Genomic DNA, 115,343 nt, shown 5'->3' with positions numbered 1-115,343 from the left:
TACCTCTACTAACAACCCCGTGGCACATTGGATCCAAAAACGAAAAAGCGTTCTGCTCTGGCTGCTGGTCACCATTGGGTTATCCGCATGGTTAGGCCACGTGCTCTTGCAGGCCGAGGACAAGACCTTACTCCTACCAGGCAAGACGACGCACGGTCACTACCAGATCGAGATGGCTTGCAGCGCCTGCCATACCGCGGAGGAAAAGGAGAACGTCTTTACCTCCTCCGGGGTGCCCAATTCAGCTTGCACCAACTGCCACGGGGAGGACCTCAATCAATTCTCCGATTCCCACCCAACCCGCAAGTTCAAGAATCCCGAGAACGCTATCTTTCTGGAACACGTTAATGCCATGAACTGTGTCGAGTGCCATGCTGAGCATAACGAGAAGATCACCCACGACATGGGGGTCACCATCCCACAGGACTATTGCGCCCACTGCCATCAGGTGACTTTGGAGAATCTGGAGTCCCATCAAAACCTGAAGTTCCACACCTGTGCCACTGCGGGCTGTCACAATTACCACGACAACATGGCCCTTGCTCCCAGCTTTCTCCTCAAGCACTACGGCGAAGCAAACAACCTGAAAGAGCAAAAGGTAGCCGAAGTGAATGCGCTCCAGCGATGGTTGAGCGAGGGAAACAAAAAGCGAGCGGCCCTGACCATCGAAGAAGCAGACGCCCCCTCGCCCAAACTGACCGACCCTGCAATCAATCTGGACTGGGAGCACACCGCTCACGCCGCCGCTGGCATCAATTGCTCGGATTGCCACGACGACCCTGTTTCCGGCGTCTGGATGCCCGCTCCAGACCATCACACGTGCAAGAAATGCCACGACGTCGAAGTCACCGATTTTTTGAAAGGAAAACACGGGATGCGTCTCGCCCATCCCGAGCTCTCGCCCATGACCCCCACTCAAGCCCGGCAAAGCTTGAAGGCCACTAGCGCTCATCGCGACCTGTCATGCTCCTCGTGCCATCAACCCCACCGCTATGACCGCGAGTTCGCCGCACATCAGGCGTGCATCCAATGCCACGACGACGAACACACCCGCAACTACGACAAGTCCCCTCACTTCGCCCTCTGGGCTGCCGAACTCGCAGGTACCGGCGAAGAGCGAACCGGCGTGTCCTGCGCCACCTGCCACCTGCCGCGCGAGGAACGCGACGATCACCACGTGGTCAACCACAACCAAAACGCCAACCTCACCCCGAACGAAAAGATGATTCGCAACGTCTGCATGGACTGCCACGGACTGCAGTTCGCGATGGATGCGATGGCTGACCGCGAGGTCATCGCCGACAACTTTTCCACCCGCCCGACTAAGGCCCATCCCGGAATCTCGTGGACCGTCGACGCGGCCATCAAACGTGGGAACGAGGAAATCATCGCCCTGAAGAATTACCTCGAATCCCCCAACCCTTCTCCCCCTGAGAATGCGGTCTCACCCCCGCCCACTACAACCCAACAAAATAATAGCCGTACAAATGAAAAAGAATAGAAAATGGGTCGCACCGGCCTTTGTCTCCGGTGTCACCACCCTGGCCTTCGGACTCGCTTCTTGCGAATCCGGAAAAGATGAAGCCAGCACTTCGGGAGGCTACGATGCCGAACAAGTCGCCGAAGCGCTTTACATCGTGCTCAAATCCGACCGCAAAGTCTACGCCAGCAAGATCGTCAACCGGCTCGTCAATGACGACAAGGTAATCAAGGCGCACGAAGAATGGCAGGAAGAGAAGGCCCTTCTTCTCCCCGCCCAATTCTTCCGCGAAGGAGCCGAGGAAGTCGATGGAGTGGAAGACAAGCCCTTCGAATTCTCCTACTCCCTCCAATCGTCTTGGCCGCTCAACATGGAGAACGCCAAGAAGAAAACCCCCGCTGTAGAGCAGGGCCTGAAGGAGGTCTCCGATCCCAACAGCGAGTTTTACGGAAAGAAATGGACCAGCACCGAAACCATTGCGGGGAAAGAATATTTCGTCGGAATCTACCCCGACAAAGCAGTCGCTCCCGCTTGCTGGGAATGCCACAACAACCACGAAAACCGGCAACCTGACTATCCGGAATTCAAGAAGAACGATGTCATGGGAGGAATCGTCATTCGCATCCCGACTTCCTAAGTCATCACTCAAACAACCAGCTAGCTGTTAGATGAAAATTCTTCCCGCCATCGTCCCCCTTGGCCTTTTCATTCTCACTTCATGCGACTCACCGAAAGAGTCGGATACAGTGAGCGAAAAGAGTCCGCCGCCCCCCGAACACCCTTGGGACTGGATTCCAGAAGACCCCGCGCTCGCTTCCGGGCGCGAGATTTACCTCATGGAGTGCTCCGGCTGCCACGATGAAGGCGAGGAGGGAGCCCCCGCCTTGACCAAAAAATCCGAATGGGACACCCGCTCGGAACAGGGTCTCGCCGTCCTCCTTGACCACGCTTTGAACGGCTTTCAAGGACCGGACGGAAAGATGCCTGCCCGGGGAGGCACCCCCTCCCTGACAGACGAAGAGGTCACCAATGCCGTCAACTACATGCTGGCCGCCCCCAAGTGAAAAATTGCCAATAACCGAATGGGCCCGGCGGACATCGTTCGCCGGGCCCCAACCCCAAAACGACCATGCTACCATTCCTGAAAAAACTATTTGGAGGCTCACCATCCGAGTCCGAACAACCCGAAACAAGTCAACCAATGAAAGAAGAACAAGAAGGTCCTCTGACCCTCGAACAGAAGAAGCTCGTCCAAGACTCCTGGGAGAAAGTGAAGCCTATCTCGAGCACCGCTGCCGAACTTTTCTACCGAAAACTCTTCGAGCTCGATCCCAACCTCAAACCCATGTTCGCCAATTCCAACATGCAAGAACAGGGAAAGAAACTGATGATGATGATCGGCGCCGCTGTGAAGGGACTCGATACCCTCGGAGAGCTCGTTCCAACGGTGCAGGCCCTCGGCAAACGACACGTGGGATACGGAGTGAAAGCCTCCCATTACGACACCGTTGGAGCTGCCCTGCTCGACACTTTGGAAAAGGGCTTGGGCGATGATTTCACTCCCGAAACCAAGGAGGCCTGGACCATCACCTACACCACCTTGGCAACGGTAATGAAAGAGGCATCTTACGGAACAGTAGCCGCCTGATTGTCAACGCTTTACCAATTCCAATCGAGATTCACAGAGAACCTGCCACCCGCTTTTCCATGAATCACCCAAAAAGAATTCACTTTCTTACCATGAGCCCGATTCATAATCAATCGTGCTCCACCAGGGTAATTTGGCCCATTAAACGCTGAGTAAATCGCATGGCTTTTCTAGAGCTCGATAACGTCTCAGCCGCCTTTGGGCCGGCTACCAATCAAACCGTCGTGTTGAAGGACATCAACCTTTCGGTGGAGGAAAACGAATTCGTCGCCATCATCGGTTTCTCCGGCGCTGGAAAGTCGACCATCATGTCCCTCCTCTCCGGGCTTCTGGCCCCCACCACCGGAGAGGTTCGCATGAAGGGTGAAGTCGTGAAGGAGCCCGGTCCCGACCGGGGTCTCATGTTTCAAAACTACTCCCTCCTCCCTTGGCTGACCGTCAACGACAACATCAAACTGGCCGTAAAAACCGCATTCCCCAAGTTGCGCAAGGCCGAGCTTGACGAAAAGATCGAACACTACGTCAAGATGGTCAAGCTGGGCCATGCCGGAGAACGTCGCCCCCACGAACTCTCCGGCGGGATGCGCCAACGCGCATCCTTGGCCCGCACCCTTTCCCTCGATCCGGAAGTCCTTCTTCTGGACGAACCACTCTCCGCCCTCGATGCCCTCACTCGCTCGGAGTTGCAGGACCAAATCCTCAATATCTGGGAAACGGATCGACGCACCGTGGTCATGATCACTAACGATGTCGACGAAGCGGTTCTCATGGCCGACCGCATCATCCCCCTGACCATGGGGCCCGAGGCCACCCTCGCGAAAGAGTTCGTCGTCAACATGGAGCGTCCGCGCGACCGCCAGACCCTCAACGACCACCCGGAATACATGCGCCTGAAGTCGGAGATCACCTCCTTCATGATGCAGCTCAACAAAGAGTCCAAAGAACTTTCCACGAGCGCGGTCATTCCCATGCCCGACGTTCGACCCAAGGACTTCACCCCCATTTCCGGTTCGCCCCGCCTTAAGAATAAACCCGCCCAACCCGGCACACCCCGCTCCGCAGCATGAGTCTCCAAGTCCTCGAACCCATGACCGAAAAACTCAATCCGAAGTTTGTAGAGATTTCCAATCTCGTCAAAGCCTACCCCAATCCGTACGGCGACGACTTCCGGGTGGTAGAAGACTTCAATCTCAATATTCGTCAGGGCGAGTTCATCTCCCTAATCGGTCACTCGGGTTGCGGCAAGTCCACGGTTCTCACCATGCTGGCCGGACTGAACGAAATTTCCGATGGCGGAATCATCGTTGGCAACCGGGAGATCGATGGCCCCGGCCCCGACCGTGCAGTGGTCTTTCAGGCTCCCTGCCTCATGCCTTGGCTCAGCGCTTTTGGCAACGTCATGCTGGGGGTGAAGAGCGTCTATCCCCACGCGAGCAAAGCGGAGCAAAAGCAAATCGTTGAGCACAGCCTTTCCATTGTGGGCCTGGGTGACTCGATGAAAAAGTATCCCAAAGAGCTCTCCGGCGGGATGCAACAACGGGTGGGCATCGCCCGCGCCATCGCCTTGCAGCCAAAAGTCCTGCTTCTGGATGAACCCTTTGGCCGTCTCGACTCTCTCACCCGGATGGAACTGCAGGACGTCATCATTGATATCCTCGCACGCGAAAATCTCACCGCCCTCATCGTGACCCACGATGTCGACGAAGCAGTCTTTATGGCCGATCGTTGCGTGATGATGTCCAACGGTCCGAAGGCCGGCGTGGGTGAGATTATGGAAATTGATTTTCCCCGCCCCCGCGACCGCGAGTCCGTTTTCAACGACCCCATGTTCTTTCAATACCGCGAGCACCTCCTCGCGTTCCTTGAGCAGCGCTCACACATCAAGGGCGAGACCCGGGTCCATACCAAAGACAATCTCACAGGCTACATGAACAAGGCTGAGCTCACCAACCTCGAACAAAAACTTTCCGTCGCGTAACCATGCAACCTTTCACCCAAGAACAAACCAGTTACCTCTCCGGCTTCATGGAAGGGGTTCGACAAATTCAGGCCGAAGGACTGCCCTTCCTGGGTCAAAATGCCAACGGACAATTCACCAACGATGCCAGCCTAGCCGTCGCGCAGGAGGAGACCGTCCACGGCACCCCCATCGACGACCTCTGCAAGGAGGAGCGCATCAAACACGAGCAAAATGGACTCGACTGCTACGACACCATCCTGGCCCATGCCATGGAGAACAAGTTCGTCGAGGGCGATGATCTCTTCCGCTTCAAATTCTACGGCATGTTCCATGTCACCCCCGCGCAGGAGTCCTACATGCTGCGCGCCCGCATCCCCGGCTGTGTGCTGAAGACCCATCAGTTCCGCGGTCTCGCCGAAATCGCGCGCGACTGGGGCAGCGGCTACTGCGATGTCACCACCCGCGGCAACCTCCAGGTGCGCGAGCTGATGCCGCCCAATCTGCCCGCCACTCTCGACAAACTCGTGGACCTCGGACTGACCTCCAAGGGTTCCGGCGCCGACAACGTGCGCAACGTGACCGCCACCCCAACCACAGGGTTCGACAAGGACGAGCTCATCGACGTCATGCCTTTGGCGAAAGGAATGCATCACTACATCCTGAACAATCGCGACCTCTACGGACTCCCCCGCAAGTTCAACATTTCCTTCGATTCCGGCGGCGCGATCTCGGTCTGCGCCGACACCAACGACATCGCTTTCTACGCGGTGAGACTGAAGGAAGAAACCGATGGCCTCGAGCCCGGGGTCTACTTCCGCATGCAACTCTGCGGCATCACGGGTCACAAGCAATTCGCTACTGACTCGGGTGTCTTGCTAACGCCATCGGAGACCATTCCGGTCGCCGCCGCCATCCTCCGGGTCTTTATCGAAAATGGCGATCGCACCAATCGCAAGAAGGCGCGCCTGAAATACCTCGTCGACAAGTGGGGCATCCCCAAGCTGCTGGAAGAAACGGCCGAAAAGCTCACCTTCCCCCTCCGCCACATCCCCCTCGAATCCTGCGAAGTACCCAAGCCCAAGGTCAAACACGGGCATCTGGGCGTCTACAAACAAAAGGATGATCGCAACTACATCGGAGTCGTCATCCCGGTCGGTCGCACCCCCGTCGACATGGTGGACAAGCTCTGCGACATCGCGGACCAATACGGCTCTGGAGAAGTTCGCCTCACCGTTTGGCAAAATCTCATCATCCCCAACGTGCCCGACGAACAAGTCGAAGAAGCCAAGAAGGCCATTATCGCCGCAGGCTGCCACTACAGCGCCACCTCCATCTCCGGAGGCCTCATCGCCTGCACGGGAAACACCGGATGCAAGTTCGCCGCCACCAACACCAAGGGGAACTCGGTGGAACTGGCCAAAATTCTCGAAAGCCGGGTCGAACTCGACCAGCCCATCAACATTCACCTTACTGGCTGCAATCACTCCTGCGCCCAGCATTACATCGGCGACATCGGAATGATGGGAGTGCAGGTCAAGCTGGACTCCGGCGAGAAAGTCGATGGCTACAACATCGTGTTGGGCGGCGGCGTGGACGATGACCAGTTTGTCGCCAAAGAAGCTTTTAAAGGAATCCCCTACTCCCAAATTCCCGACCTCTTGGAGTGCTTGCTCAAGACCTATCAGGCCAACCGTCAGGACCGGGAAACCTTTGCCCAGTTCACCCGCCGAACCGACATCGAGGATCTCAAGAGCCTGATGGCGGCCAACACTCAATCGATTGCAGCCTAATAGACCAACCCCTCCCACCGTATGATTGCTCTCCCACCCAACGCGCCCTTCACCCCCGAACAGATCGGTTGGCTGAACGGCTACCTCGCCGCCCGCATGCAAGTGCAACAGGCTCCGGGCACAAGCCAAGCTCTTCCTGCCCAATCCGCACCAGCACCCGCCGGCAAAGCGGTGCACATCCTCTGGGGTTCGCAGACCGGGACTTCGGAAGGACTGGCCAAAAAGACCTCCAAGACTCTTTCCGCAGCCGGACACCAAACGACCGTGACCGACATGGCTGACTCCGATGCCCAGAAGCTCGTGGAAGCCGAGTATCTCCTCGTCATCACCTCGACCTATGGCGACGGCGAACCACCGGACAATGCGGCGGAACTGCACGAACTGCTCCACGCCGACGACGCTCCTTCCTTCGCCAATACAAACTTCGCGGTTCTTGGATTGGGCGATTCGGAGTATCCCGATTTCAACCAATGCGCGAAGGAGTTCGATGCCGTTCTCGAAAAGCTGGGAGGCCAGCGCCTCTGCCCGCGGGTGGACTGCGATGTGGATTACGATGACCCCTTCGACCAATGGCTCGCTCAGGTCAGCGAATCTCTCGCCAAGCCCGCCGAAGCTGCCGCTGCCTGATTGGCCACGCTCCCTCTCTCCCCAGGATCTTCCCAACTGATGTCAACCCTCGCTCCAGAACGGACTCTGATCGACGACCTCCTCGCCGATCAGCGGAAGCTCTTCACCCCCGTTGCCGATTTTGCCGAGCAACACGAGCGGGAGCCCGATCTGGCAGGTCACTACCGCAACCTCATCCCCCTTTCCAAGCCGGGCAAAGGGGAACAATACGCCTTCGAAGTCGCTCTCGACAAATGCACCTCCTGCAAAGCCTGCGTCACCGCCTGCCACAGTCAAAACGGTCTTGATGAAGACGAGTCGTGGCGCGACGTGGGTCTTCTGTTAGGCGGCGAGGACGAACCCGGCTGGCAGCAAACCATCACCACGGCCTGCCACCACTGCGCCGACCCCGAGTGCCTCAATGGCTGCCCGGTGCAAGCCTACGAAAAGTCCGAGGACACCGGCATTGTGCGCCACCTCGATGACCAGTGCATCGGCTGCTCCTACTGCATCTTCAAGTGCCCCTTCGACGTCCCCAAGTTTTCCAAAAAGCGCGGCATCGTCCGCAAATGCGACATGTGCCACGACCGTTTGGCCGAAGGGGAAGCCCCCGCCTGCGTGCAAGCTTGTCCCACCGAAGCCATCCGAATTGTCAAAGTCAATGTGGCCGAAAAATCCAAGCTAGGCAGTCGCAACCTCGGCTGGCTCAATGGAGCTCCCCCCGCCAGCATCACCCAACCCACCACCCGCTACACCGGCCGCGAGGTTCCTCTCACCGCCCAGGCCGCCGACCGCGATAACCTCAAGCCCGAGCACGCCCACGCCCCCCTGGTCATCATGCTAACCCTCACCCAGGCGGCAGTGGGCATCTATTTGGCGGCCAGCGGCAGTCTTGCCCTTTCCATTCTCAGCTTCGCCCTGTTCGCCATTGGACTAACGGCCGCCACCCTCCATCTCGGTCAACCGCTCAAGGCCTGGCGCTTTTTTCTGGGCCTCAAGACCAGTTGGCTTTCCCGTGAGCTCTTGGCCTTCACCGTCCTCGGAGCGTTTCTAACAGTGCCACTCGTTCGCGCTTTCGACCTTCCCTTTCTCTCCATTCTGGCTCACCCCGCCATCCAGCTGACCGGAGCCCTTACCGCCCTCGCAGCAGTCTTCACAAGCGTGAAAATCTACCAGTCCACTCCCCGCGTCCTCTGGAATGCGCGCATCACCTTCCCTCGCTTCTTTGGTGCCGTCGGGCTCTTCACCTTGCTCACCCTGAGCTTCCAGAGCCCTCAACTCGCGCCCCTCTTCAGCGCGACCACGCTGGGCCTTCTCGCTCTCGATATTATTCAGCTCAAGAACCCCACTCTCTCCCGCGAGCGCACCATCATCACGGAGAAGCTCTCCCTCATCGGAAAAATCCGGTTTGCCTCCGGCGTCTTGTCAGCCGCTGCCATCTTCCTCAGCCCGTGGCTCGCTCTCCCCTTTCTCCTGACCAGCATTCTGGCGGAAAGGACTCTTTACTTCAAAGCCGTGCGGCCTCTCAAGATGCCGGGCTTCATCCACTAATTCAGAACGCTTGGTCATGACCATCCCCACCACCCACAAAGGCCTCACCGACCTCGTTCGCCAGCACACCCAGCTGCATGCCCGCACCGGCCCCTACACCGAAGAGCTCCTGCGCCATCCCGGCAAATTCGGCCTCGGTCAGGTTCCCGCCGGGCTCGCCCCCGATTCCACCACGACCTCGGTGTGCGGCTATTGCTCGACGGGCTGTCGGCTAAAGATCTCTCTCAAGGGCGGGCAAGCGGTCAACCTCACTCCTTCGGCAAACTATCCCGTCAATCTCGGGATGGCCTGCCCCAAGGGATGGGAAGCGCTTGCGGTTCTCGATTCGGACGATCGCGCAAGCGCCCCTCTGATTAACGGAAAACCCACCGATTGGAACACCGCCCTTGATACCTTCTGCGATCGCTTTCAAGCGATTCAAAACAAACACGGCAAAGACTCCGTCGCCTTCATCTCTACTGGCCAAATCACCTGCGAAGATTTCTTTCTCTTAGGCTCCTTTGCAAAATTCGGGATGGGCACGAAACACGGCGACGGCAACACCCGCCAATGCATGGCCACCTCGGTGGTGGCCTACAAGCAATCCTTCGGGTTCGACGCCCCTCCCTACACCTACGCCGATTTCGAGGAGTCCGACGTGCTCGTCTTTATCGGAGCCAATCCCGCCATCGCGCACCCCATCATGTGGCAAAGGGTGATGAACAATACGCGTGACCCAAAAATCGTAGTCATCGATCCCCGCCGGACCGAGACCGCTCAAGTCGCAACGCGCCACGTCCCTCTCACGCCCAAATCCGACCTCATCCTCCTCTACACCCTCGCCCATTGCATCGTGCGCGACGGCCGAATCGACGAGGAGAGCTTGGCGAGGACCGAAGGATTCGAGGACTTCTGCGACTTTCTCAAAGACTACTCCCCCGAGAAAACCGCCCCGAAGTGTGGCCAAACTGTCGCCGAACTCGAATCCCTCGCCCGCCTGGTCTCCGACCCCGGAAAGCGAGTCTCCTGGTGGTGGACCATGGGCGTGAACCAGAGCTACGAAGGTGTCCGCACCGCCCAGGCCATCATCAATCTCTGCCTCATGACGGGCAACATTGGCAAACCAGGCACTGGACCCAATTCCATCACCGGCCAATGCAACGCCATGGGCTCCCGCCTTTTTTCCAATACCACCAACCTCCTCGGTGGTCACGACTTCGCCAATCCCGAGCACCGTGCGAAGGTGTCCCGTCTCCTCGGAGTCGAGGAGGACCGGATTCAGGACTCCCCCGGCTATGCCTACGACCAAATCATTGAGGCCATCGACCGGGGCGAAATCAAGGGGCTTTGGATCATCGCCACCAATCCGAATCATTCCTGGATTGCCCAAAAGAAGTTCGCCCATATTCGCGAGAAACTGGATTTCCTCGTGGTGCAAGACATGTATCAAAGCACCGAAACGGCACAAATGGCCGACCTCTTTCTGCCAGCGGCGGGTTGGGGGGAAAAGGATGGCACCTTCATCAATTCCGAGCGCCGCTTTGGGGTCATTCGTCAGGTCAAACAGGCCCCGGGGCAGGCCCTGAGCGACTTCCGCATCGTCCACGCCCTCGCCGACCGTTGGGGAGGCTGCGAGTTTCTCAAACAATGGCCCACTCCAGCCGATGCCTTTCAAGCCCTCAAGGCCCTCAGCGAAGGACAACCCTGCGACATCACGGGAATCCCCGACTATCAATTTCTGGAAGAACAAGGAGGCGTGCAGTGGCCCTTCCCTGCTGCCGCCAACGCCGCCCCCCCAGCGAAGGAGCGTCGACTCTACGAGGAGGGCAACTACTACACCCCTAGTAGAAAGGCCAAATTTCTCTTCGACCACCCCTCTCCTCTAGCCGAACCCACCTGCGAGGACTTCCCCTTCATTCTTCTCACCGGTCGCGGCACCAGTAGCCAGTGGCACACCCAGACCCGCACGGGAAAATCCAAGATTCTGCGCAAGCTCTATCCCGAGGAATGCTACCTCGAGATTCACCCCGACGACGCCAGGCGCCTGGGCATCGCTGACCGCCAGACCGTCACCATCGCCAGTCGGCGGGCCAGCATCACCGCCCTCGCCTACTACGCCCCCACCGTGCAACCCGGCCAGGTCTTTCTCCCCATGCATTATCCGGAGGTCAACCAACTAACCCACGCCAGCTTCGATCCCCACTCCCGCCAACCGAGCTACAAGTATTGCGCGGTGAAGGTCTCCTAGGACCCGGGGCTCAGGCTTACCTAGACAAGTCGTCGTCCGCGACCTTGCCAGGTTCCCTCAAGTTTGGGAATGTCTCGTCATCATGCGTCCACTTCTCAAAATTGCAGCCTTGGCAATTGGCCTGTTCGGTTCTCTTTCCGCAAAGGAGAAAAGGAGTTTCGAGTTGCGGTGGGATAATGACTCTTTCTTGGAGCCCTTCGGCGGCAAATATACCGACCGGCACTACACGCAGGGTCTTTCCTTTCGCTATTGGCATCATGACGATGAAGGCACCCGATGTTTTCTTGGGTCCAGCGACTTGATGAATGCTCTCTTTCATTTCGGAATGGACGTTGAGGCTACCCGGGGCGGCATCTCGCTGGGACAGGAAATGTATACCCCGGAAGACATCGCCTTCGGCCCCTCCCGCTTCGGCGTCGGCTACTCCCTCGATGCCTACCAACTGCAAAGCGATGACAGGCCCTATGCGGGATACCTCTATCTCGAGCCCCAGTGGGAGCGGAGAGGTCTCTCATCGCTGTTCGGCTTCGAGTCAGTGGTGACACGGGACCGGTTCAGTGTCGCCCTTGGGGTCGTGGGACCTGCTTCGGGTGCCGACGAAGTGCAGCGACGCTGGCACAAGCTCTTCAATGGGGTGGAACCCGTAGGCTGGCGCCACCAATTGGACAACGAGTTCGCTTTCACCCTTCATGGAGAAAGAACCTGGCTCTTTTCCACCGCCGAGAAAAGCGCTCCCCTCTCTTTCAACCTCATGCCGACTCTTGGATTCGACCTCGGCAACGTTTCCACTCGCCTAACTGCTGGACTCGAGCTCAGGGCCGGGGTTGGTGACATTCATAAGTTTTCCATTCCTTCACAAGAGCTTTCGGATGACGGTTTCGGGTGCTATCTCTTTGCTTCGGCAGAAGGCTGGGCGGTCGGCCGAAACATTTTTCTCGATGGCAACACCTTCAGCGACAGCCACAGTGTGGATAAGGAATACTGGGTCGGGGAAGTGAGCCTCGGGCTCGGATTCCAGACTCCAATTTTCGACGGTCGCCTGTCTTGGGTGAAACGCTCCAACGAGTTCAAGCTCCAGGATGAGGCCAATTCCTACCTCGCCATCGAGGCGAAGGTTCTTTTCTAACTGCCGCTAATTAGGTAGCGCGGGAACCACGGGAGCGGCTTTCTCTTCGCGATCCGGACTAGCTGATTCCCCAAAAATCTCAACAGTCACCTGCTGCACGGCAGCCTCAATTTGCTGTTCCTTTGCGGACTGGGCGTTGGAACTGATCCACTCGCGCTCCAGCTGGTCCCGAACCTCATCAAAGCTGCGTTCCGACTCAGCTTTCAGCTCCTCAATCAAGATTAACCATCCTTCCCCCTCACCAACAACAGGTTCTAACAGCCCTGCTTCTGGCTCGGCAAAGATGGCCTCCGTCACCTGGGGTGGCAAAAGAAGATGCTCCGAGTCGGAGCTCACCCAGCCAAGCGTCCCCCCCTGATAGCGGGTGTTTGGCTCGTCGGAGAAACGCGCGGCCAGCGCCCCGAATCCCTTCCGGTTCTCGTCCGCCGGCAACTCTCGAAACTCCCTCGCTGCCAGCGAGAGGGATTCTCTAACAGATTCGACTTCGGCCTCAGTAAAACGACGACGAATCGCCGCCACCCGAGCTTGAGCTGGAACTCTCCAGCGCTCATTCTGAGCCTCCCAGCTCTCACGCAACTGCTCCTCGTCAGGTTGAGCGATCGCTTCGGCTTGGCTCAGAAAACGACTGGCCAGCGTCGCGCGCCAGGCCGCTTTCGTCTCCGCATCTTGGTCCAATTTCTCTCTGAGCGCGGCCTGTGCAATGGCCTCTTCTTGAATAAGTTCCTGCAGCGCCTTTTCCCGGCTCAATCCCGGGCGCCGCTCTCGATAGACTGTGAGATCTTCCTCTAACAGCCAAACCTCCCCCACGCGAGCAACCGCATCGACCACTTCATTTGACGGCTCCGACTCGACCTGCTTCTCGACAGTCTTCACTTCCTTGCAAGCGGTGAGACCCAAGCTCGCAAAGACAGCCAAACATCCTAACAGTCTCTCCTTCTTCATCGCCTCCGTACCGACAATCCTCCCAATAGCACGCAAAGAAGCAAGCTCGTCACTCCGGGTTCTGGCACCGGCGAGAGTTGAATTCCGAAGCTCTGCGGACTGGCCGAAACAGGCTCCCAGTTTTGCCCTCCGGTGCCTCCGGCGGCAATGGTGTCCGCGATTTGAATCAAGTTCCCGTCTTGGGAAATTTGCTTCCCGCTCTCAATGTAATCCCATTCGTATAGGCCAGTGGAAACATCCTGATCGTAGTCATGATCTGAGACACCGAGCACCAGCCAGTATCGTTGCCCCGGTTGCAAAACCGCCTCCGTGCCAGTCGACCCCTCGACTGGAGAAAGCTGAAAATCAGCCGAGTCTGGGGAGGAAGGGGCATAGGCGAGACTGCTGGCATCAAAGAGCACAAAGGTTTCTGCCGCTGACGGTCGAAGTCCTTCCGTTCCATAAAGCGCGACGTAGACATTCGCATTGGGATACAACACGCGCGCGCGCAGGGTCACCGAGGAGACCCGAAAGGCCTCCTCGCTTTCGCCAACATCAATGGAAGTCGCCAGCCATTGATTGTAACTCACACGGTCGCGGCCGTAGCTTTCCTGCGAGAGCGAACTGGCCTCCACCATCTCCAGATTGGTTTGCGCTTCCACACCGGAGAAAGACAGAGCCAACCCCAAACAAGCTTTCTGACCTAAATTCATCCTCATCCTATGGCAAGACATCCGCCACCACGCGGAAATGACACGAAGCGGGAAGGGGCTGAAGAAAATGCACGGTCACCTGCTCCATCCCATCAGGAAGAACCTGGGTCTCTTCCCGAACACTGGAGGCATCCACCGATTCCCAACTGTCCAAGTTCGTGGACGATTTCACCTGATAGACCAGCTCGGGAGCAAAGATGCGGCGCTGATAGCGGAGGGTAAAGCCACCCTCGCCAGCGCTGAGAAGAATAGGGGTCACCTCTCCCCCGTCCGGAACAAACGGATTTCCCCCAAAGGCAAATTCAGCCAGTCCATTCAAGCCATCGGAGTCACCGTCCGCGAGGAGGAAGTTCTCACGCTCCTCATTCACCGAATGAACAGCCATCCAGTCCGCGATGGTCGCCGGGCGCTCCACAATCAGAACCGTAGCCGAGGAAGTTTCCCCCAGAAGATAGGCCGAATCGGGCTGAACCCCGACGGTCACGGTCTCGGAACCATTCTGCAGCAAGCCCGAAGCAAGGGGCTCGACATCCAGAGTCAGAACCATTTGAGCCGGGGCAAAGGTAACCGATGAAGGCAAACGCCGATAGTCGACAAAGGCCGTGGCGTTTCCTCCCGCAGTGAGCCGCACGGTCAGCGGAATAGATGTCGGACCACTACGGCGAATCAAAATCTGCCCGGGATAATCGTAGTCCCGGATGGCAACCCGCTCGGCCAACTCCAGCCAGACCCGGCTTGGCAAGTCCGTGAGTGTTAGTGTAACAGAGGCCCCGTCCTCAGCCAGATCCCAGTCGGCATGGCTGGCCAGCTCGACCTGAAGCGTCTCCGTGGGCTCTAACAAATCATCGCCAAAAGGCTTCACCTGCAAGGTCTTGACCTTCTCTCCAGGAGCGAAAGTCAACGAGATTGGAAGGTTCGCGAAGTCAGCTCCCATGGTGGCGGTTCCTGAGAAAATCAAAGGAACGGTCAGCGTCTCGGAAGCATCTCCGCGACGGCGGAAGGTCAGTTGGACTTCTTGCAAGTCTTCCTCCGCAAGCTCTCCCTCGGAAGCGAGGAAAAGCGTCGTGCGTGGAATCACTTCGCCCGTCTCCAGCGCTCCCATGTCCCAGAGTTCTGCAAGTTCCTGCGGCATCTCGGAGGACTCGAAGCGAACCTCACCATCCACAAATCCCGAGCCATCACCGTCCCGATCCACTTGAAGAACTCCCCCGCTCAAACGCACATAGTTTTGCAAAGTGCGTCCTTCCACCGGTTCTAACAGCAGCCGCAAATCGAGGACATCTTCGCTGGCTTGAAAGTGACTCACCACCACCGTGTTCTCGGAATCCGCGACGACAATTCGATCTTCGCCCGCCCCCGGCAGAACCCGGTCTCCCCCGCCTGCGAGGAAAACATCCGACTCCTTTGTTCCGAGGAAGGTGTCCTCCGAAACCGAGCCGACAAACAACCGCCCGACTTCTTCCGTCTGCTCGCTCTCGGTGCTTTCCCAAGCAGTCGGACTCGATGGTCCTCTCAGCGTCGCCGCCCCCGCCAGTTGGGAAGCATCTTGCACCGCCGGAAAATCTTCGGGACTCTCCCCTGCCAATTGCCAGCCCGCCCACAGTTGGGCTGCCTCGCTGACCATCAAACGACATTGGGCCGAGGCCGCGGGATGACTCTCGGTTTCATCACGAACTGTTAGAGCAAAGGCCACTTCTTCAGCCTGTTCCCCCAAATGCTCGAACACCACGCGGCCACTATTTACATCGGCATAGGTGAAGGTCGTGATTGGCTCAGCTTTCCCTAACAGAAGGAGGCGCATGGAGTCAGGAACGTCTTGCGCTTCGAAGACCAAATCCTCAGCAGCTGAGTCCGAGTCAATCACTGTGATTACAGGAATCGCCCGTCCTCCAGTCGGCACCGCAAAGGCATACTCGGAAAGCAGTTTCGGAATCTGGTCATCACCCACCGGATCCGTGCCAAGCTGAAACTCGGAAAGATTGCTCACCAGATCGCCGTCGGGATCCGCGTTCGCATCGGCGAGATTTCGATCCGTGCCATATTTGTCCTCCCACCAATCGGGAAGGCCATCGCCGTCGGTGTCGGGCAAGGGTCCATCGTAGATGAGGTCAAGACGCTTGAAGCTCCCCCGCTGAGCAGTGGAGAGTTCCATCTGAAAGGCCCCGGGGTCTGCCAACCGCAAGGTCTCGCCATTAAGAGTCAGATTCGTGTTTTTGAAAAAGACTTCATCAGCACCCTCTTGCAAGGGAAGACCAGGCAAAACTGACTCCAGCGTCTCGGCTATCGCCAAGTGCTGAGGCACGCGAATCTGATAGGAGATTTCTCCTCCTTTCATCGCGGAAAGGTTGGCCGAGGTCTCGAAAATCACCTCTTCCTCCCCGTCGATTTGCCAGTTCAAGGAACCGGCAGTCATCACATAGGGCTCCCCTCCGGCCAAGTTGAGAACCCGCCCATAGAAGACAAGGTCTACCTCCGGGACACCGGCAGCAGATAGACTGGCGGCAGAGGCGAGTAGTGGTAAAAATGCTTTCATGATGTTGGCAGGTTTCGGGTCCTAGTTTCCACTGACGCTGTAGGTTTGAAGAAGAAGTCGAATGTCCCGCACCCCGACCCCATCGCGGAAGTCAGTCCCGGCGGACTCTTGGTCAAAGCCCGGCAGAGGGGCTCCATGAATCAAAGTATCGATGCCCGCGGAGGGGTTGGCGGAATCAGCTAACAGACTGGCGCTTGGAATGATCAGCACCCACTGGGTGTTCCAAACACTGCGCCCGATGAGACGACTATTCGTGAGCATCTCCTCATCGGCCCATCCTCCGGCATCATGATAGGCGCGGAAGCTCGAGAACTTGCGCAGGTCATTGAAGTAGCCGCTACTGCTCTCCGTGGCCGGCTGCCAAGTGGTGCTGTTCAGATCGGAAAGAGTAATGGCGAGCGGCGCGGGGATCCGTTGGTCCACCACGTTCCAGCTCCGATGCTCCAAGCTCGGACTATCGGGCACGAACATTTGATCGGATCCCACCGGGATGAGATACGCTTGCGGTGTCTGGCTGAGTGCCACGTTGTTGTAGCTATCAAAGCGAATCCCAACCGAACGAATCTTGGTCGAAAAGCTCGAGGAGTTGAAGGAGTGATCACCACCCGCAATCGGATGGCCAAACCAGTTTTTACCAGCCTCGATAGTGGAGCTAAAGGGAATGACGAGAGCGGGTTGCTCGCCAGCAGATTCCGGCGCAAAAGGACGGCAGTAACGGCGGAAGACATATCCATAGTTCACCCCGTTGCTTTGATACTCATAATTCCATAGGTCAGGAACCCGCCAGCTTTCCAACTGGTTTCGCCAATCGGGATTGACGCGGGTGCTCATCCCCACCCGGGCCAACTCGCGGCGCAAGGAGATCGCCGCGGTATTGCTGTCCGGATTGTTGAAGCCCAACTGCCCTTTCAAGGTCTCGTAGTTGGTCGCCAGCACTGCCAACTGCTCGGCGATCCCGCCCGCGCCAATGACAGGTTCCTCACCATCCCACTCCCCCAAGGTGCGCTCGCGCATCAACGCGGACAGCAGCGGAGAAGCATTGGCCGAGTGATTGTCGGGCAAGTTCAGTTCATACTGATAGGCTTTGCCCGCGAGATAGGCATAGCGGGTCGCGAGGTCGAAGGAGGAGCGATACTTGCGCAAGGCCTCATTGTGGAAGATGCGGAAGGTGTAGTCTTCGTAGCGCTGTTGCGTCGTGGTGGAAGCGACCCGTTGGTTGAAGACCGTTCGCTCGGTGAGCAGTGCCTGTCCTTTCTCGATGCTCATGCGCACCCGGTCGCTCGCGCTGCGCATCGATTCCACTGTATCAACCAACTCCCAGAGAAGCACTGCCTCGGAATTTACCAGCACTTGTATTTCATCCAAGATGTCGATCAGTTCGGACTTCAGATCTTCGGTTAGAAGCTGACGATCCATTTCCTCCAAAACCTGATCCGCTTCGATCTCCAGACGATACTGGGCAATCTGGGCCGCAAGAGAAACACCCTTGGCGATGTTGGAAAGATTGGCTTTTAAAGTTCCAATGATTCCCCTGGCCGGTGCGGTGGCATCGTTGGAAAGACCGACAATCTTCGGCAGAGCTTCATTGAGTGCATCAAAGGTATCATCGGTAAAGTCCGCCACCAGACTCGCCGCACCCGCTGCCGCAAAGGCTCCGGTCGCGGCCCCTGTTAGAACGGCTCGATCGTCATGAGCCTCCGACACGATCTCGATGCGGTCGGCTGCGATTCCGCTCTTCAACTCGAACTTGCGTAGCAGCTGTTTGAAGTCATCGCCCTGCGCCTGATAGAGAGCAACCGCATTGCGCACCCGCCACTCGGCTTGCACCAGTTCCTGAATGGATGCCTGGATCTCACCGGGGCTTTGTCTCTCTCCCCAAGAATCCGGCGCCACCAAGCCATAGCCTGAGGAGCGACGAGGAAGGTTCAGCTGAATCTCGCCCGGCGTCACCGCTGGCAGATTGACATCATTGGGAAAATAGGCGGACACCGTATCGCGCAACAAGTCGTCGACCCCGACCCCACCCGCAAGGAAGGGATTCGTGTCCGAGGCGAGATTTCTCAGCCCCGCTGGGATGGTGGTCGCTACCGTGGTCTCGCTCAGGTCCGGCAGAATATCGGCTCCTGCCGAAAGGACGTCGACATACATCCACAGGTAGATGTCGGGACCCACATAGCCTTCGGGATAGGCTTTGCCCGTGCCAATCATCCCTGCGTAAGGGGTGCCGAAGACTTCGATCATTTGATTCCGCAAGCTCCGATCCTGGTCGATGGCATTCTGACGAAGAGTCTCGCTGGTGGCTTCCGTTTGGCGAAGCTGGGAGGCGATGCCATTGGCGTAGTCGAAGGTCTTCTTGGTATTTCCCGCCGCTCGGGTAGCCCGCTGATAGACTTGCTCGAAGTGGGTGGCGGACTCCTCATGGGTCCGGTCCGCCAAGACGGGATCGATATCGAAGGGAATGCTATCAGGATTCAATCCGGCGGGGTTCAATCCTTGATCCGCAGCATTCAGATGAGCCTGAATCTGATTGGCCTGTTGAGCTATGTCGGCAATCTCCGCCACGGTGGTGCGATCCACTTTTGCGATCCCGGTCTTGTTCGGATCGGTCTCTTCGGCGGGCAGCATGGCATTGACAAATACCCAATCGCAAAAGGCGGCAGAACCCGAACGCTGCGCAGTCTCAAAGACTCCCCAAGCCCGATCCGTATCCACGTCTTGATATCCCTGCCACTGACCGTCGGGGTTCTCGGTGTAGGCCGAGCGATAGCTGAGGTCCACCAACTCCGCACCACAACGCGCGCGGGCAGCTGCCGATCGAGCGAAGGCCCGTTCGTCCTGATAATCGATATCCAGAACGATGCCATCGATATTGTATTTCTCGCTGCGTGCGCTCCAGGAAAAGTTCACGTTGCTCGCCAGATCGTAGTAGCCTTTCAGCGCCATCGTATAGTGACCCCAGGCATCGCCGTGGCCTTGCGGATAGAGTCGGCGGGCGTCCTCATCGTCCAGCAGTCCGTCTTCAGTGAGGTCGTTGATGCCATAGTTCATCACATAGGCGGCCTCGCCTGAACCATTGGTGAAGTTCCAAATCAGGCGATTGTAGGAAGGTCTCGCTCCCACTTCCGCGCGTCCCCGCAGGAGGGAAAGCTCCTCGTCCAGGAGACCAGCAGTTTGGTTTTCGAAAGCATGAATAGTGGGGGCCAAAGAACCGAACTCCCCTCCCACGGTGGCAAAGCCAATCAAGGGATCGAGCGCATCCGAATAGGCCTCGTTTCCTAACAAAGTGTAAAGCCCCCCAATTCGATTGGCCGCATTCAGGAGAGCAGTATTCACCCCCACACTCCCCTGCTGGGTCGCGATGGTGAAGTCTTCCGCTCGGTCGAGAACAGTCTGATAAAGTTCGATCAGACCCACGCTCTCGATGGCATCTTTGTCGGGATTGAAGGCGACGGCTCCCTCGAACCGCTGTCCCGCTTGCTGAATCGCACTCGTGTAGGTGGCGGGAGCATCACTGTTGCCAAAGTCCGTGAAACGGGCATCGAACAAGTTCACTGCAGCCGCTACCCGCTTAATCCACCCCGGAACCAACTGCGCGACATAGGCCTCATCGGTATCGACGGAAGGCGAGTCGAAGTTGGGGGGACGACTATTCGCCGCTCCCGCCCAAGCACTCCAATTGGATGCCACCGCACCGTTGTCGTCCTTGTGACGGTAACGGGTAAAGGCGAGATTGTCTTGAATCAAAACCGGACCCGAGCCGCTCAGCTGAACCTCGAAGGCACCCACCGCAGACATAAAGTCCGTCCAGTCTCCGCTATTCGTCGAGACCGTCGCAGTCGGCTTGGTCACTCCAGGGGGATTGAGCTCGACTCCATCTTCCTCGCGCAGAATCCACTCGAAATAGAGGTCATCCACATCGCCACCGAAGTCCGCAGTGTGGCGAAGAGTCACCTTTTCATCAAAGACATTGGAAGGCTCCAAGACCGCAATGGATCCCCGATACTTCTCAGGCGTCACCCGAATCACATGCATCGCGACCGGACTATCAGGAAGGTCCGCTGAGTCATTTTCCGCAATGGTGATATACCCGCCTTCCGATCCCGAACGCTGCAGCCCGGGATTGGTCACGACCACCACCCCGGGGCCGAAGTTGTTGGCCGGCTCGATTCCCAGAGTGCCGCTATCCAGTCCGATCCCCAGAGAATCGGTCACCAGCGTTTCGTTCGGGTCGCGTGAAGTTTGCGCCAAGGCCGCCACCGCATTCGTCCAATCAACGCTGGAGGAAAGACCCTTTACCAGCAACTCGTCGCTCTCGGTGAGAACGTTAGTCTGCAAGATTGTCTGAGCGCCGGGCGTGCTGAGCAAGTCGCCATCACCCAAAGTCCGTCCGTTGAGAAGCCCCCTGACTTCCAAAGTCTGAGTGGTGGTGTCGTAATAGATCCGATCTTGCAGACTCGCAGGCAGATCCTTGAAGTGCCAAACCAACCCGTCGACGATGACCTTCCCCGCAGCAGGCTGCAGCGCGTCAGGCACAGCAGTGAGCGCCAGTGGAACCGAGTGGCTGGTCAGAGCCGGAAAGACGCGCGCGAGGTAGTTGTTGTCGAGCTCGGCGGGAGTGAGATCCACGTTGGCCTCGTCGAACACCTGCTTTGCACTCTGCCAAGACACAGCTTGGGGCAAGCCGCTGGGCTTTGGGTCTGCCGTGCTGTTATCGGTGGCATACTCTCCGCCTGAGAAAGTCAAAGTCTCCCCTGCTTTCAAAACGGGAACGTCAGTCGGCCAAATCGTGTTGTAGCTGACATTGCGAGGACGCGAGACATTGATGTTTCCGAACGAAACCGCCTCGCCCGCTTCTGCGGTCGGATGCCAGAAATCCGCCCTAAGAGGGTAATGCCACGCCACCTCCACATCGGCCGCCGCATCCGTATCGCCCGAGACACACCACGGCATGTTATTCTTATCCTCGTAATAGGCAATGCGACCATCGACATTGAACCCTTCCGTCTCCTCCGGAATGGCCGAGGCTCCGATCACGGTGTCCAGCGGGTGGGGCGGGCTGAGCCGCAAGCCTGCCTCGTTCTGATAGAAATAGGTGTAAGTCTGATTGAACGAAGGGAGGCGCGAATCCGTGGTGGTCGCGTCTTCCTCTTCAATCGAATAGACCTTCATCTTGGCCACGGGATTGGAAGGAGTGCTCACATCTTCATACTGCACCAGGACGTAGGGCTCACTGCCGAACGGTTGGTTCAGATCATTGCGCAAGGCAAAGACCGCCGAACGGGTCGCGTCTGAAAAGGACGAAGCCACGAGGGCGTGTTCCTCGTTGGGATTGTATCCCATGAGGGCAGGATCCGCTTGCTGGTAAACAACCGGATTGACCCAATCTTCTCCGAACTGAGGCTGCTCCTGCCCCGACTGAGACAAGCCTTCACTACCCAAGCGGCTGGCGATAACGATTCGATCCGTGGCGGAGGGCCACTCCGGCTGATAGTTTCGCGCCACGTAAGGCCAGCGAATCTCATCCTGCACCCGATACCACGCGATCGAAAAGGAACGGTCCGGCAATTCCTCCTCGGAAGAGAGCAAGAACAACTCGGCAGGCGTCAAAGCCCGATCGTAGACCCGCGCATCGGAAATCACCCCATGAAAGAACTCGTCGCCTCCCGGCAGTTCGACACCCAAGGTCAAGACCTCGTTCGAGGCTACAAAATGAATCGGTTGGCTCGGCACCACCTCGCGGTCCAGCTTTCCATCGACATAAAAACGAACTGCGGAGCCATCATAGGTGACCGCAACGTGATAGTGCTGACCCAACTCCAGCGTCGCGTTGGAGTCCCAATGAGCATGCGGTGAGGACCCGTTCCCGCTCTGCTGATTGTAGTTCACCGCCAGGCGAATCTTACCCGCAGCGGTGGTGGTCAGCGCATAGGTGCTCCGTTCATTGCCCTTGCTCACAATCCCACCCCACTCGATGAAGGCATCAGGACGGATTCGAGCCGCAATCGTGAGCAGATCACCCGAAAGATTGCCGACGCCTCCCGGTGCAGAGAGATAGGTATTGGAAAAGTCGATCCCTGGCGACAACCAGGTTGGAACTCCATTTGCGAAGACCGCATTCGCCCCCGTCGCGGCATCGTTCGCGGTCATTCCACTGGTTTCATTGAGTGCAAAGTGAGTCACTAGCCCTGAACTCAATCCTGCGGTGAGGCTTGTGCTCACTCCCGCGTTCACGGGGAAGATGGGGCCTTCCCGGCTTTCTCTTTCATAGAGACTGCCATTCACGGGGGCCAACTCTTGCACCACATATCCATTGTGCCCGACTTCTTCGGCATCGTGATCACCAGACGCAACCGCTTCGCCCACCGTTGCGGGCAGCAGGATCTCCCCGGCGGAGTCTTGCCAATGGATGGAGTTCACCACTTTCACCGAGAGAGATTCGCGCTCCAAGTCGCCATTGGATTCTCCATTCGCCCGGTGGGAAAACAGGAGAATACTGCGCCCGGACTCAGCGGCAGAAAATTGCGAACCAGTCACCGTGGCGCGGCTTTCGGTATGGGCCAGACGGACAAAGGAAGTTCCATCGGCAGCGCTCTCATCCAAGTCCACTGCTGGCGTCTCGATGATGTGGGTATAGTCCGGCTCACTCGGCCAATCGACTGTGACCTCGACGATGATGTTCTTCGCCGCATCATCCGGCGCGGCACTATTTACGAACTCGACCGTGAACTTGCCAGGCTGCAGCACGAAGAGCTTGTTCTGCACCTCATCCCAAATCTGCATCGTCTCGAAGGTGCTGCCGTCCGGCCCCGTGGAAACATTTCCCGCCACGGGAGGAGTGCTGGTATCGATACGTCCTCCGTCTGCTCCGGTTACTCCGGCAAAGGTGAGAGTAGATCCGACGGAAACGGTCTCCGGATAAATCGCCCGCGCATAATCCCAAGTGATGCCGGAGGGCTCCGTGATTCTAAAGGTTTTGCTAGAGACATTCAGCGCTTCGCTCGGGGTGATATCGCCTTGCCCCAAGTAGTATCCCTTCAGACTCAAGGTGCTCAATCCGCTGTCGACCTCTGTGGGAGCAGAAACGGTCACGGGCTTGTTCGCGGCTACCCAAATCTCCCCCACTCCGGTCAAGACGCGATTACGCGTCGAACCCTGCTTGCGCAGCTCCCATTGCGAAGACTTGTTAGACTTGGGGTTGCCCTCGCTGTCCTCGCCAATTACCTCGAACCACTTGCCTGCTAAACTCGTGAAAGGCAGCGTGACGGTTCCGCCAGCTTGTGTTCCCGCGGGAACATCGATGAGATACTCGTCACCCCAGCCGTGAAACTCGTCCGCGACCCGAATCCTCAACTTCTCAGGCGGGGCCCCTTCGTTGAAAGTGATATGGATCTCATTGCGGGTGACTCGAATCGGAAAGTAGGCGTATTGATAGGAGTTATCCGAAAACGTGTTGCGAGAGAACACCGAGGCCGCGGCCTCGAAGTCGGCGGGCAGAACATTGTGATCGGTCCACGTGGTCGTTGGACTCTCTTCCGCCACCGAGGAATTGACCGCCTGCCGCATGCGATACTCTTTTCTCCAAAGCCAGGACAGCTTCCCGGGACCATTGACTACAATCTCAGCGGTTTGCTGCCGATTTTGCAGGTCGGTCCACTGATACCAGCTTCCACTCACTACCCCCGCAGCCTCCGCCACTACTCCCTCAGCGGCAAAGCCAAGCGATCGCCAGCGAACGCCCGTTTGATCAGGATCGCTCTCCCAACCATTGATGGATGCCACCATCGATTCGCCTTCCACGAACCAGTGCTTGTTCACCACTGGACTCGGACTCCCAGCCGAGACCGAACTCAAGCCATCGACACCCGAGAGTTCGGAAGAAATCTGAACCGCATGCTCGGTTCGCCAAAGGAAGGTCAACTCGGTATCTCCACTTGCGACGAAGGTCACCGAATTTGCGGTTCCGTTCTGTGTCGAGTTGCGGAACTGGTAGCCGGTATTCACCCGGCGCGTCACCGCATAGCGGCGAATGGCATCCGAGTTGGCGGAATCGAGAATGTTGCCATTGACATCCTCATAGACAACATGGGGAACGGTTGCCGCGATGGCGCGACCTGCCGCAACGGTTGCGACCGACGCGTTGGAACCGGAAGGACCACCGTGCGGAGTCGGATTCCCGAACTCCGAGTTGATGGCGATTTGCACTTCTTCCAGGAAGTCTCCCGCACTCGACATGAAACCCACGAAGCCCTTGTGTTCACTATTGCTTCCCTCAAGTGTTTTGCGAGTGGCGGAATCGGGTCCGAGGGTGAGATCTCCATCCTTCCACGAACCAGCAATCACGACGGTATTACCGGTCACCCCGAGAGAGGCCACCCGCTGGACTGTGGGAGGCGAGATACTCGCATTCGTATCCTCAACCGGAGCCACGTGCCAACTTGCAGAGGGCGAAAGGTCGGTGGTCGATAACTTTTGCCAAAAGAGGTGAGCCTTGGAAGAGTTGTTCCCGACCGAGGCTGAAACAAGCGTTCCTGCTCCATCGACAAAGCCACGAGTGCTCAACGCTCCCCCGGCCACCCCAGAAAGATAAAGGGACTGATCACTTCCCATCGTAATCCCGGCCACCAGATCATCGGCTGAGGAATTGTAAACTCGGAAACTTGAATACGCGAGGTTGTTAGCGGAAAGCTTGCCCACCCAAATGTCCATACTCCCATCCACACTATCAATCCGAGCCGCGTCATTGGGCTCCGCTCCGTCTGTTGAGGAGTTGGGGCGCAACCATTTCTTGAATTCACCAGCCACAAAGAGCGAACCATCGGAGTAAGCCATCTCTGCAACGCGCGCATGAGAGCCGTCGTCTCCCCCTTCCAGTTTGATGGGGTGGAAGTGGTGGGTAATCTCGCTCGTTGCGCTTCCTCGCACGGGATCGATGCGATAGATGATACTCAACGAACCGCCGTATGAGTCGAAATCGTTCGCGAAAACCGTGCCGCTCCTGACTGACTCGAAACCCCGATACTGCTCCACTCCGTTGGGGTCGAGATAGGCCGCGGTGCGCGTCCCGTTGCTGGTGAAGATGGCACGGGTATCTTCTTCTACCGAAGTATTCGCCGTATCGGTGACCAACGCTACGAAAATTGCCCCAGTATTGTCCGCTGCCACTGCAGTAGCAGTAGTCCCAAAGAAATTTCTACTAAAATCATCGTTTCCGAAAGTCGTGGCCCAAGTCGCTTGCAGATTTTCGTCGAATCTCACCACAAAGGCATCCTTCTGATCGGGGTTGGTGGTCGATCCTCTAATCATCAAACTTCTCGTCCCGTTTCCACTGAAAACCGTCGCCGGACTGGCCCCCGCTTGCTGCTGCTTGACCGTGAGTTTGTCTCCATGGGCATCCCCCACCAAGGTGACGGTTGCGGCATTGTTCTCCGATCCGATGGCGAGCGCGTTTCCGCGAGCCACCCCGTTGGGACTTTCCGCCAGGCTGTAATCCAAGAGGGTGCCATCAAGAGTCAGCTTGGCGATAAAGGCCTTCCCATTGGCGCCCGATGGAGTCTGGGTGGTTCCACAGACGTAGAGACGATCGTTGAGCGCCTCAATGTCGTTGACCTTCCAGACCGACGATTGACCGAGAACACTTCTCATCGTCTTGGTCCAGACGATCGAACCCGCAGGATCGACTTTGGACAAAAAGCCATCGTCAGCCGACCCTGTTCCTTTGGTCCATCCGGTTAGATAAACAAAGCCCCCAGCAGAGGCTGTTCGAAACCCGGGATTCCAAGTATTTGGATCTTTATTCGAGTCCGCATTGATGGCGTCCGAGAAATAACTTCCCTCCGGAATCTCTTTGAGCAAGACCTCGGCGGAATTGGCGACAACAGTGAAGGCACCGAACAATGCGGCGGCAGAAAACCGAACAAAACGATTCATGAAAACTTAAGGGTTGAGAAGTTGTGAAGACGATACCCGTGCGAAAACAGCCGTCCCGCGCACTTCCAAAGTATCCTTGTGAAGGCCTGTGATTCTTTCGCTAACAACCGCCCGACGTTGTCCGTCAGTGGGCAAATCCTCATCCTCCCAATCAATGGTTAGTGTGCGGGTAATCTCCCGACCGATTCCAAGGTCGGGGTGATACTTATGGCGGAACGGATTCTTGGGATGCGCTGCGGGCAGAGTCACCGAGACCGCGATCTCATCCCCACTCCCCGTTCCCGCGAAGGCCACTTTGTCAGAGGGAAGCGGGAAGGTCGCGGAACTGATGCGCACCCCCACCAATTTGTCACCACGCGGGACGATGCCGTCGTAGTTCGCCACCAGATTGGCTTGGGTGATGATCGCCTCCCGGGGGTCGCCACCACGAGTCCTCATCAAGGTTGCTTCCTGCAGCAACAACATATTCTCGACCGCATCGGAATAAACAATGGCCTTGGAATAGAAAGGCGAGCCCGCCTCACCCCACTCGCCGGTGGTGACATTCTTCACCTCATTCAGCTCCATCTCACCGACCCAAAGCCCCGCCATCGTCTCATCGGGGTTCGGTGGTTCGTGGAGAATCCCGACCTCCGAAGGGGTGAGTTCGCGGTTATAGACTCTCACATCCCGAATCGCTCCATGGAAATAGTCAATCGCTCCGGCGTCGCGTCGCCCGACCTGAATATCTACCGTTTGATTCGGGATCACCTGATGAACCACCTCTCTATCCATTTCCCCATCGATGAAGAACCGGGTGCGCGAACCATTGTTCGAGATCGCCACATGGTGCCACGTCCCCCACTCCAAGGTCCCGGTCGAATCGGTATTGCCAAAGCCAGTCGAACCCGCTTCGTTAAAAAAAGGATCTCCCCGGTTCTCCAGCACCAGCTTGCCATCGATCACCAGCATAGCGACCGAATACATATCGAGGACCCCACGCCATCCGGTGGTATTGTCAGAACGAACCCATGCCGACATTGTAAAGGTCTCGCGCAGGGAGGGAACTCCGTCAGAGAATTTGAAGAAATGCTGATTGGCCGCGTGAAAGAAAACTCCCGGCTGCTGCCACTGAGGCGTTCCACCCCAATATCTCAGGGGATAACTGCCGATAGCATCATTGGCGATCGTGCCCTCGGTTTCATCCAAAGCATACTGAAACACCAGACCGTCCCGAATATCCAACTGCGCGCAAAGCGGCGCCGCTGAAGAGACAAAAAAGACCACGACTCTAGAAACGGAGCGACGAAAAGTTCTCATATTACGATAAACCTAGTAGATGGAGACCGGGAGGCGAAACTGCATTCCTCCCCCTTGTAAAACGAAGGAATAATTCCCGGCAGACTGCCCCTCTTCCCCCAATTGCAAGGTCAAGGGCTGGTAAGAATCCGCCAAATCAAGCGAGGAACTCTGGCTTCCGCTCCCAACGAAAGTTGCCGCCAGCCCACTGCCCATCTCGACAGTCAAAGTCACTGGCAGAGAGCCATTTCTCCGCAGTCGCACTGTGGCCGATTGCTTTTGAGAGCTCAGCGAAAGACTTTCCCCCACCCAAGTGATGTCCACGGGTCCTTGGAAGTCACTCCCTTCCTTGGACCACACCCAATAAGCGACTCCACGCTTCATCAAGTCGGTGGGCGCCACTTTCTGCCAGCGATTGGCGATCAAGCGAAAGACCTTGAGGTCTTCATGCGCCCGAGAGTCATCAAAGAAACGGGCAAAGGTCGGAGGGGCTGTCGAATCGATGTCGAATCCGACGAGATTGAATGAAGTTCCAGTCCACTTGGTGCGGGCAAAGGCCGGTTCGCCCGAAACCGTCACCTGACAAGCCGAAGTTACCTTAATCAACAAAGGAGTTCGGGCCGGAATGGCACGCAGGTTATTGAGAAAGGCCGAAGGACTGCTTGCAGGCTGCCAAGTTCGCCATTGCGGCGAGCGCTCGGGAAGAGCTTCGGGATCAACCAAGGAGTCTACTTTCGCCTTGTCCGGCAGCCACAAGGAAACCATCTCCACCGGTTTCCCGGCGAAAAGCACCTCGGGATCCGAGTGCTCGGGTTTCAGTTCCAGGTAGATGGAATTCCATCCCGGTGTGAGTTCCAAGGTTTGCTCCGCAGCCTCACTCCATGAAGCCAAGCCAAGAAAAACCCCGAGAAAATTTCCCCAATTTCGAAGAGTCATGCGTGTTGTTAAATATCAAACAACACTAACAAATTTTAACAACAAGCCGCTTTTCAGTCAGTTGCGAAGAAATGAGCTGCCAACAAGCCTCGGCTGTTAGAAAAACACCCGTATAAACGAACAACTCAACCCACCTAAAAAAGAGTGAGCGCCAAGAGCATGAGGAGTAGCAGAGCGGTCAACCACCAATACCACGCGATTCCCACTCGCCGATGGGGTTTTCCGCCGAACTCACGGGCCACATAGTCTTCGTAATCGAAGTCTTCGTCAGGAAGATCGAGCCCATCATAGGCCGAATCCTGCTCCCAAGATCGCTTCTTCTGCGCCTGCTTCCGCTTCTTGCGCCCCATGCGCTTCGCCACCTTTCGGGGACCGCAAGCCTGGCATCCCTTGGAACCGACGGGCACTTCTGCTCCGCATTCGGGACAAAGGTAGCAATCGACTTCGGCCATGGTTCGAAAAGTGAGTTCTAGAGATCTGCCACGTAATCGATGAGAGCCTCACGGGCATCCAAGGGCAAGAGACGGGACCGGGAGGCTGGTTTGGCCAACGCATCGCGCAAGACATTCAATCGCCGCCCACCGGATTGCGCGTCGTAACTATTGAACAGAACCCGATAGCGCTCGCGCTCGGGAGTCCCCTTCACCCCAATGGGTTTGCGCTTGGCGTCTTTGATGATTTCCATCCCGAAAAGGGCGCGATTGGAGTATCGGTCGTCTTGGTCTTCTTGAAGAACGGCAACCAACTCCTCGCCTGTCAATTCGCCCACCACCAACTTGTTTTCGTAGGGCAAGTGGCTCCAGGCATCGGCGACCGTGAACTTGCCTTCGGGAATCTCAGTGCTGCCAAAGGTGCCGTGGAAGACCGCATCAACCTCTTGCCCAGCCCGCGAAGCCGCAGCGAGGAAGGATTCGCAGAGGAAGTTGCGAATGGCGGCAGTCCCCTTGAGAGTGACCGGGATCTTCCCAATCACGCGCTCGGCTTCCTTTTCCGCTGCTTTCAAAAATGGTTTGGAGGCGTTCATCACGACCTCGTCAAAGCCCACCCGGCCATCCATCCGCGCGAGCTCGGTGCGAGCCAGATCCCCCATGAACCGCACGCGCCCACAGTCGAGGCCATGGTAACTCGCCTGCGTACAGGGAACCCCTTCCACCAACCAGCGCTCGTTGCGACGATGGGAGTGGGCCGCCAGGAAGGCATTCACCCCACCCGAATCCTTGAGAGTGTGCGCCAACGGGTTCGCATAATCGTCACCGCGTTCGCGATAGCCCATGTGACCTGCTACGATAATTTTAGTAGCTCCCTCACCCTTCAACTCCGCCACACAGCGCTTCAGAATCGGAGCGGGATCGACTGCCTCAAGCGGCCCCAAGAGCTCCGAACGCAGCCACGCGGGGAGACCCGGAGTGATGAGGCCCACCACTCCCACCTTCTCGCCAGCGACTTCCTTGATCATCCAAGGCCGCAGCTTCTGAAAAAGACCTTCACTTCGCTCGGCTCCCACCAACTTGCCATCCAGCTTCACATTGGCAGCGAGGACGGGCATGTTCGAGCGGTTGAGAGCTTCCTCCACCACCTCGGGACCCCAATCAAATTCGTGATTTCCCAAGACCCAGGCGTCGTAGCCCATCTTGTTGAAGAGATCGATCATCAGCTTCCCACGGGTCTGCCAACTGACCATGGTGCCCTGATAGACATCGCCAATATCTAACAAGAGGTTCTCAGGAGACTCCTTGCGCCAAGCCCTGATTTGGCTCGCACAGCGGGCAAGACCACCGAGGTCCTTCTCCCCGTCGTAAGACTCGGTGGGAAGGATGTGCCCGTGCAAATCCGTAGTGTGAAAGATGGCCAGCTCCGAGCCTTTCGACTCTTGGGCTCTCCCCCGCGCAGCCAGAGCCACCGAAGCAGCCGTGCCTGCGATAAATTGACGCCGATTCCAGTGCTGCATAACCTTAGCTACCGGAAATCATGAACTGGGGGTCGTAGAAGGTAATGAGCTTTCTCTTTCCTTCATCACTGTCGAAAATCATGGCGATGTAGTTGCCCTGATCCTCGACCTTGATGCTCCCGATCACTTCACCTCCACAGGATACCGTTGCCCGCACCCGCCCACTATCGACGAGCTTGAGCCTTTCGCTTCTCCGCTTGCGCACGGATTGCTTGAAGGTCTTATCGGTCTGGCGCTCCTCGATTGTTAGATCGAGAACATCATCTTTGCAAAATGAGACAAAGGTCACCACCAGTCCCTGCTCCGGGGTGTGCTGTTGAAGACTGGCCAACTTGATCTGCCATCCCAAGGACTCCCCTTCTTCATCAAAGACTTCTTCGGCAAAGGCAACGATGGTTTGTGATTTCCCCTTCACCACTTTCACCTCACGTTCCGCAGTCAGGCAGCCTTCCTTGGTCACCACAAACTTCTGGGTTCCGCCGCTGTAGGGGAGCGCTCCGGTCTTCTGGCCAAGGCGATAGCCCGGCTCCCAAATATCTTTACCGTTGATCTCGAGCTTGGTGTTCCCTTCTCCCGCATCAACGAGATTCATAAAGCGCACGAAGCCAGAGCTCGCTTGAGGATCTTGCCCGTGCAACAAGGTCAGACAGAGAAAGAAGAGCAGACTAGAGATTCGTTTCATATAGGGTTTCGATTTTCAGGTTGGCGGGAACAATTGCTCCAGTAGTGCTGTTGCGGATGCCTGGGTCAGCAAAGACCCGATAGCTTTTCTTGCGTGTTGCCTTCACTCGCAAACTTCCCGAAGGAGTCTGCTCCAGAGCCTGACCGATCACATGAATCCGAAAGTTCCGGCTCCGGGTGGTCGAGGAGTTATAGACTCTCGCGAAGACTTCTTCCGAGGCCCGGTCACTGACTTGCAAGCGGTATCCCGGATCATGATTATACTTGTTCCCGAAGACGAACTTATCCCGAAGGTCTCTCACTTCGTAGTCCTCAGGATAGCGTAGAGCGGCCAGTTGGGAGAGAGAGACATAGGGACGGCCCTCGATGATCATATCCGCAATTACGCCCGCCTCATCCGCGAATCCAGTCGACGAAGCAAAGGCGTCAGTTGCTGAAATCTGTCCAAAGCGCCGCGAAGTTCGGGGAGAAAATTTGCTGGTATCGAATGATGAGGACTCGAGCGCAATCTCCGGGTCCGTGGCAAGCACCCCGGCGGCGAGCGTTCGCAAGACCTCGCGAGAAGCCGTGTTCACGTTGATGTGACCTTCCACCTTACGCAGAGTCCCAACCCTCTTGGCTGGGGTTGCGGAAAACGGTTGCCCGCAATGAAACAGGTCCAGCAGGTGCGAGGCTCGCAATCCCACGGCTTCGAAGGCCTCGTGCTCGGGACGTCCGATGCGAAGGGTGTTCCCGCCTCCGACGACGGAAGACTTTTTGGGATCCTCTTGCACCTCGGGAACATTGGCGTTGGTGCTACGATTCGCGCTTTCCTTATACCAAATCTCATTCGTCCGGGATGGAGGATTGCCCCGGTGCTGCCACATCTGAGGATCATAGATGTTGCCCAGTTCAGTCTCACTGAAGTAGCGCCCCAGATTCGAGAGAAAGACCGGTGCTTTGCTCGGCTCGGTCGCGACATCCTCTTGATTGGGATACAAGTCGTTGGAGAGAGGAAGAAGGGCACGCTCCGACGATCCCGAACCTCTTTTGTGGAAAGTGCTGAGGTCGAAAGACGAATCATGCCCGCCGTCCGGCCATTCCGAAACCAGCATCCTTCCGTGAAGAGCATCGGGATCGAATTTACCAATGGAACCCCACCGCACATTCCGGCGACCGGGACTGTAATTTTGCGGATAGCTGTTTTCCGAAACCAAGCCGTCCTCATTGGCCAAGCCAGCCCACCATGACTGTCGGGGATCATACATTCCCGTGAAGAACTCTTTGGTATATTCTCCCCAAGTTCCGGGAATGACTGCTTTGGTGACCGGCGTGTTGGTCTTGGTCAAGAGCGCACTGGTCAGCTCGATACCGGCGGCACTTCGATCACAGTCTTGGCCATTCCATCGCAAACGATAATTCGCGACGTCTTCAAAAGGAAAGTCCAACTGGATGGGCAAAGGAAGAAACTGATCCGCCGACCCCACGAACAGCCGGTAAGTGATCGGTCCAGTTGAGACCATGGTGTAGCCGTTGGACGGAATCTTAATGCTCTGAGGCGAGGAATACCAAACTCCTTCGACCTTCTCGAGATTGTGAGAAGCCCAACTCGCGCTTCCGGCAGGAGCAGTCGTATCCAATGGGCTAATGAAATCGACCTCGGGATTTCCCAAAGCTTCGAATACAAAGGGATTGTCATACCCAAGCTCAAAGGTTCCTTCGGCGGCGTGATTGCTCATATTCCAGAGTTCCGCATAGGCTTCCACCTCAATGATTAAGAAATTCCGCTGCCCATCACTGCGATCAAACCCCTTGATGGTATGCGTGATCAGATACTCCGAAACATAGGGATGGGAGTCAATTCCCCGGTAGCGGTCCCCGTCCGCAATGGGAGTGCTGTCGGTATCGGCGTAGTCCAGAATGGAAGCTGCAATCGTCTCGAGATACGCGCTATCCTTCGACGATCCGGAGAGCCACTCCCCGAAGCCCCCGCGCCTTTGCTCCGCAAAGTCTGGCAAAGCGGTGTCGATGAAGTCGGCAATCTCCGAAACAGCCTCTTCGGCACGGCTGGGGATTCCAGGAACCAGACCAAAACCTGGCGACTCGTCTGAGCCTGCGGTTTCAAGCAACTTGTTGAGATTCAATCTTGGAGCCCCCATTACCGAAGAATCGAGTCCCGGGGCATAGGGCACGAGAGCTTGCTCCTCCCAAGCCCGATTATCAGTGGTAAAGTACTCTTCCACCCATCGGTCCTCGATGGAGTCATCGTCGCCACTTAGTTCGATCCGGCCCCGATCAGCCCCGACGGGAACCCGCTCAATCGGCGCCTGCGCTCCCTTCAAAGCCAAAAGACTGGCGGGAGTGGGAGCTTTGGGAGTCAAGGTCCGCATCGTATCATCCAAGACACTCTCATCGCTCACCCCGGTCTTGTTCTGGTCGAGAGTGTAAACTGCGATCTCACTGAGGAGACGATTCTCGGGATTCAAAAAACCTTCCGCCTCCTCGAGGTAACCGGGGTTGATTCCGGGGGCGGGCCAGAGCGGAATCTGACCACCGTCGGTCTCATATTGGCTCAGGGCTGGTTGAAGTTCCTCGTTCCAGATTTCGTCATTCTGCCAGACTTCGTTAGCCCGCGCATGACCTCCGCTGCGATCATTGCCGGGAATATATTCGGCATCGATATGACCCTGCATATCCTCCACCCAATAGGAGTAGCGCGCAATGGGCACTCCCTCTTGATCTCGAATGATGCGCCAAGCAGTCACCGGAGGAGAAAGGTAGGGAGTTCCGTTGATCGCAACCGTTGCTTCCAGATTATTGTCGCTGCTTTTCAAGAGACCGGGATCTTCCGGCAAAGTCAGCTGCCCATCGACAGTGACGCTCTGCGCCCCCACTCCCTCTTGAGTAGCGAACAAAGGCGTGAAGTTAAAGACAGGATCACCGCCGCTCGTATCGCCTTGGATACCATACAAATAGGCTCGTCCGCGCTCTCCGGCATCGGTATCCAAAACGTCATCTTCCTCGCTGGAGATCTGGCCATCGCCATTGTCATCGTACTCTTCTGCAAAGGGTATCACACTGACCGCGTAGGTATCGGATGAAGTGACTCCGGCCAAAATCATCTTTGCTTCTTCCAGAGCAGATTCTGCCGCCAGTTCGGCCTGATAGGAACCGACCCGCGCCTTTGAGGAGGTGCGCTCCAATTCGACAATCGCCATCAATGCGACAAGGAGGATCATGAGCCCGGCAGAAATCAAAATGACTGCCGGCAGAGCAAAACCAGAGGACTGGGAACGTGGGGATGATTTAGTTCGCATGGCCTACTTTCAGATTAAGTTGAAACTCTCGGCCGGCCCTGGAATCGTATTCGTCACCATCTTCCAAAACCATGGTCTGGGCAATTTTGGTGGTCAGGTTCCAATCCTCTTCCAACCGCATGAGACCGGCGGTGTCACTATCTACAACTTGAAAATCAATATCGAGGGCCACGGGCAAGCCATTCCCTTCCGCCCAGTTGGCCAGAGGACCAGCCGCATTGGTCCGGGCCAACGGCTGGGCCACGAAACGAGTCACGTTGAAGGCGACCGCTTCCGCCCGATCGGGATCGGCAACCGGAGTGGGCAGGGTCCCATTGTTCAATCGCTCCAAGAGATCCCCACTGCTCACAAAGCGGCGGTAAAGCTTCCGCGAATAGGCAGAGTCCACGACCGGAGCATCCTGCGTCACCGCCGTGAAATAATGGACGTAACAGACATCGCCCACCGCTTTTGATGAGTCCTGCGCTTCCAGAGGCTTGAGAGTCAGGAACCAGATTTCGTGAAAGCGCTCGTCGGTCGCCTTCCACCCGAAATTCTCATCACCCGCTCCCACCATAGTAGCGACATCATCAGAGAGCACACCCAGCGCCGCCCGAGCTTCCACCAGCGCGTCAATCCGCTGGGTCGAGTCGCTGAACCCTTCGGTACCGACCCTCATCGCCATCATCATCATCAGAATGATTCCGGTCCCGATGCCAGCCGCCACCAGGACCTCAATGAGGCTGAATCCTTTTTGACTCCTTGGGCTTGTTTGCTGAATCTTCATTTGAGGGAATCACTCTTGATAAAGGTTAAACGAGATCGATTCTCGGCCAATGCGCGAGCCGGACTCTCGATTCTGACTTCCACCCGAAAGACATTGAGCGGCACTCCCGCCACCAGCTCGGCATCCTCAACTTCCTGCCCATATCCCCGCACCGCAGCGAGCGAAATCACGTCGGAGTTTTCTCCCTCCCAGCGCTCCTCATACTCCATATCCGAAGCCACACCGATGATGGCTCCGTCGAGATCGAGCTCGAGAATCAGCCAATCATCATCACCCTCCTCGGAACTACTCCCTCCGCCGCCGAAAAATCCAGCCGAATTACTCGCGCTGTCGGTTCCCCAGGGCAGGTCACTGGTTTCAATCAGTTCACTATTGCCATCGAGGGCCCGCCGGATTTCTTCAAAGACCGAGCGGGCCGTAATCACTCCTCGCGTCTCGCGCTCGGACTGTCGGCTACTCTCGCTCCCCGCGACCACCAGCCCCAGAATCAAGGGAACAGAGATCGCCATCACCGCCATCGCGATAATCACCTCGGTCAAGGTATATCCTGCTGCGCGAAATGTTGGAAAAGAGGTCTTCACTGGGTTTGTAGGTAACGGGCCCGCCCCGTCTGTCGTCCAATAATAATCACTTCCCTCTTGCGCCAATCGTTGTTGTCCGCACCAGTCCCCACAGCCACTCCATTCTGCACCGTTCCTTCTCCCACATGCAGTTCCAGCTCAGCTTCTCCCGAGGGCCAAATCACACTCCCGGTCGATCCGAAAATAATGGCAGGCATTTCAACCGAACGCTTTTGGGGCGAATTGTCGTCGCGCACGCTGATGGTCACCACCGCCTCTTGGTCGAAGGCATTTTGACCAGAATCAGAGACCGTGCCTCCCTTTGAAAAAATAAAGCGGCCTGGCAGATCCGCCCAGCGCCGCAATTGCTTGCCCGCAATGAAGTCTCCCGTGACATCGTCCTGCCGCACCTCGAAGAGGGTAAAAGCGCGACCCAACCTGTCTTCCAGGCCCTGGTCGTAAGGAGTCATCACCATAGCCACCGGCTCACCTGAAGAGAGAGCACGGGTCTGGGCATTGTTCAATCCAGCAAGAAGAAGCGACCTCACCGCATCGCGGCTTTCGCTCTTGCCCGCGCCTTGAAAGAGAAAAGCGCCCATGACAAGGAACACTGCCATGATTCCCATCACGACAAGCACCTCAATCAGGGTAAATCCTGTTTTTGCTCTTTTCTTCACTTGCTCAAAAGTTCGCACACCTCAAAGGTCATGCCAACACATTGTCTACACAAAATTATTCAACTTTACCAACAATCTGTGCAAGCGTTCCCCTGTCACGAAATCGTTGAATCATAGCGCGTGCCAAGTTTACAGATTTTCTTACGGGACACCTTTCACTTCGTCCTCAATCCCAGACAAAACTCTTTCGTCCCCGATTGCCCGGGCGAACGCGCCCAACCGGCAGAAAAACTGGTAACAAACTTATCATAAGGATTTTAAATCCAGAACAAGGTTCACCTTTCGCTTTAAAAAATTCCCTCTTGGACCACTCCTTGCCGGTGCCACAGAACCTTTCTCCCAAAAGAAAAATCTTTTCCAGTTTAAGCTATTCCGCCGCTCGAATTTGAAATTCCGGTCCCAATTTCCAAAGACCCCTAGGAGAAAAATGGGCTCGAATTCCGCCACTTTCTCCGAAAAATAAAAAGCGAAGCCCCCCACGAGAGGCTTCGCTTGAAACGCAAGAATTGAACGAGAGTCCTATTTCACTGCGCGAGCGAATCGAACCGTGCTTTCGCTCGAGCTCAAGGTGTAGGGGCTCGTGGCATCCGTGAGCGTGGTCCAAGTGCCGGACAGGTCCTCGGAAACCTGCAAAGTCCCTTCGAAATAGACCTCGATCTCGCCGTTCTCCCCCTGAACTACATCGATGAACGGTTCCTCCCCCTTCGATGGCAGCGCGGTCCCGTAGCTGATGGAAACATCGTCAAAGCCACCCCATCCCCAGCCGCCGTGACGGGAGTCGATGAAGTCCAGGGTGACCACTTCTCCCCCACTAGCGACTTTCCCCCGCAGGTCCACGCTATCCAGCGAAACGACCTCCCAAAAGTCTCCTCCGGACTCCGTGCGGGAATTGAAGGTGAGATAAGATCCGTCACTCACCCTTCTCAGACCAAAGCCAATCACCCCGTCTCCATCAGGAATCGAGTTTGCCGGCAGACCATTCGCATTGATTTCATCGAAATTGAACTCCCCGTGAGCGCCGCCAATCAGGGAAAAGGAGAGGGCTCCATTCGGGTAGAGAGTAAACTCGGGCGAACGAAGAATGAGGGTTTCATGAGCCTGATCCCGGGTATTGGTATTATCCTCAGCCTCAAAGGGTAAAGGCCCCACGAAGGAAGGAGCACTATTGGCGAAAGGCGGAACGGAGTTCCCTACGTTCGGGTCATCATTGCTCAGAATCCCCAGATGGGTTGGGCCGTTGGCCGTCGCAGAGTTCGTCACATTGACCCATCCCTGCAAAGTGCGGTCATCGAAGTCAAAGGCCGCACCAGGCGAACCTTGCGAGATCGTCACGTTATCGTAACAGGCCCAAGCCCAGCTCCCATGATTGGAGTCGATCAGGTCAAGGGTGTAGAGCTCCCCATCCTCGACCAGCCCCGTCAACTCGTCTCCCTCGACTGTGACAGTCTCCCAGAACTGGGAGCCTTCCTCAATGGTGCGACTCCAGAAACCAAGATACCGGCCATCGCTCACCCGGCGAAGGGCCACGCCCAAAGCCCCATCAGGCGAGGAGCTTGCCGGCAACCCGTTCGCATTCACCTCGGCAAGGTCCAGTGCAGGCTTCGTCCCGCCAAGAACGGCAAAGGAGATCGCCCCATTGCCATGGAGAGCAAACTCGGGCGAACGGAGCAAGAGCGTCGCGTGGGCGCGGTCTCTGGTATTGTCCCCGCTTTCCGCCTCGAAGGGCACTGGCCCCAGGACGTAAGGAGCGCTATTTGCAACCGGATAGGCGGAATTCCCCACAGGTTCGGCGGTCGTATCGATCACCGCATACTCCGTTGGCCCGTCAGCCGTAGTCGAGGTCTGCACGCTCGTCCACCCCTGCAAAGTCCCATCCTCGAAGTCATATGAGACTGTTGGAACGCCCTCCCGAATCACGACATCATCGAATCCCGCCCATGCCCAGGCCCCGTGGTAGGAGTCGATGAAATCAAGGGTATAGCATTCCTCTCCCGCAACCAACTCCGCCAACTCGGGTCCTTCCACCGTGATGGTCTCCCAACTGGTGCCGCCATCCTCGGAGCGCCCCCAGAATCCGAGATACTCGCCGTCGCTCACCCGCCGCAGGGCAAACCCGATTGCCCCTGCCCCGGAGGACTGGGCCGGCAGACCATTGCGATTCACCTCCGCGAGGTCCAGGTCGGGATGGGAACCACCAATCAGGGAAAAGGACAAAGCCCCATTGGGATAAATGCGAAACTCTGGCGAGCGCAGCACCAGGGTTTCGTGACTACCATCGCGGGTATTCCCACCATCCTCAGCCTCGAAGGGCACCGGTCCGATGAAGGACGGACTGCTCTGGGGAAGAGGGGGCACCGAATTACCCACCGCAGGATCATCCTCGCTAATTACCCCATGACCACTGGGCCCGTTTGGCAGACTGGAAGCGGTAAGATTCCCCCACCCCTCCAAAGTCCGGGTGTCGAAATTGTAGGTCGTGGTAGGCCCTGCCCCGCTCGGCACCGCAACCGTCAGCTGAAGGGTTGGTCCAGCTTCGGCATCCGGGTAGTTGATGCCGATCAAGCTGTTGTCTGCCAACGAATGACCATGATAGGCAAAGGTCACCTTGCCATCTCCTTCAGACAAATCCGCATTGAGAGCAGCAACCAAGTCTTCGTCCGAATAAGTCCCCGACGCCTCGAAGGTCCGTCTCGACCCCACCGTGGCCGCCCCAGGCGGATCGGTATTGTCCATCAGGGCCGAACCTGTCCAACGAACCACCGCCGGCTGCAGACCGACAACGGGGTTCTCCGGATCGCTGATCGGAGCCGCCCCATAGCTGGCCTCTGCCAGTTCATATGTGAGGGTCTCCGGGTCAAAGTCGGCGGGCACATCGACAAAGGTCATTGCGACGACCTCCGCATCCACCGGGTTCCAATCAAAGACATTCACCTCGGCCGACACAACCACGGCCCCCTCGGGGAGAGTAGTGAGATCGAAGGCGAGATAGATCAGCAGGTCTTGTAATCCGGGGATACTCTGGTTTTCCCCCAAGGCTCCAAAGACATCGTCGACGTATAATCCGTCCGCAACCGCGACTTGATTTGCTTCCACTGCAATCTTGACCTCTTGCCCCCCCAGAAACATCGGAAACAGACAGGGCCAACACAACAAGGCGAAGGGCTTTTGCCCAAAGATCGTTTTCATAATAGTTCGATAGAATTCACAAACGCCTGAAAGGCCCCTCATCGTCACGTATACCTCAATTTCCACGATTCAAACATGGTGATAAACTCGTAACGCAAGATCGCTGAGCCGAACGCGCATCCATCCCCCGCGCCCCCCCCCCAAACCGGTTGTTGGCTGCGACTCAATCTCAGTCGAATCACATTTCCCCGCAACTTCCCGCTCGCCCTGAGGTTCCATCCCACCTATCGATGGTAGCCGCAGCACAGATGATTGATACGCCCCCCGATCCCGACTCCGAGAACGCGCGGGATGTTGAATTGATGCTCTCCGTTCAAGCCACCGGCGATCACGAAGCATTCCGCCAATTGATCGAGCGGCATCAGGACGCCGTCATCGGCACCGTGGCCAAGATGCTAGGCAATCCCAGCGAGGCAGAGGATATTGCCCAGCAAGTCTTTTTGCGCATCTGGAAATCCCGTGCCCGCTATCAGCCCAGCGCAAAGTTCACCACCTTCCTCTACACCATCACCCGCAATCTCGTTTTCAACGAATCCCGTCGCAAATCCCGGAAAAAAGAGTCCTCCCTCGATCAGCGCAAAGACGACTACGAGCTCGAGCTCCCCTCCAATCCCAACCAGCAACCGGATCGCGAGCAGCTCAATGCCGAACTCCGAACCGCGATTGACCGGGCTATCGAAGCCCTGCCGGAAAAGCAGCGCATGGCCGTGGTTCTGCGCCGCTATCAGGACCTTTCCTACGAGGAGATCGCAGCAGTTCTGGACCTCACCGTCTCAGCGGTGAAGTCCCAGCTCTTTCGCGCCCGCGGCACCTTGCGCGAGTCACTGGCAAGTTACCTGGAGCAGTAGACATCCCGGCAAGGAAGTCCCTTTGGCGGTATTTTCTTTTCGACCAATGCGGATTCCCGCTTAAAAGACCCCGTGCTCGCCGCCTACGTCCACGACCTCGATCCCGTCCTCATCTCCCTGACCGAAACCCTTAAGGTGCGCTGGTATGGACTCGCCTACCTTGCGGGCTTCATCGCCGCCTGGTGGATTTTAAAAAAGCTCGCCGAGCGAAAACTCTTCCCCCTCGCCCCCGACAAAGTCTCGGACTTCATCGCCTACGGAGCCTTTCTCGGCGTCTTCTTGGGTGGTCGTTTGGGCTACGTCCTCTTTTACATGCTGCCCTCCGCTGCCGGTCGGGCGCAGATCGCCGATGACCCCTTGACCATCTTCAAGGTCTGGGACGGAGGGATGGCTTCCCACGGAGGGATTCTCGGACTGACAATCTTTGCCTGGTTCTATGCCCGCAAACACAAGATTTCTTGGGCCGCCCTCGGCGACGGCATCGTCTGCGTGGCCCCGCTTGGGGTGTTCTTCGGCCGAATGGCCAACTTCATCAATGGCGAACTCTTCGGCCACGTGGCCAAGTCCTCCCTGCCTTGGGCGGTGAAGTTTCCCGGGGCCATCTTCAACCAGAAATGCGAGGAAGCCGAGAGCTACTCCTCCGTTATGGCAGTCGCGATCGAAAGCGCCGAGGGCGAAACCCGGGACAGCCTCATCCAAGCCTACAACTCCGGATTCGGGGGCGAACAAGCCTTGGCCGCCGCCGTGCGCAGCAGCGATGCCGTCCAGACGGCCATCGAGCCCTTCCTCCTCAACCGCCACCCGTCCCAAATTTACGAAGGCCTCATCGAAGGTCTCCTCCTTTTCCTCCTCCTCACCACCCTCCGCTTCCGTCTCCCCAAACTCCCCAACGGCACCCTGACCGGCCTCTTTTTCCTCCTCTATGCCTTGGGACGGATCTTCGTCGAGCAATTCCGCGTCCCCGATTCCGCCATGATCGGAATTTTTACAAAAGGGCAATTCTACTCCCTTTTCTTTATCCTCATCGGCATCGGATTCCTCATCGCGGCCAAGGTTCGTCCAAACCCTTCCCCCGCCGCGCCTTAGAAACCTATAAAAGTTATCTATCTCGGTCTCATTTTATTTGAAATTTGTTAGAATCCGGAAGAGCTTAAGGAACGTAGGTTTCTGCCATGTTGTCTTTCGGATCCAACCCATCTCAAGACCCTATCGCCGGACAAGCGGTCAGCCCATCGCGACCGCTTGAAAATCCGTCGGAGGTGAACCTTGAATATTTGGTTTGCAGCCTGGGGCCTAGCGCCAAGCAAAACATCGCCAAACTGATCGAGCTCGGCCCGAAATTTCTCCATTGCCAAAGCGTCGAGATCTTCACCGATCAAACTGGTTCGACAAGCCCGGAAGCGGACTCCGAAACAATCGTCGAGCCCTACGGCCACAGCCATAAATCTCTCGTAGTCAGGACCTCGAACACCTCCCCGGATGCCGGTCGATTGGCAGCGTACAAAAACCTCCTCAATCAGCAGGAAACCCGCATCCGGGATGTTGAACGGATGTCCAGCCTGAAGAAATACACCAAAGCCCTCTTTGAATCCTGCCCTGATGGCATCCTCGTAACCGATGAGTCCGGCTACATTCTCGACGCCAACCGCGCCATGGTCATGCTCACCCGCATGTCCCGGGAAAAGCTGATGGGACTCCGGGCGAGCAAATTGACGAATGCCAAGGGACGCTCCCAAGTGATGAAGGCCATTCGCTACCTCAAAACCAACAACCGGGCGCGCTTCGATTGCCGCATCCGGTTTGGTTCGGGGAATGGGGTTCCGACTTCAATCTCCATCCGCGACTTCGTCTTTCAGGGCCAGGGCCTTCTCCTCGCAACGATTAGAGACCTCAGCTACTTGGAAGAAGAGGTCAATCAATGTAAGACCTATGAGAAGAGCCTAAGCCGCTCAATCACCAACGCCACCGACGCCTTCATCCGGTATGACCAGTTCGGCCGCATCACCGAAGCCAATCCATACACCGAGGTCCTCACGGGACACTTGGTGGAGCATCTCGTTGGAAAGCCCGTCGACGATCTTTTGTCCAATAGCTCTCTGAAAGCCTTCCGCAAAAGCGTGGCCCAGCTCCAAAAAACCGGCTATTCCACTTTCTTCTGCGAAATCGCAAAGCCCGATGGAACCAAGATCCCCTCACGAGCGGCTCTCATGCAACTGGAGCACGAAGGAGAGGTCTTCTGCCGCCTCTTCCTCCAAGACCTCCGCTCCCTTTCTGCGGAACAGGGGTAAGACCAGTCAAGGCGTCAACAACCGGGACGAGACCCCAAGCTAGGAGCGGCGACGAGGCCTTGTCGGTCGGTTTTTACAAAAAAATACGTTTTCGGCCTAGCTTGAAAAACGAGCGTCTCCCCACAACCGCAAAAAACAATTTAAGTCACTCAAATACAACACCATAGACTCAAACCAGCCCTAAAAACCCACGAAAAAATCTTGTCCCAATTCCGCAAAATATTTTAATTTTACTGAAAATAAGTTAAAACTTATCCTGTTTTTTATAAAATATTATTGAGCGAATTTGAAATTTAATGTAACCATAACTCCTCGAAACAGCTCCCCCCCTATGGTTTACGTAGAATCCCAATTCGGCCAGAACACAACGACCGAGGAAGAGTCTTCCTCCGAAAGCCCTCTGGACTTTTCAACTCAGAGCACCGCCCCCCCTGCCTCGCTCAGCTCACTCCTCGGCCAGATGGGAGCCGACCCTGCGCGTAACTTGGCGCGTATCCTGGACTTTGGACCAAAGTATCTTGGATGCGAGCGTTTGAGCTATTCGAAGTTTTCCCCAGACCAACCCGAAGAGCCTCTCAATGAGAACTCACTCGCCATTCAGCTGAAGGACGCTGGCAAACTTCTGCTTCTCCACAACTTCTCAGACCAGCCCAACGACGAGAACCTCTCCATCTTAACCTCGCTACTTGCCCAGCAAGAGTGTCGCCTGCGGGACTACCTCAGAATGACCAGCCTGGAGGCCTATACTCAAAAGCTCTTCGAAGCCTGTCCGGATGGCATCGTGGTCACCGACGACCACGGCTTCATCTTGAATGCCAACCGTGCCATGATCGCCCTCACCCGCAAGCCCTTGGAAACCTTGATTGGCCTGCGCGTCAGTCAACTGGCCGACTCCTCGGGCCGCGCCGAAGCGTTCAAGGCTCTGCGCCGACTGAAGAGCAATAGCCGTTCCCGCTTCGACTGCCGCGTCAGGGTGGGAGCTGGCCGGACCGTGCCTGCCTCCATTTCCTTCACGGACTTCCAATTCCAGGGCAAAACTTTGATCCTCGCCACGGTAAGGGATCTCAGTGATCTGGAAGACGAAGTCACTCTCTGCACCACTTACGAACAAAGTCTCAGCCGTTCCATCGACAACGCCACCGATGGCTTCATCCGCTACGATCAGTTCGGGCGCATCACCGAGGCCAATCCTTACACCGAGAAGCTCTCCGGACATTCTCCACTCCGCTTGATTGGCCGCCCCGTAGACGACTTGCTCACCGTTTCCTCCCTGCGAAAATTCCGCAAGGCAGTCGCGAAATTGCAAGAGACCGGCTACGCCACCTTCTCGGCCGAAGTCGCCCACACCGATGGTTCCGCCCGTCCCGTGAATGCCGTCCTGATGCAATTGGAGCTGGAGGGCGAGCGTTTCTGCCGCCTTTTCCTGCAGGACCGCGAAAAACTCGCCCAAATGGAAGAATGATCGTGACAGCCCTGTCTTGACTCTTGGGCCACGATTCAAGAGTCTCCCCTCCCGCCTCCCCGGGTCATTTTCCATGGACACCAGCCTCACTCGTAACTTCTCCATCATCGCACACATCGATCACGGAAAGACCACTCTTTCCGATCGCTTGTTGGAGTTCACCCAAACTGTCGCCCAGCGCGATTCCAAAGCCCAACTTCTGGACGCCATGGATCTGGAGCGGGAGAAAGGCATCACCATCAAGTCCCACCCCGTGACCATGGCCTACACCGCCAAGGACGGAAAGACCTACAAGCTCAACCTTCTCGACACCCCCGGCCACGTCGACTTTTCCTACGAAGTCTCCCGCAGCCTCGCCGCATGTGAGGGCGCTATCCTCATCATTGATGCCGCGCAAGGCGTTGAGGCCCAGACCATGGCCAACGTCAACCTCGCCCTCGAGCAAGACCTCGCCATCGTCCCCGTTCTCAACAAGATCGACCTCCCCGCGGCGGATGTCGACAAGTGCTGCCAGCAGCTCGAAGACATCCTCGCCATCCCCGGCGAGACCGCCATCCCCTGTTCCGCGAAACAAGGAATCGGCATCCAGGATATTCTCGAGGCCGTCGTCGAGCTCGTCCCCCCGCCCGTGGACAATGAGGACGGCATCCTGCGTGCCTCGGTCTTCGATAGTCTTTATGATGCCTATCGGGGTGTTATCTCATACGTCCGGGTCATGTCCGGCACGGTCAAAAAGGGCGACCGCATCAAGCTTTTCCACACCGACAATCACTATGAGGTGAAAGAGACCGGCGTCTTTGTCCCCGGGATGAAGAAAATGGACTGCCTCGTCGCGGGCGACGTGGGCTACCTGATCGCCAACATGAAGACCACCGCCGAGATCAAAATTGGCGACACCATCACTCACAAGGACAAGCCCTGCCCCGAGCCCCTGCCCGGCTTCAAGGAAATCCGTCCCATGGTCTTCTCCGGCATCTACCCCATCGACACCTCCGATTACGAGGCCCTGCAAGTCGCCATGGGCAAGCTGCAGATCAACGACGCGGCTTTCACCTTCCAGAACGAGTCCTCCACCGCCCTCGGCTTCGGCTTCCGCTGTGGCTTCCTGGGTCTCCTGCACATGGAAATCATTCAGGAACGCCTCCGCCGCGAATTCGACATGGACGTGATCTCCACCTATCCCTCCGTAATCTACGAGGTCACCAAGACCGACGGAGAAGAGCTCATCATCGACAACCCTTCTTTCCTCCCCGACCAGCAAGTCATCGAAGAAATCCGCGAACCCATGGTCCGTATCTTCATCATGTTGCCCGGTGACTACATCGGCGACGCCATGCAGCTGATTATGGAAAAGCGCGGCGAGCTCGAGAATACCGAGACCATCGACGAGTTCCGCGTGATGCTCACTGCCACCGTCCCCCTCGCCGACATCCTCGTCGACTTCAACGACCGCCTCAAGTCCATGACCCGCGGCTACGGCTCCATGGACTACGAGCACGCCGGCTATCGCGCCGCCAACATGGTCAAGATGGACATGCTCATCGCCAGCGAACCCGTGGAAGCCTTCTCCACCATCGTCCACCGCGACAAGGCCCAGGCCCGGGGACGCGAACTCGCGGCCAAGCTCAAGGAAGTCATCCCCACCCAGATGTTCACCGTCGCCATCCAGGCAGCCATCGGTGGCAACATCATCGCCCGCGAGACCATCAGCGCGATGCGCAAAAACGTGACCGCCAAATGTTACGGCGGTGACATCTCCCGAAAGCGCAAACTGTTGGAAAAGCAGAAGAAGGGGAAAGCGAAGATGAAAGCCTTTGGTAAAGTCAACATTCCGCAGGATGCCTTCATCAAGGTGCTGAAGAGTGGTGATTAAGTCCTCCCCTTGTTAGCCGCGCTAACGACATCCTTCGTTCATCATCGCTGGCATTCTGGCCCCTCGCGAAATAGAACGGCAAAAAACAGCTTTTCAACGTCCACTGCTCGATGCAGAAAGAGATTTTTTGTTGAGAGCTTGCAGCTTGAACCAATCCCAGAGTTCCCGTCGGCGAACTTCCACTGTGTCGCCAGGATAGACTCTTTCCTCGCGACACACCGGACTTGGATAAGGACGCAGACACCACAACTGCCCATCCCGCAGCACCCGGACCTCTCGATACGACCAGTCTTTTTTGATAGCGGCCAGCTCAAGAAGCTTCCCTAGTGTCAGATTCCTAGAATAAATATATACTCCCTCAACTTCAACATCGCCTCGAACTTCTATCTGCGACACGAAATTAGGATCTCCCTCCCCAACTGAGAACTGAGAGAGCAAAGCGAAAGATAGTATAAACGAGGTTGTTCGAGAACTGATCATCAGTCGTCTATCGACACTGAACCTCAAACTTTTCGCTTATTCTTTATCACTCTGCAACGCTTCCGAGATATCAATCAGGAGCAAAAGGACATGCTTCCCAAAAAAGGCGACCACCAGCCCTGAGAATGCGGTAAATAAGCCCCACAAAAGCGCCAACGGACCGGCAACTCCCGCTACAGCGAAAACAAAAATCGTGTATAGCATCAAAACCACACAAATCGCCTTCCAACCGGATTGAATCTGCTTTCGCAATTCACCATAGCGTCCCGAAAATTCCACCGAAGCTTCCACTGGTGCCTGTTCAGCCGGCCTCGGGTTTCCTTCCGAATCAATTAGGCTGGAAAGCGGCAGCGAAAAGTCCTCAACCGACAGGTCTCTATAAGATTGCCCCCTGTCCTCCAAAACCAAAGTCTCAATCGCAATCGTCCCGGCCTTGAAGCGATAGCTCATGTCTTCCAAAGAGAGAGGACCAATAACCGGCGGGTTCGCATCCGTTCTCAACCAATATTTCATGAACCAGACTAGGCTGCTCCGAATTTCGTCGTCGAACAAATATCGCTTGGCTTTACAAGAGACCCTCCCCACTCAATTTCGATGAAAGAAAATGCTCTAAAAAAGAGAGTGATTTCTCCGTGACCTGAGCGGTGTGACGGTCAAAACTGACCCCGCAGTTTCACCACACAATATTCTATGAAATTCGGAATCATCGGTGCCGGCATGATCGGCCACTTTCACGCAAAAGCTATCACCGCCATGGAAGGCGGCTCTCTTCACTCGGTTTTCGACCTCAACCAGGAACGCGCAGACAAGCTTGCGGAAGAATATGGCGCCAAGGGTTTTTCGGACATGGCTGAGTTTCTCGCCGATCCCGAGCTGGAGATCGTGACCGTGGGCACCCCCAGCGGCGCCCACCTCGAGCCCACTTTGGCCGCTCTCAATGCTGGCAAGCACGCTATTGTCGAAAAGCCGCTCGAAGTCACCGTTGAAAAGTGCGACGAGCTCATTGCCGCCGCCGAAGCCAATGGAAAGACCCTCGCCGCCGTTCTCAATCGCCGTTTCCACCCTGGCATGGACGCCTTCAAGGCCACAGTCGAGGCGGGACGTTTTGGCGTGCTGACGTCTGCTTCCGCCTACATCAAGTGGTATCGCGACCAGGCCTACTACGACTCCGCCGGTTGGCGTGGCACCTGGGCCCTCGACGGCGGTGGCGCCCTCATGAACCAGTCCATCCACACCGTGGATGCCCTGCTTCACCTCGCCGGCCCCATCAAATCCGTGCAAGCCAACACCGCCCTTCTCGCCCACGAACGCATCGAAGTGGAAGACCACTGCGTCGCGCTCATCGAATTCGAGAACGGAGCCCGCGGCGTTATCGAAGCCTCCACCGCCACTTGGTCCAAGGACGGCCACCCGGCCCGGGTGCAGCTGGCCGGAACCGAAGGTTCGGTTTTCCTCGCCGACGAGTCTTTCGAGATCTGGGACTTCATGAAAGAAGAGCCCATCGATGCCGAGATCCTCTCCAACCACATGAAGGGACAGGAAGCCGGACTGGGAGCCAACGACCCTTCCGCCATTAACTTCTATCAGCACCAGCGCAACTTCGAAGAAGTGGTCAATGCCATCGCGGAAGGCCGCGAGCCCAGCACCTCCTCCGCCGAAGCCCGCAAGTCCGTCGCCGTCATTCGCGCCATCTACGAAAGCGCACAGAACGACGGGAAGAAGGTCTTTCTCTAAAGAAAGCCGAAAAGAACATTCCAGAGCAAACCCGGGCTTCCCCCGGGCCAAGCTCTCACGCCCCATCGGGGCTGCTCGCCGCCTCCACAGACACGCTGAAAAACAACCAAATACGTCAGCCCCAACGGGCGAGCAGCGTCTGGAACATCGATAACCCGCCAAATTGGTCAACCCTAGCAGGCGAAGAGCAAGGGTGTTCCCAACAACACCACAACCACACCGACCCCGTCAGCCCCAACGGGGCGAACCAAGATAGCCCAGGGCAACGCCCTGGGTTTCGTCGTCCGAGCAGAATCAAAGCGAGCGGGAGATTCGGAAGTTCACCCGCCATCCCGAAGCGATTTCTCCAACAACGAGACAGCGCAAGCCCCTCCCGCCCACGCAAACTGCTTACGCCACAAACCCACCTTCCAAACCCACTTCGGGAACGCCCTCGAAATCACCCATCGCACGCTCGTTCCCAACATCTTCCCCTCGCTAACCCGGGGTTCCACCCCGGGCTATCCTCTTTCGCCCCGTCGGGGCTATGCTCTGCGACGATCACATCCACACCCCTACACCTATTCGACGCATCCACGGGCACACCACACCGACCCCGTCAGCCCCAAAGGGGCGAAACAAGATAGCCCAGGGCAACGCCTTGGGTTTTGTCGTCCAAGCAGAATCAAAGCGAGCGGGAGATTCGGAAGTTCATCCGCCATTCCGAAGCGATTTCTCTAACAACGAGGCAGCCCAAGCCCCTCCCGCCCACGTAAACTGCTCACGCCACAAACCCACCTTCCAAACCCACTTCGGGAACGCCCTCGAACTCACTCATCGCACGCTCGTTCCCAACCACTTCCCCTCGCTGACCCGGGGTTGCACCCCGGGCTATCCTCTTTCGCCCCGTTGGGGCTATGCTCTGCGACGATCACATCCACACCGACCCCGTCAGCCCCAACGGGGCGAAACAAGATTGCCCAGGGCAACGCCCTGGGTATTGTCGTCCGAGCAGATTTAAAGCGAGCGGGAGATTCGAAAGTTCTCCCGCCATCCCGAAGCGGTTTCTCTAACAACGAGATGGCGGAAGGTACTACACACCGTGTCCGAAACCGCGTCGCAGCGACACTACAGCAAAACCAACTTCATTGACCCCAATGAAGTCGGCTGAACGATTCGTTCTTTCCTGCACTACGATTGCCCTCAGGGAAGACTCGACTCTGATGCCTAAATTTTGAACTCTCACTCCGTGCGCCTGTTCGTTATTGCCCTTGCTCTCGTTCTTGCCGCGTGCTCCTCAGTCCCGGACGCGCCGCAAATCCCTGACAAAACGGGCTACCTCACCCAACGAACCACCCGCCAACTCGTCGAATACTGGGCGGGCAACGGTTATCCAGACACCGTGGCGGGACGACCTATCCGACTGGTCGACGAGCACCCCCACCTGGAAAACATCACCGGACTCACTCCGGCTGAAAAATTTTCCAAGGACGACAAGAATCCGGGGCACCTCGGCACCGTGGCGATGATGCACACCCGGGAGGACCTCAAGCTCAAACAAATCACCTCCCAGGCTTGGCAATTCACCAGCCAACCCGCAACTATCGTGGCCCGCTCCGAACGAGACGGTTCACTTAAACTGACCGCCCTCGATTTTCGGGAGAACAATCAACTCGGAGGCCTTCCCCTTGCCAGTAACTTCCGGCTGCCCTTCGATTTTGCAGAAGAACAGGAACCCAGCTCCATCGTCCACCTCCTCACCCTCCTCGATCCTGCGGGTTGGTCGGACCGACGTGGATTCTATCTCGCCACAGAATACGACCCTGAGAAAATCCCGCTCATCTTCATCCATGGCCTTCTCTCGACCCCCGTGGACTTCGAATTTTTAGCCTCCACCATCGCCAGCAAGCCCGACCTCTGGGACCGTTATCAATTCTGGTTCTACTTCTATCCGACCGGCGACCCTTGGGTTCTAACAGCCGCAAACTTTCGCGAGGATTTCCGTGTCTTGGTCCGAACCCTGGACCCCGACAAGAACGACCGCCCTTTGCGAAAAGAAACCACCATCGTGGCCCACTCCATGGGCGGACTCATCACCCGACTCTCCCTTTCCGAAGAGCCCGAAAAACTCTATCAGAAGTATTTCAACCGCCCCGTCGACGACATCCGATTGCTCCCCTATCAGCGGAAGAGAATCCGCGAGCAACTTCTCTTCGAACCCTTGGAAGAGCCTTCCAAAGTCATCTTTCTCGCCACTCCACACAAAGGCGCGGGACTGGCGGGAGGCCCTCTCCTTTGGCTCGCCCAAAAACTCGTCAAAGCCCCTGCCCGCATCTTGGGAGCCACCCTCAGCACCGCGCAAAATATTGCCTTCGCCGAGCCCGGCATCCTCACGCAGCAAGGAGCCTCCCTGCTCTCGGGCAACGAGGTCTCGGTCTCGGAACTCAATCCCGAAAGTGCCGCCTTGCAAGCTCTCAACGAAATGCCAATTCGCAGCGGAGTCGAGCTCCACAATATTGTCGCCACCATCACCGGCAGCGAAAGAGGCTTGGGCGATTGGGTCGTCCCTTACACCTCTGCCAAGCTCGAACAAGCCGATAGCCAAACCATCGTGCGCAGCGGTCATTGGCTGATTAAGGACAAGGAGACGGCAGAGGAAGTGATCAAACTGTTGCGACGCTAAGGCGCATTCCTTCCCGCCTTTTTTCCCGCAAGACATTGAGATTGCCTGACGCAACCGCCCCTATCCCCGTCCCGGGTGCAGGTCCTCGGGATTCAGCTCTCGCCAACTGCAAAATTCCATTCCTTAATCATGCCATGAAACTTCTCCCTCTTTGCGCCACCCTCGCTTTTTTAAGTCCACATGCTCATGGCCTCGGCTTTGCCAACGGGGTGAAGATTGGCGAGCTCACTCCCAACTCCGTAGTCATCTGGGTCCGCACCACCGAAAACGACGCCGCCCTCAACGCGGTCGACCAATGGACCAAGGATAAACCCAACTGGGTCGTCCCGGGAGAAGAAGCCAAGGTCGAAGTCCGGCTCACCAAGACAGGTCCCGACAACCTTTCCTCAAAAATCGAACCGATGGCGCTGGGTCAAACTGGACCGGAGGACGACTATTGTCTCCAGAAGCGTCTCGACGATCTCGAACCTGCCACGACCTATCAGCTCAATCTAACAGCAGTATCTACCGCGTCTCCGGATACGTCCGAAACCGCTACAATTGAGGTCCTCTTCACCACTCCACCTCTTGCGAAGGTCTCCGCGCCCATCACCTTCACGGTCTCCACTTGCCAGGAATTCGGACTGCGCGACGACGTAGAAAAGGGGCATAAGATCTACTCCTCGATGTTGAAACTGGATCCGGCTTTCTTCATTCAAACCGGCGACACCGTCTACTACGATCGGAAGCAACCCCTCTCCAAAACCGTGGACTTGGCCCGTTACCGGTGGCACCGGATGTATTCCCTCCCCTTCCAGCGCGAGTTCCACAACCGCATTCCTTCCTATTGGATGCACGACGACCACGACCTGCTGAAAGATGATTGCCAGCCAGGCGACACCTATGGCGAGCTCACTTGGGAAGACGGGATCAAGATTTGGGAAGAACAAGTCCCTTGGTCGGAAAAGCCCTATCGCACCTTCCGTTGGGGTAAGGATCTGCAAATCTGGCTGCCCGAAGTCCGCTACTATCGTTCGCCTAAAAAGATGGAAGACGGTCCCTTCAAATCGATTCTAGGGAAAGAACAATGGGCTTGGCTGGAAGAGTCGATGAAGGCCTCCGACGCCACCTTCAAGCTCTACGTTTCGCCCACCCCGGTGGTAGGCCCGGACCGAAACAGCAAGAAAGACAACCACGCCAACAAGACCTTTGCCTTCGAAGGGGAACGCCTGCGCCGGCTCCTCTCCCACACCCCCGGCACCTTCGTCATCAACGGCGATCGCCACTGGCAATACCACTCCATTGTCTCCGAGACCGGATTGCAGGAATTCGGAGCGGGACCCGCCTCCGATGCCCACGCCCAAGGATGGAATCCGAACGACAAGCGGCCGGAGCACCAGTTTCTTCGTGTCAAAGGCGGCTTCCTCTCCGTGCAAGTCGACGGCAACGTCCTGACCATCACCCATCACGACGTCGACGGCAAGGTCACCAACGAGACCAAGCTGACTTCGCCGCCACAGGAGCAATAGAGGTCAAACCAGATCTCTCCTCCTCTCCCCTCCCGAACTCTCTCAAGTCAGAAGACAAAATGGCAATCATTGGCACCGCAGAACTGCTCGTTATCACCTCGATTCTCTTTTTGGTGGGCTTCTTCAAAACAAGCTCGAAAGCCAAGAGCCCGGATACCGAGGCCTTTTCGCGGCTCCGGTTTCATTTGACCATTCTCCTCGCTGTTCCCGCCTTCTTTTTTGTCCTGATTACGACCATGGGCTTCATTAGAGTCATCAGTGAAGGTCCTGAAGAAATCTGGAACTTTTTGCCAGCCCTGGGTGCTGTTGTTCTCTCGAGCCTGACCTTCATCGTTGCTCCCTACCTCTTTGGCTTTTTACTCAAAAGAACCCTCTTTTCCCGCTCCGCCCCTCAGCTGGAAAGAAACGAACCTCGCTAGCTGGCCGCAAAAATGAAGAGAGTTCCCCGCATCGCCGAAACCAGTTTATTTCGATAGGAACAGGGCTAGGGAAACGTTCTACACTCAATGAAATTTTTCCTTTTCAGCCTTTTACTGGCTCCCCTTCTTTGCGCGGCCGAAAAGCCCAACGTCATCTACATCCTGGCCGACGACCTCGGCTACGGGGACCTCTCTTGCTACGGGCAAACCAAGTTCAAGACTCCCCACATCGACAGCCTGGCGGCGGACGGGATGAAGTTCACCAATCACTATTCGGGCAACACCGTCTGCTCCCCCTCGCGCGCGGTCCTGATGACTGGTATCGAATCAGGAAAGAACTATCTGCGTGGCAACGTCCCCGGCGAAGCCCAGGCGGCCATGCCGGAAGAGCTCACCGTTCTTCCCGAAGTCTTCAAGACTGCAGGCTATCGCACGGGAGCCTTTGGAAAATGGGGTTTGGGCGAGACCCACAAGACCGGCAAGGAGAGCCCGCACACCCATGGCTTCGACGAGTTCTGTGGTTGGAAGAGCCAGATGATCGCCCACACCTACTACCCCAGTAGTTACGTTCGCAACGGCAAGGAAATCCCTCTCGACGGAAAGACCTACCTGCACCCCATCGTGATGGATGCCGCCCGCGAGTTCATCTCCACCAGCGCCAAAGCCGACTCCCCCTTCTTCTGCTACATCCCCACCGCCATCCCCCATGCCGCAATGCATGCTCCCAAGGAATTGCATGAAAAGTGGCGGAAGGTTTTTCCCCAGTTTGACGAGAAGATCGGTCAGTACGGAGCTGGCCCCAACGAGAATACCCCTGATGTGGTCAACCCCATCGCCGGCTTTGCCGCCATGATGGAGCACTTGGACAACGAGGTCGGCTCGATCCTGAATCTACTGACCGAACTGGGCATCGAGGACGACACCATTGTGATGTTTGCCAGCGACAATGGTGCCCATCTGGAAGGTGGTCACGACCCGCGATTCTTTGACTCCACCGGAGGCTTGCGAGGTCACAAGCGCGACATGCACGAGGGCGGCATCAAGACCCCCATGTTGGCCCGCTGGCCTGGACACATCCTCGCCGGCAGCACGACCCACCTCCTCAGCGGCTTTCACGATATTCTGCCCACCATGGCGGAGGTCATCGACCAGCCAATCCCCGGGCAGAATACCGGTATCTCGTTCCTGCCCACCCTCACCAACGACGGAGAGCAAGCGCAGCACGACTATCTCTACATCGAGTTCACCCAAGGCTCGGATCAAATCCTCCACTCCCAAGCCCTTCGCTTCGACAAGTGGAAGGTTTACAAAAAGGCCAAAGGAGGCAGCCTCGAACTCTTCGACCTCTCTTCCGATCCTTACGAGAAGAAGAATCTCGCCAAGGACCCCCAGTATGCCGAGATCGTCAAAAAGGCGAAGGGCTACCTGAAGAAGGCTTCCGAGCCCATTCAATAGCTAGAGGCCTGAGAGCCGTCCCGCAAAATATCGGGACGGTCACCCACGAGGATTGAACCTTGTCAACAGATAGCGAAAGCGTTCTAAATCTTTGCGGTCAAATTAGTTTTGACCGTGAACAACGAATATCATGAAACGCTTATCCTATCCCCTATACTCACTCTTGGGCCTCATCTCTTTCTCTGTTTCCTGCACTCCTGGCAACAACAACGGCCCCGTCATTTCCGGCCCAATTGGAAATGCCCATGGAGCAGTCATCTACCGCCAGCTCGAGCCCCAACTGCGCGAGCCCGCGGCATTGGCCGATGATATGGAGGCCGTTGCTCTCAAGTTCAAAACAAATTACGCAAACCAACCCCAGATTCTCACCGAGGCTCAGCGCAAATACGATACCGCCAAGACTTCTCTCGAACAGGCCCGCCAGAGCCTCATTGAAGATGTGAAGACCGGAGCAAAGGGTGCCAGTCCCTTAACGACTCAACGCTTTGAAACATTCGAGAATGACGGCAACGCCCTCCGCGCCTACTACTCGGAGATCTCCAACGAAGGGCGCTTTGGCTCCGCGATTTTGGTGGGCTTGGGTTTGATCGATAAGATGCTCAGCTCATGGCAAACTTACGAGGGAGCCAAAGTTCAGTATGTGGAGTCGGCTATCGAGCAGCAGCTCGCGGTGAAGTCTTGGTCTCAACTCTAAGCCCTCATTCCCATGAAGCTCCAGGCCGCTCTCGCGCTCTTCTTTTCAATTCTCACCACTCTCTCCGCCGAGAACCTGGCGGTGGTAATTGGAAACAGTGACTACAATACCAAAACTGGCGATCTGCCGAGTGCGGCCAGCGACGCCCGTCTGGTAGCGGAGATTCTCGCTGGAGCGGGCTTCCAGTTTCCCTTTGCTCCCGAGACTCTGGTTTCCGAGAACCTCACCGCCGAATCCCTGCGAAGCGGAATCAGACGCAACCGGACCCGCTTTCAGGATGCCAACCTCGTCATCCTCTATTACGCCGGACACGGTGCACAGGTGAAGAATGACCTCATCTTTCTCGGAGTGGATGCGGTCGTTCCTCCCAACGCAAGCGACAGCATGCTTCTTTCCGAAGGAAAACTCTTTGCTTCTATTGTGCCCAATCTCAAGCCCACCAACGGGGTGGGCATGCTGGTCATCTTTGACGCCTGTCGCATTGGTAGCGCTGCCGGACAAGGAGTGATCAACTACGGGAATGATGTCGGAGTGATCTGCTCCACCCAGCCCCTGCAACGGGCCGACAACGCGAAGGATAAGGTGAGCGCAAGTGTCTTCACCGAGACCTTTGCGCAAGCGATGAAAGATAGAAAGACGGTGCGCGAATCCTTCGAACTCGTCTCCCAGCGAATGCGCCGCGAAACGGACAAGACCCCCGCCTTTTATCTGGAACCAACCAGTCGCATCGCGTCCTTCAAGTTCCCTCCTACGACCTACATCAGCCCGAGTCCGGTGCAGAAGCTCAATGTCAGCGCAACCCGACCCCTGACCTATCCCGACCGTCTCTATCTCACAAGCCAAGTCGGCGAAGGAGTCAATCTGCGCCAAGAACCGGGTGGCAAATCAGAGGGAATACTCGTTCAACACAACGACTCCGCCCGGGTCGGGTTCACGAACAAGAGCGAGGAATTCACCGAGAATTCAGTCACCTCCTACCCCGTCAAGGTGGTCGGCTGGGCTCTGAGCCGGAACATCAAAACAGGAAAAGAATTTCTCACGCGCGAGAGCGGTCGCTTCACTGTCCTCAGCGAAGCCATCAAGATTCGTCCTGACGCCAACCTTTCCCTCAAGGAAACCAGCAAGCTCTCCCCCGGAGCCACCGGAAAGCTTCTGAACGAGTTCACCACCTATGGCAACTATGACTGGCAGAAAGTGGAGTGGACGGGCTGGGCCACGGCGGTGAGTTCCTCGGGCAAAACCTACCTCTCGGCATTGGAGGGAGGCGGAGAAATCGCCCCTACTCCGAACCAGTCTACTCAAAGTGAGAAAACCCTGGCAGGATCGTTCACCTTCAAGCTCCAGAATGGACAGGGTCAGGCCGTGACTCAATCGCAGCGATCGATTGTGCTGGATCCCGCCACCCCGAATCAAATTTCGCTCTTCTGCATCGAGAACGATAGCAACAATCAAAACATCAAGAGCCGGGTTCTTTTAACTGGAGAATGGAACGGCAATCGATTCTCCGGCGACCAGCAGACTGTTCTCGAAACCGGTTACACCAACTGGGCCAACGAGACCTTTTTCTTCGAATTCAACGATTCCCGAACTCAGGCCCAAGCGGTGTTCAGTTATTCCCCGGACGGGAAAAGCACCGTCACAGCTCGAGGACAGTTGAACACCGTCACTCCTCGACCCAATTGAGTTGTTAGATTTTGTTAGAAAAACTGACCAACACCACCTGAAGAGGAGACCTTCGTTCGGAGGCTACAAAAAAAGAGGCCCGACGCATCTCTGCGACGGACCTCCCGATTTCTGTTAGAATGTTTTAGAATGGAAGCGTAGAGAGCTTCTTCGAGCTCTTCACCTTCATCCCGAACTCATTGATGGTGGAAGCTATCAGCTTCTCATCGAGTTCCTTCTCTTCCGAGAAGTGGATGGCGATCTTGTTGTTCACAAACGCTCCCGAAACCCCGTCCAATTTTTCCAAAGCCACACGGGCTTTGTCATTTTTGATCGCTCAAGTGGCACCGCTCACAATGAGCTCGTAGGCCACCTTGGGTCGGGTGATTTCTTGTTTCTCCATGGAGGCGAAGCCCATGCCTTTCCCCTTGAGGGCGGCTTTGACTTTTGCTTCGTCCAGAGCGGCATCGCCGTCCATGACCACCGTTGCACGCAGGCCCGAGAGGATTACGCTTTTGACTCCGGGCTGACTTTTCAAGGCCGAACTGACCTTTCCTGCTGCGCCTCAGCCCCCACCAGTTGCGGCGACCACATAGGCGGTCACCGAGCCGTCTGCCACCGCTTCCGCTGCAGCCTTCTTGCCTTCGCCGTGATTATCGGCGAGAGCTGGCGCAACGAGAAGACCGCTAGCAGCCATCATCGTGAATACGAATTTCAATTTCATGATTAAATGCCCTTTGATAAGGACACCTTAAGCTACCACATCCTCTCGCAAGCGCAACTTTTTGGCTCCCAGCACTGTAGAGCCCAGCTCCGCCCTCTTCGGCTTAGTCTTTTCTGCGGGATGGGGACATCTTGTTTCAATTCCCGATTCCGCTACTCTCTTGTGCATGCGCCTCGCCTTTCCTCTCTTTCTATCCTGTTTCTCCCTCACGGCTGCTGAGATCACCCGCGGTCCTTATCTTCAGTTGGGGCACTCGGAAGGAATGACCATCGTCTGGCGAACGCAGGGCGAGATGGAAGCTCCCGTGGTGCGTTATTGGCAAGAGGGCCATGCGGCAAAATCCTGTTCAGGTCGCTCCATCCTCACACGTGGTCAAAAAAGCTTGAGCGCGATTCCCGAGGGCCAACTCCAATTCGAAGCGACGCTCACCGGCTTGCAACCCGACCACACCTACCAATATGCAATCTTCGACGGCGACCAACGTCTGACCCCGGACGATGCCTCCTACCAACTCCAAACCCACCCCCTGATCGGCGAGGAAAGAGATACCCGGGTGTGGGTCGTAGGAGACTCTGGCACGGGACAGATCCACCAGCGTAAAGTTCACTCCGCGATGCTGGCCTACACTGCGGAGAGCCCGCTTGATCTCTACCTGCACGTGGGAGACATGGCCTACGGCCAAGGAACCGACCCGCAATTCCAAAGCCGCTTCTTCGAGCCCTATCAGGTCACCCTTCAATCCATCGGTTGCTGGGCCGCCTTGGGAAATCATGAGGGCAAGTCGTCGAACGGCCGCAAGGGGGTGGGTCCCTTCTTCGATGCCTACGTCAACCCGACCCAAGGCGAGTCCGGAGGAATCCCCTCGGGCAACGAGTCCTACTACTCCTTCGATTACGGAACCGCTCATTTCATCTGCCTCAATTCCTACGATGTCGACCGGAGCGAAAAGGGAAAAATGGCACAATGGTTGAAGCGCGATCTGGCAGCAACCGGGGCCAAGTGGATCATCGGCTTCTGGCATCACCCGCCCTACACCAAAGGCACCCACGATAGCGACATTGAGATCGAGCTCATTGAGATGCGCGAATCCATCATGCCCATTCTGGAGGCCGGGGGCGTGGACCTCGTGCTTAGTGGGCATTCGCACATCTACGAACGCTCCATGCTGATCGACAAAGCCTACCACACCCCGACCACGGCCGACGGCGTTGTCCTCGACGATGGCGACGGCCACCCGACCGGCGATGGCGCTTATCAAAAGCCCGGGGAAGTCACTCCCCACAAGGGCACCGTCGCCATCGTGACCGGACACGGAGGAGCCTTGGGTAGAAATTCCAGAGGCGTGATGCCAATCATGCGCTCCATCGTCTTGGACCACGGCTCCACCATTCTCGACATCTCGGGCGATACCCTCGACGCGGTGATGATCGACCTCAATGGTAAGGAGCGCGACCGTTTTCAAATCAAGAAGGAGGGACAGGTCAGTCACGAAGTGATTGCCAACCCCCGCATCGCAACGCGCGAAACCGAGGAGCGAACGGGAGCGGGAGTATTGGGAGCTCCCGCCACCCGGGAAGCGGCCCGACTGGCCAAGCTGGCGGGAGAGAAGAGCATCCCCCAGCCACTCCCCAAAAAGTTCACCCCCCTCATTCCGCGCAATGATGAGTGGAGCTATCTCGCACACGATCAGAAGCCGGAAACAGAGATGTGGACCCGCGTGGGCTTCGATGCCGCGGAAGAGGGCTGGGCCAAAGGTCCTGCCGGCTTTGGCTACGGCGATAGCGATGATCGCACCGTATTCAAAGACATGGCGAAAAAATATACCGAGGTCTACATCCGCAAGGAATTTGAAATTCCCGAGGGCACCAACTTGGCGAAACTCGGCGTGGCTATCAATTTCGACGACGGCTTCATTCTCCACATCAATGGCCATCAGGCGATTTCACGCTCCGTGCGTCGAAGCCCAAATGGCAAGTTTACCATCGCCAGCCACGAGGCCAGTGGCTTCGAGTATTATAGCCTGAAAGAATTCGCGCAGCACTTTGTGATCGGCCAGAATGTCATTGCGATCGAGGGCTTTAATGTCTCGCTCACCAGCTCTGACTTCTCACTCGACCCCTATTTGATCGAAGATCTCACGGCAAACTGAAGAGCTTTGCTGCCGAGAATTATCTGACAACCCACGAGCTCTCGGGCGGTATCTAGGGAATCAAAACGATCTTTTCCCTCCTCTCACTTCTCCTCCTGCCCCTGGGCTCGTCCCACGCGGACGAGCAAGCTCCCACCGGAGTCCAGTTGGCGCTGATTTCTGAAGTCTCTGCTATTGTTCCCGGCGAAGAATTTCGCGTGGGATTGCGCATTCAACACGACGAAGGCTTTCACACCTACTGGCAGAACCCCGGCATAGTTGGCATCGCAACCCAGCTGAACTGGTCTCTCCCGGAGGGGTTTTCCGCAGCTCCCATTCAATGGCCTTTCCCTGAAAAAGTCGATATGGCCGGGCACCCCGCGCACGGATATCACCGCGAGGTTCTCCTGACCGTGACCATGACTCCACCAGCGACTCTTCCCTCCGGTGAGATCACACTGGAGGCCGAAGCGATCTGGATGGCCTGCGCGCGAACCTGCCATCCGGGGCAGCAAAAGGTTTCCCTCACTTTGCCAGTTGCAAGCACTTCGAAGCCCGATCCCAGGACCCGACCGTTCTTCGCCCGTGCCGATGCCGAGCTACCCAAGGCGCTCGCCGAGTGGCAAGCGAAGCTTCTAACAGCTCCCGACGCCACCCCGATCCAACTCCAACTGACGCCCCCGGATGGTTGGGGCGGCTCCCCGGACTCTCTGTATTTTTTCTCCACTGACGGTCAAGTCTCATCCGATCAAGAGCAGGCGGTTGCCCCCGGCCCGAACGGCTCCCTGTTAATGACCCTCCAGCGTTCGGAGTTCAGTCCAGAGGGGAAGACCTCATTGTCTGGAATTCTCTCTTCCAATTCGACTCTAGGGACCATCTCCGTCCGCTATTAAATTCACATCCCGGCCGCAGCGAACATTTATCTCAAGTCAGTCATTTAATCTCATGAAAATCCTACTCTTTCTCGCCCTTCTCATTTGCCCTCTCTGGGCCAGCACCGCTGTCGTTTATCCGGGCGGGCCTGGCATCGGCGAGGGAAAGCACATTGTCTTTCTTGCCAGTGACCACGAATACCGGGCGGAAGAGACCTGTCCCGCGCTCGCTCGTATCCTCGCCAAGCATCATGGATTTAAGTGCACGGTAGTGTTTGGAGTGGACGACGAAGGACACCTGAAGGCAGGCTCCTCCCAGGTTTCCGGCTTGGCGGCTTTGGCTGATGCCGACTTGTTCTTCATCTTCACCCGCTTCCTTGATCTCCCAGCAGAAGAGATGGACCACCTCATCGCCTATCTCGACAAAGGAGGCCCCGTGGTGGGACTGCGCACCGCGTCCCATGCCTTCAAGATTCCGGCCGACTCGCCCTATGCGAAATACAGTTTCAACTCGAAGGTGAAGGGCTACGAGGGGGGCTTTGGACATCAGATCCTCGGCAACACTTGGGTGGGCCATTATGGAAAAAATCATGTGCAAGGAACCCGCCTCACGATTGCAGAGGGCCAAGAGAAACACCCCATCCTCCAAGGAGTCGGCGAGGCCTTTTGCCATGCCGGAGCCTATGTGGGCATCCCCGCCCCCGACTTCACTGTTTTGGTGAATTCACAGCCATTGGTCTCCATGGACCCGAAGGCGGAAGTCGATAAGAGCAAGCCCGCCAACGCCTCAGCCTGGACCCGCCATTACACCAGCAAGGACGGGAAAAAGCACCGCGTCTTCCATTCCACCCAAGGCGCTTCCCAAGACCTGTTAGACGAAAACTACCGCCGCCTCATCGTCAACGGCACTCTCTGGGCCTGCGGACTGGAGTCGAAAATCAAGCCCGACCTCGCGGTCAACTTCGTGGGTCCCTTCCAGCCCCACGTCTACGGCCCTCCCGGCAACGTGCGCAATGTGAAACCCTCGGATCTCGCGGGTTGGGAATCGCCCATCATGCCCACTGGCAAGAATCACGACCCCATCGACACGAGAAAAAAGAAGGCATCCGAAGCGAAGCAAAAAAAGAAGCCCCAAGCGGCGCCTGCGAGAGAAGCGAGAATCAAACAGAAAGACGGCCGCAACAATCTCCTCGAGACCGAAGCACCAGAAGAAGACCCCTCGTTGGCCAGTTTCTATCTCAATCTAGCAACCTCTCCTCGACCCCAAACAACAGAGGCGGTTGCAACTCAGCTCCCTCTCAAGGTCGCCCCCCGCACCCGCATCGCCCTCATCGGCAACCTACTGTTAGATAACGAACGACGCTACGGCCACTTGGAAACCCTGCTGCATCAGGCTTTTCCCAAAAAGGAACTCTCGGTGCGCAATCTGGCTTGGCCCGCTGATGAGGTGGACCTGCAGCCTCGCCCCGACAACTTCGCCGACCTCGACCAGCACCTGCATTATTTCAAGGCCGACCTCATCGTGGCAGCCTTTGGCACCAACGAGTCCTTTGCCGGCCCCGAGGGTCTTTCCTCGTTTCGCATCCGGTTGGAGAAGGCCCTGACTCACCTCAAGACTCACGCCTACAACGGGAAAACTGGCGCGCAAATCGTGCTACTCTCCCCCACCCCGCATGTCGATCTCGAGGACGTTCCGGCGGCCCGGATGAACAACGCCAACCTCGCGCTCTACAGCAAGGCGATGAAGGAAGTCGCGGCCCGACACGGAGTCGCCTTCGTCGATCACTTTGAGCAAAGCCAGAAGCTTTTCGCCGCCTCGGAAGAACCTCCCACCACCGATGGCAGCGCCTTGAACGCGACCGGGCACCAGCTTTTCGCGCAAGCGGCTTTCGAGGGACTGTTCGGAAAACAAGCGCCTCCCATCGACGAGGGACTCCGCGCGCTGGTGGTCGATAAGGCCACCCAATTCTTCTACCGCTACCGCCCCCTCAACACCTACTACTACACGGGGGCACGCAACAAGAGCTACGGCTACCTCGACTTCCTGCCTGCGATGCGCAACTTCGATCTGATGGTGGCCAATCGCGACCAGGCGATTTGGAAAACTGCCGCCGGAACACCCACCCAACCCGATGACTCCAACCTGCCCAAGATGGACGAGGTCTTGTTGGCCCGGGGCGCGAACGAATGGCTCTCGCCGGAGGACGAGTTGAAGGCCTTCGAGGTCGACCCACGCTTCGAGGTCAATCTCTTCGCTTCGGAAGAAGACTTTCCTGAACTGGCTTGCCCCATCCAGATGCGTTGGGACGAGCGCGGCCGCATGTGGGTCTCCTGCTCCACGACCTATCCGCATGTCTATCCGGGGCAAAGGGCGATGGACAAGCTCATCATCCTCGAGGACACCGATGGCGATGGCAAAGCGGACAAGTGCACCACCTTCGCTGACGACTTGCACATCCCTCTTTCCTTTGCCTTGGATGGCAAGGGCGGGGTCTATCTTTCCGAGGAACCCCACCTGACCTACTTGCAGGACCTCGATGGCGACGACCGCGCGGACACGCGGGAAATTCTCTTCACCGGGTTCGGCTGCGAGGACTCCCACCATGCCCTGCACGACTTCACCTGGACCCCCGGCGGCGACTTGCTGTTCCGCGAATCCATCTTTCACAACAGTCAGGTGGAAACCTCCTACGGTCCCATTCGCGCCAAGAACTCCTCGTGGTTTCTCTACCATCCCAGCAGCAAGCGTCTCACCGCCTTCGGGGCCTATCCCAACACCAACCCTTGGGGAGTGACCTTCGATGACTGGGGGAACCATGTAGCCTCCCACCCCGTGTTCGCCTCCACCTTTCACGCCACCAACCCTCCCTATCCCAAGCAGCATCCACGGGTTGATTCCAAAATCGTCCAAGCCTACTCGGGCACGTGCGGGCAGGACTTCGTGGACTTTCCGTTTTGGCCCCAAGAGATGCAGGGCGGCTTTCTGAAGGCCCGCTACAAGCCGACGAATAAGATCGAAATCCACAAGTGGGTCGAGAAGGAAGACCACTTTACGGAGGAATTTGTCAGCGACCTCATCTTCTCCACCAACCTCTCCTTTATTCCGGTGGACCTGCGCTTCGGGCCTCGTGGAGCGGCCTATGTCTGCGACTGGTATAATCCCGTCAAAGGTCACGCCCAATATTCCCTGCGCGATCCCCGGCGGGATCGCAAGGCCGGCCGAATCTGGCGCATCGTTCCCAAGGGAGCCCAACTCTCCGACCCCCCTCAACTGGAAGACGCTTCTATCGCCGAGCTGTTAGATAACCTCAAGTCCGCGCAATACCGCACCCGCTACTGGAGCAAGCGCGAGCTTCGCAGCCGCGAGCCCGCCATCGTGAACGCCCAGCTCTCGGTCTGGCTCGACGGATTGGATGAAAAGTCCGCCCGCCACGAACACCACCTGTTAGAAGCGCTCTGGCTTTCGCAAGGCATTGATTCCCCGAATCTGTCTCTCCTGAAAAAACTCTCTTCCAGCTCCAATCCTCACGCTGCGGCCGCCGCGCTGGGACCGGTGAGGTTCTGGCACGAAGAAATGGGCAATCAGGAGACGGTGAGCATTCTTTCCTCGGCCGCGAGCCACCCTTCGCAACATGTGCGTCGCGAGGCAGTCATCGCCGCCAGCTACGTGGGCACGCCGGGAGCACTGGAAGCTGTTCTTCCGGTTCTCGATCAAGAGGCAGGTCTTCACCTCACCTATGCCATCCAATCGTCATTTGGCTCCGCCAACTTGCTCCGACATTGGGAGGGGCGCTCCGATGCGGGTGAGATTGAAAAGAAACTGAAGACCCTGACCGCTCCCGAGAAAAAAGCTGGGCCAACCAAAAGCAAAGCTCACCAGACCTTTGATCAACAGAAGGGCCTCCAAACCCTCGAAATCGGCTGCATCCCCGAGCGCCTGCTTTTCACCAAGGACCAGCTCACCGCAAAGGCCGGACAGCCCGTCAAACTCATCTTCAACAACCCTGACGCTACGGCCCACAACTTCGTCTTGCTGGCCAAGGACACGCCGATTGAAGAAATCGGAGAAGCCGCCAACGAGATGGCAAAGGACCGTGACGGGGCCGCGAAACACTTCATTCCCGAAGACAAGCGCATCCTCCAGGCGTCCAAACTTCTGGCGCCGGGAGAGAGCGAGACCCTGCGCTTCGTGGCTCCCAAGACTCTCGGAACCTACCCCTACCTGTGCACCTTCCCGGGGCATTGGATCATCATGAAGGGCGAGCTCGTGGTGGAATAGGGTTGCCGCTCTTAGCAAAGACTTAACAATTCCAAGCTTTCGTCAAAGGCGGGGGGACTCCAAGCTCGACTCCACTCGAGCTCGGCCGCCCTTCGATGAAACTTCGTTACCCCCTCCTCCGACTCACTGCAGCCATCATTGGCTTCAGCGGGCATTTGGGAGCCACCCCACTCCACCTCGACTTCCTCAATCTCGTCGAGGACAAGCCGCTCCTCATCGACTCGCTGCGGTATCAGAGTGGCGAAGCGGAAACCTTCTCCGTCACTCGACTGGACTGGCTGGCGACGGACTTCACCTTGGTCACGGAAGAGGGAGAGAAGTGGAATCTGCCCAAGCAAACGGCCTTGGCCTCCACTCGTGGATCGAGCTACGCACTCCCGGACCTCCCGAACAAGCGCTTCACCTCCCTCTCCTTCCACGTCGGGCCGAACAAGGAAATCAATCACTCCGATCCGGCACAATACTCAGCGAACCACCCGCTCAACCCAAACCTGAACAACCTGCACTGGGACTGGCAGGGCGGGTATATCTTTCTAGCCATCGAGGGACACTGGCGGGCGAAAGGAGAAGAGCTTCCGGGCGGCTTTGCCTATCACTTTGCCAATGACTGGAACCGCACCCGGATCACCCTGCCCATCGACCTCACCCTCAACAATGAGTCCCGCATCGCCATCGCGCTGGATCCGCAGAAACTACTCGCGGGACTCTCCTTCGCCAAAGATGGCGCAACCACTCACTCGCAACCCGACGACCCGGTGGCCGAACGGTTGAAGCGTAATCTGCAGACCGCCTTTCGTGTGGTCAGCATTCAGGAAGGGGGACTTCCCGAGACCGCCGGGAAGCCCAAGCCCATCGACCTGCCCACCAACCCGATGGGCTATCCCATCACCCTCCCCAAGCACATCCCGCTGCCCGCCCTTCCTTCCGACAACCCGATTTTAAGTTCACGGGTTGCCTTGGGAAAAGAGTTGTTCAACGAGCCCCTCCTCTCCCGCACCAACACCCTCTCCTGCGCCTCCTGTCATCAGGGAAAGACCTTGAGTGATCCCCGCTCATTCAGTTTGGGGACGGAGGGACAGCTGGGCACCCGGCACTCCATGCCCCTCTTCAACCTGGCCTGGAAAACGAGCTTCTTCTGGGATGGTCGGGCTTCTTCCCTGCGCGAGCAGGCCCTCGTGCCCATTGAAGACCATCTCGAAATGGACGAAGATCTCACGAACGTGATTTCCAAGCTCAAGGCCGAGAGCAAGTATCCACCCCTCTTTGCCAAGGCCTTTGGCTCGGGCGCCATTAGCGCCGAAAATCTCGGTCTAGCCATCGAGGCCTTTCTTCTCACCCAGCTCAGTCTGGACTCCAAGCTCGACCAGGCTCGCAAAGGGCAGGCGGAGCTCACCAAAGAAGAACAGCGGGGCTTCGAACTCTTCTTCACCGAGTCCGAACCGCGCCTCGGCAAGAAGGGTGCGGACTGCTTCCATTGTCACGGAGGAGCCCTCTTCAGCGATCACTTTTTTCACAACAACGGTCTCCCGCCAACGGATGATATTGGATTGGAAAAAACGACGGGCAAGGAAAGCGACCGCTACAAGTTCAGCACCCCCAGCCTGCGCAACATCGCCCTGACCGCGCCCTACATGCACGACGGACGCTTCCGCACCTTGGAAGAAGTCATCGCCCACTACAACAACCCCATCCCCCGCAGCCGCACCCTCGATCCCAACTTGGCCAAGCACCCCAATGGGCTGGGACTTTCCGAAGACGATCAGGCGGCTCTGGTGGCTTTCCTTAAGACCCTGACCGACCCGGCGCTGGTTGATTGAAAGCGATTTTCCTGAAATTTTACCTGCCCGACATCATTTCTTAACAATCGGAGTTCACCAATAGCTGACAAAATCAAATCCGCTGCCATGAACTCAATCCATCCTACTTCGCTTCTCAGCCTCTTGGCCCTTCTGCCCGGTGCCCTCTGCGCCGAACCCATTCTTTCCTCCTGGTATACCGAGGGCTCCGGTCGTTATGCCCGCATTTGGGCCACCGTGGAACAGGAGACGATCGAACGCGGTGGCGGCGGAACCAGCTCGCTGACGACCTGGGACGCGGCCGACTACGAAGGAGTCACCGTGGGGGACCAGCCCCTGCCGGTCTACGCGGGAGTTCAGGGCATCTCCTACTCCGACGACTACGTTTACATCAAGTCCACCGGACTCGCTAACAATACGATGGGCCCCTGGTTTCTGAATTCCAGCCGGACGACCCGCTTCCCCTCTTTCCCCGGCAACGCGGCCATCCTTTACCGCTTCCCTCGCTATCCGAACTACTCGGTGAACTACTCACCCGCTTCGCGTTCGGAGACCAACATCGGAACCTGCGGGCTCTTTGTCGATGGGGTGCCGCTCTTCAACACCTCCGACACCTTTTCCTACGACACCTCCGCGGGCGCCGATCAGGAACCGACCAACAACAACACCGGAGATGGCATCTGGAACAGAGACGCGTTCACCAATGAGGGCGAATCCTTCGATGCCGGCAATGCCCACCAGGCGATGGAGGCCTTCCATTACCATGCCAGCCCGGCTGCCCTGCGCTCGACCTTGGGGGATTCGGTCGACTACGACTCCTCGGTTGTTTACGAAGGAATCGGAGGGGCCTCCCCCTACACGGAAAACTTCAACGGCCAGCACAGCCCCATCATCGGCTGGGTCAATGACGGCCTCCCCATGTATGGCCCCTACGGCTACAGCGATCCCACTGACCCCGACAGTGGCGTCCGCCGCATGATTACCGGCTATCAAAAGCGCGATGGTTCGAACGGCTCCACCGACCTGACTGTCACCGGACGCACCACGCTGCCGCAGTGGAAAGTGGATCAAGATAGCGGAACCACCTCGGCCAGCCTGAACTCCTCGCAATATGGGCCCGCGGTTTCCACGGACTTTGTGCTGGGCCACTACATGGAAGACTACGCTGCCAAGGCCGACCTCATCTCCGACGCCTCGGGGGAGGCTTTCCAACTCTATTCCAGCGCCAGCCTCGGGACCTTCGATGCGGGCAAACACTATGATCTGAATGAGTATAACGTGCGCTATTGCGTGACCCCCGAATTCCCGGCAGGCACCTGGGCCTACTTCACCAGCGTGGAAGAAGACGGCACCCCCGCCTATCCCTACAACCTCGCCTTTCAATACTTCGGCGACGCCACCAGCGCCACCGGCATTGCCTCGTCCGAGGTCGAGGCTCTGGGGGTCACGGTCTACTTCGAGGGCGCGACCGCAATCGAGCCCTCAGCCAAGGAGATCGCAGTCGACGATTCCACCGTGACGATTACCTGGCAAGGCACCGAGGGCGGAATCTACCGCGTGGACCCCAGCACCGACCTCGCGACCTTTGATACCAGTGGCACGACCTTCACCGCCGAGCTCGATGTCTTCGCCACCACCGGAGCCAAAGCCAATGCTGCCCAGTTCTATCGTCTGACCCGAACCGGTCTCTCGAGCTACGACACTACGGAATTCAGCACCGAAGCCGCTGGAGGCCCCGGCGGTCCCGGGGGTCCCGGCGGCCCTCCCGGAGCATTTTAGGCCGTGGATCTGGCGAAGATTCGGGACTCCGGAAATCACTTTATAAACTGGCCCTGCGGGGGGGCTTTCTGGTTTGCTCCCCCGCGTGTCCCCAGACGATTTCGCCAACTTCGCCATCGCCTTCAAGTCGATCCTCTTTGAGGGCGCGCCCTTCATCCTGTTAGGCACGCTGCTCTCAGGATTCTTGGGAGTCTATCTGCCCGCCGGGGCGATGGAAAAGATGCTGCCCAAGAACAAAACGGCCGCCATTCTGGTCTCCGGCCTCCTCGGGCTCATCCTTCCGGTCTGCGAGTGCGCGGTGGTGCCGGTCATTCGCCGTCTGGTGGGCAAAGGGCTCCCCGTGAGTTGCGCCTTTGCCTATATGCTGGCGGCTCCCATCGTGAACCCGATTACGATTTTCTCGACCTGGAACGCCTTCCCCGACTTCGAGACTTGGCCCGAGCGAGCCGAGTTCTTCACCTTTTCCCGCGTTCTGCTGGGCTACCTCTCCGCCATTTTGGTGGGTCTCATCGTCCTGCGCATTCCTTTGGACAAAGTGCTCAAGCCTAAAGTCCTGCCCGACGAAAACACCACCAGCGAAGAGTCCGACCACAGCCACGATCACGAACACGACCATTGCCACGACGAGGGCTGCTGCCATGGCCACGACCATCACGATCATGATCACGGGCACGACCACCATCATCACGACCACGGCGACAAGGGCCAGAATCGCGTGGTGCTTTCCATGCGGGCGGCCTTGAAAGACTTCACCGACGTGGGGGTCTACTTCACCATCGGGGTCATCATCACCGCTCTTTTCAATGTCGGGATCGCCCCCGGCGCCGAGTGGCTGGAGTCCATGGAGGGCTCTGCCTTCGGTCAAACCGCGGCCTTCATGGTCCTCGCCTTCCTGCTGAGCCTTTGCAGCACCTCGGACGCCTTCATTGCCGCCACTCTGGCTCCTCCAGCCGCAGCGCGCACGGCGGCCCGCCTCGCCTTCCTCGTCTTTGGCCCCATGATGGATGTCAAACTGCTCTTCCTCTACTCGACGATCATGAAGCCCAAGTTCATCGCCCTGCTGGCCCTGGGACTCTTCGTCTTTGTCGGGCTGACAGCGGTGGGTTGGACGGCGGTGATGGGGCAATAATCCAGTCGCAGGAGGACTTTCCTTCCGATAGAAAAAGTTGTGCGCCTGCTCCTCCCCCTCCTGCCTCTCTTTCTCTGTTGGCTCACCTCTTGCAGCCAGCAAATCGGCGGAGGCCCTGCACCGACCGCCCGCGCCTCCTACCTCACCACCTCCGATGGCAAACAACTCTCGCTTCGCCACTGGAATCTCCAAAGCCGACCGCAGACCGTGCTCATTGGGCTGCATGGCATCGAGGGGGCGGCCCGCGATTATGGAAACTTGGGCAAAGCCCTTCCCCTGCAATCGCCCCGCACCACCCTCTACGCCCTCAATCTACGCGGGGCAGGTTACGATGAAGACCTCCCGCGCCAGGGCGATATTGGCAAAGCCCGGCTCTGGATGCGCGATCTGGTCGAGCTGGACACCGGCCTCCGGGCTCGCCATCCCGAGGCCCGCATTATTTGGGTCGGCGAGTCCATGGGAGCGCTCATCGCCCTCAAAGCCGCCGCCCAGAGCGAAGTGCAACCTGACGGACTAGTCCTCGTTTCGCCCGTGGTCAGCCTGGACTCCATCCCCGGCTGGCAGCTGGGACTACTGAGGCTGGCCGCCCGCCTGACTCCCTGGGCCCGGGTTTCGCTCGAGACTTTGGCGGGTGGTTCATTCCAGGCCACGACCTCTTCGGACCACTTTTCGCAAAGCGAGACCAATCCCTATCACGTCGAGAGCTACACCTTGCGCTTTCTCAACGAACTCGCCCAACTTTCAGAAGAAAGCTCTCGCCATGCAGATAAAGTCACGGCTCCCACGCTGATTTTGCACGGTGGTAAAGATTTCTTAAGCAACCCCCGGCAAATTTCAAACTTTGCAAATGATTTTTCGCCCCCTGCAACTTTACTCAACTTTCCCCAATCCCATCACCTTCTCTTTTATGATAAAGAGCGGGATGCCGTGGTTTACGAACTATTGGATTGGGTAAATGAAAAACCGCAAGGGACGAATTAACATCTGTTAGATTAGATGAAAAGTTCATCTCTTCTTGCCTGATCGGGTCGACAGTCTTCATCATTCCTCTGATTATTGCGGGAACAGTAATTGCGTAGACTCAATTGGGACGATTTCTCGTAGTAGAAGGTCATCGTCCAAAACTGGCTTCGTGAAGAATTTCCGCAGTATTTGGAAAAATCGATCCACCGCCTCGGTTAACGCCTTTGAGTTATGAAAACGCCCTCCTCATCCGGTTTCTCGGCCACCACTTTTGTCCGTGCGATTCTTCTCATTTTTGCCGCTACGCAGTCGGTTCCGGCAGCGCTCAATGAGGAAATCAACGATACGATTGTCGCGAACCCTTACTACCTGATTGACCGGGAGGCGAGCGACGGAGATCCCGCCACCAACTTTCACGGCTTCGACACGACCTTCGATATCACTATCGAAAACACCTCCGCAGCAGATCCCGCCCGCTCCTTCATTTTCTACCGGGTGGCCTATCAGTTGATGCGAGCCAACGACGGCTCACCTGTTCCGGTGACCTTGAACGGAGGGGGCACCACAGGCTACACCAACGCAACCTTCCAAAGTTTGGACGCGGGAGTCGACAGCAAGAATTTTCAACTCACGGGACTCCCCATTCCCGATGCTCCGCTCGACGCGAAGGAGACCTACTTCATCCAGGGACAGTTACAAAAAGGGTTCTTCAATTTTCCAGATCCAGTTAACTATTTCGATACTACCGACCCCCAGAACGACGACTTCGATGCCAGCGCTGAAGCCGTCGTTTTTGAGTTCAACAACACCGCAAGCTTGGATCTCAACTATAATATCGAGACCGTTCCCTACGGACTCAATTGGGGAAAAACCTATGCCTTGAGCACCGACCCGGGCGACAACGGATTCCGCGCCTCCATAGGTGTTCTGGCCGCGCGGTATGATGGATTCGATAGCCCGGTCAGCAACCTCACGGCCACCGTTCAGGTCGACTTCGACCTCTTGCGGGCCAGTGACAACTCCCAGGTGCCTCTGGTCAACGATGGCATTTTCACCCAGACCGGCAACGCCCCTTCGCACGATGGATCGGGCCGCCCGCTGCCCGTCTACTTTCACCCCACCCTCTTCGGCTTCATCTTTGACGAACAGCTGGTGCCCACCATGCAGCTGGACTCGGTGAACGAGACTTACATCCTGCAAGCCACCGTCCGGCACGTGGAAAATGCTTTTGGCAGCTACGAGACTGCTGGCACTTGCGAGCTCCCTGCCGAGCAGTTGCTTCACTTCAACGGCACCCTCAACGCCGGTCCCGAGGTCGTCACCGTGAACGACTTCGAGAACATTCCCTCTCCTGGAACTTCTACTGCCACCTATGTCAACACAGTGGTTCAGGTCGCGGCGGACGGTGGCGAAGTGAGCGGGCGGCCGGACGTCACCTTCGGCAACACGGCCAACCTCGGGGTCCGGCTCGCAGTCGATGGCACCATGACCCTGACCTCGGGCTCGCAACTTCTCTATCTGGCAGATGGTTCCGGCGACGATATTCACTGCCTCGCGGGACCTGACTTTTCCTACAACAGCGTCAGTCTTTCGACCTCGGGTTTTACCGCTTCCGGAGTGAATTATCACCTGCCCCAGGGCTTGGTCTTCTTTCCGAACCACAATCAAAACCCTTATTTGGGGGAAAACCGCATCAGCCGGGCCACCTCGCTAACACTGGATTCAGCGCTCTGCCCCCCCTCCGACTTCACCTTCCCCACCAGCGGCTATTCGGCGCCCGCACTGGGCGACGAAGCTCATCCAGTTGTCTTCCCTCTCGACAAGGTTGCCGATGGATTCGTGGTGGCCACCGACGGGACCATCACCGCCCAGACCAGCGGCTCGGACCTCCCCCAATACATCCACAAGGCGGAACTGGAATACCTCGAGGTGCAAGCCGCCAACGGCCAGCTCTTGGATCCTACGATGGCTGATCGGTGCTCCAATGACCTCTACCTCCGTAATATTGTCGACGTCTCCAACGGCATCAAATGGACCACAGCCACTGACGGGACCGCCCGCTTGGCTGAGGGCAATATGAAGATCGATGACGGGAACTTCCAAAGTCACTTTCCCAAAAAGGCAACCGTTCGACACCTAAGCTCCACCCTGGCCTTCAAGGATGGCTACTTCGCGGAGTCGGCGGGTTCGATTTTGCAGACTCCTTCGGTGGAGGTGCCTTATTACCAAACATGCCCCGGACCGATTGCGGAGGGCTGCACCAGCGGACTTGCCACGGTTGGTGTCGACCAGAAGCCGGACGGAGAAAAGCTCTACTTCACCGGTAACGGGGGCTTGTGGGGTGACGGCGAAATCATCAGCAACGGCAAGCTCGGCTGGGGGAGAAAGTCCCCTGCCGCGAACGACTACACCCACTTCACCAGCAACTTTGACCGCGGTAAATTCTACATGCCGGGCTACAATCTCTACGCCCTCAGCAATGACTTGTTCAGCAGCGCGGTCTACGATGACGACGCGGCGGATTTATCGGCGGCCTCTCTCCTGCTCTCGGGAGTCGAGGAAGACGCCAACCCAGTGGATCTTTACTCTCCCGGCGAAGGCGGATACCGCGATGGCAAAGGCTCTCTGCCAGGGATGACCCTTGAAGTGCTCAATACGGGTTACAATGGAGGCTCCAAGCTGGCAGCCAACCCCACCAACTACAACTACGAGTTGCTGGAGGATCAGGGTCAGGGCGGTTCGAAGTATTACATCCGCGAGGCGGGTGTAAGTGGTCGCCAGGTCGGACGCGACGGCACCTACGACGACAAGCTCGACCTCTATGGCTTCGAATGCAAAATCAGCCAGTTCCAACTCACCTTTCTCGACAATACCAATGAGAAAGACGGGTGCACCAGTTGGGTCGACGGCACCATCAACGTCAGTGGCTACTCCAACTGGGATCAAGTCTTCACCGGCTTGACCTTTGACTGCTACGGACAGCCGGGCGAGATGACTCCCAATCTATCCGACGCGAACGACAAACAATTGGACTACTGGCAGTCGACCTTTGACCTGAAGACCCTCGCCTTCCTCAACTATGAGGAACCCGACGGCCAGTGCCCGCCAGTCTTCAACGGCAAGCTGGCCGTGGGAGCCAAGACCTACGCCAACTACGTGACCGAACCTCTCATCGGCACCTTGGTTTTCTGCAAAAACGGAAACCTTTCCACCCTCCAGAACACCCTCGATGAGCCGGAAGCCTTTGGCGATATCGACTCTCAGTTCCGCATCCCCTCGCTCGTCAAGCTGAAGGGTCCCAACAAGGACTACAACCTCGTCACCACCAGCAAGCTGCGCTTCAGCAATCCCGAGCCCACCGGCATGACGGGCGCGCAGCGTCCCGCGACTGGCTTTGTCACCTTCGCGGCCACCATCGACATCCCTTACTTCCGCGATCTTGAGGTTCAAGCCATCACCACCGCAACCAACGAGCTCCCCAATGGGGATTCCACCGCCCCCTTTGCCATCACCCCCGGCTGGGACGATGGCAGCGGTGACACCTTCTTTACCAAAGCGAACTTCGACCCCGAACACGCCGGCTTCCCGTTTGCCGAAATCAGCATCAACGACTATCGCAATCCCAAGCTCTCCGGCATCGATCCCGACACCCTCCACGCCAACGGTCATCTCGTCGTGGCGGAGCAGGACATGTTTGGTTTCATCCCCCTGTCCTATCCTCTCTTCTGGGATGACAACACCCGCCGCTTCGCCTCCGCGCGGACGGAAAAGGAGAACATCTTTGTCGCCCAGATGGAGCACAAGATCGATTGGATGGACGCCAAGTTCACCAACATTTCCTTCGGTGCGACTTACGACGGACTCCCCGAGATCAAAATCTCCAACTTCCTGAATGGCGAAATCGACAAGGCTTCCGAAGTCATCTCCAACAAGATCGGAGAGCTCCCCAAACAGGCCATCGACACGGGCTTGGACAAGCTCGACCAGATGCTGGAAGACTCTCTCTGCGCCATCATCAATCCTCTGGTCGACGAAGCCGCCGGAACCGAGATGGATCCTGGCGTCATCCGCGAGCTCTATCGCTACCTCTACGATCTCTATGACAACAATCCCACAGAAGACTACGGAGTCTTCCGCGGGAAAGTGAAGGACGCCTTGGACAACCCCTCGGCCCTCGCCTTCAACAGTCTGCCGAAGTTGAAAGCATTCCGCGACAAGATCTGCACCATTGCGGAAACCGGCAACACCGCCATCGCCGACACCGCGAGCTTTGTGGACCAAATCGAAGTCGCTCTGGAGGACATCATCAAGGGCATCGACGTCATCACCACTGGCATCAAGGCAACACAGGACTACGAGGTGAACATCAATCCGCCCACCATCACCGCTTCGGACATCAAGGGCATCCTCTACCGCAACGGCTCGGGAGAGCTGGAGATTGTGGACGCCCTCATCGACCTGCTGCTCGCCAATTTGGTCGAGCCCGCGGTGCGCGACGTGATTCAGCCGCTGTTAGAGGAAGGCGCTTCCGAGTTGAACGACCAGCTCAACATGCTGTTAGAAGACATCGACCCGGCGCTGGAGCAGATCACCGAGGTTCTCCTGACCGTGCGCGGTTACTTGGTCGAAATTCACGGCAAAGTAGCCACCGGCGGAGAGATCGTGGACAAGTTCAAGGACTTCTTCCCCTCTGATCCCCTGGCGAAAGAGGCTTTCCTCAACGACCTTGTTAGCCCCGTTACCACCAGGGCCTGGAACCTGTTCCTCCAAGTCGAGGAAGGACTCGGGATCGACCACCTCGTCGACGCGGGCCGCCAGTTCGACGAGTTCGGCGACAACTTCTTCAACAACTTCACCGAAGACCAATTCGTCCAACTGGTCAAAGATGAGCTGAAGGACGCCATCCTGCAGTCCGAGATCGTTCGCAAGGCCCAGTTCCTTCTGCGCCAGCTGCTCTACGACATCGCCGACCGCGTGACCTCTTCCCTGCAATCCGTGCTGGCGGAGATCACCACTGTGATGAAGACCGTCATCAGCGACACCATCGGCGCGCTGGAAGACGAGATCAATCCACTGCTGGGCGAGGTCTCCAAATACATGGGCTCCGGCGAAATCTCGGGCTATGCCGAGTTCAATGGCGACTCCCTGCGCAAGCTGCGCCTGGACGCTGAGATGCAGTTTGAGATTCCGGAAGAGATGGCACTTCACGTCTATCTCGAGATTCTTTGCTATACCTCCGAAGACAACTTCGTGGACTCCGGCTGCATCGAACCGGGCGAGAAGATGGTCGAGGTCCGCATCGGGGCCAAGGACGTCTCGGTGGAATGGATCTCGGAGTGTAAAATCAACCTCGAGGTCAAGATGTCCCTGAAGGACTTCAACACCGCCGACTCGGTGCCGCCGATACCGGTGGGCGTGGGCGGAACCTTCGAGCTGGCGGATGGGGAAATCGATTTCCAAGCCTTCAAGATTCTGGAATTCGGGGCCACCATGGCCATCGGACTGGAAGAGTGCTACATCGGGGCCAAGGCGAGGGCGATCTTCTCCGACTACGAGGTCGCGGCAGGAATCTTCTTTGGCCGCACCTGCACCCTGGAGCCGCTCATCTTTGTCGACCCCGATATCGGTGATGTGGTCGACCCGGGCACGACCTTCACCGGTGCCTATGTCTACGGCGAGGTCTGGCTGCCGATCTCCCAGCTTGTGCTCGGGGTCCCCCCTTCCTGCCTCTTCCGCATTGATGCCGGGGTCGGAGCCGGAGCCTTCTTCTTCCTGGAAGGACCCACCTACGGCGGAAAGATCTTCCTCGGAGTTTCCGGCGAAGCGCTCTGTGTGGTCTCCATCAAGGGCGAAATCAAAATCATTCTGGCCTCTCAGGCAGGCAAGCTGAAGGGAGCCGGCAACGGCAAGTTCACCGCCAAGGTCGGCTGGTGCCCCTTCTGCATCAAGTTCAGCAAATCGGTGAAACTCCTCTTCAACGATGGCTCCTGGTCCATCCAGTAGGATGACGCGACGATGAACCTTTTACTCAAAAACGAAAATCCCACCCCATCCCTTCCGGTTATGAAATCGATGACCTCTCCGCTCCAACAATTCGTCGCCAAGACGACTCTGCTCTTGGCCTGGCTCGTGGCCGGGCTGGCTCCCGCGCAAAACGCCGATCCGCTGGTCTACACCGTGGGCAAGACCTTCGAGACCAACGGAGGCACCACTCTGCACGACTACATCCTCTGGCAGCCGGGCGACGCCAAGACTACCTTTGGCAAACGCTTTGGCATCTACTCCAAGGCGGGTGACGCCACCTCCCCCAATCCCTATACCCTGCTCGGGGTCCAGACCCTGCAGACTTCGCCCTCGGCCATTCAGGCCCTGCTGAAGTTGGGGGAAAAGTTCGACAAGGACGCCCGCTTCCTCCCCATGCGCATCACCGCTCTCAATGCGGAAGCGCAGGGTGACCCGGCCTCCATGCCCACCCTCGGCAGCCCCGAATTCCCGGGCGGCATCGACCTCGGCGTGGCCCAGCGTCTCGCGCAAATTATGACCGTGGCTCAGGACGACCCCGAGGTGCTGCAATCCCTCATCTCCCTAGGACGTGCACATCCCGGCGTGCAGATGGCGATTGGCCTGGGCTTTTCCATCAAGGCCCTCGACCCCTCGGTCACCACCTACGAGGTGCGCGAGGTTGACGGCGCCGACAACGACCTTCGCGTGATTGGTCGGGTGACTCTCGACACCAGCGCCCCCCAGTCTCTCCTGCCACCAGGAAAGCCAGAACTCCTGCCCCACAAATTCGAAGCTGAACTGCAGCAAGTCGTGGCTTCCCCCAAGGACAACCTCAACGCCCGCCTGCGTTGGTCCACCCCCAACGGTTTGCGCACCCTTCTTCCCCACACCTACGGTTTCAATCTCTACCGGGTTGAAAAGGCCAACACCCCCGATCCCTTTCTCATCACCAGCGAGGCCGATGTGGCATCGGCAGCCGGCGTTCGCGTCAATACCCTGCCCATCCCCGCCGGAGCACTCATGACCGCAACACAAGCGGCGAATATCAACTACCTCGACGAGACCTTCTTCTACGGTGACGACGGTGATGTCTTCATTCAACTCAACGCTCCCGAGCTTCCCTTCGAGGCTCCGGATATCGAGTTCTTTGATGGCGACACTTTTTACTACTACGTGGCCGCTCGCGACATCGCAGGACATCCCGGACCACTTTCCCCACCGACTGAAATCACAATCTGTGACCGCCTGCCCTGCTCCGCGCCCTCCATCGTGACCGTGGACAACACCTTCGACCTCGCGGGCTACAATCCGGACACCGAGGAAGGACAGCAGCACCTCACCCTCACTATCCGCCAGCTTCCCAATACCGAACCCGACAACTCGGCGAAAGAGTACCGCATCTACCGCTGGCACTCCGCCACCGATTGGCAGACCTTTGGCGGCGATCCCGACTTCAACCACATCGGCACCGTGGCCCACGTCAACGGACAGGAATACGTCACCTTCGAGGACGATGATGCCAGCGACGTCGATACCGACTACGTGGGCCCGGGCAACAACGGCCCCGATACCGGCTCGCCGGTAGTCACCTCCGAGACCGACTTTGCGATGGGTAAAACCTTTTGGTATACCGTGCGCGCGGTCGACACCTCCGCCTGCACCCCCGCAAACTTGTCCGGCCACTCCGGTCCCAAGTTCGGAGTGCCCCGCGACCGGGTGGGACCACCTAGTCCGGAAGGTTCCCTCGAGACCTGCTTCTGCATTCCCCGCATGAACCTCACCAACGAAGGAGTTGCGGTTCGCCGCGAACTCTATGGACTGGACGCGGACTTCCGGGGTGTCATCGCCCGGGTCGAACGCTACGAACAACCCGATCGTTCTAAAATATACAAGAAGGTCAAGTCCTTCGACCTGGAAGTCGGCACCTATCAGCAGAACGAAGAAGGCACAACCTTCGAGCGCACCTTTGCCCGCACCACTCTTTTCAAAGGATTGGAGTCCTTCCGCGATGTCATCATCCCGACCACCACCCCCAATGGCACCATCCTGCGCGCCCGCAGCCGCCTGGGTGACGGCTCGGTGAGCGACTGGCGGGAAATCCCCATCAGCGCCGCCTTCAAGCCCGGCGAGATCAATCGCTATCACTTCTTGGCCTGGGCCGAGCTCTGTTGCCCCGTGCTGATCTCGAGCACCGTTCTCCGTGACGAAAGCGGCAAGATTCGCCGGGAGATCCAAGAGCTTCTTCCTCCCACTTCCAACGACCCCCGCTGTCCATCCTGGATCGAGGTCACTCCCGGAGGCGTCCCTCCCATCTTCGTCCCCGTGCGCAATGACGATACTATCGTGGGTGTTTGTGGACAGGTTTACCTCAAAGGCGACTGTCGCGAAGTGCGGGTCTACCGCCGGGTCGGCAACGGAGGTCCCTTTGTCCTGATCTCCCGCCAGTCGGGTAAAAGCGCGTTGCCTGCGGTTTACAATTGGAAGGAAAGCGCACCCGTTCTCAACAACGGAGAAGTGGGCTGCTACTACGCCCAAACCTTTGACGAAAACGGCAATGCTTCTCCGCTCGTTCGGATTGGATGCGTAACCACCCAAAACGAAGACCTGGGAGTCGCGATGGTGACCGACCCCGTGAATCTGGCTCCCTCGGGAGGCAAAGCGGTGGTGCAGCTTTCCTGGTTCTGCGACCCCGTGGGCATCGACCGCTTCGAGGTCTGGGCCGCGGCCGAAGGTGGCGAAGATCCCGAGGTCGAGTCCCTCAATCTCACTGAAGCCATCGAGAGCGATGACAACCTCGTCCTCACCGTCACCGATGAAGACGGAGTGGAAGAAGAGCTCGTCTTCACCCCCTACCGCACTGACTCACTATCCTCGGGATTCGGCGACAATGGCGAATTCTCGGTAGTGCTGACTGTGCCCGCCGACAAAAAGTTGTCCTACTGCATCCGCCCCATCGGCCTGCCCATCCCACAACCCGGCAGCACCGAACTCCTCACCACGGCGGGTGACTTTTCCAATGTGGTCTCCAACATGTGGACCGCACCTCCCGCCGCCCTGCAGGATGTCATCCCCTGGCCCGCCCGTCCCTTGCCCGGTCTCGCCAATGTGGCGGTCAAGGTGAGTGATTACGAAAATGGAGAAGGTCCCTACTACGCCCATCCTCTCCACATCGAGCAAACCCTGCAGTTCCGCGCGTCCAGCCTGATTCTAGTCGGAGCCGTTCCCGCCATCAACGGGGGAAAGGAAAATAGCTACGAATCCTACTTCCCCAACAACCGCGATCCCTTCGAGTGGATCTTCGGATACCGACGTCAGAACACCGAGGTGTCCTCGGGAGAAAATAGCGTGACGCCGCTGAGTTCCTTTACGGTCTACCGCTATCAACTTCCCTCCGAAGTCTACCCTGAGGCCAAGCCCAACCTGGTGCAGGTGACTCCCCTCATCGATCGCATGGCCTATCAGAACGTCAGGCTCGATTGGCAGGGTGCCTCCATAGACGCCTTCCGCGTCACGGATCCCTTCTTCGTTTTCCAACCCTACGAACAATCGTCCAACTACTTGGATGTCCCCCTCACCGGGAAGTTCTCACGCAACAATAGCACCTTCGGAATCGGCATCCCCATGGCCAATAGTCCCTCGCCTGCCTACCTTGATCTCAGCTCCAGCGAGTATCCCGATGTCGCGGAACAGGACTCCACTATCTGGGTCCGCGATGCGCAACCCGCAGCAAAGGGTGCGACCTATCAATACCTGATCGTCGCCTTCGATGACCGGGGCGAGATCGACCGCGTGATTCCAACCAACGTTGTGGAGCACGCTCCTTAATCCCTTTCCCAGCCGTTCAGAATTCCAGCCATTTTTCACTCATGAAAACCAAGCTCCCACTCTTCCTGCTCGCCCTCTCCGGCCTTCCCTTGCTTGCCGCTCCCTCGGTGCAACTGCCCAAGGAATGGTTCGCTCCGCTGGAGAGTCAAACCGGCTTTGCCCTCACGGACACCGCCACAGGTCAGGTCCGCGTCATGACCTTCTCCAACGCCAATGTCTTGCAGCAGACCGGACCGACCGAGACCTATCTGGCCAACGTGACGGGCTTGGCTTCCGGATACTTTGAAGGGGGGCCGGAGCACCTCATTCTTTCCTCGGCGACTCATAATCAGATGCGCTTTCTGCCAGTTGATGGCAGTGCCAGCCCGTCGTCCCGCTCAACTGCTTTCGCCGGACCGCAATCCACCATCCCTCTCTTCGAGGCTGGTCTCACGCCCATGACCCTTTCCCATTGCCTCTATGTGGATGGTGGGGAAGGAGCCGAACTCAACAAGACCCTGATTGCCGGCGGAGTCCCCTCTTCCACCGACGAATACATCTACGACAGTGGCGCCACAGCCCTCCAACCCTTCCGCGTCCCCGGCACCGGCGAGCGCCGGGGAATGTTGATTCGTCAGGACACCTCCCGATTGCAGGAAATCAGAAATTCCGGCGACGGCAATATCGTGCGCTCCACCAAGTTTCCGGTGCCTTCCGCCTCTCTCCTCGCGACCGAGGTTCAGGGCAATGACGGCCGCCTCTGCACGGTCGCCTGGGTACCCGGCGACAGCAAATGCGGAATCTTCACCCACGGATTTTCCGGATTTCCGCAAGGCTTTACGACAACTCCTTCCATCGGCTTTCCCATCGGCACCATTGTTTCGGTGGGCACCACTATTCCCAACGCACCTGACGGCATCCTCATCACCTCACAAGATGGCACTGTCGCAGTATGGGCCCGCATCATCGCGGGCACGACCTTGAGTATTCAGGAGACCTTCTTCGCCAGTGCCGGCACGGCCTTCTCCGGCCTGGTCCCGGTACCGGGGCGGGGCTTCATGACCTTGCTCGGCACCCCGGGCGACCGCACAAGCTCCAACTGGGATCTTTACCGCGATTCCGGCGCTGGCTTTCAGAAAGTCGCTTCCGGCAATCTCACTCCCTGGATCGATACCACCAATCGTTTCGCCACTCTGTTCTGGTTCGATGACCAAGCTCTCATCCAGCCCATGGCCCAGCTTTTGCGCGTGGAAACCGTGCCCGACTGGACCACTGGCACCGGCTCTCTTCCACAGGCCATCACCACGGAGTTGCGCGATCTCAACCCCAATGATGGTGATGGCGACCAGGGTCTCAACAATCCTTCTCCCGCTTCGCCCGTTGCCCCCGCGGGAGCGACCTTCGTGATGTCCAACCAATATCAGGACAACGCTTCAGTTTCCGCTCTCGACGACAGCGTGACCCTCACCAGCCTCCCCCTCAATGTTTCGCCCGATAGCGGGACTTATGCGGAAAGTGTGTTGGTCAAAGTCCTTGCCGACAGCTCCACCCTCGACATTCGCTACCGCGAAGACACCCCGGGCTCCGTGTGGCAGACTTATGAAGCCCCGCTCACCATCGGCTATCCTTCCGACTGGCTTTTCTATGCCTACGACCGCGCCAACCGGGTCAACGGCCCCATCATCAGCCGCAGCTATCAATTCAGCAGCCCGCTCAATGATCTGGATAGCGATCAGGACGGAGTACCCGACTACGTGGAGCGCCACTTCGGTCTAGACCCTGCCGGCGGAGCCGATAGCGACGGGGACTTCCAATCCGATCTGGAAGAAATTCTCGGCCACGATGGAGTCGGCACCGGCCCCAATGACTCTGCCGACTATCTCGCGGAAGAAGACCGCGACCCACCCTATCTCGGCGAAGGATTCTACCTCTTTGCGCAAGCTTACAATCCCGCAGGCACTGGAGCCAACCCCTTCGATGATGGAGGAACGCCCGTCACGGATCCCGACGATGCCAATCTGGCCGCGACCCAGCGCGAGGATGACACCCCGGGTGAGAAAATCAGAAGCTACAACATGCTTTCCGAACTGATGGCCGTTGGCGAGGTGTCTACTGTAGCTGACGGAACTTTAGTGGGACAAAACGCCGCCCGCATCGACGTGAGCAATCCCTTGCCCGAATCCGAATGGCTGATCCTTTCCTCCCCCATTCAATTCGACCTCGCTCCCAGCGGCACCGTTCGCGGGGGGCGCGAAACCCTCCGAGTTGCCAGCCGTCCTGTCTTTGCTCCCCCCACCATCGCCGCCACTGCCACCGGCACCGACCGAAGCGCGGATGCCCTCGCGTGGGTCGCCGCGGCTCGCACTGCTCACGATAGCTTCGACCCCGTGACCACGATTACGCGACTCGATCCCATCGACAACGCCATCGCGGTCCTGGCCGAGCAGGCCCTTTACGAAAGCTTCCCTCCGGCCGATCTCATTGCCCTCGGCGTGCCCTCAGACATCGACGACTTCACCCTCTTCGGTGGCCGCGACTACGACAGCGGAAAAACTCCCTTCAGCGAAGAAATGAAGCGCGCCCTCGTGACCAATGGTTGCGACTTCCCCGCCATCATCCAATACCTCGACTCGCAGGCCCGCCTCAATGGAGACATCTCCGATTTGAGCGACGCCATCTACTCGCGCCACGTCGCCATCTCCGACAGCACTCCCAATATGGCTCTTCCCCTCGACGCGCTGCGATCGGTGCTGCACGACGGAGCAATCACCGACCCTGGCAGCGTAGTTGCTTTGACTTACAATGGAGATGGCGAAGTCGACACCTCGACCACCCGGACCAACCCCTACTCCACCATATCCGCAAGCCTCATTTCCAACGCCCGCAGCGCCATGCTTTCCCTGTTGGCAAACGTGCCTTCGCTCAAGCGCGACGTGGAAACCTGGACCATCACCATCGAAAGTCCCACCACCCCACTCCACAACTACGACTACCGGCGCACCGACCCCGGCACGGGCGACCTCGCCTACTTCGTGGACAGCTTCGGCGACCGGGTTCTAATCGAACAAGGCCTTGGACTTAATATTGGCGCTGTTTTCCAAATCACTGGATACGTCGATGTCGATCCCGTCGGCACCTTCGATACCATGGAAGCCATTTCTCTCGAACTCGTCTTTACCCCCGTCGCCACCGATACGGATTCGAACGGAAACTTACTCGATGATGATTGGGAAAAGTTTTTCTTCGGCGACCTCGGTGTGGTCAACCCCTTCGATCCCCATCCCATCACTGGCCACAGCTACTTCCAGTATCACCTCGAAGGAGCCGACCCACGCGATGGGGACCTCGACAGCGATGTCGTCAATCTCGCCCCCAGCGACATCACCATCGTCTGGCTCCCCGTCTTCAACGCCTATGATATTGAGTTCACCTTCCCTGATGAATTCATCTCCGCTGTCGACTTTGACCTTCTCTCGTCGGAAACCATAACCACCTTCGCAGGTCCTGTTCAGGACGGGGGCGTCAGCCCCATCGGTGAAGACCGCTACGCCCTCCGGGTCACCAGTATTGATTCCAACTTGGACAAGAACTTCTTCCGCATTCAGATGTCCCTCGCGGACTAACTCTCAATCCCTTCCCCTCCAAAGCGTCTTGCAGACCACCCGTCCGACGCCTCGCGGGGAACCCTTGATAGAAAAAGCAACACAACTCCCGCGAACCCGCTATCTTTTCGGGCTTGGCATTGACCGATAGGGTTTGAGTTCGCATGCTGCCAGAGATGGAGCACGCTTCCGAATCCGAAATTGCCAGCGCCAGCCGCCACGTCCGATCCCTCACTGCAGGGCTCAACGCGGTGATCTTTGGCCAAGAGGAGTTGGTGGAACTTGTGGTGACGGGCCTGTTGGCTCGCGGTCACATTCTGCTGGAGGGCCTGCCGGGTCTGGGTAAGACCGAACTGGTCAAGACTCTCTCCAAACTCCTCGCCCTGGGGACCAAACGAATTCAGTTCACCCCGGACCTCCTGCCCGGCGATATCACCGGTAACCCCGTCCTCCAAGAGGTGGATGGCCGCCGCGAGTTCGTCTTCCAAGAAGGTCCCATCTTCACCAACCTCTGTCTGGCGGATGAGATCAACCGGGCCTCGCCCAAGACCCAGTCCGCCCTGTTGGAAGCGATGCAGGAACGCCGCGTGACCGTTCTCGGCAAGACCCACAGCCTCCCCGCCCCTTTCTTCGTCCTCGCGACCCAAAACCCCATCGAGCTGGAGGGCACCTACCCCCTGCCCGAGGCTCAGCTGGACCGATTTTTGTTCAAGCTGGAAGTGACCCGCAACGACGTGGCCACCCTACAGCGCATCATCACGGCCCGCGACTTGGGGCAGGAACCCGAGGTCAATCCCATCCTCGATGCTGCCGCGCTGGAGGAAGTGCTCGCGCTGGTGAGGCGCATCTATCTGCCCGACGTGGTGGCCAATTACATTGCCCGCCTGGTAGACGCCACCCACCCGGGACAATCTTCGGCTTCCAGCTCAATCAAATACGGGGCTTCCCCCCGGGCCGCGCTTTCCTTGGCTTCCGCCGCACGCGCGCGAGCACTCTTGAATGAGCGCACCCACGCTTCCTTCGAGGACGTCCGCTTTGTGGCCCCCTCCGTTCTGCGCCACCGGATCTTGTTAGAATACAACGCCCGTGTGGAGGGACTCACGAACAACGACTTGGTGCAAAAGATTCTCGCCGAAGTCCCGACCCAGTCGGACGCCTTGCCCAAGACATTGCAAAGCAACTAAGCCCGCCAGATGAACCGCGCTCTCGCCCTCTTCCTTCTCGTCTGCTGCAGCACGCTCCCGTTTCTTTCGGCGCAGCACGTCTTCTACGATCACGAGTATAATCCCAAGACTGGAACCAGTCTGAAGATGACCGCGATGAGCAGCACCCTGCCCTCTTCCGGTTACATGGCAGTGCGGGTGACGGCGCGAAATGGCGAAAAGATTCCGGTCTCTTGGAGCTTCGGGTTCACCTCCAGCGACCACGACTACGCGGAAAGCAACCAGCTCAGCTCCAGCTTCTCTCTCAGCTGCCCCCCCGATCAGCAAAAGAACGTGGAGTTTCTCGTGCCTCTGGTGACCGCCATTCAGGATGACTCCCCCCTCTCGCTGGAGGTTTCCATCTCTGGTCGGCCACCCCTGACGAGCACGTTTGAAAAAATGACCAGCGACCAGAGCCACAACTGGCCCTGCATCCTGATGAGCGAGGCCCTCTACACCCCCAACTCCGGCCCCCTCAATTCCGCCGCCGCCAGCGGCTCGCACTATGGCAGCCCGGCCTTTGCGGGCAGCTTCACCCCACGGGACCTGACCAACGATTGGCGGGGCTATGCCGGCTTCGATGCCATCATGCTGACCAGTGCGGACTGGAAAGCCATTGAGCCCGGGGCCAAGACCGCTCTCATGAAGTGGAACCGACTGGGTGGACGCATCGTCATCTATGCCGTCGATCCCTCGGTCACACTCCTTTCCCTGGGCATCGAAGACGCGGAAGGAGACGAGGCCTACCGCAGTTGGGGTTCCATCGAGTTGTTAGAGCTTCCCGCCTCCGGTCTGCTCAATGCCTCCCGCACCATGGCGATGATGAAAACCGGAGAACTCGACCCGCGGGCCAGTATCTTTGGTAAAGAACTCGTCTCGAGTTGGCCCCTGCAATATTCCTTTGGCGAGCGCTCCTTCAATCCGGTCTTCTTCATCCTCATCCTCATCGCCTTCGGCATCATTGTAGGTCCGGTCAACCTCTTTGTCTTTGCCAAATCAGGCCAACGCCACCGCCTCTTCATCACCACCCCCATCATCTCACTAACGGCCTCGGCCCTGCTTCTGCTCATCATTGTCTTCCAAGATGGTTTCGGTGGAAAAGGTCATCGCCTGGCCTTGGTGGAGGTTCAGCCGGAAGAGAATACGGCCTACATCCACCAGCAGCAGATCGCCCGCACCGGAGTCCTCCTCAACACCTCCTTCACCACCAAGAACAACGCCATCGTCACTCCCGTGGCCCTGGATGCCTCCCGCTGGGCCCGCATCACTCCTCGCAATGGTGGCGGCGAATCGCGCTACCGGATTTCCAACGGCGAAAAGAACACCCTGGACCTCTCCGGCGATTGGTACAAGTCCCGCTCGGAGTATGGCCACATCGTGACCTCCATCCAATCGACCCGTGGGCGCCTGGAATTGCTCTCACCCAATGGCCGCCCATCCCTCACCTCGACCTTTGATTTCCCGATTGAAAAAATCTACTACGTTTCTAGTAGCGGCGACCTTTGGCAAAGTTCTGGCGAGGTGAAAAGCGGGCGCAAGAGCGAACTCGTCCCTTGCACAACCGCTGAGTTCAATGACTGGAGATCCCAAATCACCAAGACCCTGAATGTGGACAGCAAGAGGCGCTTCGAATTGCTCGCCGATCGTCAGGGTCACTTCATCGCTCTCGCGAAAGATGGCCCCTTCACCGACACCTTGGGCTCTCTCAGCTGGAAGGAATCCACCGCAATCATTACCGGCCCCATCGTCGGACTGTAGAGCGCAAGCAAAGCCGCTCCCGAATTCAGCCTTTCGACTCGTTAGCCGAGAACGCTCTGATTTCTGTTAAAGACTTTCCAAGAGATAGAGGAGACGTTCTCCGCTCTTGGAGACCTTGCGCTCCTCGATGGTAACCTTGGACGAAAGAAGTTGCTCCATAGTCTGCACCTCGAAGCGGCGGGCATTGGGATAGACCTCGAAGACAGCCGCCAGCGGATTGTGAAACTCCTCCAAGCGAAGCCCTTCTCCCGCCTGATGATGCACCCGGGCCGAGGCTCCGTGCTTTTCCCAGATATCCACATAACGCGTGCACCGCTCGACTAACGAGCGTCCCAGCTGAACCCGCTTCTGCCACTCATCGCGGCGCTTCTGAAAGAACCGGAACAGGAGCTTCTCCGGGGCGGTCTCCCCGAACTGCTCGCTGACCGCCTGCATAAACTCCAAGGTCAGCTCCACCCCCGCCTGGGGAAAGAGGGGCTCCACCTGCTCCGTGAGACGATAGAGCTTCTCGGGCCGCCCCACCCCCACTTCCGAGCGCGGGATCCGCCAACACTCCAGGTAGCCCTTTTTTTCCAGCGCCACGCAGTGCTGCTTGACCCCCATGTAGCTCATCCCAATGGCCCGGGCCAAGTCGGAGACAGGCATTCCCTCAGACTTCTTGAGAGCCTCTAAAATTTCAACCTGCGAAGGCCTCGCAATATCACGTAAAGCTTGTGAAAACATTCTGAACCTATTGTTTGACAGCTACTTGCCTAGAAGACGAGTTGGTCATTACAAATCCCCATCTTTGACATAATGGCGCAAGGGTCTAGAGTAGCCAAAATCGCAGCATGACTCACGATCCAATCTATCAACGGAAAATCCAATTTCAGAGTTCCTATCCCGGAAGATTTCCCGAGGTTTCTCCAGAAGACTGGAATTCCCACACTTGGCAGCTCAAAAACTCACTGAAGACCCTGCCCCAGTTGGAAAAGCATCTCACTCTCTCCGAAGAGGAGCGCGCGGGACTCCTGCTCACAGGCACCAAACTGGCAACCGCGGTCACTCCCCACTTTTTCAATCTGGTCCACGCCACCGACCCTGCCGACCCCATCCGTCGCCAGATCATCCCGCGCATCGAGGAGTCCCTCACCGACCCCACCGAGATGTCCGACCCCTGCGGCGAAGATTCCCACATGCCCGTCCCGGGTCTCGTGCACCGCTATCCGGACCGCGTTCTCTTCCTCGTCACCGACCGTTGCGCCTCCTACTGCCGCTACTGCACCCGCTCGCGGGTCGTTTCCGGAGTCTCGGACCAAAAGCTGGAGACCCAATGGGAAGCGGCTTTCGAGTATCTGGAGCGAACTCCCACCGTGCGGGATGTCCTGCTCTCGGGGGGCGATCCACTCCTGCTTTCTGACAACCGCCTCGATAAGATCCTGACCCGACTGCGGAAGATTCCCCACATTCAATTTGTGCGCATCGGCTCGCGCATCCCCGTCTTTCTCCCCCAGCGCATCACCCCGGAACTCTGCGAGATGTTAGAGAAGCACCACCCGCTCTTCATCTCCATCCACACCAACCATCCCCGCGAACTGACCACCGAGGTTCGCGATGGCTTGGCCCGTCTTTCCAAGGCTGGAATCCAGCTCGGCAACCAGTCGGTTCTTCTGCGTGGAGTCAACGACAGCCTACCCGTCCATGCCGCCCTGCTGCACAAGCTCCTGATGTGCCGGGTCAAGCCCTACTACCTCTATCAGTGCGACCTCATTCAGGGCTCCTCGCACCTGCGGACCTCGGTCCAAACCGGCATCGACTTGATTGAAAAGCTGCGGGGCCACACCACGGGCTACGCGCTTCCCCAATACGTTCTCGATGCACCTGGAGGGGGTGGCAAAATCCCGATCAACCCGAATTATGTGGTCTCCCGCACCCCCGAGGAGGTGGTGCTCCGCAACTACGAGGGCAAGAAGTTTGTCTATCCCGAGGTCAACGAAAGCCTCGTTGCGAAATAACCGTTACTCGACCATCCCCTCCTTACGCGCCTGATTCCAGTAGGCGTATTCGGAGCGGTTGAAGTCGATATACTCGGGCGAAAGGTCCGAGGTGTAGATGGTGTAATCGGATTTGCCAAGATTGAGGTCGACCACGATCTTGAAGCGAGCCTCCCGGGCAATCTCCCGCAGTTTATCCAAGGGCGTATCCGCCACCAACCCGCCGATACAGGCCGGAAGGTCCTCGTAATAAATATCGATCAACTCCTCCCGAATCGGGGCCCGCGAGTAACCCACCGCATGGATGATTCGCCCCCAGTTGGGGTCGTTGCCATTCCAAGAGGCTTTCACCAACTGGGACTTTGCAACCGCTTCCGCAACCTTCTTGGCATCCAGGTAGGTCCGCGCATTCTTGACCTCGACGGTGACGAACTTGGTCACCCGCTCGCCATCACGGACGATGTCTTTGGCCAGATTGGTGAGAACCCATTCCAGCGCATCGCGGAACTGGCGACAGCCTTTGGTATTTCGCTGAATGCGTGAGCCTCCCGCAGCGCCATTGGCCAGGGCCAAGACGGTATCGTTGGTCGACATATCCCCGTCGATAGTGATGCGGTTGAACGACGCTTCCACCGCTTCCAGCAAACAAAGCTCCAGGCAATTCCGCGACACCTTCGCATCGGTGGTCACGAAACAAAGCATCGTCGCCATCGACGGACAAATCATACCAGCCCCTTTTACACAGGCTCCAATGGTCACCTCTTTCCCGTTGATCTGCGTGGTGATCGCCAGCTCCTTATGCCGCGTATCGGAGGTCATGATCGCCTTGGCTACCTTGGTGCCGTTGTTGGGCTTCAGCTTGTCGACCAAGTCTTGTCCATGCGGAGTGATCCGTTCCATCGGCATCCGCAGTCCGATCACCCCGGTGGAACACACTCCCACTTCGCGGCGTCGAATCTTCAGCGGCTTGGCCACACAGTTCGCCATCGTCCGGGCATCTTCCAGACCCTTGATTCCCGTGCACGCATTGGCATTGCCGGAGTTCGCGATGATGGCGCGGATCTCGTTGTTTCGCAGATGGGCGTGCGAAACCCGCACCGGTGCCGCCTTGACCCGATTGGTAGTAAAGGTTCCCGACGAGACGCAGGGATGTTCCGAGTAAATCAGCGCCAAATCGAGACGTTCGGCATCCGGATTTTTGATTCCCGCGGAGACCGCACTGGCAAGAAAACCAGCGGGGGCGCAGACTCCTCCTTTGACGGTTTGGTAAGGCATGGGGTGTGGGGTAGAACTGGGGATTTTGTTAGAGATTCATCAGCCCGGTCGTCGCGGGCAAGTCGTGGAGAAGATTGAAAGACTGCACCGCCTGGCCGGATGCCCCTTTGGTCAAATTGTCTTCCGCCGAGGTCAGCACCAAGCGATTGGTTCGCTGGTCATGATGCCAACCGACATCGACAAAATTCGTCCGCGTCACATTCGCCGTATCCGCCGCCACACCCGCACCCAACAGCCGTACGAAAGGCTCGTCCTGGTAAGCGGCCTCCAATGCTGCGGTCACCTCTTCGAAGCTCCCTTTCAAGCTGGCCGTGATCGTCGAATGAATGCCCCGCGTGACCGGCACGAGATGGGGCGTGAAGGTGATCATCACCTGCTCCCCTGCCGCCAGCGAGAGCTCTTGCTCAATCTCGGAAAGATGGCGATGCTTGGGGAGGCCGTAAGCCCGCAAGGACTCGTTGACCTCCGAGAAAATGATTGGCAAAGACGCGGTGCGCCCCGCGCCAGAAACTCCGCTCAGGGAGGAAACTACTAGAGATTTAGTATCAAGCAGACCAGCCCGCAGCAAAGGCACCAGTGGCAAAATAATAGAGGTCGGGTAACAGCCGGGCGAGGCAATCAACTGGGAAGCCGCAATCTCGTCGCGATACAACTCGGGCATGCCGTAGACCGCCTTTGGCAACCACTCGGGCGCGGGGTGGGCCTGACCATAGAACTCCTCATAGACCGCAGCATCATTCAACCGAAAGTCCGCTGATAGGTCGATGACCCGCAGACCTTTTTCCAAAAGAGGGAGCGCATAATCCGCCGCCATGCCATGAGGCAGCGCCAGGAACGCAGTCTGGGCTCCCGTCGCGACCACCGCCTCCATATCCGGCATGATGAATTCGATGTCCGCCCCCTCCACTCCCTTGAAACGAGGCAATCCGGAAGAAAGAGCCTGCCCGGCATTGGCCCGCGAAGTGATGGCCGACACCTCGACCGCCGGATGGGCGAAGAGGAGCCGCAGAAGCTCGATACCAGTGTATCCAGAAGCACCAAGAACAGCTGTTTTGATTGTTTCCATAAGGGGTGAAGGGGGCGCAAGGCTGCCAGAGGAACACCGCTTTGTCATGCATCAGTTTCCGGGATTTTCACGGAAAACCCTCTCTTTCCTCCGATTGAAAAAGATTCAAATTCCCTGCTTGCCAAAGCGGTCCCGCAAAGGTTAAACCCGCCGCCGCAAGTCGGGATGTGGCGCAGTTTGGTAGCGCGCTTCGCTGGGGGTGAAGAGGCCGCAGGTTCGAATCCTGTCATCCCGACCATGCTTTCTCTCTCTAACGCCTTCTATTCGCGCCGGAGAGACTCTTGGAGACCGCCCCCGACGCAGTGCGGCAGTGGAAGTGCTTCGGAAGAACCCAGAACCCTCTTCTTTTCCATAAAAAAGCCACTAGCCCCACAGCCACCATGGTGAAAACAACTTTGCCAAGGCGAGATGGCCACTTCATCTGCATAGGGGATTAGATTTTCGGCCAGATCTAGGCTCTACCGGCCGTGTCTTGGGTGAAGAACCCCTTTTTTCCATCAATGAACCGCCGCCACTTTCTCCACACTTCCGCTTGGGCCGCCCCCACCCTGCTCTGTCGGGCCAAAACCACAGAACCGACGCAGATTCTCGGACAGGGAGACTTCCGATATCGTCAGATTCCGGGTTGGGGTGTTTTGGATAAACAGACTCCGGTTAAAAATTGCCACGGCTTGGTCGAGGACTCGCAAGGCCACATCATTCTCCTAACAGACGAGGTTCAGAACAATGTGATTGTCTACAGCCCCGATGGCAAACTGGTCTCGAAATGGGGCCACCACTTCCCCGGAGCCCATGGTCTCACCCTCGTGCAGGAAGACGGGCGTGAGGTCCTCTATCTCACCGACACTGTTCGCCACCGGGTTTTCAAGACGACTCTCGACGGTGAGATTCTTCAGGAATGGGGCCCTCCGACCGGCCCGCCCGCTATCAAAGAGGAAGATTACAAACCCTCCTGGACCCTACACGACCCGGCAAGCGGGGACTTTTACGTGTTGGATGGCTACGGCACCGACCACATCATCCACTACGATTCGGCAGGAAAAGAGAAGAAGGTCTTCGGCGGTCAGGCAGGCGGAATCACTCACTGGGGACCCCATGGCGGAATTTTCAATGACCAGAAATTGCTCATCGCCATGAGTGATCAACAACACCTCCTCGAGGTTTCAACCGATGGCACCCTCGGAAAGAAAGTCCCCCTCCCCGGTGGCAATCCGCGCCAAATTTTCAGCAAAGAGAACCACTACTTCATCGGACATCTCGCCGACAACTGGCCGGCCGACCGAAACTCGCGAGGCTTCATTTCCGTGCTCGATGCCGACTTCCGGGTCGTATCTAACATCGGAGGAACGGTCCCGAAATATGATAACAAGGACGCTCTCCAAAAAATGTCTCAGCAAGGCGAGGTCTTTCAGCATCCCCACGACTTGATTGTCGGCAACGACGACAGCCTTTACGTCGCCCAATACGCCAGCGGGAATACCTATCCCCTGAAGTTCGAGCGGGTCTAACAGTTCCCTCCGGTTGAGAAAGCCAGGCTCAGTAAAGCGAGGTGATCTCAGCAAAAGGAAGCTTCTCAATCTGCGGAACCTGACACCCCTCCGCGGGATAGCCGACGACGAGCAACACGAAGGGTTTCTCGGTCGATGGGCGCTCTAGGATTTGATTGAGAAAAGCCATCGGGCTCGGAGTATGGGTCAAGGTCGCCAATCCGGCCTGATGCAAAGCGGAGATCAACATCCCCGTCGCAATTCCCACGCTCTCCTTGGGATAGTAGGTCTTATCCTCCCGACCATCGGCCCGCAGCGATTTGTTCTTTTGAAAAATGACAATCAGCACCGGAGCTACTTCCAGAAAAGGCTTCTCCGCATCCGTCCCCAGCGGAGCCAAATCATCGAGCCATGCTTGAGGTGCCCTGGATTGATAGAACTCCCGTTCCTCTTCCTCCGCCGCTTCCCGGATTTGCCTTTTCACCTCCGCACTCTTCACGATCGCAAAGTGCCAGGGCTGGAGGTTAGCCCCATTGGGAGCTGTGCCGGCTGTCAAAATGGCGTTTTCCACCACTCCCTCCGGAATCGGATCGGGCGAAAAGTCGCGAACCGTTCGACGCGAACGCATGAGTTCGTAGAACTCCTCACTCGCCGCGAGAGCTTCTTTTTCAGTGAGCGGATTGCGAGAAAAGGGAACGAACTTCATAAGCGACTTCACAATCAATCTACTCAGAACCCCACCACTGGCGATTCGAAAGAGGAGCGAGTGACTGTTGCGGTTAGAGCAGAGAATCTCAGTCCTCTTTCATCCCTACTCCTTGTCCCGCGAAACGACTTCGCCTGGTAAGGTAGTGGTGCCGGGGCCCAGCTTGCGGCCGGGATAGAGACTGGTGTGGATCCCGGTGTGCACTCCGTCACCAATGATGGTGCCAAATTTCCGACGGCCGGTATCAATGATTTCGCCCTCCACGGCCGAGCGATGATTTTTGCCATCGTGGCGAAGGTTGGAGGTGATGGTGCCCGCTCCCAGGTTGACCTTGTTGGCCAGCACGCTGTCACCGATGTAGCTCAGGTGGCCCACGTTGGAGCCATTGCCCACGATGGTGTTTTTGAGCTCCACTGCTTGACCGATGTGGCAATTGTCTCCAATCGAGATGGGACCACGCAAATAGAGATTAGGACCGATCTTGCAGTTTTTGCCAATGACCACGAGACCTTCGACATAGACCCCAGGGAGAACCTGGGTCCCCTCGCCAACCAAGAGCCGGGCTCCTTCCGCGAGTTGGGCGGCGGTGCTTTCGGCTTGCTCACCGCGCTCGGCCCAGACTTTTTCCAAGAGCTCCTCATGCTTTTCCAAGAACTGCCAGGGATACTCGATGGCATTGAGGTCTCCTTGGGAAAGCACTCCCACCGCAATCCAGTCGGAAAGAGTCTTTCCAGCGATGGGCAGCGTGTCGAAGGCGTCGGTCAGGGGCCAGAGTTTCATATCGTGAAATAAAGGTTAGTTACTCCGGATCGTTAGGCGCCGATTTTATTCTGAACCAGTTGGACCAACTGTCCGCACCAATCCTCCATCACCGCTTGGTCGCGGGCCTCCACCATCACGCGCATTTTCTTCTCTGTGCCGGAGTAACGGACGAGCACCCGCCCGCTATCGCCCATCGCGGCTTCCGCTTTGGCAATGAGTTCATTAAGCCCGGAGATGTCTTCCAGGGCCGGCTTGTCAGTGACCGCGAGGTTGACCAGCTTTTGCGGAAAAATCTCCATGCAGTCCGCCAACTCGGCCAAGGACTGGCCAGTGGCGTTCATTTCAGCGAGAATTTGCAAGGCCCCCATGATGCCATCACCGGTGGTGGCATGCCGCGAAAAGATGACGTGGCCCGAATTCTCTCCACCCAGACAATAGCCTTTCTCTCGCATACGCTCGAGGACATTGCGGTCCCCCACGGCGGTGGTCTCAAGACCGATCCCTTGCTTCGCTAAAGCTTCCTTGAGCCCCAAGTTGGACATCACGGTTGCCACCAGGGTGTCCCCATCGAGCTGATTGCGACGCTTGAGCGCGAGGGCAGCCAGACAAAGGAGACGATCGCCATCGACCACCTTTCCCGTCGCATCAATGAGCACCAGTCGGTCGGCATCACCATCGAGACAAACCCCGAGATCCGCTCCGGTCTCGCGCACCCGCTGGGCAGCATGCTCGGGGTGAAGCGCTCCACAGTTCTCGTTAATATTGCGTCCATCGGGTTGCACCCCGAGAGAGATGACCTCCGCTCCCAACTCGTCAAAGATGAGAGGCCCCACGAAATATCCCGCGCCATGAGCACAATCGACGACGATTTTGAGCCCATTCAAGGAAGTCGAACCAATGGCGTTCTTTGCAAACTCGATATAGCGTCCCGCGGCGTCGTCGATTCGAAAGGCCTTGCCCAATTCCGTTCCCGGGATGGGCTGCTGCAGGGACTCGCCCGCGACGAGGGACTCGATGGTCGCTTCGAGTTCATCACTGAGCTTGAAACCATCAGGCCCGAAAATCTTAATTCCGTTGTCTTGAAAAGGATTGTGGGAAGCCGTCAGCATGATGCCGGCATCGCAAGCCATGGACTTGGTCAAATGCGCCACCGCAGGAGTAGGCAGCGGTCCCGTGAGAAGAACGCGGGCTCCTTCGCTCACCAACCCGGAAGTCAAGGCGGTCTCCAGCATATAGCCCGAGATGCGGGTATCTTTTCCGATCACAACCTTGTGCCGACCGGGGAGCTGGGCCTTGAGGGCTCTCGCAATCGCGCGGCCGACTCGCAGTGCCAGTTCGGGGGTAATGGGGAACTCATTCGCGGTGCCTCGGATGCCGTCAGTGCCAAACAATTTCATAAAAGGGAATGGGCTCCATACCCTGATTCGGCCCGAAGGTCACGACCGATCTGCCGCGGCTCAGACCACCAGGCTCAGGACCAGAGCCCCCAGCCACCCCACCAGCGAGATGATGACGGTAGCGACGCTCCAGGAGCGCAAAGTCTCTTTTTCGGTAATGCGCAAATAGCGGCTGATCAGCCAAAATCCGCTATCGTTGACATGACTGAGGGTGGTCGCTCCTGCCGCAATGGCCACCACCACCAAGGCGAGGTCGGCCTGCCCCATTTTCATGGGCTCCAACAAAGGGGCCATCAGGGCGGATGCGGCGATCATGGAGACCGTCGCCGAGCCCTGGGTCACGCGCACCACAGTTGCCAGCAGCCAGGCCAAGGTGATGGGCCCGATGGCGGTGCCAGCCATCTCGCGCGCCAGCGCCTCCCCCGCCCCACTATCAACCAGCACCTGCTTAAAGACTCCCCCAGCTCCGGTAACGAGAATGATGATTCCCGCTGGCCCGAGGGCTTTGGTCGCCAGATGCATCAACTCTTCCCGATCCACTCCCCGCCGCGTTCCTAACAAATACATCGACAGCAAAGTGACAATCAGGAGCGCAACAATGGGATGACCCACGAAGGCCAGAGTCTCGTGCCAAGCCGCGCGATCCACTTTGCCCAAAACGGTATCGGTGACGGCGGAGGAAACAATGAGGGCAATGGGAATTCCGATAAGTGCCAGCACCAGGCCGAAAGAAACCGGATCACCCTCCTCATCCTTTTCCTCCTCGGTGCGGGGCTCGGGAATGGCGAGGTTCATGCGCGGAACGATCCACTTGGCCCAAATCGGTCCCGCCAAAGCAGCCGCGGGCAGACCCACAATCGCGCCGAAAAGAATCACCCAACCGAGCTCGGCCCCGATATTCTGCGCCACGATAATCGGCCCCGGAGTGGGCGGGACAAAAGCGTGGGTCACCGCCATCCCGGCCAAAAGCGGAAGTCCAAAGGCGAGCATCGGTTTCTTCTGGGTCCGCGCCAGCGCGAGGAGAAGGGGCGCCAGAATCACCAGCGCGACATCAAGAAAGACGGGGATGGAAATCAAAAAGCCGGCCACCACCAGGGCCCACGAGGCGTTCTTTTCCCCGAAGGTGGCGATCATTCGCTTGGCCAAAATCTGCGCCCCTCCCGAGTGCTCTAACAAAATCCCGAAGATGGCTCCGAGCCCAATCAAGATGGACACCAGCCCCAGACTGGACCCCATCCCCGACACCACGGTGTCCGTGATCTCGCCCATCGGCATCCCAACGATGACGGCAAAGAAAAGAGCTCCCACCAACAACGCCACGAAGGCTTGCAAGCGCAGCCACAAGATGAGCCCTAGCAGAAAGACGACCGCAACAAGAACCGCGATGAAGGGATGATTGGAAAGCATGTTCCCGCCAGCTTTTCACAAAGTCAGTGGGTTAGGCGAACAGAAATCCGAGTTTCCGCTCACTTCGTCGGAACCGCTCTAACAGCTCCCACCGATATACCCCCGTCAATGAGCAAGGTCTGCCCCGTCATGTAGGCGCTGGCATCGCTCGCGAGAAAGACCAGCGCGCCATCCAAGTCGCCGGGCGCACCGGGGCGCTTGAGCGGGATGCGGTCGGTGAGGTAGTCGACCCAACCCTCGTCTTCATACATCACCTTGTTCTGCGCAGTCTTGAACCAGCCCGGCGCCAGACAATTGACCGTGATTCCGTGGGGCCCCCAGTCGTCGGCCAGGCTCATGGTCAGCTGTTTGGTGCCTCCCCGACTCGCCCCGTAGGGAGCGAGACCCGCATAACCATTCACGCAAGTCACCGAACCAATATTGATCACGCGCCCATAACCGCGCTCGACCATCCGGCGGGCACAGGCTTGAGCGACGAAGAAGACTCCGCGCAGATTCGTTTCGAGAATCAAATTCCAGTCCTCCCAAGTGACTTCCAGCGCAGGCTTGCGCACATTGCATCCCGCGTTGTTGACCAGGATATCGACTCCCCCGCTCACTTCCCAAGCCTCCGCCACGCAAGTCTCGATGCTCGACTGCTCCCGAACATCCAGGACCACAGGCCAGGCCTTTCGCCCCAAGGACTCCACTTCCGCAATGGTCTCATCGAGCGACTCGCGGGTCCGACTGGTCACTACCACATCAGCTCCCGCTTTCGCCAAAGCGATGGCAAAGCCTTTTCCCAAACCACGGCTGGCGCCAGTTACAAGTGCGACCTTTCCGGTCAAATCAAAGGGGTTCATAGAATTTCACTGGGGGTTACGAGCACTTTGAGGGCTCCTTTTCGTCCCGCTGCCGCAAAGGCCTCGGCGCCGTCGTCCAATGGATAGAGACCCGAGATCAACGGCTTGACCTGAATCGCCCCGGTCGCAATTGCCTCCAAGGCGGCGGGATACTCGCCCGCGATGGCGCACGAACCCAGGACATCCAGCTCGCGAGTGACCACTGCTTGCAAAGGCAGCGGAACCTCAGGCGACAGATTGCCGACCAAGACCAGACGGCCGCCTTTCACCACGGAATTCACTGCCAATTGAATGGTGGGCGCGATTCCCACAACTTCGAAAGCCAAGTCGAAATCACTCTTGGAAAGTTCATTAGGTAAAGCGACGTGTTCGGCACCGAGGGTCTTGGCCAAAGCGAGACGACTCTCATCCTGATCCACCGCCGTGACCGCTGCTCCCGCACTTTTAAGAGCCTGAATGACCAACAAGCCAATCAAGCCAGACCCGATCACCAATGCGGTCTTGTCCCGCACCTCCCCCGCCCGGGCAACCGCATGCAGTGCGACTCCAACGGGCTCGGCAAAGGCCGCTTCCTCGAACGAGAGCCCGACTGGCAAACGATGAACGATGCGCTGGGGAACCACTACTTTTTCAGCAAAGGCACCATCGCGCTGAAACTCCGCACAAGAGACCCCCACAACCTGCCGGTGGTCGCAAAGGTTGACCCGACCTGCCCGGCAGAAGTGGCACTCACCGCACCAGACGGTGGAGTCAAAGGTCACTCGGTCGCCCACCATCCAGCAGGAAACATCCTCTCCGATGCTTTCGATCACCCCGCTCGCCTCATGCCCCATCACCACAGGCGGAATGCGACGACCCGTGCTGCCGTCCAGCCCGTGCAGGTCGCTTCCACAGATTCCACAGGCTCGCACCGCGATGCAAACCTCACCCGCCCCGGGGACGGGTTCATCGCGCTCCCGAACGTTAAGCACCGATGGCTGAGAGAGTTCCAAGACTTTCATGAGCCCATTTGTTAGGCTATCGGGAGGAAAAGGCCAAGTCTGGGAGTAGAAAATTCCCCTCGACGCGCTCCGTCGCGGGAACGATTTCGCTGTTTGCCGGTATGGTGGGGCGAGTGGGGGCACTCGCGATCCGCGCTAACCCAGGAAACCCAGTGGGTCGAATTTCTTGCCGAGAATCGCTTGAGAGTCGGTCTTGAGCCAGCCATCTAACAGCGTGGCGTAGACTTTGCGGAAGTCGGTGGTGAACTTCAGATCGCCTTTGCTCAGATCAGTCAGGCTGGGATATTGCCCGTAGAGTCCACCCTTCACACCCCCGCCCGCAACAAAGAGACAGGAGCCCTGACCGTGGTCGGTTCCGCCACTGGCATTTTCGCCCACGCGACGGCCGAACTCGGAGAAGGTCATCACCGTGACCCGTTGATAATTTCCCTGCGCTTTCAAGTCTGCGAAAAACGATTTCAGCGCGGCATCCATCTGCCCAAGCAACTGATCGTGGCGACCAGCCTGCTGGCGATGGGTATCGAAGCCACCGTGATTGACGTAATAGACCCGGGTAGGCATGCCTCCCGCAATCATTCGCCCCACCAAGCCGAGGCTCTGCCCCAAGGGAGTGCCGGGGTAATTGGTGGAGGACTTGTGCTTGCGGGCCAGCTTGACCACTTCGTCCGAGCTCACTTGGGCATTCAGCGCCACGCGCTCCAGATAGGACGCATTGTCCTCACCTACTAGACCTCCCGTAGCTCCGACTTCCGCGATGGAATCTCCCGCTGCGGCAGCCATCTCGGACATCCCGGGTGCGTTCAAATCCGCAAAGACCTCTTCCGCCGCTTCCAGCTGATCTCCGCCGTGAATCCAACGGTAGAGCTCCGGCGCGGAGAGACTGATGCCCGAATTGCGCTCGGCCCCGAAGGACTCCGGTTGGGTCTTGCGCAGGCTGACCCCGACCATGGGATCGCTGCCCTCGCACTGATTGTCAAAGTAGCGTCCCAGCCATCCGGTATTGGATCGCGCGAGCGGATCGGCGGTCTCCCAGACCGAGGTCGAGACAAAGTGCGAGCGGTTGGGATTGGGATAACCCACCCCCTGCACAATGGCGAGATCGCCCTCGTCATAAAGCCCCGCGAGGCTCTTCAGATTGTTATTCAATCCCAGACCATCGCCAACCTTGATGAGGTCTTTCGCCTTTTTCCCCAGTGTGGGACGGGCCTTGTGGTAGTCCTCATCGCCAAAGGGAACGAGGGTATTGAGCCCGTCATTTCCCCCAGCCATTTGCAGCACCACCAGGATCTCGTCGTCCTTGCCGCTCGCGGCTTGAATAGCCAAATCGCGCGCACTGGCATCAATTTCCCCAAAGGTTCTTTGCAGGAAAAGCGGAAGAGTCCACGAGGCGGAAGCGCCCCAGATTCCAGTGCGAAGAAACTCCCGGCGGGTTTTAAAATAATCATTCATTAGCTTTGAACTACTCGATTTCAGGTCAGTTGATAGGTTGGGGTGGACATCATGAGGTGCATGAGCTCCGCCACTTCGGTGTTGGTAAAGACCACGCCCTTTTTGGCCTTGGCATAGCTTTCAAAGGCGACGCGATCTTTCTCGGAAAGGGGCGCTCCGAAGAGTCGAAAGCCCAGATTGCGAACGAGCTTGGGAATGTCTTCCCGCTCTTCGCGCGGTGCCAGCTTTTCAAAGTCCGGACGGGTCATGCCCCGCTGGAGAGCGCGACCGAGAAAGGCTGAGGCCTTGGCATTGTTCGCCATCTGACCACTCATCACCATTTTAGGGTCACCGCCTGCCCCGGTGACCAATCCGGCGAAGTGATAGCGGGTGAGCAGGGTGTTGGTATTGACCCACGCCCGGCCCCAATCCCATCCCGCCACATTGGGCGGCAGGAAAGGCAACTGTCCCAATTGTTGGAGCACTTGGAAGACCACGGCCTCAGGCACACTGCCCAGCTCCAACTGGCGATACATCATCGCGAGGAAGGAGAGCGGACTCTTAATCTGCGAATGCATGGCACGGGGCGAATAGAACTCTTCGCTTAGGAAGATCTTTCGCAGGAGCGGTTTCAATTCGTATCCCACCTTGAAGAAGCCGTTGCCGAGACGGGAGAGCAATTCCGGCTCGGGATTTTCGTAAGCAAAGAACTCCCAAATCTTCTCCGCCAGATAGTGGCCACACCGCGGATTCTCCAACAGGATCTTCACCACATCTTGCCCCTTGAAGGGGCCGGTCTGCCCCAGAATCGTCTTATCTCCCTCATCCCACAGCCGCTGCTGAAAGGACACCTTCCCAGTCAAGCGATCGACCCGGTAGCCCGTAAAGGCTCGCGCGGCTCCCTTGATATCCTCCTCGGTATAGTGCCCCTCCCCCAGGGTGAAGAGCTCCATCAACTCGCGGGCAAAGTTCTCGTTGGGTTTCTTCTTACTCGATTGCGAGGAATCGAGATAAATCATCATCGCCGGGTCCTCGGCGATGGCATGGGTCAGACGACCAAAGTTGCCCAACGCCTCTTTGCGAAAGAGAGCATTCTGTTGGTAAAGAAACTGGGGAACGCGAACCTTCTGGCTGCTGCTGGGAAAGTGGTCGTGCCAGAATAGCGCCATCTTTTCCACCAAGGGGGCATCGGTTTGAATCATGCGATTGACCCACCATCCGGTGAGCGAACGGTTCTGCTTGCGATACTCCTGCTGACGTTCGCGCTGAAGCTTTCGCCGCATCTCTTCCCGTTCTTTCACGCTTAGACCAGCGAACTGGGCGCGGTCCTGTCGGAGCTCCGCAAGCCGGTCGCCCCGCTCCTCCTTCGTCCACGCCGGGGGCGAAACCGGGGTCTTTTCCTTGGCCTCCAAGAGCCAATCGACCGCTCCGTGCCGCCCCATTTGGTGAAAATCCTCAATCACGGACGGAGTGCCCCCGAAGCCCGCCCGATTCAGCAAATGCGCCGCCTCGTAGATTGTCCAGTCGTTGGAAAGCTCAGCCATCATTCCCATTCAACCAGATAATACCCATAAAGTTGCGCCACTCTGACAAAAATTGCCCCCCGCCCTCAGAACGCACCCAGCGCTCCAATCCTCAAGTGCCAGTGCATCCTCCTGCTCCTTCGAGAAAACAGCGTCCGATACGACCCAGAGCCCCTCTCAGTCGATCTCGGTAGTTTGCTCGTTGAATCGCCGAATCTCAGCCCCAAGGTAGCGCTTGAAGAACAGCTTCGTCATCCCTCCAAAAAGCATCGATATTCCAAAAAGACCGAATCCCCCCGCAATCCAGCTCCACACTGATCCAGAGCCTTCATGAACCGTTACCAAAAGCAAACTAATCCCCGCCAAGAGTGGCAAAGAGGCGAGTAAGGTCATCCTCACCGAGCCGGCGATCAAACAAAACTTTTCATACGGCAGCCCCTCAGGATACTCCGGCGAATCGCCAAGCAACCATGCCAGGTTTCCACTCACTCTGCCCTCAGGAGTTCGGTCCTTCAGTAGTCGAACAGCAAGGACAACAGGAAGACCCAATAAAAATGTAACAACAAATCGTCCGAGTGGCGCTTCGAGAAGAGAATGCATATTGGGTTCGATTGGACCTTTATCTCATCAAGATTAATAAGACGATCTGAAAAAAGTTTAAGCTACTACCCCAAGCGAAGAGGAACTGTCCCCAAGTTACCCTAACACAACACAAATCAATTTTAATTCGGGTTCGGAAAGCTTTGTAATACTCAAATTACTTTTCTTTTTTGCGTTCTTTTTGCGCATTTTTGCGGCTTAAATTTCACAACGTTTCCTTAGCCGCCCGCCTCAAGCGGCTTTCAGAAAGGTCACTTCACCCGCACGCGGTAAAAGATGGTGTAGAGGACTGGTACAAAGATAGTCGTCAGAACCGTCGCAAACATCAGGCCGAAGACAATGGTCACCGCCATGGCTGCGAAGAAGGCATCGAAGAAGAGCGGAATCATCCCCAGCGCCGTGGTCGATGCCGCCATCGCCACAGGCATGAGACGGCTGGCAGCCGAGTCCACTACAGCATCGAAGGGCTCTTTCCCTTCCGCCAATTGGACATTGAGCTCGTCGATCATGACGACGGCATTCTTAATCAACATCCCGGACAGGCTGAGAAATCCTAACAAGGCCATAAAGGTAAAAGGTTGCCCCGTGGTGAGCAGCCCCACCGAAACTCCAATCAGCGCCAACGGCACGCAAAGCCAAACCACCAGCGGCTGGCGAATGGAGTTGAACAAGAAGATGGTCGTCAACACCATCAGGAGGGTGAATAACGGCAGGCCGGCGGCGAGGGCCTCGTTGGCATCGTTCGAGTCCTTGTATTCGCCATACCAGAGCAACTCATAACCTTCCGGCAAGGGAATGGCTTCAATTTGCGGACGCAGCTCTTGGAACAACTCGCTGGCGGGCCCCTTGATAGGGTCGGTGTAGGCGGTGATGATGGGCTTGCGGTCGAGGCGCATGCGAATCTCGTCCTCGAAGACTGTTTCCACCCCGGAGACCACCTGCCCCAGCGGAACGCGCTGACCAGCCACGGGGCTCCAGATCTGAATATTGTCCAATTGGTCGAAGTCGCTCTGCTGGTCCTCCGGCGCGCGAAGGACCACGGGGAGGAGTTGGTCGCCTTCCCGATAGACACCTACCATCACCCCCTCGAAGGCCTGGCGAATCGCATCCGAGAGTTCGCTCTTGCCAATTCCGAGCAAATTGGCCCGGTCCTCGGCCAACTGCGGGCGCAGCACCTTGACGCGCTGACGCCAGTCGTTACGAACCGATTTGCTATTGGGATGGGCGGCAAAGATCTCCTCCGCTTGCGACGACAGATTGCGCAGAACCGCGGGATCTGGTCCGGAGAATCGAGCTTGGATTTTGCCCTTTCCTCCCGGTCCCAATTCGAACTTCACCCCATAGCCGAGGGCATCAGGAAATTCCTTTTCCAAAAAGGCATCGGTGCGTGCGATCAACCCCGGAACCGAATGGGAGTCGTCGACATCGACAATGAACTGGGTATAGGCCGGATTCGGCAATTCGGGCTGATAGGTTAGCAAGAAGCGAAGCCCGCCCCGCCCGATCAACGAAGTCACGTGCTCGACCTCAGGCTGCTCCGCAAGCCACTCCTCCAATCGTCTCGATTGTTCACTATTTTCCTCGATGTGAGTCCCCTGCGGCAACCAGAAATCGACGAGATACTGGTCTCTGTTAGAGGGTGGAAAGAAGGCCTGCTTCACGAAACCAAAGCCCCACATCGAGGTCACGAAAAGTGCAAAGACGACCAACGCGGTGAGCCAGCGAAAGCGGATACAGCCGCGCAAAATCCCCTTGTAGGCTCGATAGAAACGATTGTTGAAAGGCTCACTCCGCTCTTCCCCTTCTTTCGGACACTTCACCTTGAGAAACATCACCCCCAACAGTGGCGTCACCGTGACAGCGGTGACCCAACTGAGAAACAGCGAGACACAAATCACTAGAAAGAGCGAACGGCAGAACTCCCCGGTGGCATTGTCGGTAGTCCCGATGGCCGCAAAGGCAAAGACCGCGATGGCCGTCGCCCCCAACAGAGGAAGAGCCGATTGCTTCACCACCTTGATGGCAGCATCATTGGCCTTTTGCCCCCGCTTCATCTCGACGAGCATGCCATCGACGATAACGATGGCATTGTCCACCAGCATGCCGAGCGCGATGATGAGAGCTCCCAGCGAAATCCGCTCCAGCGCCACGCCCATGGGATTTAGAATGATAAAACTTCCAATGATGGTCAGCACCAGAACTGCCCCGATGAGCAAGCCACTGCGCAGCCCCATGAAGACGAACAAGACGATGAACACAATCGCCAGCGCTTGCATCAAGCTGGAGATAAAGCCATCGATCGCTTCGGTCACGGAATCGGCCTGATGGGAGATGACTCCAACCTCAACCCCCAGCGGAATGTCTCCCTGCAACTCGGCAAGGCGCCGGTCAATGGCCTTTCCCATCGTCACCACGTTACCGCCCGACACGGTGGAGATGCCAATCCCCAAAGCCTTCTGGGAATCGAAACGCAACATCTCTCCCGGAGGATCGATATAGGCCCGATGCACTTTCGCGAGGTCACGCAGAAAGAATTGGTTGCCATCCAGAGAGAACGTAATGTCCTCAAAGTCCTCCACCGAGGTGATCTCGCCCGTGGGGTCGAGGGCGATGAACTCATCACCGATGCGAACCCGGCCCGTATCGCGCACCAGGTTTTTCTCCCGCAATTCCTGCAAGAGTGCAGCCCGGCTCAAGCCCATGCCGGCCAGACGCTCGCTTCGCGGCTCCACAACAATCGCCTCGGTGCGGTGACCATGGATTTCAACCTTCGCCACATCGTCGACTAGGAGCAGCTCGCGTTTGAGAAAGTCCGCAACTTCCTTCAACTCAGCATAGGTATACTCCTCCCCGTAGAGAGCGAGATAGATGCCATAAACGTCCCCATAGTCATCGAAGACCACCGAGGGCCCCGCTCCCGGCGGGAGGCTGGCCTGCACATCATTCACCTTTCGGCGAAGCTCGTCCCAAACCTGTGGCAAGGTCTCGCGGTCATACTGCTCGCGAATACTCACCGTGACGGTTGAAAGACCCCGCTCCGAGCGCGACAAAATCTCATCAAGCTGCCCCATCTGCTGGATCGCGGTCTCGACCTCATCAGTCACTTCCTCCTCCACCTCCTTGGGCGAAGCCCCGGGATAAGGAGTCACCACCAGGGCGTCCTTGATCGTAAACTCCGGATCCTCCAAGCGGCTCATGTCCTGATAATTGATCAGGCCGCCGAGGAGCAGCACTGCCGCCAACACCAGCGTGGTGGTCTTGCGACGGAGAAAAAATTCAGCAATATTCATAGCGAAAAAGCATGTTTGTTTTGAGTGCCAAGCGCAGGACTACTGTTCCTTCCAGACCCGCACTTCATCGCCCTCACTCAAGCGATGCACCCCGGAGGTCACCACGATATCACCGTCCTTCAACGGACCACTGACCACCATCTGGCCCTCGACGATTGCCCCGGGCGTCACCTCCACTCCGGCCACCAGCGAGGTCTCCGGGTCCAACCTCCAAACCCGCGACTGCCCATCTTCCCGCGAAAACACCGCACCGAGAGGAACGGGAAAACCGACCGAACCCGAAACCGTGTTAGCCGGAATCGCCGCCCGCACTTTCGCAGTCATTCCCGGCTGGAGAAGGGAGTCCTCCCCGGGACTGAAGACTAGAGTGGCTTCGTAGGTTCTCGTCACGGGGTCTGCCCTCTCGGAAAATTCACTGAAACGCGCGGGGAACTCCTGCCCCGGCAAAGAGCTCACCACCACCACGGGATTGGTGCTGGCGACCTTTTCCGCATCTGTTTCCCCTGGCACCGGCACGGTGAGCATCTGCTCCGGAACCTGAATCGCAACCTCCAGCTCCGAGGTATCTTGAATCAGTAAAATCTCCTGCTTTGCGGTCACATTCGCGAAATCCTCCACCCGAATCTCCGCCACTTGCCCGTCGAAGTCCGCTACCATGACCGTGTCTTGAAGCGCCTTTTTCGCCCGCTCAAAGTTCGCCCGCGCGGTCAGTAGATCGCGCTCCGCCAAATCCACCTCCTGCTGCGAGATCGCCTTTTTCTCAATCAGAGCTCGAAAGCGTTCGGTCACACTTTGGGCCGCCTCGTAGCTCGCCCGCGCAGAGTCGCGGGCAGATTGAAAGTCTCTCGCATCCAGCTTGGCGAGCACCTCCCCCTTCTGGACCTCCTGCCCCTCCTTCACCGGCAACTCGACAATGCGTCCCGTGACCTCGAAGGCTTTCCAAGCTTTTTGGACGGGTTCAATGCGACCGGGAAATTCAACCACCTTCGGTAGACCTCCCTCATGAACGACCGCGACCTTCACCGGTCGTGGCGTCTTCTCCACCGCCGTCTCTTGCTCCTCCTGACAAGAAAGAAGAAGCAACGATAGCGGCATCACCAGCAGGCCCAGGGTGCGGGAGGCCGGAATCGAATTTGGGAAAAGAGAGCTCACTTTCATAATCGAGTAGGATGTGGGTTTTGAGGAAAAGGTAGGTGCCCTGCGGAATCTTCCTCGAGCGACGTCCGCCTCCTGACGTTTTTTGTAAATTTGTCAGCGACGAACAATTGACAAATTTACCAATTTTGTCAAACTGTTTTCAGTGACCCCCGAAACCGAGAAACAGAATCAGGTTCTGGATGCTGCCCTTGAGGTCTTCCTCCGTTATGGATTCAAGAAAGCCACCATGGGCGACATCGCCGATAAGGCCGGGATGTCACGCCCCTCCCTCTATCTGGTTTTCGCCAACAAGGAGGACATCTTCCGCGCCGTCATCACCCGGAAAGAGGAAGAATTTTGTCAGGAAACGGATAGAAAATTTCTCCAATGCTGCGGGCTTCGGGAGCGCCTCACCGCCGTGCTGGAAACCTGGATTCTGGAGCCTTTCACATTAGTCAGCGCCAGTCCGCAAGCAGAAGAAATCCTGGAATTCGCCTACACCTTCGCCCCCGACCTCCGCAAACAAATGCTAGAAAGCATGGAGAGCAAACTCCTCGAAGCAATGTCCGTGGACTCGCAAGGCATCTCTAGCAAGGACCGTGAACTGAGCCGCACAGTCCTCGCTCGCTTGATTGCAGTCTCAACCATCGAGATGAAGCATTCAATCACCCTTCCCTCAGAGCTGCAGCAACTTCTCGAAGCCACCGTAGAGGTCCACGCCTCCTACCTCGAAAATCGGGACTATCACGGCTCATAAAAGTTTATTCGCCAGCCTTCTTCTTTCTAGAAAAAAAGCAGGTAGCCAGCCAAAGGCTCCCCACCCCATTGGCGATCTTCAGTCACTTCAGAGTGCTTCTTCCTTGAGGGATGATGACTTTTAAGATTCGCTGAGAGCTAGTCGTTTATTCTGTGGCTCATCCACTCGATCATTTCATGGGCAATTTTACCCGTTGGTGGAGTGTTCCTGATGGCCGAGTAGTTTTCGGCTAACAAACCATTGAATCCATGAACCTAAAAAGCTTAAAGTGGCTGATTGCTGGAGGGCTCGTATCGGCGCCCCTGCTCCATGCCCAAATCACCTACGTCGATGCCGATCTGACCAATACCCTCGTCGGCGGAGACGTGCCCGTCCCGGGAGGGAACATCACCTCCCCGGCTCGCCCCTCAGGCGACAATCAATGGGGTTACGACAATGACTCCAACTTTGCCAACCCTACTCCCTCTGACGGCGCTGTTTGGGCGGGTGGCACGACTGAAACTGGACTCCCCGAGCTCACAACGACCCTGACCGGCCTGGTCCCTTCCGGCCTCTACGAAGTCTATTCCTTTGGTTGGACCGCCGGGACAATATGGGACATGAGCGCAGGCTTGGAGTCAGGAAACCTGACCCAATTCCGCAATGGTCCCGCCGGGCGTTTCTTTCCCCTCGGCGACCTGACTGCCGATGCCTCACCCAATCCATCAACTAGTAGCGAGGTGACCATCAATGGGGTTACTTATTCCTTTTCGGCTCCCCTCGAGACCTCTGAGGACAATCGTGACCTCTACATGTGCGTGCTTGGATTGACCTTTGCCGATGGCTCGGGAAACGTTCCGGTCTACATCAACACCTACGACGGAGGCGGTCGGACTTGGTATGATGGCGTCGGATACCGCCAAGTCACTTCCGTCCCGGTAACCCCCTCTTCCGCTACCGTTACTCTTGGCGAAAGCGTGACCTTCGATGCCACCATCGTCACGTCTGCGTCACTTTCCTACCAATGGCAAAAGAACGGTACCGACCTACCAGGGCAAACCAACTCGACTCTTACCATCTCCGCAGCAGATGACGACGACATCGCCAACTACTCGGCCGTCATCTCTCATTCGGGTGGAACAATCTCCACTAGCGCCGCATCTCTTTCGGTGACAGTTCCCGCCGTTACTCCCTCCCAGCAAGTTGGATTGCAAGGGACCTCCGCCAGCTTCTCCATCGCGATGCCTGCCACCCAGACCTACACCTATCAGTGGCGGAAGGACGGAACCCCTATCGCAGGAGCCACCGCGGACACCCTCGTGATTGAGAACATTGCGACCGGAGACGCTGGCAACTACGATGTCTTGGTCAGCCTCGCGGGGAATGCCGTGGCCTCCTCTGCCGGTGGCCAACTCGTTGTCCCTGCGCTACCAAGCAGCGATTACCCCGACACCATCCTCGCCGACTTTCCCGTCGCATACCTCCGTCTGGGAGAAGGCAGTGGAGCCACGGAAGCTCTCGACGAAACCACCCCGCAGAACAATTTCCCCATTGGTCAAGATACCGTGCTGGAGACCCAAGGAGCCATTCTCGGTTCTTCTAACACCGCCATGACATTCGATGCCGCGGGAGACTCTGCACTTTGGCCCACTTCATTTGATGCCGACCTCAACCCTGCAGTATTTTCAGTAGAATTTTGGGCCAAGCCGACCGGCGGCACCGGAGTTCGCACCGTCTTTGGTTCTCGCGTTTTCGAAACTACGGAAAATATCACAGGCTACGAAGTCGGCCTCGATTCAGCTGGTCGTTGGGCCTTCCAAACCGGACAGGGTGATCTGACCGGAACTGGTTCCAATGCTTGGAATACGCTCACTGGACCGACAGCCGCGACGAACCTTTGGAGTCACGTCGTAGCCACTTGCGACGGCACCCAAATGGAACTTTATGTCAATGGTTTGTTAGCCGGAACCCTCCCCATCACCAATTTTGTCCCGCAAACATCTTGGGAAAGCCGCATTGGTGCGGGAGCCAACGAGGAGGCCACTCCGGGAGACCTCTTTACCGGAGATATCGATGAGGTCGCCTTCTACGGTTCAGTCCTGTCTGGCAGTCAAGTGCTCGCGCATTATGTTGCAGCCTTTGATCCCACCGCCTTGCCAAGAGTGGCAGAGCGCCCAACTACTCAGACGACCTTAATCGGTGAAAGCACAACCCTCACGGTCTCTGCTGAATCCGGTGCGGCCCTCTCCTACCAGTGGCGCAAAAACGGAGTCGACATTCCTGGGGCCAATAGCGCGACCCTCACCTTCAGCTCAGTCGCTGTGTCCGATGCCGGCGACTACGACGTTATCGTTAGCAATACCAATGGCTCGGTCACCAGCAATGCGACCACCCTCGTCCCTCTCCAGGATTACTTGGGAACGGTCGTCATCCCCGATGAGAACAACACTGTTCTAGTGGAAGATGATACCATCACATGGTTCGCCACCACGGAAGCAAGCTCGCATTCCAATGGCCTCTGGTTCCAACGGGGAGTCTTCGGTATTCTGCCTTCCATCAGCCCCTACGGTTACCAGACCACGGCGGCTACTCTGGGCTCGGATACTGGCGGAACAGAGCTCCAAACCACCATCACCGGCCTCACACCCAATACTGATTACGCAGTCTGGACTCTTTTAAGCTATAAGCCCGGCTTCTCGACTGGCCTTCAGGCCGCCTTTGCCGGCGAAGACATGGAACCCATCCTCATCGCAGAGATGCTCGATACCGGACTGGGCTCGGTGGCTCTTCCCGGTAGCGGAGGCGACACTTGGAATATTCTCCACGGCCTACTGGGGGTAAAAACTTCCGACAGCAATGGTGAGATCAAAGTCAATGTCGACTATCTCCCCGGCAGCGGTCGCACGGTTTACAATGGCCTAGGATATCAGCTGGCGGTCCCCGCCGCCTCCGCACCACTCTTCACCATTGCTCCCCGTGATGCATCCGTCCTCTATGGAAACGATGTCACCTTCTCCGCCTCCGCCAGCTCGGTTGAAGCGATTACTTATCAATGGCAGAAAGATGGAGTCGATATTCCGGGAGCCACCGCCTCGACCTTCTCCCTGACGGAAGTCGATGAAACAGATGCCGGAGTCTACACCGTGGTGGCGACCAACTCCCAAGGTTCAACAACCAGCACCGGGGCATCCTTGGTGACGGTTCTAGATTACATCGGCACCTTCGTCTTCCCCGACAGTTCCAATACCGTCTTGACCCGCAATAACAGCAGCACTTTCTTCTCGAACGATCAGGCGACTGCTGAGACAGACGGACTGTGGACCGAAATCACGGACGCAATCGTGCCCGGCCTCTCCACTGCGAGCTACCTGTCCTATCGCGAAAACGAGAACGTCTCCGATGTCGACAACGAGCTCCGCACCACGATCTCCGGACTGACTCCCGGCGAAAAGTATGCGGTTTGGCTTCTCTTCGGCTTTCAAGACGGAGGCGATCGCATTAGCGCCGGACTCGACGGAAATGCGCTCATCACATTCGAGGAAACCCTAGCCTCCGACACCGGCCTGAACACCGGGGCCACCGGAACACTCGACATCTTCCATGGTCTCCTCGGTGTGCGAGAAGCAGATTCCAATGGTGAGATCAGCGCCTTAATTGACTTCAATGGCCTGAACCGATCCTTCTACTTGGGACTAGGCTATCAGACTGCAATCTTGAGCGTCGTCCCCGATGTCACCATCGACATCGAGACCATCGGCGGAGTCCCCACCATCACTTGGCCCTCGGGCACCCTTCATCAGAACGAGGACTTGAGCAATCCCACCGGCTGGACTCCTGTCCCTGGCGCAGTATCCCCCTATCAAGTGCCTACCAGCAGCCCCGCAAACTTCTTCCGCGTAGTGCGGTAGCCGGGATCACATCTCAAACTTCAAGAAATCAAGGGGAGCTGCGGCTCCCTTTTTCTTATGTAAAGGAGCGAGCTTGGCACCCGCTCTCGAACCGCGATAACTCCCTCCGGCCTCATCGGGAACAATTCCACTTTCCCACGATTTCAAAATTGGGCGGTTAAAAGTTCATCCCCGCCCCTCACAATGCTGAATAGTCACTCAGACGAGCCAAGACCGGAAAACTCCCCAATCACAAGCCTCCGTTTTGGCCCACCCTCCGAATAAAGCTCCAACAAAGCATGGGGGGCCACACCAAAGCCAATCAGGAATCTACAAAAATCCCTCAGCTCGCACTCATCAAGCTCCCGAACGACGTCGATATCAACGTTCCATCCACGATTGCCAGCTCCACCGCCGGTCACTTCGGCATTACTACCCAGATACTCCTCCACAGCATCTTCCAGCACGTCTCTCCCATACCCAAGGAACGTCGAACAACTGAGAAATATCTCCATTTCAATTCAAGTACCACAACACGCTACAACCATTTCAACGAGCTCTACAGCCCAACTCCCAACACCTCATCAATCCACCACCTCGCCAGCGCGGTCGGATTTGTGGTGCTGCTGCTTGTTCGACCACTATATCCAGCCTTGTTTGTTCAAGAATGCAAACCATGCGTCTTCTGCTAAGTCTGCCGATTCTCCATATAACATGCCAAAGTTCTGACCAAACACAACAAGGCTAAGAAACTCTGAAAATGAATCTGCTATTTGGCGTGACTCTCCCTTAACTGACTTACCGAATCCAACATGCACTGTTCCATCGATGGACAGCAGCAAGGGGTCTCCCCCTGCGTTGTGACCAAAGACATACCATTCAGACTTCGGATACTCCTCTTTATAGACTTCCCCATTATTGAAGTGTAAAAATTCAGATTCACCAACACAGTAGAACACGCACTGGACTAAATCGGCTCCGTCCGTAACTTCTAGAAATCGCAGGTAATCCTTTGGGATGAAGCCGAATTCGGCTGTCAACATAGCAAGATCCTTTTCGCAGGCTCCCCCACTCGGGTTCAAGTAGAAGTCTGCTCCTATATCTTCAGCGTCGACATCTTAATTTTCGATAATACTCGCCGTCACCTTGAGCTTACTTTCCCATGAAATCATTTTAGTCGTACGTCTAGCACACACAATCTGACCCGTGAAGCCAAAATGCATCCGGACAGCCAACAATCCCGACCGAAGAAGCAAAACTTCCGAGTTGGCCACGCGCTGGGTCAGATTTGGGTGCTGCGAATTGTTCGACAAGTTGACAGCAATGCAACCTCACTGAAGACTACTAGAAGCTAAATCTTCAGCACAACTAATACCGGATTCCCATTCTCGTCAGCCACAACAACATAACGGTCGATCCCCTTTAGCAGTTCTGCCTTGAATTCGAACGAAGTGGCACTCTTGTGCGTTGAATTCTCCCTACTTCGCGGCTCAACAGTAAGAGTTCGCAAACCCGGCTCTATCATCGCCACCGGAACTACAGTTAGAAAAGCACCATGCTTTCGTCGCTCGACAGGCTTTCCATCCACCAACAGAATACGGAAATCTCTTCCTACCACAGCGTCCTCGACTGGAATCCGACTATCTTGAAGCTTCACACCGATAAGCGCCCCAAAAAAGCACGCGACTACTAGCGGTATAAACCTCAACAACTTCTTCATTTTACTCGAACGTCTCAGCACACCCAATCCGACCGAATCAGCGCGCTTTCAACAGTTCTACCACCTTCCCTCCTCCCGTCAACCTCCGACTCGCCAGCGCGGTCGGATTTGTGGTACTGCGCATTGTTCGGCCCTAGTTCGTGCTGCTAGTCAGACGCCGACTGCTGAAACGGCCGAAAGCCATGAGAAAGCAAGCGAAATGAGTACACACACAACCAGTAAAACTGAGTTTATTTTTACTAGGCGGACACTACTTCGCCGATTCTCACTTCCTCCAAAGAGCCTTGCTACCAACGACAGAAAAATTAGCAACGGAGTGCCATAGAGTCCCAGAAAATAGAGTAATTTGGTAACCTCTCCTGCCTGTTCAACAAAACTCAAAGGGAGAAGGATTGAGGTCAAGCAAGCCAACGTGCAAAGAATATCAGGAAATGGCTTACCGAAATCACTCTTGATTACAAGTGCTAGAGAACCTGCGATTACCAACCCGGAGAGCGCGAAACATGGTAGCAGGATAAAGATATGCACAAGTTTTCAGCCGAACGTTCCAGATGACATGGGGCTGCTAGCAACGCGCGGAACGCGCTGCTATTGTTGAGACGTCAAAACCAAACAACAAAAACAACCACCATGTCGAAGACTACAAAATCAGAAACTGCCCCAAAAGCCAAAGTCATTTATCTCGGAATCGATGCTCACCTCGACAAATACGTCGTCGTTCGACAAGTCGACGGACTCTCCCCCCAGCCCGCGCAAACCTTCCGCAGCGAAAACTCCCTGCTCCAGTGGGTCGCCAAGCAACAAAAGGCCGCTCACGACGTCGTCGCTTGTTATGAAGCCGGCCCTCTCGGATTCGTCCTCTATCGACAACTCCATGCCATGGGAGTGACCTGCCATGTCGTCGCCGCCAAGCGCTGGTCTGAAAACGAAGACCGCGTCAAAACCGACAAGCGCGACGCCAGAATCCTCTGCCAACGGGTCGAAAGCTACCACCGCGGCAATCACACCGTCCTCAACGTCCTGCGTGTTCCCACCGAAGAAGAAGAGCGTCGCCGTGCCCTCGGACGGCAACGCGAAGCCTTCAAAAAAGAACTCCAAAGCAACGCCCAACGCGGCCGCGGACAAGCCCTCCTCTGGGCTGTTCGCTTGAAGGGACAATGGTGGAAGGGCAACCTCTGGGAAAGCACTCAAAAGCAAGAACCCGAACTCCTCGCCCTCCTCATCCCCTTGCGCGAAATCATCCTCACCATCGAGACCCAACTCAAAACCCTTACCCGCCAGCTCGAAGAAGAATCCATCGCCGAAAACTTGCGACCCAAAGGCCTCGGCGCACTCACCTGGCGCATGGTTCAAGGTGAGGTCTGCGACTTCACCCGCTTCAACAACCGGGGACAAGTCGCCAGCTACACCGGCCTTTGCCCCAGTGAATCCAGTAGCGGAGGCAGCCGCCGCCTGGGTTCGGTCAACAAACACGGCAACCGACTCCTGCGCAACTACCTCGTCGAAGCCACCTGGCGACTCATCCGCTGGCAACCCGATTGGTATGCTTGGAAAAAATGGCAAGCCGAATACCAACAAGCCAGTGGAGGCAGACGCAAACAAATCGTCGTCGCCCTGGCACGCATCCTAGCCGTCGACCTCTGGCGAATCGCCACCAAACAAACCACCCTTGAAAACCTCGGACTACAACCAGCCAATCCCGCGTGAGAAACGCGGCCCACTCCAGCCAAGGCTCAACCTGAGGGCTACCCGCCCCAGACCCCGGCAAGCTGACGCCAGCTTGACCGCGCCCACCTCCCTTTTTTCATCTCAACCACGACACGAACAAAAGAACGAAGCCAAATTTTTAGAAACCTTCAGGTTATCATCCTTAACCACCAAGTTTGAGTTGTTGGAAGGCGTTCGCAGGTGTGCTTGGTTATCCAGTGCCGCTTTCCAGAATGAGCCCTTCCTTCATCTCTCTGACAGTCATCGCATAAGACACCTTGAGCTTGCGTCATTGCGCGTAACGCCCGGATAGCAGTTTGGACCGCCAGAAAAGGCACGTTCACCAAGTCGGAGGAACATCTCTTTAATCTTTCAAACCTCACCAACTAAAAAACCGAGAAAACACACTCGACAATAAAAGCCTCATAGCAGCACACCCAATCCGACCGACTCAGCGCGCTTTCA

Annotated in this window: 76 protein-coding genes and 1 tRNA gene (1 of these 77 running past the window's edge); 43 read left to right on the top strand and 34 right to left on the bottom strand. The window is 57.3% G+C overall.

The window, feature by feature from the left end:
* From IE099_RS07330 to IE099_RS07275, 12 genes are all read left to right on the top strand, one after another.
* Positions 1–12 carry the final stretch of an FAD-dependent oxidoreductase gene (locus IE099_RS07330; RefSeq protein ID WP_189569024.1) on the top strand. The gene continues 2,001 nt to the left of window position 1, outside the view, so the window shows 12 of its 2,013 coding nt (coding positions 2,002–2,013); its start codon lies off the left edge, out of view; the stop codon is at positions 10–12.
* A 7-nt stretch (positions 13–19) separates the two neighbouring features.
* Positions 20–1,501, top strand: a complete 1,482-nt coding sequence (locus IE099_RS07325) for a cytochrome c3 family protein (RefSeq protein WP_189569021.1) — start codon at positions 20–22, stop codon at positions 1,499–1,501.
* Positions 1,488–2,117, top strand: a complete 630-nt coding sequence (locus IE099_RS07320) for a c-type heme family protein (RefSeq protein ID WP_189569019.1) — start codon at positions 1,488–1,490, stop codon at positions 2,115–2,117. The genes IE099_RS07325 and IE099_RS07320 overlap by 14 nt, the downstream gene beginning before the upstream one ends.
* Positions 2,118–2,148: 31 nt before the next feature.
* Positions 2,149–2,544: a c-type cytochrome gene (locus IE099_RS07315; protein WP_189569015.1), complete on the top strand. Its 396-nt coding sequence runs from the start codon at positions 2,149–2,151 to the stop codon at positions 2,542–2,544.
* A 137-nt stretch (positions 2,545–2,681) separates the two neighbouring features.
* Positions 2,682–3,128, top strand: a complete 447-nt coding sequence (locus tag IE099_RS07310; protein WP_229809430.1) for a globin family protein — start codon at positions 2,682–2,684, stop codon at positions 3,126–3,128.
* 161 nt (positions 3,129–3,289) lie between these two features.
* Positions 3,290–4,195: an ABC transporter ATP-binding protein gene (locus IE099_RS07305; protein ID WP_189569011.1), complete on the top strand. Its 906-nt coding sequence runs from the start codon at positions 3,290–3,292 to the stop codon at positions 4,193–4,195.
* A gap of 20 nt (positions 4,196–4,215) precedes the next feature.
* Positions 4,216–5,106, top strand: coding sequence for an ABC transporter ATP-binding protein (locus tag IE099_RS07300; RefSeq protein WP_189569008.1), 891 nt, complete (start codon positions 4,216–4,218; stop codon positions 5,104–5,106).
* A gap of 2 nt (positions 5,107–5,108) precedes the next feature.
* Positions 5,109–6,878 (top strand): NirA family protein, encoded by a 1,770-nt coding sequence (locus IE099_RS07295; protein WP_189569005.1) that lies wholly within the window; start codon positions 5,109–5,111, stop codon positions 6,876–6,878.
* 21 nt (positions 6,879–6,899) lie between these two features.
* The gene (locus IE099_RS07290; RefSeq protein WP_189569002.1) at positions 6,900–7,505 is read left to right on the top strand and encodes a flavodoxin domain-containing protein; all 606 of its coding nucleotides are present in this window, start codon (positions 6,900–6,902) and stop codon (positions 7,503–7,505) included.
* Between the two features lie 39 nt (positions 7,506–7,544).
* On the top strand, positions 7,545–9,035 hold the full coding sequence (locus IE099_RS07285) for a DmsC/YnfH family molybdoenzyme membrane anchor subunit (protein ID WP_189568999.1): 1,491 nt from the start codon (positions 7,545–7,547) through the stop codon (positions 9,033–9,035).
* A 16-nt stretch (positions 9,036–9,051) separates the two neighbouring features.
* Complete coding sequence (locus IE099_RS07280; protein WP_189568996.1) at positions 9,052–11,262, top strand: molybdopterin oxidoreductase family protein; 2,211 nt, start codon at positions 9,052–9,054, stop codon at positions 11,260–11,262.
* An 82-nt stretch (positions 11,263–11,344) separates the two neighbouring features.
* Positions 11,345–12,388: a lipid A deacylase LpxR family protein gene (locus IE099_RS07275; protein ID WP_189568993.1), complete on the top strand. Its 1,044-nt coding sequence runs from the start codon at positions 11,345–11,347 to the stop codon at positions 12,386–12,388.
* 6 nt (positions 12,389–12,394) lie between these two features.
* On the opposite strand, the gene IE099_RS07270 is transcribed toward IE099_RS07275, so the two are convergent.
* The 14 genes from IE099_RS07270 to IE099_RS07205 all read right to left on the bottom strand — a co-directional run bounded on the left by IE099_RS07270 (position 12,395) and on the right by IE099_RS07205 (position 39,810).
* Entirely contained in the window at positions 12,395–13,330 is a 936-nt protein-coding gene (locus IE099_RS07270; protein ID WP_189568990.1) for a peptidylprolyl isomerase, read from the bottom strand.
* Entirely contained in the window at positions 13,327–14,022 is a 696-nt protein-coding gene (locus IE099_RS07265; protein ID WP_189568987.1) for a choice-of-anchor R domain-containing protein, read from the bottom strand. The genes IE099_RS07270 and IE099_RS07265 overlap by 4 nt, the downstream gene beginning before the upstream one ends.
* 7 nt (positions 14,023–14,029) lie before the next feature.
* Positions 14,030–16,555, bottom strand: a complete 2,526-nt coding sequence (locus IE099_RS07260; protein WP_189568984.1) for a Calx-beta domain-containing protein — start codon at positions 16,553–16,555, stop codon at positions 14,030–14,032.
* A gap of 21 nt (positions 16,556–16,576) precedes the next feature.
* The gene (locus tag IE099_RS07255) at positions 16,577–26,482 is read right to left on the bottom strand and encodes a LamG domain-containing protein (RefSeq protein WP_189568980.1); all 9,906 of its coding nucleotides are present in this window, start codon (positions 26,480–26,482) and stop codon (positions 16,577–16,579) included.
* Positions 26,483–26,488: 6 nt separating this feature from the next.
* Positions 26,489–27,781 (bottom strand): LamG domain-containing protein, encoded by a 1,293-nt coding sequence (locus tag IE099_RS07250; protein WP_189568977.1) that lies wholly within the window; start codon positions 27,779–27,781, stop codon positions 26,489–26,491.
* Positions 27,782–27,793: 12 nt separating this feature from the next.
* The gene (locus IE099_RS07245; RefSeq protein WP_189568974.1) at positions 27,794–28,696 is read right to left on the bottom strand and encodes a hypothetical protein; all 903 of its coding nucleotides are present in this window, start codon (positions 28,694–28,696) and stop codon (positions 27,794–27,796) included.
* A 134-nt stretch (positions 28,697–28,830) separates the two neighbouring features.
* Positions 28,831–29,148 carry a hypothetical protein gene (locus IE099_RS07240; RefSeq protein WP_189568971.1) on the bottom strand — a complete coding sequence of 106 codons (318 nt, stop codon included), beginning with the start codon at positions 29,146–29,148 and terminating at the stop codon, positions 28,831–28,833.
* A 17-nt stretch (positions 29,149–29,165) separates the two neighbouring features.
* Positions 29,166–30,644, bottom strand: coding sequence for a bifunctional metallophosphatase/5'-nucleotidase (locus IE099_RS07235; protein ID WP_189568968.1), 1,479 nt, complete (start codon positions 30,642–30,644; stop codon positions 29,166–29,168).
* Between the two features lie 4 nt (positions 30,645–30,648).
* Positions 30,649–31,326, bottom strand: a complete 678-nt coding sequence (locus tag IE099_RS07230; RefSeq protein ID WP_189568965.1) for a hypothetical protein — start codon at positions 31,324–31,326, stop codon at positions 30,649–30,651.
* Positions 31,310–34,621, bottom strand: a complete 3,312-nt coding sequence (locus IE099_RS07225; RefSeq protein ID WP_189568962.1) for a hypothetical protein — start codon at positions 34,619–34,621, stop codon at positions 31,310–31,312. Before IE099_RS07225 ends, IE099_RS07230 begins: the two co-directional genes overlap by 17 nt.
* The gene (locus IE099_RS07220; RefSeq protein WP_189568959.1) at positions 34,611–35,387 is read right to left on the bottom strand and encodes a PulJ/GspJ family protein; all 777 of its coding nucleotides are present in this window, start codon (positions 35,385–35,387) and stop codon (positions 34,611–34,613) included. The genes IE099_RS07225 and IE099_RS07220 overlap by 11 nt, the downstream gene beginning before the upstream one ends.
* On the bottom strand, positions 35,384–35,968 hold the full coding sequence (locus IE099_RS07215; protein WP_189568956.1) for a type IV pilus modification PilV family protein: 585 nt from the start codon (positions 35,966–35,968) through the stop codon (positions 35,384–35,386). The genes IE099_RS07220 and IE099_RS07215 overlap by 4 nt, the downstream gene beginning before the upstream one ends.
* Positions 35,965–36,624 carry a pilus assembly FimT family protein gene (locus tag IE099_RS07210; protein ID WP_189568953.1) on the bottom strand — a complete coding sequence of 220 codons (660 nt, stop codon included), beginning with the start codon at positions 36,622–36,624 and terminating at the stop codon, positions 35,965–35,967. Before IE099_RS07210 ends, IE099_RS07215 begins: the two co-directional genes overlap by 4 nt.
* Positions 36,625–37,143: 519 nt before the next feature.
* Positions 37,144–39,810, bottom strand: coding sequence for a hypothetical protein (locus IE099_RS07205; RefSeq protein WP_189568951.1), 2,667 nt, complete (start codon positions 39,808–39,810; stop codon positions 37,144–37,146).
* 230 nt (positions 39,811–40,040) lie between these two features.
* Between IE099_RS07205 and IE099_RS07200 the strand changes: the two genes are divergently transcribed.
* The 5 genes from IE099_RS07200 (at position 40,041) to lepA (ending at position 46,281) form a co-directional block, all read left to right on the top strand.
* Positions 40,041–40,658: an RNA polymerase sigma factor gene (locus IE099_RS07200; RefSeq protein ID WP_229809429.1), complete on the top strand. Its 618-nt coding sequence runs from the start codon at positions 40,041–40,043 to the stop codon at positions 40,656–40,658.
* A 72-nt stretch (positions 40,659–40,730) separates the two neighbouring features.
* Positions 40,731–41,744: a prolipoprotein diacylglyceryl transferase gene (gene lgt / locus IE099_RS07195; protein WP_189568949.1), complete on the top strand. Its 1,014-nt coding sequence runs from the start codon at positions 40,731–40,733 to the stop codon at positions 41,742–41,744.
* Positions 41,745–41,917: 173 nt separating this feature from the next.
* Positions 41,918–42,946 (top strand): PAS domain-containing protein, encoded by a 1,029-nt coding sequence (locus IE099_RS07190; protein WP_229809428.1) that lies wholly within the window; start codon positions 41,918–41,920, stop codon positions 42,944–42,946.
* A gap of 331 nt (positions 42,947–43,277) precedes the next feature.
* On the top strand, positions 43,278–44,408 hold the full coding sequence (locus IE099_RS07185; protein WP_189568942.1) for a PAS domain-containing protein: 1,131 nt from the start codon (positions 43,278–43,280) through the stop codon (positions 44,406–44,408).
* A gap of 73 nt (positions 44,409–44,481) precedes the next feature.
* On the top strand, positions 44,482–46,281 hold the full coding sequence (gene lepA, locus IE099_RS07180; protein WP_189568939.1) for a translation elongation factor 4: 1,800 nt from the start codon (positions 44,482–44,484) through the stop codon (positions 46,279–46,281).
* A gap of 516 nt (positions 46,282–46,797) precedes the next feature.
* Here lepA and IE099_RS07175 read toward each other — a convergent pair.
* A complete protein-coding gene (locus tag IE099_RS07175) occupies positions 46,798–47,274 on the bottom strand; it encodes a hypothetical protein (protein ID WP_189568936.1) in 477 nt (158 codons plus the stop codon).
* A 177-nt stretch (positions 47,275–47,451) separates the two neighbouring features.
* Between IE099_RS07175 and IE099_RS07170 the strand changes: the two genes are divergently transcribed.
* The 7 genes from IE099_RS07170 to IE099_RS07140 all read left to right on the top strand — a co-directional run bounded on the left by IE099_RS07170 (position 47,452) and on the right by IE099_RS07140 (position 56,916).
* Positions 47,452–48,495 (top strand): Gfo/Idh/MocA family protein, encoded by a 1,044-nt coding sequence (locus tag IE099_RS07170; RefSeq protein ID WP_189568933.1) that lies wholly within the window; start codon positions 47,452–47,454, stop codon positions 48,493–48,495.
* A gap of 1,228 nt (positions 48,496–49,723) precedes the next feature.
* On the top strand, positions 49,724–51,157 hold the full coding sequence (locus IE099_RS07165) for an esterase/lipase family protein (RefSeq protein WP_189568930.1): 1,434 nt from the start codon (positions 49,724–49,726) through the stop codon (positions 51,155–51,157).
* A gap of 134 nt (positions 51,158–51,291) precedes the next feature.
* On the top strand, positions 51,292–52,665 hold the full coding sequence (locus IE099_RS07160; RefSeq protein ID WP_189568927.1) for an alkaline phosphatase D family protein: 1,374 nt from the start codon (positions 51,292–51,294) through the stop codon (positions 52,663–52,665).
* Between the two features lie 59 nt (positions 52,666–52,724).
* Complete coding sequence (locus tag IE099_RS07155; protein ID WP_189568924.1) at positions 52,725–53,084, top strand: hypothetical protein; 360 nt, start codon at positions 52,725–52,727, stop codon at positions 53,082–53,084.
* A gap of 87 nt (positions 53,085–53,171) precedes the next feature.
* On the top strand, positions 53,172–54,539 hold the full coding sequence (locus IE099_RS07150) for an arylsulfatase (protein WP_189568921.1): 1,368 nt from the start codon (positions 53,172–53,174) through the stop codon (positions 54,537–54,539).
* A 130-nt stretch (positions 54,540–54,669) separates the two neighbouring features.
* Positions 54,670–55,233 (top strand): hypothetical protein, encoded by a 564-nt coding sequence (locus tag IE099_RS07145; RefSeq protein WP_189568918.1) that lies wholly within the window; start codon positions 54,670–54,672, stop codon positions 55,231–55,233.
* 12 nt (positions 55,234–55,245) lie between these two features.
* Positions 55,246–56,916 (top strand): caspase family protein, encoded by a 1,671-nt coding sequence (locus IE099_RS07140; protein ID WP_189568915.1) that lies wholly within the window; start codon positions 55,246–55,248, stop codon positions 56,914–56,916.
* Between the two features lie 124 nt (positions 56,917–57,040).
* On the opposite strand, the gene IE099_RS07135 is transcribed toward IE099_RS07140, so the two are convergent.
* Genes IE099_RS07135 through IE099_RS07125 form a run of 3 tightly spaced genes read right to left on the bottom strand, consistent with a single transcriptional unit; the run spans position 57,041 to position 57,619 of the window.
* Entirely contained in the window at positions 57,041–57,208 is a 168-nt protein-coding gene (locus IE099_RS07135) for a hypothetical protein (protein WP_189568912.1), read from the bottom strand.
* Between the two features lie 24 nt (positions 57,209–57,232).
* Entirely contained in the window at positions 57,233–57,433 is a 201-nt protein-coding gene (locus IE099_RS07130; protein WP_189568909.1) for a YbaK/EbsC family protein, read from the bottom strand.
* 27 nt (positions 57,434–57,460) lie between these two features.
* Positions 57,461–57,619 carry a hypothetical protein gene (locus tag IE099_RS07125; protein WP_189568906.1) on the bottom strand — a complete coding sequence of 53 codons (159 nt, stop codon included), beginning with the start codon at positions 57,617–57,619 and terminating at the stop codon, positions 57,461–57,463.
* A 166-nt stretch (positions 57,620–57,785) separates the two neighbouring features.
* Between IE099_RS07125 and IE099_RS07120 the strand changes: the two genes are divergently transcribed.
* The 12 genes from IE099_RS07120 (at position 57,786) to IE099_RS07065 (ending at position 86,934) form a co-directional block, all read left to right on the top strand.
* Positions 57,786–59,768: a purple acid phosphatase family protein gene (locus tag IE099_RS07120; protein WP_189568903.1), complete on the top strand. Its 1,983-nt coding sequence runs from the start codon at positions 57,786–57,788 to the stop codon at positions 59,766–59,768.
* A 146-nt stretch (positions 59,769–59,914) separates the two neighbouring features.
* A complete protein-coding gene (locus IE099_RS07115) occupies positions 59,915–60,640 on the top strand; it encodes a protein-disulfide reductase DsbD domain-containing protein (protein WP_194598374.1) in 726 nt (241 codons plus the stop codon).
* 52 nt (positions 60,641–60,692) lie between these two features.
* Positions 60,693–64,898 (top strand): PVC-type heme-binding CxxCH protein, encoded by a 4,206-nt coding sequence (locus IE099_RS07110; RefSeq protein ID WP_189568898.1) that lies wholly within the window; start codon positions 60,693–60,695, stop codon positions 64,896–64,898.
* 95 nt (positions 64,899–64,993) lie between these two features.
* The gene (locus IE099_RS07105) at positions 64,994–66,715 is read left to right on the top strand and encodes an MbnP family protein (RefSeq protein WP_189568895.1); all 1,722 of its coding nucleotides are present in this window, start codon (positions 64,994–64,996) and stop codon (positions 66,713–66,715) included.
* 87 nt (positions 66,716–66,802) lie between these two features.
* Entirely contained in the window at positions 66,803–68,473 is a 1,671-nt protein-coding gene (locus IE099_RS07100) for a YHYH protein (RefSeq protein ID WP_189568892.1), read from the top strand.
* A gap of 85 nt (positions 68,474–68,558) precedes the next feature.
* Positions 68,559–69,602, top strand: a complete 1,044-nt coding sequence (locus IE099_RS07095) for a permease (protein WP_189568889.1) — start codon at positions 68,559–68,561, stop codon at positions 69,600–69,602.
* Between the two features lie 39 nt (positions 69,603–69,641).
* The gene (locus IE099_RS07090; RefSeq protein ID WP_189568886.1) at positions 69,642–70,583 is read left to right on the top strand and encodes an alpha/beta hydrolase; all 942 of its coding nucleotides are present in this window, start codon (positions 69,642–69,644) and stop codon (positions 70,581–70,583) included.
* 213 nt (positions 70,584–70,796) lie between these two features.
* A complete protein-coding gene (locus IE099_RS07085) occupies positions 70,797–76,568 on the top strand; it encodes a hypothetical protein (RefSeq protein WP_189568882.1) in 5,772 nt (1,923 codons plus the stop codon).
* A 60-nt stretch (positions 76,569–76,628) separates the two neighbouring features.
* Entirely contained in the window at positions 76,629–80,393 is a 3,765-nt protein-coding gene (locus IE099_RS07080; protein ID WP_189568878.1) for a hypothetical protein, read from the top strand.
* A 41-nt stretch (positions 80,394–80,434) separates the two neighbouring features.
* Entirely contained in the window at positions 80,435–83,995 is a 3,561-nt protein-coding gene (locus tag IE099_RS07075) for a hypothetical protein (RefSeq protein WP_189568875.1), read from the top strand.
* A gap of 155 nt (positions 83,996–84,150) precedes the next feature.
* Positions 84,151–85,158, top strand: coding sequence for an AAA family ATPase (locus IE099_RS07070; protein ID WP_189568872.1), 1,008 nt, complete (start codon positions 84,151–84,153; stop codon positions 85,156–85,158).
* 9 nt (positions 85,159–85,167) lie between these two features.
* The gene (locus IE099_RS07065; RefSeq protein ID WP_189568870.1) at positions 85,168–86,934 is read left to right on the top strand and encodes a hypothetical protein; all 1,767 of its coding nucleotides are present in this window, start codon (positions 85,168–85,170) and stop codon (positions 86,932–86,934) included.
* Between the two features lie 66 nt (positions 86,935–87,000).
* On the opposite strand, the gene IE099_RS07060 is transcribed toward IE099_RS07065, so the two are convergent.
* Complete coding sequence (locus IE099_RS07060) at positions 87,001–87,657, bottom strand: helix-turn-helix transcriptional regulator (RefSeq protein ID WP_189568867.1); 657 nt, start codon at positions 87,655–87,657, stop codon at positions 87,001–87,003.
* A gap of 107 nt (positions 87,658–87,764) precedes the next feature.
* Here IE099_RS07060 and IE099_RS07055 point away from each other — a divergent pair, with 107 nt between their 5' ends.
* Positions 87,765–88,928 carry a KamA family radical SAM protein gene (locus IE099_RS07055; protein ID WP_189568864.1) on the top strand — a complete coding sequence of 388 codons (1,164 nt, stop codon included), beginning with the start codon at positions 87,765–87,767 and terminating at the stop codon, positions 88,926–88,928.
* A 3-nt stretch (positions 88,929–88,931) separates the two neighbouring features.
* Here the strand turns inward: IE099_RS07055 and argJ are convergent, their stop codons facing one another.
* Entirely contained in the window at positions 88,932–90,182 is a 1,251-nt protein-coding gene (gene argJ, locus IE099_RS07050; protein ID WP_189568861.1) for a bifunctional glutamate N-acetyltransferase/amino-acid acetyltransferase ArgJ, read from the bottom strand.
* A gap of 28 nt (positions 90,183–90,210) precedes the next feature.
* Entirely contained in the window at positions 90,211–91,248 is a 1,038-nt protein-coding gene (argC, locus tag IE099_RS07045; protein WP_189568859.1) for an N-acetyl-gamma-glutamyl-phosphate reductase, read from the bottom strand.
* 161 nt (positions 91,249–91,409) lie between these two features.
* Between argC and IE099_RS07040 the strand changes: the two genes are divergently transcribed.
* Both IE099_RS07040 and IE099_RS07035 read left to right on the top strand, forming a co-directional pair.
* Positions 91,410–91,486, top strand: a tRNA-Pro gene (locus tag IE099_RS07040).
* Positions 91,487–91,748: 262 nt separating this feature from the next.
* A complete protein-coding gene (locus IE099_RS07035) occupies positions 91,749–92,756 on the top strand; it encodes an NHL repeat-containing protein (protein ID WP_189568856.1) in 1,008 nt (335 codons plus the stop codon).
* A 28-nt stretch (positions 92,757–92,784) separates the two neighbouring features.
* On the opposite strand, the gene IE099_RS07030 is transcribed toward IE099_RS07035, so the two are convergent.
* The 11 genes from IE099_RS07030 to IE099_RS06980 all read right to left on the bottom strand — a co-directional run bounded on the left by IE099_RS07030 (position 92,785) and on the right by IE099_RS06980 (position 106,849).
* Positions 92,785–93,441, bottom strand: coding sequence for a nitroreductase family protein (locus tag IE099_RS07030; protein ID WP_189568854.1), 657 nt, complete (start codon positions 93,439–93,441; stop codon positions 92,785–92,787).
* Between the two features lie 105 nt (positions 93,442–93,546).
* Positions 93,547–94,221 carry a hypothetical protein gene (locus IE099_RS07025; RefSeq protein ID WP_189568851.1) on the bottom strand — a complete coding sequence of 225 codons (675 nt, stop codon included), beginning with the start codon at positions 94,219–94,221 and terminating at the stop codon, positions 93,547–93,549.
* A 32-nt stretch (positions 94,222–94,253) separates the two neighbouring features.
* Positions 94,254–95,600, bottom strand: coding sequence for a phosphoglucosamine mutase (glmM, locus tag IE099_RS07020; protein WP_189568848.1), 1,347 nt, complete (start codon positions 95,598–95,600; stop codon positions 94,254–94,256).
* 60 nt (positions 95,601–95,660) lie between these two features.
* Entirely contained in the window at positions 95,661–97,007 is a 1,347-nt protein-coding gene (locus IE099_RS07015; protein WP_189568845.1) for a GntP family permease, read from the bottom strand.
* Between the two features lie 59 nt (positions 97,008–97,066).
* Positions 97,067–97,849, bottom strand: a complete 783-nt coding sequence (locus IE099_RS07010) for an SDR family NAD(P)-dependent oxidoreductase (RefSeq protein ID WP_189568842.1) — start codon at positions 97,847–97,849, stop codon at positions 97,067–97,069.
* A complete protein-coding gene (locus tag IE099_RS07005) occupies positions 97,846–98,850 on the bottom strand; it encodes a zinc-dependent alcohol dehydrogenase (protein ID WP_189568839.1) in 1,005 nt (334 codons plus the stop codon). Before IE099_RS07005 ends, IE099_RS07010 begins: the two co-directional genes overlap by 4 nt.
* 135 nt (positions 98,851–98,985) lie before the next feature.
* Positions 98,986–100,299, bottom strand: a complete 1,314-nt coding sequence (locus tag IE099_RS07000) for a DUF1501 domain-containing protein (RefSeq protein ID WP_189568836.1) — start codon at positions 100,297–100,299, stop codon at positions 98,986–98,988.
* 20 nt (positions 100,300–100,319) lie between these two features.
* On the bottom strand, positions 100,320–101,822 hold the full coding sequence (locus tag IE099_RS06995; protein ID WP_189568833.1) for a DUF1800 domain-containing protein: 1,503 nt from the start codon (positions 101,820–101,822) through the stop codon (positions 100,320–100,322).
* Between the two features lie 156 nt (positions 101,823–101,978).
* The gene (locus tag IE099_RS06990; RefSeq protein WP_189568828.1) at positions 101,979–102,290 is read right to left on the bottom strand and encodes a hypothetical protein; all 312 of its coding nucleotides are present in this window, start codon (positions 102,288–102,290) and stop codon (positions 101,979–101,981) included.
* 362 nt (positions 102,291–102,652) lie between these two features.
* Entirely contained in the window at positions 102,653–105,691 is a 3,039-nt protein-coding gene (locus tag IE099_RS06985; RefSeq protein ID WP_189568825.1) for an efflux RND transporter permease subunit, read from the bottom strand.
* A gap of 39 nt (positions 105,692–105,730) precedes the next feature.
* Positions 105,731–106,849 (bottom strand): efflux RND transporter periplasmic adaptor subunit, encoded by a 1,119-nt coding sequence (locus tag IE099_RS06980; RefSeq protein WP_189568822.1) that lies wholly within the window; start codon positions 106,847–106,849, stop codon positions 105,731–105,733.
* A gap of 142 nt (positions 106,850–106,991) precedes the next feature.
* On the opposite strand from IE099_RS06980, the gene IE099_RS06975 reads away from it, so the two are divergent.
* On the top strand, positions 106,992–107,585 hold the full coding sequence (locus IE099_RS06975; RefSeq protein ID WP_189568820.1) for a TetR/AcrR family transcriptional regulator: 594 nt from the start codon (positions 106,992–106,994) through the stop codon (positions 107,583–107,585).
* Between the two features lie 248 nt (positions 107,586–107,833).
* Positions 107,834–111,472 carry an immunoglobulin domain-containing protein gene (locus IE099_RS06970; RefSeq protein WP_189568817.1) on the top strand — a complete coding sequence of 1,213 codons (3,639 nt, stop codon included), beginning with the start codon at positions 107,834–107,836 and terminating at the stop codon, positions 111,470–111,472.
* A gap of 194 nt (positions 111,473–111,666) precedes the next feature.
* On the opposite strand, the gene IE099_RS06965 is transcribed toward IE099_RS06970, so the two are convergent.
* Entirely contained in the window at positions 111,667–111,966 is a 300-nt protein-coding gene (locus tag IE099_RS06965) for a hypothetical protein (RefSeq protein WP_189568814.1), read from the bottom strand.
* A gap of 126 nt (positions 111,967–112,092) precedes the next feature.
* Positions 112,093–112,533 carry an SMI1/KNR4 family protein gene (locus IE099_RS06960; protein ID WP_268244905.1) on the bottom strand — a complete coding sequence of 147 codons (441 nt, stop codon included), beginning with the start codon at positions 112,531–112,533 and terminating at the stop codon, positions 112,093–112,095.
* Positions 112,534–113,006: 473 nt separating this feature from the next.
* On the opposite strand from IE099_RS06960, the gene IE099_RS06955 reads away from it, so the two are divergent.
* Together IE099_RS06955 and IE099_RS06950 are read left to right on the top strand one after the other, a co-directional pair.
* A complete protein-coding gene (locus tag IE099_RS06955; protein ID WP_189568808.1) occupies positions 113,007–113,144 on the top strand; it encodes a hypothetical protein in 138 nt (45 codons plus the stop codon).
* Positions 113,145–113,801: 657 nt separating this feature from the next.
* Positions 113,802–114,878 (top strand): IS110 family RNA-guided transposase, encoded by a 1,077-nt coding sequence (locus IE099_RS06950; protein WP_189568805.1) that lies wholly within the window; start codon positions 113,802–113,804, stop codon positions 114,876–114,878.
* Positions 114,879–115,343 lie beyond the last annotated feature (465 nt).

This window comes from Roseibacillus persicicus, from assembly GCF_014651675.1.
Lineage (GTDB): Bacteria > Verrucomicrobiota > Verrucomicrobiia > Verrucomicrobiales > Akkermansiaceae > Roseibacillus > Roseibacillus persicicus.
Note: the sequence above shows the minus strand (reverse complement) of the source record. Positions and strands in the feature narration are given on the sequence as shown.

Coding starts and splice junctions, on each gene's coding strand:
- IE099_RS07320 (WP_189569019.1), top strand. CDS start 1,488: ATGAAAAAGAATAGAAAATGGGTCGCACCGGCCTTTGTCTCCGGTGTC.
- IE099_RS07315 (WP_189569015.1), top strand. CDS start 2,149: ATGAAAATTCTTCCCGCCATCGTCCCCCTTGGCCTTTTCATTCTCACT.
- IE099_RS07310 (WP_229809430.1), top strand. CDS start 2,682: ATGAAAGAAGAACAAGAAGGTCCTCTGACCCTCGAACAGAAGAAGCTC.
- IE099_RS07305 (WP_189569011.1), top strand. CDS start 3,290: ATGGCTTTTCTAGAGCTCGATAACGTCTCAGCCGCCTTTGGGCCGGCT.
- IE099_RS07300 (WP_189569008.1), top strand. CDS start 4,216: ATGACCGAAAAACTCAATCCGAAGTTTGTAGAGATTTCCAATCTCGTC.
- IE099_RS07295 (WP_189569005.1), top strand. CDS start 5,109: ATGCAACCTTTCACCCAAGAACAAACCAGTTACCTCTCCGGCTTCATG.
- IE099_RS07290 (WP_189569002.1), top strand. CDS start 6,900: ATGATTGCTCTCCCACCCAACGCGCCCTTCACCCCCGAACAGATCGGT.
- IE099_RS07285 (WP_189568999.1), top strand. CDS start 7,545: ATGTCAACCCTCGCTCCAGAACGGACTCTGATCGACGACCTCCTCGCC.
- IE099_RS07280 (WP_189568996.1), top strand. CDS start 9,052: ATGACCATCCCCACCACCCACAAAGGCCTCACCGACCTCGTTCGCCAG.
- IE099_RS07275 (WP_189568993.1), top strand. CDS start 11,345: ATGCGTCCACTTCTCAAAATTGCAGCCTTGGCAATTGGCCTGTTCGGT.
- IE099_RS07270 (WP_189568990.1), bottom strand. CDS start 13,330: ATGAAGAAGGAGAGACTGTTAGGATGTTTGGCTGTCTTTGCGAGCTTG.
- IE099_RS07265 (WP_189568987.1), bottom strand. CDS start 14,022: ATGAATTTAGGTCAGAAAGCTTGTTTGGGGTTGGCTCTGTCTTTCTCC.
- IE099_RS07260 (WP_189568984.1), bottom strand. CDS start 16,555: ATGAAAGCATTTTTACCACTACTCGCCTCTGCCGCCAGTCTATCTGCT.
- IE099_RS07255 (WP_189568980.1), bottom strand. CDS start 26,482: ATGAATCGTTTTGTTCGGTTTTCTGCCGCCGCATTGTTCGGTGCCTTC.
- IE099_RS07250 (WP_189568977.1), bottom strand. CDS start 27,781: ATGAGAACTTTTCGTCGCTCCGTTTCTAGAGTCGTGGTCTTTTTTGTC.
- IE099_RS07245 (WP_189568974.1), bottom strand. CDS start 28,696: ATGACTCTTCGAAATTGGGGAAATTTTCTCGGGGTTTTTCTTGGCTTG.
- IE099_RS07240 (WP_189568971.1), bottom strand. CDS start 29,148: ATGGCCGAAGTCGATTGCTACCTTTGTCCCGAATGCGGAGCAGAAGTG.
- IE099_RS07235 (WP_189568968.1), bottom strand. CDS start 30,644: ATGCAGCACTGGAATCGGCGTCAATTTATCGCAGGCACGGCTGCTTCG.
- IE099_RS07230 (WP_189568965.1), bottom strand. CDS start 31,326: ATGAAACGAATCTCTAGTCTGCTCTTCTTTCTCTGTCTGACCTTGTTG.
- IE099_RS07225 (WP_189568962.1), bottom strand. CDS start 34,621: ATGCGAACTAAATCATCCCCACGTTCCCAGTCCTCTGGTTTTGCTCTG.
- IE099_RS07220 (WP_189568959.1), bottom strand. CDS start 35,387: ATGAAGATTCAGCAAACAAGCCCAAGGAGTCAAAAAGGATTCAGCCTC.
- IE099_RS07205 (WP_189568951.1), bottom strand. CDS start 39,810: ATGAAAACGATCTTTGGGCAAAAGCCCTTCGCCTTGTTGTGTTGGCCC.
- IE099_RS07200 (WP_229809429.1), top strand. CDS start 40,041: ATGGTAGCCGCAGCACAGATGATTGATACGCCCCCCGATCCCGACTCC.
- IE099_RS07185 (WP_189568942.1), top strand. CDS start 43,278: ATGGTTTACGTAGAATCCCAATTCGGCCAGAACACAACGACCGAGGAA.
- lepA (WP_189568939.1), top strand. CDS start 44,482: ATGGACACCAGCCTCACTCGTAACTTCTCCATCATCGCACACATCGAT.
- IE099_RS07175 (WP_189568936.1), bottom strand. CDS start 47,274: ATGAAATATTGGTTGAGAACGGATGCGAACCCGCCGGTTATTGGTCCT.
- IE099_RS07170 (WP_189568933.1), top strand. CDS start 47,452: ATGAAATTCGGAATCATCGGTGCCGGCATGATCGGCCACTTTCACGCA.
- IE099_RS07160 (WP_189568927.1), top strand. CDS start 51,292: ATGAAACTTCTCCCTCTTTGCGCCACCCTCGCTTTTTTAAGTCCACAT.
- IE099_RS07155 (WP_189568924.1), top strand. CDS start 52,725: ATGGCAATCATTGGCACCGCAGAACTGCTCGTTATCACCTCGATTCTC.
- IE099_RS07150 (WP_189568921.1), top strand. CDS start 53,172: ATGAAATTTTTCCTTTTCAGCCTTTTACTGGCTCCCCTTCTTTGCGCG.
- IE099_RS07145 (WP_189568918.1), top strand. CDS start 54,670: ATGAAACGCTTATCCTATCCCCTATACTCACTCTTGGGCCTCATCTCT.
- IE099_RS07140 (WP_189568915.1), top strand. CDS start 55,246: ATGAAGCTCCAGGCCGCTCTCGCGCTCTTCTTTTCAATTCTCACCACT.
- IE099_RS07125 (WP_189568906.1), bottom strand. CDS start 57,619: ATGAAATTGAAATTCGTATTCACGATGATGGCTGCTAGCGGTCTTCTC.
- IE099_RS07120 (WP_189568903.1), top strand. CDS start 57,786: ATGCGCCTCGCCTTTCCTCTCTTTCTATCCTGTTTCTCCCTCACGGCT.
- IE099_RS07110 (WP_189568898.1), top strand. CDS start 60,693: ATGAAAATCCTACTCTTTCTCGCCCTTCTCATTTGCCCTCTCTGGGCC.
- IE099_RS07105 (WP_189568895.1), top strand. CDS start 64,994: ATGAAACTTCGTTACCCCCTCCTCCGACTCACTGCAGCCATCATTGGC.
- IE099_RS07100 (WP_189568892.1), top strand. CDS start 66,803: ATGAACTCAATCCATCCTACTTCGCTTCTCAGCCTCTTGGCCCTTCTG.
- IE099_RS07085 (WP_189568882.1), top strand. CDS start 70,797: ATGAAAACGCCCTCCTCATCCGGTTTCTCGGCCACCACTTTTGTCCGT.
- IE099_RS07080 (WP_189568878.1), top strand. CDS start 76,629: ATGAAATCGATGACCTCTCCGCTCCAACAATTCGTCGCCAAGACGACT.
- IE099_RS07075 (WP_189568875.1), top strand. CDS start 80,435: ATGAAAACCAAGCTCCCACTCTTCCTGCTCGCCCTCTCCGGCCTTCCC.
- IE099_RS07070 (WP_189568872.1), top strand. CDS start 84,151: ATGGAGCACGCTTCCGAATCCGAAATTGCCAGCGCCAGCCGCCACGTC.
- IE099_RS07065 (WP_189568870.1), top strand. CDS start 85,168: ATGAACCGCGCTCTCGCCCTCTTCCTTCTCGTCTGCTGCAGCACGCTC.
- IE099_RS07060 (WP_189568867.1), bottom strand. CDS start 87,657: ATGTTTTCACAAGCTTTACGTGATATTGCGAGGCCTTCGCAGGTTGAA.
- IE099_RS07055 (WP_189568864.1), top strand. CDS start 87,765: ATGACTCACGATCCAATCTATCAACGGAAAATCCAATTTCAGAGTTCC.
- argJ (WP_189568861.1), bottom strand. CDS start 90,182: ATGCCTTACCAAACCGTCAAAGGAGGAGTCTGCGCCCCCGCTGGTTTT.
- argC (WP_189568859.1), bottom strand. CDS start 91,248: ATGGAAACAATCAAAACAGCTGTTCTTGGTGCTTCTGGATACACTGGT.
- IE099_RS07035 (WP_189568856.1), top strand. CDS start 91,749: ATGAACCGCCGCCACTTTCTCCACACTTCCGCTTGGGCCGCCCCCACC.
- IE099_RS07030 (WP_189568854.1), bottom strand. CDS start 93,441: ATGAAGTTCGTTCCCTTTTCTCGCAATCCGCTCACTGAAAAAGAAGCT.
- IE099_RS07025 (WP_189568851.1), bottom strand. CDS start 94,221: ATGAAACTCTGGCCCCTGACCGACGCCTTCGACACGCTGCCCATCGCT.
- glmM (WP_189568848.1), bottom strand. CDS start 95,600: ATGAAATTGTTTGGCACTGACGGCATCCGAGGCACCGCGAATGAGTTC.
- IE099_RS07015 (WP_189568845.1), bottom strand. CDS start 97,007: ATGCTTTCCAATCATCCCTTCATCGCGGTTCTTGTTGCGGTCGTCTTT.
- IE099_RS07010 (WP_189568842.1), bottom strand. CDS start 97,849: ATGAACCCCTTTGATTTGACCGGAAAGGTCGCACTTGTAACTGGCGCC.
- IE099_RS07005 (WP_189568839.1), bottom strand. CDS start 98,850: ATGAAAGTCTTGGAACTCTCTCAGCCATCGGTGCTTAACGTTCGGGAG.
- IE099_RS07000 (WP_189568836.1), bottom strand. CDS start 100,299: ATGAATGATTATTTTAAAACCCGCCGGGAGTTTCTTCGCACTGGAATC.
- IE099_RS06995 (WP_189568833.1), bottom strand. CDS start 101,822: ATGGCTGAGCTTTCCAACGACTGGACAATCTACGAGGCGGCGCATTTG.
- IE099_RS06985 (WP_189568825.1), bottom strand. CDS start 105,691: ATGAATATTGCTGAATTTTTTCTCCGTCGCAAGACCACCACGCTGGTG.
- IE099_RS06980 (WP_189568822.1), bottom strand. CDS start 106,849: ATGAAAGTGAGCTCTCTTTTCCCAAATTCGATTCCGGCCTCCCGCACC.
- IE099_RS06970 (WP_189568817.1), top strand. CDS start 107,834: ATGAACCTAAAAAGCTTAAAGTGGCTGATTGCTGGAGGGCTCGTATCG.
- IE099_RS06965 (WP_189568814.1), bottom strand. CDS start 111,966: ATGGAGATATTTCTCAGTTGTTCGACGTTCCTTGGGTATGGGAGAGAC.
- IE099_RS06955 (WP_189568808.1), top strand. CDS start 113,007: ATGCTTTCGTCGCTCGACAGGCTTTCCATCCACCAACAGAATACGGAA.
- IE099_RS06950 (WP_189568805.1), top strand. CDS start 113,802: ATGTCGAAGACTACAAAATCAGAAACTGCCCCAAAAGCCAAAGTCATT.